Below are 112,398 nucleotides of genomic sequence, written 5' to 3' on the forward strand. Positions count from 1 at the left end.
CCGTCTACCAGGGGTTTCGCCATGTCAGCAGGCGAACGTGAACCTTGCGATCATGCTGTGATCAGCAGCCCGCCGCCGGGGATGAAAACGGCTCACTGAACGAGACAGGCCGCGTCTTCGGCCGCCCTGACGAGTCCATCGCGCTCGGGTTCGAGAAGGCCAAAAACTACTACAACAAAAATGGCTCATGAGGATGAAACCGTCGCTGATCCCGCTGCTTGTCGCCATCGGCCTCGCGGCGGGGTGCTCAACTCCTCCGCCTCCGCCACAGGACACCCGAACGCTGGGTAACGTGACCGCCGAACCGAGAGAATGCGACCTGATCTCGGCGAACGCCATCAAGCTCGCCACCGGCCTCAATGACTACACGGCACGCGGTACGAAGATGGACATGGGCCGGCGTTTCGAGTCGTGCACGGTGATGGAGGATCTAACCCCTGGAGGCGATCGAGGGCTCCTGATCGAACTTTTCGACCCGTCCACAGATGACGCAGCGGACCTGGAGAACACCAAGGCGACCAGCGGAGGAACTGACTTGCCTGCTGAATTGGGTCCGGGCTTCACCGCACGACGTAAGAATGCCAAGGATCAGACCATCGCCTCCGTCTACGGGTGGACACCGGACTACGCCCGCCTACTTGTCGTCAACATTATGGAAGGTGCGCCGGGCCGCGACTCCCTCGCGGATGCGACCGAATTCTTCCGCCAGCTCAAGCCAATTCTCCTGGACAAGCCCGCCTGATCGGCCACGGCCACGTGATTCGGCAACTGGGTGCCCTTCTATCGAGACGAATCGGCCTGGTACGGCGTCGGCTTCCGCCGTAGCGTGAGGCGTGGCGAGGGATCCAGGGAGGCACCCATGACCGTACGAGTGGAGCGCGACGGCCCCGTCACCACCGTCGTGCTCAGCAGGCCCGGCGTACGCAACGCCGTCGACGGCAAGACCGCCGCCGCGCTGGCCGACGCGTTCCGGGAGTTCGACGCGTCCGACGCCGCCGTGGCCGTGCTGTGGGGGGAGGGCGGCACGTTCTGCTCGGGCGCCGATCTCAAGGCGCTGGACAACCACGTCGGGGAGGACGGCGACGGGCCGATGGGGCCGACGCGGCTGCGGCTGACGAAGCCGGTGATCGCCGCCGTCGCCGGGCACGCCGTCGCCGGCGGGCTGGAACTGGCCCTCTGGTGCGACCTGCGGGTGGCGGAGGAGGACGCGGTGTTCGGCGTGTTCTGCCGCCGCTGGGGCGTGCCGCTCATCGACGGCGGCACTGTACGGCTGCCGCGTCTCATCGGGCAGAGCCGGGCGATGGACCTGATCCTTACCGGCCGCCCCGTCCCGGCGCGGGAGGCGTACGAGATGGGGCTGGTCAACCGGTTGGTGCCGGGCGGGACGGCACGGCGGCACGCCGAGGAACTGGCGGGAGAGATCGCCCGGTTCCCGCAGGAATGCCTGCGGGGGGACCGGATGTCAGTGCTGGAGCAGCACGGGCTGCCCCCGGCGGAGGCGATGCGCAACGAGGTACGCCGCGGGCTCGTCTCGCTGCCGGGTGCGGCCGGAGGCGCGGCCCGGTTCCGGGCCGGGGCCGGGCGGCACGGGGACTTCGGCCACTTCTGACCTCAGGCGAACAGTTCGTCGAGGGTTTGGATGGTGGCTGCTTTGGTGGCCCAGGTTTCCAGCTGGTTGAGGTCTTTGCAGGTGGTGATCTGGGTGTGCGTTTGGTCGGGGAGGGTGAAGCCGCGGGCGGTGAGTACGAGGATGACCAGCTTGGCGGCTTCTTCGGCTTTGCCCTCTTCTCGGCCTTCCTCCCGTCCCTCGTCCTTGCCGCGGCCGAAGTGTTCGCGGGCGAAGGGGCTGTAGACGGGCCAGGTGGTGGACGTCATGATCTCCTCCAGGAGCTGGCGAATCTCCGGCGCGGACATGCTGTAGGCGTATTCATAGTACTGCGGAGCGTGATCGTCGGCGGTGTCGGCCAAGGCCGTGGCGAAGGCTTCGATGACCTTGCGGTTGCGGCCGTGGACCATGACGGACATCGTGGCGAGGTCGAGGTGGGCGGTGGCTTCCTTGGCGTCGGTGATGGCGGGGATGGAGTCGGGGCCGAGGACGCAGGGGTGCAGGCGGTAGCCGGTCAGCCCGGAGTCGACGGGACGCATGTAATGGACGGCGGTGGCCCGGTTGGGGCAGACGACCAGGACGGTGGCGTCGCAGTGCATCATCAGCCACAGCGAGGCGGCGTAGCGGGCCAGCTTCCTGGGGTCCTTGGAGGTGTCCTGCTGGATCTCGACGACGATGGCGTGGGCCGGGGACTGCGGCGGGCCCATGGAGAGGACGAGGTCGGCGTCGAAGTCGTCGGAGGGCCGCGTGTTGAACGTGTTGGGCTCCACCCGCACGAGAGGAGTCTCGGGGAGCTGTTTCCCGATGAGGTCGCGCAGGATCTCCACCGCCAGTTGCGGCCGGTCGCGGAACATGGAGACGAGCGCGTCATGTGGAGGGGACGGCATGAAGCTCATTGTTACATGATGAACACGTAACGTGACGGCAATTCATGGGGTCCAAGGCGTGGCGGAAGGAATGCGCCGGAAGGCGGCGGCGTTCAGCGGCACGTGATGATCATCGCAGCGTCTCCGGCGCTCCCGCGCCGGGTGCGGGTCACACGGTAGGCAGGGGGTACGTCGTGACCGTCAAGCCCAGAACGTTCCGTTTCGGTGTGCCGTGGGAGGACGCGTACGGCTACAGCCAGGCGCTGCAGGCCCGCGACACGCTGTACGTCTCGGGGCAGCTCTCGCACGACGCCGCCGGCGAGTTCGTCGGCGCCGGTGACTTCGAGCTGCAGATGAAGACCACGCTGGCCAACCTCGACCTGGTCCTGGCGCATTTCGGCGCCACCCGCGGCCAGATCGTGGAGACGACCGTGCTGGTCAGGAACCTGCGGGAGAACTTCGACACGACCGCGCGGCTGCACGCCGAGTACGTCGGGGAGCACCGTCCGACGAGCACGGTCCTGGGAGTGGCCGACCTCGCCCTGCCGGACCAGCTCGTCGAGATCGGCGCGCTGGTCCGGCTGGACGTGCGGGCGTAGCGCGGCTGAAGGCGGGGGAGCGGGCGAGGCGGCCGGCCGCCCGCGCCTCACCCGGCTGCCCGCTCCTCACCCGGACCACGCGCCGCTCACCCGGACGGCGCTCGTCACCGCCCGCACGGCTCCCCGCCGGCCGAAGGAAGCTCAGGCCGGCTCCGCGATCCCGAAGCGGGGGATGGGCAGGTCCTCGGTGGCCAGGTGCACGATGTGCGACTCGGTGTAGACGTCGATGCTGTGCCGCCCGCCCTCCCGGCCCAGCCCGCTGGCCTTCACCCCGCCGAACGGGGTACGCAGGTCGCGCACGTTCTGCGAGTTGACCCAGAGCATCCCCGCCTCGATGCCCTGCGCGAGCCGGTGCGTGCGCCGCAGGTCGTTGGTCCACAGGTACGCGGCCAGCCCGTAGCGGGTGGCGTTGGCCAGCTCCAGCGCCTCGGTCTCGGTGGCGAACGGGGTGACGCACACCACCGGCCCGAAGATCTCCTCCTGGAAGATCCGCATGCCGGGGGTCACGTCGGCGAACACCGTGGCGGCCAGGAAGTTGCCGTCGGGCAGCGCCTCGGGCCGCGAGCCGCCCGCCACGAGCCGGGCGCCCTCCTCCACGCCGGTCCGCACGTACTCCATCACCCGGGCGTGATGCTCGGGGTGGATGAGCGCGCCCAGCTCCGTGGCGGGGTCGTCCGGCGATCCGACCCGGACGCGCGAGGCCCGCGCCGCCAGCCGCGTCACGAACTCCTCGTACACCGTGTCCTGCACCAGGACGCGCGAGCTGGCCGTACAGCGCTCGCCGTTGAGCGAGAACACGCCGAAGACCGCGGCGTCGAGCGCCCGCTCCAGGTCGGCGTCGTCGAACACCACCAGCGGGGACTTGCCGCCGAGCTCCATCGACAGCGTCTTCAGCCCGTCGGCGGCCGCGCGCATGATGGTGCGGCCGGTCCCGGTCTCGCCGGTGAAGGAGATCACCGGCACGTCGGGGTGCGCGACCAGCGCCGCGCCGGCCTCCTCGCCGATGCCGTGCACCAGGTTGAACACCCCGGTGGGCAGCCCGGCCTCCTCCATGATCTCCGGCAGCAGGCCGGCCGACAGCGGGGACCACTCGGCGGGCTTGAGCACGACCGGGCAGCCCGCCGCGAGCGCGGGCGCGAGCTTCCAGGTCTCCAGCATGAACGGGGTGTTCCACGGCGTGATCAGCCCGGCCACCCCGACGGGCTTGCGCACCACGTAGTTGAGCTGGGCCGAGCCGACCCGGTAGACGTCCTCGCCGAGCGTGGTGATCACGTCGGCGAAGAAGCGGAAGTTCTGTGCGGCCCGGCGGGCCTGGCCGCGTGCCTGCGCGATCGGCAGGCCGGTGTCGCGGCACTCCAGCGCGGCGATGCTCTCGTCGCGGGTCTCGATCGCGGCGGCGATCGCGCGCAGCACGGCGGCCCGCTCCTCGCCCGTCATCCGGGGCCACGGCCCGTCGGTGAACGCCTTGCGCGCGGCCGACACGGCGGCGCTCACGTCCTCGGGACCGCCGGCGGCGACCGTCAGGTAGGGCCGGTTCGTGGCCGGCTCCAGCGCGGTGAACGTCGCGCCGGACACGCTCGGCACGTGCGCGCCGTCGATGTAGTGCTCAAGGTTCATCGGACGACTTCCTCGCTCTGTGCCAGCAGTTCCTCGATCCGGGCGGCGCCCGCCTCGGTCGGCGTGATCAGGGGCGGCCGGACGTGCCCGGAGGCGATCAGCCCGCGCCGCTCCAGCACCCACTTGGCCGGGGCCGGGTTCGTCTCCACGAACAGCAGCTCCACCAGGGGATGCAGGGCGTAGTGCAGGTCCAGGGCGGTGCGGTGGTCGCCCTCGGTGTAGGCGGTGTACATGCGGGCCACGGCCGCCGGGGCGAGGTTGGCCGCCGCGCTGACGAAGCCGGCGCCGCCGATCGCCAGCAGCGGCAGGCACAGCAGCTCGATGCCCGACCACATCAGGAAGTCGCGCCCGCACCGGTGCAGCACCTGGGAGAAGTGCTCGAAGTCCTTGGTGGTCTCCTTGATGCCCACGATGTTGTCGTGGGCGCGCCGCAGCCGGGCGACGGTATCGGGCGCGATGTCCACCGCCGTGCGCGAGGGCACGTTGTAGATGACGATCGGCAGCCCGGGGAACTCCGCCGCCACCGTCGCGTACCAGCGGAACAGCGCCTCCTGCGTCGGGCGCGCGTAGTAGGGGGTGATGACGAGCGCCGCGTCGGCGCCCAGCCGCTCGGCCTCGGCGGTGAGGCGCAGCGTCTCGTCCAGCTTGGCCGAGCCGGTGCCCGGCAGGAACGGCACCCGGTCGGCGGTCTCCTCGGCCACCGCCGTCATCGCGGCGATCCGCTCCTTGACGCTCTGCGCCCCGGGCTCTCCGGTGGAGCCGCCGGTGGAGATGCCGTGCGAGCCCCGGTCGAGCTGCCAGCGCACCAGCGCCTGCAGCGAGTCGACGTCGAGCTCGCCGTCCTCGGTGAACGGGGTCACCACCGGGGCGATGGACCCGCGGATGGCCGCCGGATCCGAACGGAACTTCATGTGATCACTCCTTGCTGCACGATCAGACCTGCGCGCGGTCGTCACCGGGCGTCACGCCACGCCTGGTACGCCTCCCGCGAGGCTTGGTTCATCGGGTAGAGCCCGTCGACGGACGCGCCCGCGGCCACCCGTTCGTAAATGAAGCGCTCCTCGTCCTCCTGCCGGGCGGCGTCGCGCGCCACCTCGGCCGCCAGGCCGGGCGGGATGACGACCACGCCCTCGGCGTCGCCCACGAGCACGTCGCCGGGCATCACCAGCACGCCGCCGCAGGCCACCGGAACCTGCGAGTCCATCGGCACGTGCCGGCGGCCCAGCACCGCGGCGTGCGGCACGGCGTAGTAGGCGGGCAGGTCCAGCGCCCCGAACGACGGGCTGTCGCGCAGCCCGCCGTCGGTCACCACCCCGGCCGCCCCCCGGCGCAGCGCCCGCAGGGCGAGGATGTCGCCCAGCGTGCCCGCGCCGTGGTCGCCGCGCGCCTCGATCACCAGGACCTCGCCGGGGCGGATCTGCTCCACGGTGCGCTTCTGGGCGTTCATGCCGCCGCCGATCTCGCCGAACACGTCCTCGCGCAGCGGCACGTACCGCAGCGTCCGCGCCACGCCGACCATGCGCAGGTCGGGCCGGGTGGGGCGGACGCCCTCGACGAAGTGGTGGTCGATGCCGCGCCTGCGCAGCTGCGACGACAGCGTGGCGGTCGACACCGACCGCAGCGCCGCCGCGGTCTCCTCGTCGAGGGCTCCCGTACGGGGAGCCGCGGCGGATCCGAAGGCGGCGGCGCGGGTCTCGCCGGTGGCGCGGGGCTGCGCGCCCCAGGCGGGCAGCGGCTCCGGGTCGGCGACGATCTCGTTGCGCAGCCGGCCCGCGCCCTCCAGCTCCACCTCCACCACGTCGCCGGGCCGCACGACCGTGGAGCCGGCCGGGGTGCCGGTCAGGACGAGGTCGCCGGGCTCCAGCGTCATGAGCCGCGACAGGTCCGCGATCAGCAGGTCGAAGCCGAACAGCAGCTCGTCCGTGCCGGCGTCCTGGACGAGCTCGCCGTTCACGTACGTGCGCAGCCGCAGCGCGGCGGGGTCGGCGCCGGTGAGGATCGCGGGGCCGACCGGCGTGTAGCCGTCCTGTCCCTTCGCCCGCAGGTTGGAGCCCTGGTCGGCGTGCTTGAAGTCGTAGACGCCGAAGTCGTTGGCCGCGGTGTAGCCCGCCACGCAGCCGAGCGCCCGCTCGCGGGGGACCCGGTGGGCGCGCTCGCCGATGACGAGCGCGATCTCGCCCTCGAAGGCGAGCAGGTCGCACCCGGCGGGACGGACGACGGGCCGGCCGGACCAGGACAACGAGGACGGCGGCTTGAGAAAGTAGGAGGGGACGGCCGGGGTGCGCCCACGTTCGGCCGCGCGGCTGCGGTAGTTGAGGTGGACCGCGATGATCTTGGATGGCGTCAGGCCGAGCGGGTGTGCCACATCAGCTCCCAAATCATATAGGACATCGTGAATGATATCCGAGGGATCAAGGGAGAGCTATAGACAAAGATATTTGAATTCGTACATGATTGGCCATGCCCGGCAGGGCCCCGGAGCGGCCACGAGGCCGCCACCTGGGCCGGGAGACGGGACCCGTACCACCTGGAGGGGCGTCATGGGAGAGATCGTCCTGGCGGCGAAGATCACACATGTGCCGTCGATCTGGCTGTCCATCCAGCCGGGTGAGCACTTCGGCATCCGCAGGCCCGCCGAGCTGGCGCTGACCGAGGTCGGCGAGCGGGCCCGCGAGCGCGGCGCCGACACCTTCCTCGTCGCCGACACCCACTGGATGAACAGCATCGGCTTCCACCTCAACGGCAAGGAGCGCCACCGCGCCTCCTACGTCAGCCACGAGCTGCCGCACTTCATCCACGACCTGGAGTACGACTATCCCGGCGACCCCGAGCTGGCCGAGCTGATCCGCGAGGAGATCGTCGCCGGCGGCCAGAAGGCCCGCGTCCACACCTACAAGGACCTCGGTCTGGAGTACGCGACGCTGGTGCCGATGTACTTCATGAACGGCGACCCGGCCGTCCGCGTGCTGCCGATCGGCTGCAACATCTACTCCTCGATCGAGGAGAACCGCCGCATCGGCGAGGCCCTGGCCCGTGCCGTGCGGCGCAGCGACCGCAAGGTGGCCTTCCTGGCCAGCGGCTCGCTGTCGCACGCCTTCCCGCCCAACGAGATCGCCGAGTCGCTGCTCAACGACGTGAGCAGCGAGATCAACCGGAAGGTCGACCTGTCGGTGCTCGACATGTGGACCGAGGGCAGGATCGCCGAGTTCCTCAAGATGCTGCCCGACTACAACGAGCGCTGCACGGGGGAGGGAGCGATGGCCGACACCGCGATGCTCTTCGGCCTGCTCGGCTGGGACCGCTACACGGGCAAGGGCGAGCAGCTGTGCCCGTACTTCGGCAGCAGCGGCACCGGTCAGGTCGTGGTCGACTTCCCGGTGCCCGAAATCGTGAACTGAGACCGTTAAGCTACGATCCGATATCGTATGCGAAAGTTGGCGGGGAAAGGTGTGAAGCGATGGGGGACCGTGCCGGCCTGGCCGTGCGGGTGTTCACTCCCGACCGGGCCGCGGACGCGCCGCCCGTGCTGCTCGTGCACGGCTTCGGCTCCGACGGCGGGCGCGACTGGGCCGAGACGGGCATCGCCGGCGCGCTGACCGCCGCCGGGCGCGTCGTGGTGGCGCCCGACCTGCCCGGCCACGGTGACAGTCCCGCCCCCGCCTCGCCCGCCGACGCCGGCGCCAAGGCCGTCGCCGCGGCCCTGGTGACCGCCCTCGACCAGGCCCTGGCGGGGGTTCCAGCTCCGGCCGGGGGCGCGTTCGACGTGGTCGGCTACTCGCTGGGGGCACGGCTCGCCTGGGAGCTGCCCGAAGCGGCCCCGGGCCGCGTGCGCCGCGCCGTGCTCGGCGGGCTCAGCCCCGTGGAGCCGTTCGCGGCCGTCGACGTGGCCGCCCTGCGCCGGGCCGTCGCCGGTGAGGGCGAGCCCGCCGACCCGCTCACCTCGGCGATCGCCGGCCTGGCGCGGGCCGCCGGCGAACGCGCCGCCGGGCTGGCGCTCTGCGTCGAAGGGCTGCGCGACACCCCGTTCGAGCCGCGCGCGTGGGGCGGCGAGCGCCCGCCGGTGTTCGTGGTGGGAAAAGACGACGTGATGAGCGACGGGATCGGGCGTATCGTCGAGTTGGCCGGCGCCACGGAGCCGGTCACGGTTCCCGGCGACCACTTCCAGGCCCTCGCCGGCGCCGGGTTCCGCGACGCCGTCCTGAGGGTGCTCCTACAGTGATCAAGCAGAGAACGACCGGCGGAGCGGGCGCCGGCGTCCGGCCGCCTGCCGCCGGTCGTCCGTGGTGGCCCGGCGTCCGGCCGAGAGTGAGGGGACATCGGTGAGTTCCGCGAAGGGGTCCGCGCGGGCCAGGGCCTCCAAGGCCGAGCTGAGCTATGAGCTGCTCCGCTCGCGCATCATCGACGGCACGTACGGGCCGGGCTACCGGCTCGTCATGGACCAGCTCGCCCGCGAGACCGGGGTCAGCACCATCCCGCTGCGCGAGGCCGTGCGGCGGCTGCAGTCCGACGGGCTGGTCGAGATCGTGCGCAACATCGGCGCGCGGGTCGCCATGTTCGACTCCGCCCAGGTGGAGCACTCGCTGCAGGTCCTGGCGCGGCTGGAGGGCTACGCCACCGCGATCTCCGCGCCGCGCATGAAGGCGTCCCACCTCAAGCAGTCACGCGAAATCAACGCGCGGATGGTGGCGGCGCTGGAGGAGTTCGACCCGCCGTCGTTCACCGCGCTCAACCGCGAGTTCCACTTCTCGATCTACCAGCACTGCCCCGACGAGCACCTGCGGGCGCTGCTGGAGGCGGAGTGGGCGCGGCTCGACCACATGCGTCGCTCGTCCTTCGGCCACGTGCCGGGGCGGGCCCGCCGCTCGGTCGAGGAGCACGAGCACCTGCTCGACCTGATCGCCGCGGGCGCCCCCGGGGCCGAGATCGAACGGGTGGCGTGCGCGCACAAGATCGCGACCGCCGACGCGCTGCACAACGCGCACCTGTCGCCGCAGTCCCTCTGACCCACCCGTGCGGCCCTGACCACTCGTGCGGCCCTGACCCACCCGTGCGGCCCTGACCCGCCGTGCGGCGCACCGGCCCGCGTGGCCCGGTGCGCCGCAGGCGCGTTCTCAGACCAGGAGCTGCCCGCCGTCGACCTGCACCACCACGCCCGTGATGTGCCGGGCGGCGGGCGAGGCGAGGAACACCACGAGCGGCGTCACGTCGCCCGTCTCGGCGATGCGGCCCAGCGGGATGCGCGCCTCCCAGGCCGCGCGGGCCTGCGGGTCGGCCATCAGCCCGGCCGTCATCGGCGTGTGCACCGGGCCGGGGGCCACGCCGTTGACCCGGATGCCGTGCCCGGCCAGCTCCAGCGCGCCGGTCCTGGTCAGCGCGTCGACACCGGCCTTGGTGGCCTCGTAGTGGCCCAGGCCCGCCGTGGGCTGGCGGGCGCCGATCGAGCTGATGTTGACGACGCAGCCGCCCCGGCCGGCCGCGATCATCTGGCGGGCGGCGGCCTGCGTGACGGTGAACGTGCCGCGCAGGTTGACGGCCACGACCCGGTCGAACACCTCCAGCGGCAGGTCCGTGAGCGGGCCGCCGCCTGCGACCACGCCCGCGTTGTTGACCAGCACCTCGACCGGGCCGAGCCGCCCGGCCACCACGGCCAGGCCGTCGGCGACCGACGCGGCGTCGGTGACGTCCATCGTCACGGCGAGCGCGCCGAGCTCGCCGGCCGCCGCCTTGGCGGCCACCCCGTCGGCGTCGGCGATCACGACCCGCTCCCCGGCCTCGGCGAACGCCCCGGCGACGGCCCGGCCGATGCCGCTGGCCGCCCCGGTGACGACGACCACCCGGCCCCCACCGCTCACGGGGCCCTCGCCGCCCACCGGGCCTGCGCCGATCGCCGGGCCCTCGCCGTTCATCGGGCCTCCGCCACGATGACGCGCGGGCTGCCCGGCAGGGTCCGCGTCTCGACCGGCTCCCAGCCGGCCGCCCGCAGCCAGCCCCGCACCTCGTCGTCCGGGTAGACGACGGTGCCGTCGATGACCAGGTATTCGGCGGCGTGCAGCGCGTCGAGCGGCCGCTGCCGGTCGTCGGAGTCGAGGAAGAAGTCGAGCAGCAGGAGCGTCGCCCCCGGCGTGGCGGCCCGGCGGGCCCGCTCGGCGATGCGCAGGTTTTGGGCGGCGTCGTAGCGGTGCGCCACGTGCTCCAGCAGCACCAGGTCGAAGCCCTCGGGCACGTCGCCGTCGAGCAGGTCGCCGTCGACGACCTCGGCCCGGTCGCCCACCCCGGCGGCGACCAGCGTGTTGCCGGCGTGCACGGCCAGGTCGCCGCCGGAGAAGAACACGCCGCGCAGCCCCGGGGCCGCGCGCAGCGCCTCGGCCAGGAACGACCCGGACAGCCCGCCGAAGTCGATCACGCGCTCGTGCCGGGAGAAGTCGTAGTGCCCGGCGAGCATCCTGGCGTGCAGCGCGTTGTAGGTCATCACGCCCGACAGGAACACGCGCATCCGGTCGCCGCCCAGGTCGAGCTGGGCGGGCTTGGCGGTGCGGGCGCTCTCGCCGAAGCCGAGCCAGTGCCCGTAGCTGATCGTGTCGAGGAACGTCAGCCACGGGCCCAGGTCGACGTCGTCGCCCGACCCGGCGAGGTAGCGGGCGGCGGCGGGACCGTTGGAGTAGCGGCCGTGGTCGCGCTCCAGCAGGCCGAGGCCGGCCATCGCGTCGGCCAGGACGCGGGCGGTGCGCTCGGGCAGGCCGGTCGCGGCCGAGAGCTCGGCGACGGACGCGGGCCCTGCGGCCAGGGCGCGGAACAGGCCCGCCTCGCTCGCCGCGAAGAGCTGCTTGGCGGCCATGTAGCCGGTGGCCACCTGCACGATCCGCTCGGGGCCGTTGAGAGATGACATGGGGGGTGCACTCCTTGTACGGCAGAAGGATATGGGGAATGCTATACGATTCAGCGGACGGCGGCCAGGGGCCGCACCCACCCCCAAGGGAGGCAGGCGTGGAATTCTCAGGTCAGGTGCCCCGGCGCAGGCTCGGCGACGGCGGCCCGGAGGTCCCGGTCCTCGGCCTCGGCTCGTGGAACACCTGGGACCGCATGCCGCGCGAGCAGGTGGCCGAGCTGATCGGCACGGCCGTCGCGCGCGGCGTCAACCTGTTCGACGTGGCCCATTACGACTTCGGCCCGCACGCCGAGAACGCCGTCACCGACGTGATCTTCGGCCAGGCCGTCAGGGAGGCGGGCGTCGCCCGGGAGGACTACCTGCTGTGCGGCAAGCTCTGGCTGTGGGACTACCCGGCGCTCTCCTTCGCCGGGCAGGCGGAGGTCGCGCTCGACCGCATCGGCACCGACCACGCCGACCTCGTCGTCCTCGGTGACTTCGCCGGCGAGCTCGATCTGCGCGCCGTGGTGACCGACGTGTCCGAGCTGGTGCGGGCCGGGCGGTTCGGCTGCTGGGGGGTCAACAACTGGTCGGCCCGCGACCTGCGCCTCGCCCGCGACTTCGCGCTGGCCGAAGGGCTGACGCCGCCCGCGTTCGCGCAGCTCAAGTACAGCGTGGCCCGGCGCTCGGTGCCCGACGGCGAGCCCTACGGCCGGCTGTTCGCCGACGGGCTCGGGCTGCAGGCCTCCGACGTCTTCGAGGGCGGCATCCTGGCCGGCAAGCTCCATCCCGAACGCAAGATCGGCGCCGACCCGGGCGGCATCCGCGACCGGATCCGCGCCGCCTACCCCGAGCTGCGCCGGATCGCCGAGTCCTTCGGGGCCACGCCCGCGCAGCTCGCCATCGCGTTCTGCCTGGCCCACCCGGCGGCGGCCAGCGTGCTGGTCGGGGTCAGCGGGCGGGCCCAGCTCGACGACAACCTCGGCGCGCTCGCCCTGCTGGAGCGGCACGGCGACGAGCTGCGCGCCGCCGTGGCCGGGCTCTGGGTCGACCGCGACGTCGTGCACCCGGAGGCCGCCTGGGGCGCCGACGCCCGCTGAGCGGGCGCCGGCCGGGCGCGAGGGCGTGGCAGGCGGCGTCGCGGCGGCGCTCCTACGCCTCGTGGACGACGCGGCCGTCCACCACCGTCATGCGGACCGGGACCTGCGGTAACGCCCCCGGCTCGGTCCGCAGCAGGTCGCCGTCCAGCACGCACAGGTCGGCGACCTTGCCGGGCTCCAGCGACCCCTTCCACGCCTCCGCGCCGTCCTGCCACGCCGGCGTGATCGTGTACGCGCGCAGCGCCCGGGCGAGCGCCACCCGCTGCGCCGCCCCGCGCACCCGCCCGTCGGGCCCCTGCCGGGTGACCGCCGCCGCGATGCCCGCCCGCCAGTCCGGCGTCAGCACGGGCGCGTCGGAGCTGAGGCAGAGCGGCACCCCGGTGGCCAGCGCGTCACCCACCGGCCAGGCGTACGCCGTCGCCTCGCGGCCCAGCGCGGCCACCAGCAGGTCCTCGGTGGCGACCGGGATGCCGGCCTGGGTGTTGAGCCCGATCCCGGCGGCCGCCATCGCCTTCAGCGTCGCCGGGTGCAGCAGGTCGCCGTGGATCAGATAGTGGCGGGCGTCCCGGCCGTCGCGGGCGAGGGCGGCGGCCAGGGCGCGCGTGACGACCCGCGTCGCCCGGCTGCCTGTCGCGTGCACGCCGATCTGGTGCCCGGCCGCGTGCGCCGCGTCGATCATCGCGACCAGCCCGGCCTCGCGTTCGTCGTCGGTGCCGCCCTCGACCAGCAGACTCCCGTACGTGCCGTCCTCGTACGGCTCGTCCGTCCAGGCGGTGCGCATCGGCGGGATGCCGTCGGCGAAGACCTTCACCCCCGAGACCCGGAACCAGCCGGGCACGGCGGCGGGCGGCGCGAAGCCGCGCAGGCCCTCCAGCAGGGCGGCGGGCGAGCTCGCGCCGTCGAGCTCGCCGAACAGCGTCAACGCGGTGACGCGCGCCGTCAGCAGGCCCTCGGCGGCCAGGTCTGCGTAGTCGCGCAGGGCCGCCGAGCCGAAGCAGCCGCTCGGTCCGTCGTCCTCGCCGGGGCCCAGGCCGGGCTCGGTGTAGCTGGTGATCCCGAGCGTCGCGAGCAGGGCGCCGGTGCGCAGGATCGCGGCCCGCCGGTCGGCGCTCGTCTCCAGGCGCGCGGGCGCGGCCGGAGGGTCGCCGTGACCGCCTCCGGTGAGCTGGTCCATGAGCAGGGACGGCCACATCGTGCCGAGCCAGACGCCGTGCAGATGGGAGTCGTTGATGCCGGGCAGCACCGACGCGCCGCGCAGCGGGACGACGCGGGTGCGGCGGCCGATCAGCGGGGCCACCTCCCCGGCCGTGCCGACACGGGCGATCGCGCCGCCCCGGACCGCGATCGCCTCGGCGACCCGGTCGGCGGCGTCGACGGTGTGGACCTGACCCCCGGTCAGCACCAGGTCGGCCTCGTCCTGGGATTCGTTGCGCAACATCTTCCTCTTCGCTCTAGACATCGCCGATCGGCTCCGAATAACGTACACGGAATCGGATACGATTTTCGAGTGCCTGAGCGAGGCACCCGGGCGATCGGAGGTAACGATGCCGCTGCATCCCGAGGCGCAGTCCATCATCGACCGCATGAGCGTCGCTGACCAGGGCCCGGTCGTCGCGTTCGACGCTCAGGCCATGCGCGAGGGGTTCCGGAGCGCCTGGCGGATGCCCGAGCGGCTGCAGCCCGTGGGCGCCGTCGCCGACACCGTGATCCCGGGCCCGGCCGGCGACCTCCCCGTCCGCGTCTACAGCCCCGAGGGCGACGGGCCCTTCCCCGCGCTCGTCTGGTTCCACGGCGGCGGCTGGACCATCGGCAGCCTCGACGAGAACGAGGTCGCCTGCCGGGCCGTCTGCGCCGGAGCGGAGGCCGTCGTCGTCTCCGTCGACTACCGCCTCGCCCCCGAAAACCCCTACCCGGCCGCCGCCGACGACTGCTACGCCGCCGTGCGCTGGGTCCACGAGCACGGCGAACGCCTCGCCGCCGACCCGGCGCGCCTGGCCGTCGGCGGGGAGAGCGCCGGCGGCAACCTGGCCGCCGTCGTCGCCCTCAAGGCCCGCGACCTCGGCGGCCCCCCGATCCGCCTGCAGGTCCTCGTCTCGCCCGTGGTCGGCCACCCCGGCGACGGCTACGCCTCCTACGACGCCTACGCCGACGGCTATTTCCTGTCCAAAGCCAGCATGGAGTGGTTCTTCACCACCTACCCGCGCGACGTCAAGGACCTCGACGACCCCTACCTGCTGCCGCTGCGCGCCGCCGACCTGTCCCGGCTGCCCCGCGCCCTCGTCCTGGGCGCCGAGTGCGACGTGCTGCGCGACGAGGGCGAGGAGTACGCCCGCCGCCTCGCCGACGCCGGCGTCGACGTCGAGCTCGTCCGCTACGACGGGCTGATCCACGGCTTCTTCGGCCTGCTCGCCACCGAGCTGACCGACTCGCGCGACGCGCACGCCCGGGTGATCGCCGCCCTGCGGGCGCTCTGATGACCGCCCCCGTCCTCAGCCTCCGCGGCGTCGGCGTCAACCGCCGCGAGGTCCCCGTCGTCCACGACGTCTCGCTCGACGTCGCCCCCGGCGCCGTCACGGTCGTCCTCGGCGCCAACGGCGCCGGCAAGACGACGCTCATGGACGGCATCGCCGGGCTGGCCCCGGTGACCTCCGGAACGGTCCAACTCGACGGCCGGCCCATCGGCAAGCTGCCCACCTACCGGCGCGCCCAGGCCGGCCTCGGCTACGTCGAGCAGGCCCGCACCGTCTTCCGCACCCTCACCGTCGAGCAGAACCTGCTCGTCGCCGGGGGCGACCTCGGCAAGGTGTACGACCTCTTCCCCGAGCTGGGCAACCGCCGCGCCCTGCAGGCCGGGCACCTGTCCGGCGGCGAGCAGCAGATGCTGGCGCTCGGCCGCACCCTCGTCTCCGGCCCGAAGGTCGTCCTCATCGACGAGATGTCCCTCGGCCTCGCCCCCGTCGTCGTGCGCCGCCTCATGGACGCCGTCGGCGACCTGGTCGGCCTCGGCATCGCCGTCCTCCTCATCGAGCAGTTCGCCAACCTCGCCCTGGACATCGGCACCCACGCCTACGTGCTGCGCAAGGGCCGCGTGGTGCACGACGGGCCCTGCGCCGAGCTGCGCGGCCGGAGCGAACGGCTGCACGAGTTCTACTTCGGCCTGCCGCCGGCGCCGGTCGCCGCCGCGGCGGAGAGCGAGACGCGATGACCCTCGTCGACAGGCGCGCACTCGGCCTCGGCCTCGGCGCCGCCCTGGTGGCCTGCCTCGCCGTGCCCGCGCTGCTGCCGCCCTACTGGATCTACCTCGCGATCACCGCCGTGGTCAGCGCCGTGATCATGCAGAGCTACGGCGTGATCGTCGGACGGGCCGGCGTCATGTCCCTGTGCCAGATGTCGTTCGCCGCCATCGGCGCGTGGGTCGTGCTCCGGCTCAACCTCGCCGACGCGCCCGGCGGCTTCCTGCTCTGGCTGCTGCTCGGCGGACTCGCCGCCGTCCCCGTCGGCGTCGCCATCGGGCTGCCCGCCCTCCGCATCCGCGGCGTCAACCTGGCCATCGTCACCTTCGGCTTCGCCGTCTCGGCCGACATCGTGCTCAACGCCAACCAGTTCCCCGGCACCACCGAGCTGAAGACGCTCACCAGGCCCTCCCTGTTCGCCACCAACGGCGCCTACTTCGTCCTCGCCGTCCTCGTCTTCACCCTGCTGGCCGTCGGGCTGGCCCTGTTCAACCGGACCCGGCTCGGCATGTCGCTGCTCGAACTGCGCCACTCCGAACGCGCCGCCGCCTCCCACGGCATCTCGGTCGCCCGCAGCAAGCTCACCGCGTTCGCGATCAGCTCCTTCATCGCCGGCATCGGGGGCGGGCTGATGGCCGGACAGCTCGGGCTCGTCGTCTCCAGCAACTTCGCCATGGGGCAGTCGCTGGCGCTGTTCGCCGTGGCGATCCTCATCGGGCCGCACCACCCCGAAGGGGCCGTCATGGGCGGCGTCTTCGGCGCGGCCATGGCGACCGTCATGGAGAAGCTCAAACTGCCCCAGGACCTCGGCGGGATGCTCTTCGGCCTCTTCGCCATCCTGGCGTTACGCGGCGGCGTCAGCCAGACCGACCTGACCCGCGGCCGCAGACGCGAAGCCGCCGCCCGCAAACTCCTCACCTCCGGGCAACCCCCGACCCCGGACACCGGCCCCATCACCGCGAGCGCCCCTTCCGGCGACCTCAAGGACACCCCCCGTACGGAACCCGTACAGGCGCCCGCGCCGCCGCCCCGCCCGGACGCCGCACCGGGCGGGGCGGAGGCGACCCCTCGCGCCGGGGATGCCGCCTCCGGCGCTGCGGGTGCCGGCGGGGCGGGGGATGTCGCCTCCCGTGCTGCGGGTGCCGGCGGCGGATCCGGCCCGGCCGGCGCAGGCTCCCCGACCGGCGACGGCCTTCCGGAGGGCGGCTCCCGTACGGAGCACGTACGGGAGCCCGTGCCGGAGGCTCGTGTGATCGCCGCAGGCGGGGGCGAGGCCGTCCCCACGGCGCATGGGGGCGCCGCAGCGGGGGACGCCGCGCAGGCCGGGAGTTCCCCTGGTGGCCGCCAAGCGAGGGCGGGGTTGGCGGTGCGGGGGTTGCGGGTGCGGTTCGGGGAGGTGGTGGCGCTCGACGGGGTCGACCTGACGGTGCCCGACGGCGCCGTGGTGGGGCTGATCGGGCCGAACGGGGCGGGCAAGTCGACGTTCATCGCCGCCGTGACCGGCTTCGTCGCCGGTTACGAGGGCACGGTGACGCTGGCCGGGCAGCCGATCGACCGGCTGGCCCCGGCGGCGCGGGCCCGCCGGGGGCTGCGCCGCACGTTCCAGACGACGGTGATCGCCCCCGAGCTCACCCAGTACGAGTATCTGACGATCGGCGCCGGCCGGCGGCTGCCCAGGCGGGAGGCGGACGAGCTGCTGGAGTTCTTCGGCTGCCCACCGGGCGAGGTGCCGGTGTCGATCGTGGACGTCGGGACCCGGCGCCTGCTGGACGTGGCCGCGGCGGTCGCGGCGCGGCCGAGGGTGGCGCTGCTCGACGAGCCCGCCGCCGGGCAGTCGGCGGCGGAGTCCCTGAAGCTCGGCGCGTGCCTGGTGGAGGCGCCGAGACGCTTCGGGGTGTCGATCCTCCTGGTCGAGCACGACATGGAGCTCGTCCGGGCCGCTTGTCAGGAGGTGACGGTGCTCGACTTCGGGCACGTCATCGCCTCAGGGCCCACCGGTGACGTCCTCGAGGATCCGGCCGTGATGGCCGCCTACCTCGGCGCCGCGGACGTGCCGGTGCCCTGAACCCCCCACCCCTCCAGACGAAGGATGTGCCTCACATGAAGCGTTCGCATCTGGCCGCGGCGGCCGCCGCCGTCCTGGTTCTCGCCTCCGCCGCCTGCTCGGGGGAGGGCGGCGGGGCCGACGGCCCGATCAAGGTGGGTTCGATCAACGGCATCACCGGCCTGTTCCAGACGCCGGAGGTCCCGCAGGCGGTCAAGGCGGTCTTCGACGAGGTCAACGCCGCGGGCGGCATCGGGGGCCGCAAGCTGGAGCTCATCAGCAAGGACGACGCGATGAACCCGCAGCGTTCGACGGAGGCGGCGATCGAGCTCATCGAGTCGGAGGAGGTGGTGGCGCTCGTCGGCTCGTCGAGCGCGGTCGACTGCGGTCTCAACCGGGCGACCTACAGCAACGCCGGCATCGTCTCCGTCCCGGCGATCGGCGTCGACCCGGCCTGCTTCACCAGCCCGAACATCGCCCCGGTGAACCCGGGCCCGTTCAAGCTGCTGACGGCGATGCTCTACTACGCCTCCGAGACGCTCAAGCACGACAAGGTCTGCATGTTCTACACGACGCTGCCCGGCAGCGGCGGCGGCATCGACGCCGCGATCAAGGAGTGGAGCGACCTCACCGGCAAGACGCTCACGGTCAAGGACACCTCGGTGGGCCAGGGCGACCCGACGCCCTACCTGGTCAAGGCCAAGGGCGCGGGCTGCCAGGCGGTGCTCTACAACGCGCAGGTGGGCCCGTGGTTCGCGCAGGCGAAGACGCAGGGCATGCAGGACGTGGACTTCATCATGGGCGCCAACAGCTACACCGACGCCAACGCGGAGGTCATCCCGGAGGGCATGAACGCCTACGCCGGGACGGAGTGGCAGCCGTACACGGACGAGACGCTGCCGGGCAACGACCGCTGGGCCAGGATCGTCGACGGGAGCAAGATCCAGAAGACGGCGTTCAGCCAGGGCGCGGTGATGGCGGCGGACGTGTTCGTCCAGGTGCTCAAGACGGTCAAGGGCCCGATCACCCGGGAGTCGGTGACGGAGGCGTTCAAGACCATGCGGCCGATCGACTACCCGATGGTCGGCACCCCGTACGTCTTCGGCCCCGGCGACGCGCACAACCCGATCGAGGGCAGCCGGTTCGTCAAGGTCCAGGACCGCAAGTGGCAGGTGCTGCCGGAGGACTTCATCGTCCCTGGCCGGAAGTGACCGGCCAGGCCCGCCTAGGAGGTGCTCGATGCTGAATTCCGTGGTCGCCGGGCTGACCAGCGGCGGCGTGTACGCGCTGCTGGGGCTGTGCGTCGTGCTGACCTACCGGCTGGTCGCCGTGGTCAACTTCACGATGGCGGCCGTCGGCGCGATGGGCGCCTTCGTCATGGTGTCGCTCATGGACGCCGGGCTGGGCGTGTGGCTGGCGCTGCCGCTCGGCGTCGCGGCGGGGGCGGCGCTGTCGGCGCTGCTGGGCGCCGTGCTCGTCCGCTGGTTCGGCGACCACGACGAGCGAACCAAGGCCGCCGTCACCGTCGCCGTGTACGTGGCCGTCATGGCGATCGGCCTGCGGCTGTTCGGCGGCACGACGACGGGGGCGCGCCGGTTCCCCGCGCCGTTCGACACGCCCGCGTTCACCGTCGGCGGCGTCGTGGTGCCCCAGTCGGTGCTGGTGTCGCTGGCGTTCGCGGTGCTCATCACGGTGGGCGTCGGGCTGCTGCTCAACCGCACGCTCGTCGGCCTGCGGCTGCAGGCGCTGTCCGAGCGGCCCGCCACGGCCGAGGTCGTCGGCATCCCGGCGCCCAGGCTCGCCGTCGGCGTGTGGGCGGCGATCGGCGCCGTCACCACACTGGTGATCCTCCTGGTGGCGCCGAGGCTCGGCGGCGACTTCTCCACGCTGGGCAACCTCATCGCCACCGCCTTTGCCGTCGCCATGGTCGGCGCCTTCCGCAGCCTGCCGCTCACGCTCGCCGGCGGCCTCGTCCTCGGCTGCCTGGAGGGCCTGTCGGCGTCGCTGAGCGCGATCCAGCAGTACCGGGGCGTCGTCCCGTTCCTCGTGATCGTGGTGCTGCTGTGGTGGCGCAGCCGGCACGAGGTCTGGGACACCGCCCACAGCAGATGACCCAAGAGGAGAGCAGAGCATGACCGTTCCCGCCTCCACCCGTGCCGCCGTGCTGCGCGCGCACGGCGAGCCGCTGGTGATCGAGGAGCTGCCGCTGCCGGGCGAGGTCGAGCCGGGCGCCGCGATCGTCCGGATCACCTGCGCGACCCTGTGCGCCACCGACGTGCACCTGTGGAGCGGCGCCATGTCCTGGCCCGGCATGCTGCCGATGGTGCTGGGCCACGAGATGACCGGCACCGTCGAGGCCGCCGGTCCCGGCACCGTCGACGCCCTCGGCCGCCCCGTCAAGGCGGGCGACCGGATCGGCTGGTCGGAGTCCGTCTGCGGCCGCTGCTACGGCTGCACCGTGCTGCGCGCCCCAGTCGCCTGCGCGGACCGCGGCTACGGGTTCCGCCAGCGGGCCGACCGCTGGCCGTACGCCACGGCGGGGCTGGCCGGGCACGCCTACGTCACTCCCGGCGCGCTCAAGGTCGTGCTGCCCGACGACGTCGCCGACACCTGGGCCGCCGCGGCCGGCTGCGCCGTCAAGACCGTCCTGCACGCCTTCGAGCGGGCCGGGAGCGTACGGCCCGGATCGAGCGTGGTGGTGCAAGGCGCCGGCGCGCTCGGGATCATCGCCACCGCCGTCGCCCGCACCGCCGGGGCGGGCACCGTCATCACCGTCGGCGCGCCCGGCAGCCGGCTGGAGCTGGCCCGCCGGTTTGGCGCCGACGTGGTCGTCGGGCTCGACGGCGACGCGGCGAGCCGGGTCGCCGCCGTCCTGGACGCCACCGGCGGCCGGGGCGCCGACCTCGTCCTCGACCTGGCCGGCGCGCCCGGCGTCGGGGCCGAGGCCGTCGACATGGCGGCCTGGGGCGGCCGGTTCGTCGTCGTCGGCAGCACCGGCCCGCGCCCCGACCCGATCCCGCTCGGCACGATCATGGGTAAGGAGCTGACCGTGCTCGGCTCGCTCAACGGCGACGTCGGCGACTACTACCGGGCCGTCGAGTTCCTGCGCGCCTTCCGTACGCGCTTCGCCTGGGACGAGCTGTTCAGCGAGCCGGTCGGGCTCGCCGGGGCGAGCGCCGCCCTGGCGTCGATGGCGCGGCTCGACCAGGTCAAGGCCGTCATCCACCCGTGGCTGCCCTGACGAACCCCCCATACCTACGAGGAGACAGATGTCCACCGTGCCGCGCCGCAGGATCGGAACCTGCGGCCCCGAAGCCTCCGTCCTGTCCCTGGGATCGTGGCACACCTACGACCGGATGGATTTCGCCGACGCGGTCGCCCTCGTGCGCCGCGCCGTCGACCTGGGGATCAACCTGTTCGACGTCGGCGTCTACGGCTTCCCCGGGCACCCGCCGGTCTTCACCGACGTGCTGTTCTCGGCGATCGTGCGCGCCGCCGGGATCGCCCGCGACGACTACCTGCTGTCGGAGAAGCTCTGGCTGGAGGGCTACCCCGAGCAGCCGCTGCGCGACCAGCTCGAACGCGCCCTGTTCCGCGTCGGCGCCGACCGGGCCGACCTCGTCGTCCTGGGCGACATCCGGCGCGCCGACCTCGACCTGCGGCGGCTCGCCGCCGACCTGGCCGACCTGGAGGCCGCCGGGCTCGTCGGCTGCTGGGGCGTCAACAACTGGTCGGCCACCTCGGTCCGCACGCTGCGCGACCACGCCCTGGAGGCGGGCTCGCCGGGACCGCAGCTCGCCCAGCTCAAGTACAGCCCGTGCCGCCGCTCCATCCCCGACGGCGAGCCGTTCGCCGCGCTGTTCGCCGAGGGCATCTCGCTGCAGGCGTCCGACGTCATGGAGGGCGGCATCCTGGCGGGCCGGGCGACGCCGACCCGCGAGATCGGCCGCGACCCCGGCGGGATCCGCGACCAGATCATGGCCGCCGCCAAGGGGCTCGCCGAGGTCGCCGCCGACCTGGACGCCACCCCGGCGCAGCTCTGCGTCGCGTTCACGCTCACCCACCCGGCCACCTGCACCGTGCTGTTCGGCGTCACCCGCATGCGGCAGCTCACCGACAACGTCGGCGCGCTGGCGCTGCTCGAACGGGTCGGCGCCGAGCGGCTGCGCGAACTGGTCGAACCGTTCTGGGCCGACCGCGACGCCGTCGACCCCGAAGGGCCCTGATCCCGCGCACGCCGCCCCGGGAATGTCGGGCGGCGCGCGTATCGTGATCTCATGCCCGACATCGAGGTCGCCGGCCGCGAGGTACGCGTGACGAGCCCCGACAAGGTGGTGTTCCCGCAGGCCGGGATCACCAAGCTCGACCTGGTCCGCTATTACGAGCGGGTCGGCGAGGCGGCACTGCGCGGCGTCCACGGCCGGCCGATGGTGCTCAAGCGGTTCGTCAAAGGCATCGAGGAGGAGCCGTTCTTCCAGAAGCGGGCCCCGGCCAAGCGGCCCGCCTGGATCGAGGTGGCCGAGCTGCGCTACCGCTCGGGGCTCAGCGCCGAGGAGGTCGTCTGCACCGACCTGGCGCAGCTCCTGTGGGTGGTCAACCTGGGCTGCGTCGACCTCAACCCGCACCCGGTCCGCGCCGACGACCTGGCCAGCCCGGACGAGCTGCGCATCGACCTCGACCCGGTGCCGGGCGTCGGCTGGGCCGACGTGCTGGCCACCGCCCAGGTCGCCCGCGAGGTGCTGGCCGACCACGGGCTGACCGCCTGGCCCAAGACGTCCGGCTCGCGCGGCTTCCACGTCTACGCCCGCATCGAGCGGCGCTGGCCGTTCGCCCAGGTGCGCAAGGCGGCCGAGACCGTCGCCCGCGAGGTCGAGCGGCGCGCCCCCGGGCTGGCCACCAGCCGGTGGTGGAAGGAGGAGCGCCACGGCGTGTTCGTCGACTTCAACCAGAACGCCTACGACCGCACCGTCGCCTCCGCCTACTCCGTGCGCGCCGTGCCCGACGCCCGCGTCTCCACCCCGCTCACCTGGGACGAGGTGCCCGGCTGCGACCCGGCCGCCTACACGGTCGCCACCGTGCCCGCGCGGCTGGCCGAGCTCGGCGACCCGTGGGCCGACATGGACGCCCACCCCGGCTCCCTCGACGGCCTGCTGGCGCTGGCCGAGGAGCTGGGCCCGCCGCCCAAGCCGCCCAAGGGCAGCGGGCGCCGCGTGCAGACCCGGCCCGTCATCGAGATCGCCAAGGCCCAGCACAAGGACGAGGCGCTGGCCGGGCTGGAGCGCTGGAAGGCCCGCCACCCCGACGTGGCCGCCCTCCTGGAGCCCGCCGACGTGCTCGTCGACGGCATGCGCGGGCGCAGCAGCGTGTGGTACCGGATCCGCGTCAACCTGCAGAACGTGCCGGAGGACCGGCGGCCCCCGCAGGAGCCCCTGGAGTCTGACTACGACCCCTGGACCTGACGCCGCCGCCCTCACACGCCCGCCGCCGTCACGCGACCTGTCGTCACTCGTCCGCGGTGATGACCTGGGACGCCTGGTAGGCGGCCTCGCGGGGGCCGTCGGCGCGCACCTGGCGCAGCAGCGCCCGCCACGGCTCCGGCCAGCCCGCCCGCGGCCCGCACTCGGCCGCCAGCCCCACCGCCAGCAACGCCGCCACCTCGGCCGTCACCCCATCCGTCCCCGGGGGCTGAAGGGCGGCGAGGCGCTGGGCGTGGGGGAGGACCCGGTCGGCGGGGACGTCCTCCGCCGACCGGGCGAGGGCGTGGGCCGTCGTGACGGCGGCCAGGACGCCCGGGACCGTCAGGGTCAGCCGGTCGAGCACGGCGTGCGGGTCGTCCCAGTCGACGGTGGCGGCCAGGATCTCGGCGGCGAGGTGGGCGGGCAGCTCGGCGGCCACCTCAGCGACCACCGCCGCCGCCGGCTCGCGGTCGGCGCGGTGCGCCTCGCACAGGTCCGACACGACGGCGGCCAGCCGCTGGGCGGCCGGACGGTCGCGGTCGGCGCCCGCGTCGGGCTCGGCCGGCGCGGCGGCCAGCGTCCGTACGGCCCCGCGCAGCTCCGCCGTCCCGTGCCCGGAGCACGCCGCGCTGACCAGCCCCCGCGCGGCGGCCCTCCAGTCGGCGGTCTCGTCCAGCCCGGAGAGAAGCCCGGCCAGCCGCTCCACGGCCTCCGGCGCGTAGGCGGCCCAGCGGGGCAGCGTCTCGACGGCGATCAGCCGCGTCCGCCGGTCCCGCGCCCGCGTCGCGGTGACCACCAGCCCCCCGTACGCGACCCGCCACCGCTCAGGCACCGCCAGCGGATGCACCCCGAGCACCGGTGCCGCCACATCCCCCGCCGCACCGTCACCCACGGCGCCCTCCGGGAAGGCCGAGGTGGCGCCGGCCGTACGGTCCTTGGGGGAGACCGGGGTGCCGTCTGTTGCGCCCGCCCCCAGGGAGGCCGAGGGGTCGCCCGCTGTGCCGTCTCCCAGTGTGGCCGGGCCGCCGCCCGTCGCACGGTTCTTGGGGGAGACCGGGGTGTCGCCCTCCGAGGAGGCCGGGGCGTCGCCGGTCGTACGGTCCTCGGGGGAGACCGAGGCGTCGCCCGCCGCCCCGCCCCTCGGGGAGGCTGGGCCGCCGTTCGTCGCGCGGTCCTCGGGGGAGGGCGGGGGGTCGCTCGCCGGGGCGCCTACGGCTTCGTGCAGGAGGGGCCAGGCTTCCGGGTGGGGGAGGAGTCCGAGGGTGGCCGAGACGATGACCACGCGGACGTCCTTGTGCTGCCCCTCGGCGTGCCAGAGGTCCCGCAGCACCCCGATGGCGCCGGGGGCGCGGTGGCGGGCGAGGAGCCGGACGGCTTCCTTGCGCGCGGTGACCTTGCCCCCGGCGAGCACCGGCTCCAGGGCCGCCGCCAGCTCGGCGGGAGGGGTGAACCGGGCCGCCCGCGCCGCCGCGTACACCGCCACGTGCGCGTCGTCGCCGCTCGCGCGGGCGAGCAGGGCGGCGAGCACGTCCTGCGGCCGGGCCGTCCACGGGAGCGCGGTGAGCGCGGCCCGCCGCAGCAGCGCCTCGTCCGAGTCCAGGTGGCGGCGGAGGCGCCCGGCCTCGACGCCGGGGATCTCGCCCAGTGACCGCACGGCGTGCGCCCGCTCGCCGGTGGGCAGGCCGCCGTGGTCCGCGACCTGTTCGAGCAGCTTCACGTACGCGTCGCGCTGCCGGGCGGTCCACCGCAGGACGGCCCGGCGGGGAACGTGACGCACCTGCCGCACGTCGCTCCTGGCGAAGCGGCCGGAGGGGGCGCGCCGGCCGAGGACGGCGTCCAGCAGGTCGGTGCGCTGCCACACCAGCGCGGCGAACACGCTGCCCACGGCCACCGTCGACGGGTCGGCGGCCAGCAGCCCGGCCACGCGCTCGCCGCGGGTGCGGGGCGGCTCCAGCCAGAGGTCGATCGCCTCGATGGCGGTGAGCTCGCTGACGGCGGTCAGGGCACGTCGCAGCGCCTGCTGCAGCTCGGGCAGGTCGTGGCCGCGCCGCCCGAGCGCGTTGGCGAGCAGGAAGGCCAGCTCGTGCCGGTCGCGGCGGCCGCCCGCCTCCAGGTGGGGCGCGAGCCGCCGCACCAGCGTGACCTCCTGGCCGCGCCGCAGCACGCGCGACAGGTGGCTGAGCGAGGCGGTGCCCACGTAGCCGGTCAGCCGATCGAAGGCGCGCAGCCCGTACTCCAGCAGGGCGGGGTCGTCGCGCGCGGCCCCCTGCTCGAAGACGCGGGTCGCCAGGCGGGCCAGGGCGAGCCGGGTGTGGTAGGAGCAGTCGCGGGCGGCCAGCGCGTCCTCGACGAGCCGGTCGAGGCCGGGCACGTGCTCGGCCGCGAACAGCCGGGGCGGGACGGCGGCCAGCGCGGCGAGGGCGGCCTGGCGTACCGGGTCCTGCTCGTTGCGCAGCCGGCCGAGCGCGCCGAGCAGGCGGGTGAACACGGCGGGGTCGCGGTCGCGCCCGGCGCAGGCGATCAGGTGGCCGTATCCGATGGCCCGGTCGGCGCCCTCGGACCGGCGGGTCGCGGCCAGCAGGGCGGGCTCGGCGTCGGCGTACGGCAGGAAGGCGGTGGTCTCCAGGGTGCGTGCCGGGTCGTCGGCGACGGCGCGCAGCCCGAGCATGCGCCGGGCCTCGGCGACGCGCGGGCGCAGCGGCAGCACGTTCAGCAGGAACGGCGACGGCAGCGCCCGCGACCGGTCCACGCCGGTGGTCGCCGCCTCGAACACGGCCTCCCTGCGGCCCGGCGCCACCGCCCGCAGCAGGTTGATCAGCGAGGGCTCGTGGTCGCGCACCGCCCGCCCGGCCTCGCCGAGCCGGTCGTCGGGCAGCGCGGCCAGCCGCCGCCGGATCGCGGCGCGCCGCAGCAGCCCGGCGAGCTGCGCCTGCCGCCCGGGGACCAGGTAGAGGGCGAGCGTGCGGTCGGGGTCGGCCTTCAGCAGCAGGCTCACGCACCGGGCGCCGCGCGGGCTCCAGTGCCGTTCCAGCAGGGTGATCACCCGTCCGGGAGCGTGCGCGGCGGCGGCCTCGACGCCGGGGCCGCGCGTGTGCCACCACGCCGGGCGGAGCGGGAGCGGCAGCCCGGCCAGCGCTGTTTCGGCGTGCCCGAGCACGAGCAGCGGGTGCCGCCTGGCCAGCGTGCGCCAGTTGGGCACGGCGTGCTCCAGGCCGGGCAGCAGGTGGGCGGCCAGGTCGGCGGGGCAGGCCGGGAGCAGGCTCGCCGCCTCGCGGTCGCCCCACCGCTGCCGCACCTCGTCGATGAGCAGCGCGGCCAGGTCGCCGCGGCCGTGACGCCGGATCGCCCGGTAGACCTCGGCCCGCCGGGCGGCCGGGCCGGTGCGGACGATCCGCGCGACAACCTCGTCCGGGGCGCCGAGCTTGACCGCCGAGACGATCGCGTAGCGGCCGACGTCCGGGTCGGGGTCGCCGGTGGCCCGGGCGATGTGGGGGAGGTCGCGGGCCGCCGCCGCCAGCCGCACGGCGAGGAAGCGCTCGTACGGGCCGAGCCGGGCCAGGCCGTCGAGCAGGGCGCGCAGCTCGGGCCGGCCGGCCAGGCGCCGCCCGTGCTCGGCCAGGCGGCGGCACCGCTGCCCGTGCGCGAGCTGTTCCACGTCCTTGATCAGAGCATGAGGCCGCATAACTGCCCCATTATGGGGGCTTGCGGCGTCAGCCGCGGGTCGGCCGCTGGTAGCCCTCGTCGCCGCCGTAGACGTGCCGGTCGGGGTCGCGTTCGGGCTGGTTCGCCGGGCTGGTCGGCGACGCGGTGTGCTCCTCGGCGAAGTCCTCCGACGGCATCGGCGGCGGGTTCAGGTAGTCGTGCCAGGTGATCCGGCCCCTCGGCACGGCGTCGGTGGTCAGCGCGCCCTTGCGCTGGGCGGCGGCGACCTTGCCCGGGTAGCGCAGGGGCGGGCAGAGCCGCCGCAGCCCTCGGGCGGCCAGCCAGGTCCTGACCAGCTCGGGTGTGGCCAGCACGTGCGGCCCGCCGTACTCGGTCACGGCGCGGCCCGGTCCGTCGGCGAGCAGGCCGGTCACCCGGGCGGCGGCCTCGCCCGCGTCGAGCGGCTGCCACGGCAGCGACCGGTCGACCGGCAGCACCGGGGAGCCGGCCAGCCCGCGCAGCACCTGGTCGAGCCGCTGGTGCAGGTGGGTGACGCGGAGGATGGTGAAGGGCAGGCCGCTCTCCCTGACGAACCGTTCGGCCTCGGCCCGGCGGCGCATCGGCCCGCCCCGCCCGGCCCCGACGGCGGAGACGTGCAGCAGGTGCGCCACGCCCGCCTCCCGGGCGGCGGTGACGAGCGCGCGGGTGCCGGTGGCGTCGACGGTCAGCGCGCCGGGCGCGGTGCCGGGCCGCGACAGCAGGTCGCCCGCCGTCGCGCGGTCCAGCGCGGCCAGGTGGACGACGGCGTCGCAGCCGGCCACGGCCTCGCGCACGCCGTAGCCCGTGGCCAGGTCGCCGCGCACCCAGGTGACGTCACGCCGGGGCTGCTCCTCCCGGCTCAGCGCCCGGATCTCGTGGCCGGTCCTGAGGAGGGCGGGCACCGCGGCCCGGCCGAGCGTGCCGGTCGCGCCCGTCAGCATGATGAGCATGACCAGCACCTACCCACCAGGCCCCGGACATGCCCGTCAGCCCCCGGCCGGCGGGGCGGCGGCGCGGGCGATGCCCGCCGCGGCCGCGCGCAGCGGCTCCACCAGCCGGGGCAGCTCGCGGGCCCGCCGGGCGGCCAGCACGATCCCGACCGCCGCGATGGCGCGGCCCTCCACGAGCACCGGCGCCGCCGCCGAGCACGACCCGACCGTCATCTCCTCGTACGTGAGCGCGTGGCCCTGCGCCCGCACGGCGGCCAGCTCGCGCGCCAGCCGCCCCGGCTCGGTGATGGTGTGCGCGGTGGGGCGTTCGAGGGTGCGCGCCAGGTAGGACTGCACGAACCAGTCGGGCTCGTGCGCCAGCAGCGCCTTGCCCACGCCCGTCGGGTGCATCGGCAGCCGCCCGCCGGTCCGCGACACGATGGGTACGGCGCGCCTGCCGTACACCTTGTCCACGTACAGGACCTCCATGCCGTCGCGGACGGCCAGGTGCACGTTCTCGCCGGTGCTCGCGAACAGCTCCTGCAGCCACGGCTGCGCGACCTCGCGCAGCCGTCCGGGCGCGAGCTGGCCGAGCTCCCACAGCCGCAGCCCGACGCGCAGCCGCCCGCCGGGGTCGCGGCTGAGCGCCTGCCACCGCTCCAGCTCGCCGACCAGCCGGTGCGCCGTCGCCAGGGCGACGCCGCTGCGCTCGCTGATCTGCGTGAGCGTGAGCTCGCGGTGGGTGGCGTCGAACGCGCCCAGGATGGCCAGCACCTTGGAGGTGACCGTACGGCCCGGCTCGCGGGCGCCGCCTGACATGTCGCCATTCTTCCACTGAGCGGAAGCCGGTTCTCGATCCGGGGCCCGGCGGGCAGCATGCTGTGCTCATGCGAACTCAGGTAGGGATCATCGGCGCCGGACCGGCTGGCCTGCTCCTTTCTCACCTGCTCCACCTGCGCGGCATCTCCTCGGTGGTGCTGGAGAAGCGCAGCCGCGACTACGTCGAGCGCCGGGTGCGCGCCGGCGTGCTGGAGCAGGGCACGGTCGACACGCTCGTGGAGGCGGGCGTCGGCGGGCGGCTGCTCCGCGAGGGACTGCCCCACCACGGCATCGAGCTCCGCTACGGCGGCGCGGGACACCGCATCCCGTTCGAGAAGCTGGTGCCCGGCCGGGCCATCACCGTGTACGGCCAGCAGGAGGTGGTCAAGGACCTCATCGCCGCCAGGCTGGAGGCGGGCGGCGACGTGCGGTTCGAGGTCGAGGACGTGGCGATCCACTCGCCGGAGGACCGGCCGTACCTGACGTTCGGCGGCGAGCGGCTGGACTGCGACGTGATCGCCGGGTGCGACGGGTTCCACGGCGTGTCGAGGCCGTCGGTGCCGCCGGGCGTGCTGCGGAGCTACGAGCGCGACTACCCGTTCGCCTGGCTCGGCATCCTGGCCCGGGTGGCGCCGTCGTCGGAGGAGCTGATCTACGCCAGGAACGAGCGCGGCTTCGCCCTGCACAGCATGCGCACGCCCGAGATCAGCCGCTTCTACCTCCAGGTGCCGCCCGACGCCGACGCGGCCGAGTGGCCCGACGAGCGGATCTGGGCCGAGCTGAAGGCCCGGCTGGAGACGGTGCCCGGGTTCGCGCTGACGACCGGCGAGATCATCGAGAAGGGCGTCACGCCGATGCGCGGCTTCGTCACCGAGCCGATGCAGTACGGCCGCCTCTACCTGGCCGGGGACGCCGCCCACATCGTGCCGCCGACCGGCGCCAAGGGGCTGAACCTGGCCGTGGCCGACGTGCGGGTGCTCACCGAGGCGCTGGCCGCGTTCTTCCACGACGGCTCCACCGGCCTGCTCGACGGCTACTCCGAGGCGTGCCTGAAGCGGGTGTGGCGGGCCCAGCACTTCTCGTGGTGGATGACGACGCTGCTGCACACGTTCGACTCCGACGACGACTACGGGCGCCGGCTGCAGCTGTCCCACCTGGACTACGTGACGTCCTCGGAGGCTGCGGCCACGACGCTGGCGGAGAACTACGTCGGACTGCCCTTCACCTGAGCCGGCCGCCCGGACGTGGGCGGGACGGGTAAAGGGGTTTTGACATGGTTTAGGGTTTAATGGTGCTTTTTGCGGATGGATGGGCGGCTGCGCCGCTGCGCTCGGTCATGCAGACCCTCGGGCAGGACCAGCTCGCCAGGATGGCCACGGACCCCGGTCTCGTCGCCGCGGTGGACCAGCACGCCGCGGTGCTGCGGGACGCGATCCCGCTGGACCGCGAGACGCTGGGCGACTACCTGCTCGGCTTCCTCGACGAGCTGCGGCACCGGGGCTGGGCGTTCAGCGGCGAGCCGGACGCCGCCGCGCTCCGTCTGACGGCGGTGTGCTGGCTCGCCCGCGAACGGGGCTTCCTCGAAGGGGAGCTCCCCGCCTGACGCGCCGGGACCGGCCGGGCGGCCGGTCCCGTGAGGCACGTCAGGGTTCCCGGTAGTCGGACCGGGTGGCGCCGCCCGACTGGACGTGCGGAGCCTCCTCGGTCATCTGCTGGGCGTCCCCGCGACCCCGCTGGTACGCCTCCGCGTGCGCCCTGGCCTGCGGCGCCTCCTGCTCGATCCGGCCCAGCCAGCGTTCCCACCGCTGCTGCATCGGCCGGACGAGACCGCCGCCCACGCCGATGGCCGCGATGGCGCCGAGCGTCGCCAGCACCGTGATCAGCACCGGGATCGTGACCGCGGTGGCCACCCCGATCTGGTTGAGCGCGGCGATGATGCCCAGGGCCCAGATGAACACGGCGGCGGCCGTCGCCAGCCAGCGGCCGTACGAGAGCTCGCCGAGCGCACTGGAGATGATGTCCCGGACCGCCTTGGCGATGGCCCCGGTCACCACGATGATCACGATCGCGACCACGGCCAGCGGCAGCCAGGCCACCACGCCGGTGAGCAGCGTCGAGATCGGGTTCGGCCCGAACACGCTGAAGGCGATCTGCAGCGTGATCAGCAGCAGCGCGTAGTACAGGAGCTTCGACAGCAGCCCGCTGGCGCCGTAGCGGCTGCGTTCCTGCCACCGCCCGGCGGCGCCGCTGCGTGCCACCGCGCGGTCGAAGCCGACCCGGTTCAGCAGCTTGCCCAGGACCTTCGCCAGCACCTTGGCCACGATCCAGCCGATAATGAGAATGACGACGAACGCGACAAGCTTCGGAACGAATGTCGCGATCATCCGCCAGGCATCGGATATGCCTTGGCCTATGTTGATGTCCACGGTTTCCTCCTCCGAGGAGCCAATGCCTGCGCGCTACCCGCTCAGCGTGCCGATATACACGGAGAGCGACGATAAATGCCGGTTTTTGGCATATTTGGTCAACGGAGAGTAATGACATGGCCTGGCGGAGGCCGGGAATTCGGATGACAAGCCTGCCGCCGTGCGCCTAGGGTGCCGCGCATGGATCAGTGCGACTGCGGCGCCGACGCCGGCCCCCTCGGCCTGTGCGAGGACTATTACTACGCGATCCTGGGCGAGGAGCAGGGCGATCCGGAGATGTACCGCTGGCACGCCCCCGTCGTCTGCGCCTACCTGCTGCAGCACCCCTCCCGGGGGCACGCCAAGTACCTCGACACCCAGTTCCGCCTGTTGCAGCTCTGCCTGGACCAGGGGATCGAAGCGCTGCTGCGGGTGGCGTCCCACCAGGTGGCGCGCAACCGGCACGGGGTCCGGTCGGGATACGACATGGCGCCGCTGGAGCCCTACGCGCCGCTCCCGGAGGGGCCGCCGGAGCGGTTCCGCACCGGGTTCGCCGCCCTGCCGTGCGACGACGGCAGCTTCGTCGCCCGGGGCCACGAGGACTACGGCCGCCGCATGACGGCCATCGCCCAGGCCACCGTGGACGCCTGGTTCGGCCGCCCCGCCGGATGACGAAAGAGCCCCGGTCCTCCATCGGAGGCCGGGGCGTCTTCGCGGTCGGTGGTGGACGATACTGGGATTGAACCAGTGACCTCTTCCGTGTCAGGGAAGCGCTCTCCCGCTGAGCTAATCGTCCGGGATTGAGTTGTCTCAGAGCGGAAGACGGGATTCGAACCCGCGACCCTCACCTTGGCAAGGTGATGCTCTACCACTGAGCCACTTCCGCATGGCGTTGCACTTACTTTAGCCGATCCTGACGAGTCCGCCGAACCGCACCGAGGTGGAGACGGGATTTGAACCCGTGTAGACGGCTTTGCAGGCCGCTGCCTCGCCTCTCGGCCACTCCACCAGGAGTTGAACTCCGAGCGGAAGACGGGATTCGAACCCGCGACCCTCACCTTGGCAAGGTGATGCTCTACCACTGAGCCACTTCCGCGTGTTTCCGGCACTGAACCGGCCACGGGAAAACCATATCGCCTCCTGAGAGTGCCCGTGCGCACTGTGAGGCCCCTGTGGCGAAATTCAGCGGATGACACGGACGTCGTCCGCCCGGACGAACGCCACCCGGTGGCCGAGCTGGATCTGGTGGTAGCGCAGCCGCCCCTTGACCGTGACGTGCCGGGCCGGGTCGAACGAGCGGGCCGAGTGGTAGCTGCCCGTCAGGGACTGGCCGAGCGCGTACGTCTGGCCGGGGGCGAGCGTGTAGGGCAGGGGGGCGTGCTGCTGGACCGGGGCGCGGGTGCCCGCGAAGGCTGACTTCTCAGGGAAGGCGCGGCCGTACACCTTGACGCCCGGGCGGACCGGCGTGACCAGCGGCCCCCGCGCCGCCACGGACGTCGGGCGCGCGGACGGGTCGTGGAACCAGGCCTTCTGCCCCAGATACCAGATGGCCGTCCAGTCGCCCCGCCGCTCCGCGAGCCCGAACCGCTGCCCCGCCGACGCGCGGGCGCTGTGGTCGTAGACGCTGTACGTGCTCGGCGCGCCGGGCCGCTTGCCCGCGTCGTCCACCAGCGGGGCGTCCTCGCGCGGCTCGGTGCGCAGCCACACCGCCGACGCGCCGTGCCGCGGGCACCGCCCGGCCGGCCTGGCCTTCACACAGCCGGTGAACCTGGGCCGGTGCTCGTCGTACGACGGCAGCACCAGCACCGACCCGGGGCCGCTCCCGTCGCCCGCGAACCCGCCCGTCAGCTCGTACGCCGGCCCGTCGTGCCCCGGCCGCTCGAACGGCTTGCCGAGCAGGTCGAAGTAGTGCGCCCAGTCCCAGTACGGGCCCGGGTCGTCGTGCATCTGCGGCAGCGTCTTCGCCGACGTGCCGGGGACGTTGTCGTGGCCCAGGACGTGCTGGCGGTCCAGCGGGATGCCGTGCCGGTCCGCCAGGTAGCGCACCAGCCTGGCCGACGCCCGGTACATCGCCTCGGTGTACCAGGTGCCGCCCTGCGCCAGGTAGCCCTCGTGCTCGATGCCGATCGAACGGGTGTTGACGTCCCAGTTGCCGGCATGCCAGGCGATGTCCTTGTTCCGCACGTGCTGGGCGATGTGCCCGTCGCGGGAGCGGATCGTGTAGTGCCAGCTCACGTACTTCGGGTTGCGCACCAGCGAGGGGATCCCGGCGTAGGTGCCCTCTGTGTCGTGGATGACCACGTAGTCGATGCGGCGGGCGCGGTCCAGGCGGTCGTGGTTGCCGTGGTCGCCCTTGCCGGTGCGCGCGTACGCGGCGGGCATCCACTCGCAGGCCAGCGTGTGCGGGCACTCGGCGTGACCCTTCGCCCGGCGCAGCGGCGCGGGGCCGGGCAGGCGCGGGTTCGCGGGCAGCCGCACCACCGACCCGTCGTCGGTCCTGCGCTCCACCCCCGAGCGCATCACCGACACCACCTCGTCGGCGAAGGCCCGCGACCCGGCGTACCGGGCGATGGCCTCGTACCAGGCGGCCGGATCGGCGCCGGGCCGCCGCTGGTAGGAGGCCAGCAGCGCGGCGCCGCCCCGGATGTTCGCCGCCGGATCGCTGCGCAGTTGCTCCGTGCTCGCGCCGGTCAGCCGTCCCGCCTCGGCCAGCGTCGCCCCCGCTGCCGAGGCGCCTGCTTCTCCGGCGTCCTCGTGGGGAACAGGCGCCTGCGACAGCGGGCGGGCCGGGTCGCCGCGGCGGTCGGCGTGGGTGTGGCCGGGGCCGGGCCGGGCGGCGGCGGGGTCGAGGAGGTGCATGGGGCCGTAGCCGCCGGCGGTGCTGGGCGCGCCGCCGTGGGCGTCCCAGCGCGACTGCAGGTACGACACGCCGAGCAGGACGCTCTCCGGCACCCCGTACGCGCGGGCGGCGGCGGCGAAGTCCGCCTGGCGGCCGTCCGGGTGGCCGGGCGCGACCAGGACGGTGGCGGCGGCGACGACGGCGGCCCACAACAGCATGACAACCCCCACGGAATGGCACACAATGAATACTCAACGTAACCATTCCCAGATGGGGATGTGTCAGACGGGACAGTTGAGGCAGATGTGACTCATGGTGATCTCCCCCCTCATGACAGAAGATGGAGGTAAATCCTGCCCGATATCGGGCAGGAAGTTGAAGTGTCTCGTTCCAGCTGCGTAATGTCCTCGACTGTGTCCACGGCACGGCATCCCTACGAGGACCTCATCGCCCACCTCACCAGGAGCACCCCGCTGGGGCCCGGTGAGGCGGCGCGCGTGGTGGCCGACGTCCTGGCGTACTTCTCCGAGCCGGTCGAGGAGTTCGTGCGGCGGCGTCACGGCGAGCTCAAGGCTCGCGGCCTGACCAATGACGAGATCTTTCCCAGGATCGCCGCGGAGCTGCGCGGCCGCCGGGTGGCGGCCCCCGAGCTGTCGCTGCGTCAGCTGCGCCGGATCGTTTACGGATAGGAGACCTCGCATGTGCGGAATCGTCGCGTACGTGGGGCCGCAGGACGCGGCGCCCATCCTGCTCGAAGGGCTGCAGCGGCTGGAGTACCGCGGCTACGACTCGGCCGGGGTCGTGGTCTCCAACAAGGGCCTCAAGCTGCGCAAGGTCAAGGGCCGGGTGGCCGATCTGGCCAAGGTGGTGCCCGCGCGCTTCAAGGGCACGCTGGGCATCGGCCACACCCGGTGGGCCACGCACGGCGTGCCGAGCGACGTGAACGCGCATCCGCACCTGTCGTCCGACGAGCGCGTCGCGGTCGTGCACAACGGCATCATCGAGAACGCCGACGAGCTGCGCGCCAAGCTGATCGCCGACGGCGTGGGCTTCCGGTCGGAGACCGACACCGAGGTGCTGGCCCACCTGATCGCCCGCGCGGTGGACGAGAACGACACGCTGGAGGAGGCCGTGCGCAAGTCGCTCAAGAGCGTCGTGGGCACGTACGGCATCGCGGTGATCGACGCCGAGCGGCCGGGCGAGGTGGTCGTGGCCCGCAACGGCAGCCCGATCGTGCTCGGCATCGGCGAGAAGGAGATGTTCGCCGCCTCCGACGTGGCCGCCCTGGTCCGCTACACCCGGCAGGTCGTCCACCTGGAGGACGGCGAGCTGGCGGTGCTGCGCGCCGACGGCTTCCACACCTTCGCCAGCGACGCCCGCGAGACGGCCAAGGAGCCGCTGACCGTCGACTGGGACGCCGGACACTACGACACCGGCGGCTACGAGCACTACCTGCTCAAGGAGATCTCCGAGCAGCCGGAGACCGCGGCCCGCACGATGAGCGGCAGGCTCGACGAGCGCTTCCACGTCGCGCACCTGGGCGGGCTGAACATGGACGCCCGCGAGACCCGCTCGTTCCGCCGGGTGAAGATCATCGGCTGCGGGTCGGCCTACTACTCGGGCCAGATCGGCGCCCAGCTCATCGAGGAGCTGGCGCGCATCCCGGCCGACGCCGAGCCGGCCAGCGAGTTCCGCTACCGCAATCCGGTCGTCGACCAGGACACCCTCTACGTGGCGATCAGCCAGTCCGGCGAGACGTACGACACGCTGGCCGCCGTGCAGGAGCTCAAGCGCAAGGGCGGGCGGGTGATCGGCATCGTCAACGCGGTCGGCAGCGCCATCGCCCGCGAGGTCGACGGCGGCGTCTACCTGCACGCGGGGCCGGAGGTGTCGGTCGCCTCGACCAAGGCGTTCACCTCGACGGCGGTGGCCTTCGCGCTGCTCGCGCTGCATCTGGGCCGGGTGCGCGACCTGTCGCCCGCCGACGGCAGGCGCATCTGCGAGGGCCTGCGCCGCCTGCCCGACCAGATCGAGGAGATCGTCGCGCAGAGCGACAAGATCGCCGAGCTGGCCGGCAAGTACGCCAAGCACGCGAGCATGATGTTCGTCGGCCGGGTGCGCGGCTACCCGGTGGCCCGCGAGGGCGCGCAGAAGCTCAAGGAGATCTCGTACGTGCACGCCGAGGCCTATCCGGCGAGCGAGCTCAAGCACGGCCCGCTCGCGCTGATCGGCCCGGAGATGCCGACGGTGGCGATCGTGCCCGACGACGAGCTGCTGGACAAGAACCTCACCACGCTCGGCGAGATCCGCGCCCGCGGCGGCCAGGTGCTCATGGTCGGCCACCGCGAGCCCGACGCCAAGCTGGCCGACGACGCGATCGTGGTGCCGAAGAACGAGATCGAGCTCGACCCGATCCTGCTGACGATCCCGCTGCAGCTCCTGGCCTATCACGCCGCGGTCGCGCTGGGCCGTGACGTGGACAAGCCGCGCAACCTCGCCAAGAGTGTCACAGTGGAGTGACCCGAGGGCAGGAAATGCTTACCGTCGGAGGGGTCACAGTGGGAATCGGCCCCCTGTGGCCCTTGACAGTGAGCGCCTAGGGTCGAATTGTGTCCCAGTTCGACCCACGCACTCCCAATCTTGCCCGGATGTACGACTACCTGCTCGGCGGCACGGACAACTACGCGGTCGACCGCGAGGCCATCGACAGGCTGTCGGACCTGATCCCGGAGGCCGTGCCGCTGGCCAGGGCCAACCGCGGCTTCCTCCAGCGCGCCGCCCGCTACGTCGCCGCCGAGGGCGTCGGCCAGTTCGTCGGCCTGGGCAGCGGCCTGCCGACCCGGGGCAACGTGCACGAGGTCGTGCCCGGCGCGAAGGTGGTCTACGTCGACCACGACCCGGTCGTCGCCGAGCACGCCCGCGAGCTGCTGGCCGACGAGCCCCGCGCGGTGTTCGCCGAGGCCGATCCGCTCGACGCCGGCGAGGTGCTGGCCCGGGCGGAGGGCTTCCTGGACCTGTCGCGGCCGGTCGCCGTGTTCCTGGTGTCGATGCCGCACGGCGGCCGCGACCCGGGGCCGGCGCTGTCCCGGCTGCGGGAGGCGGTGGCGCCCGGCAGCTATCTGGCGCTCACCCACGCCGCCTCCGGCGACCGCCGGGACGGCACCCGCAGCCCGGCGGAGATCCGCGCGTTCTTCGGCGACTTCGCGCTGGTCCCGCCGGGTCTGGTGCAGGCGGCCGAGTGGCGCCCGGACCGGCCGAGGCTGGTCGGCGGCACGCCGCTGCCGTCGTACCTGCTGGCGGGGCTCGCGGCGAAGAAGTAGCAGCAAATCGGATTAACTATGCGTGATGCGTCAATAACCTGAGGTAACTGCGCTCGGGGGAGGCGGGTCATGCGGCGGAGACGCTTTCTCGCGGCGGGCCTCGGAATGGCCGCCGCCGTGGCCGGCTGCGGCACCGAGCGCTTCCCGGCGGGCGCCGGGGACGCACGCGGCGCGTACGAGATCGTCGCGGGCGGCGAGCGGTGGGAACGCGTGACCCGCGCGTTCGCCGGCGCGGCGGGCGAGGCCGGGTTCGCCGGGCGGGGGCCCGTGCGGATCACCGTCACCGGGCTGCCCGCGCTCGCCGCCGCCGAGCTGAACCACGGCGAGTCGCTGATGGACACCGCGACGCCGCTGGCCAGGCTGGCCGGCGAGGTCGTGGTCGTGGTGGTGCCCGCCACGTCCCGCTTCCGCAGCTTCGACGAGTTCGGCGCCCACCTGCTGGCCAGGCCGGGGGAGACGCCGCTGGCCGGCGGCCCCCAGGGCGAGCCCGACCACCTGCTGTTCGGGCTGATCGCCAAGGGGCTGGGCGCCGACACCCGCCAGGTCGACTACACCGGCTACCGGAGCAGCGCAGAGGCGGCCACCGCGCTGCGGGCCGGCCGGGCCGCAGCCGCCGCGGGCGCGCTCGCCGACTGGCGCGGCCCCATCCGGCGCGGCGCCGTACGGGTGCTGGCCGTCTCGTGCGCCAGGCGCTTCCCCGGCGTGGACGCGCCCAGCCTGCTGGAGAGCGGCATCCGCGTCGACTTCGCCAACTGGTGCGCCGCCGTCGGCCCCGGCGCCATGCCGGAGGACAGGCGCGCCTCGGCGGTGCGGATGTGCGAGGAGGTGACCGGATCGCCGTTCTGGCAGCGCGCCTGCGAGGCGGGCGGCTGGGTGCGCATCCCGCTGGCTGGCGACGACTTCCGCGCCTGGCTCGCCTCCGAGGTGCGCAGGACCAAGGCCGTGCTCCGCGATCTCGGCCTCGTCGAGACCAGCGGTGGCACAACATGCTGGGGTAGTTGCGGAAACGGCCACTAGATGTAGGATCCTGGTCGTCGCTGGTTCGCCCCTCGGGGCGGAGTGAAAGGGAACCCGGTGCGAATCCGGGGCTGCCCCGCAGCGGTGAGCGGGAACGACCGCCGTCACACGCACTGGAGAGATCCGGGAAGCGACGGCCAGTAGGAGTGCGCGTTGCGCCCGCGAGCCCGAAGACCTGCCAGCGGTTGTCTTGTCCAGGGCCTCGAGGGAGGGCCCGGGGGCGTCGCGCGGCCGGGGATCGAGGCGAGCCGCCGTGCTCTCGCGTGCCCTCACGGGGGAAGCTCGCGAGGAGAGAGCACGTGACACAGATCGTTGAGGGTGACCGCCGCCTGGCCATCGAGGAGGCCGCCGCGCGGGTGATCACCGACCCGGCCAACTCGCGGGTCGCCGCCCGGCTGCTGGCCGAGGAGATCGCCGAGGAGGCCGCCGGGCACGGCGTGCGGTCGTTCGCCGAGTCGGTCGCCGCCACCCACGCCGCCGGGCTGCTTCAGGACTCGCTCGCCGCCTTCGTCGCCGCGCACGCCGCCGAGCTGGACGCGCTGATCGACGACGGCGCCGACGAGCGCTTCGAGTACTTTGGGCTGCGCACCGTCTACGACCGCTACCTGCTGCGCCACCCCGTCACGCGGGCCGTGCTGGAGCGGCCCCAGCACTTCTTCCTGCGGGTGGCGTGCGGGCTGTCGCAGACCGTGGCCGAGGCCGCCGAGCTGTACACGCTGATGTCGGCGCTGGCCTACCTGCCCAGCTCGCCGACGCTGTTCAACGCGGGCGCGCGCCGGCCGCAGCTCTCGTCCTGCTTCCTGCTCGACTCGCCGCGCGACGAGCTGGAGTCGATCTACGACCGGTACGGCCAGGTGGCCCGGCTGTCGAAGTACGCGGGCGGCATCGGCATCTCGTGGACCCGGGTGCGCTCGCGCGGGTCGCTGATCCGGGGCACCAACGGGCACTCCAACGGCATCGTGCCGTGGCTGCGCACGCTCGACGCCTCCGTGGCCGCGGTCAACCAGGGCGGCAGGCGCAAGGGCGCGGCCTGCGTCTACCTGGAGACCTGGCACGCCGACGTCGAGGAGTTCCTGGAGCTGCGCGACAACACCGGCGAGGACGCCCGCCGCACCCACAACCTCAACCTGGCCAACTGGGTGCCGGACGAGTTCATGCGCCGGGTGGAGGCCGACGAGGTCTGGTCGCTGTTCGACCCCAAGGAGGTTCCCGACCTGACCGACCTGTACGGGGAGGAGTTCGACCGCGCCTACCGCGCCTACGAGGCCGCCGGGCGGTTCGTCCGCCAGATCCCGGCCCGCACCCTCTACGGGCGGATGATGCGCACGCTCGCGCAGACCGGCAACGGCTGGATGACGTTCAAGGACGCCGCCAACCGCACCTCCAACCAGACCGGCCGCCCCGGCAACGTCATCCACCTGTCGAACCTGTGCACCGAGATCCTGGAGGTCACCGGCGACGCCGAGACCGCGGTGTGCAACCTGGGCTCGATCAACCTCGCCGCCCACGTACGGGACGGCGACCTCGACTGGGAGCGGCTGCGCGGCACCGTCCGCACCGCCGTGCGCTTCCTGGACCGCACGATCGACCTCGGCTTCTACCCGACGCCCGAGGCCGAGACGGCCAACAAGAAATGGCGGCCGATCGGGCTCGGCGTGATGGGGCTGGCCGACGTGTTCTTCGCGCTGCGGCTGCCGTTCGACTCCGGCCCGGCGCTGGCGCTGTCGACCCGGATCGCCGAGGAGATCGCGCTGGCCGCCTACGACACCTCCGCCGACCTGGCCGCCGAGCGCGGCAGGCACCCCTCCTACGACGACACCCGCGCCGCCGCCGGGGTGCTGCACCCCGACCACTACGGCGCCGCCGCCACGCCGCGCTGGGACGCGCTGCGCGCCAAGATCGCCGTCACCGGGCTGCGCAACTCCCTGATGGTCGCGATCGCGCCGACGGCCACGATCGCCTCCATCGCCGGCTGCTACGAGTGCATCGAGCCGCAGGTGTCCAACGTGTTCAAGCGCGAGACGCTGTCGGGCGAGTTCCTCCAGGTCAACCGCTACCTCGTGGCCGACCTCCAGGCGCGCGGGCTGTGGACGCAGCCGGTGCGCGACGCGATCAAGCGCGCCGACGGGTCCGTGCAGGACGTGCCCGGCGTCCCGGACGACCTCAAGACCCTCTACCGCACCGCGTGGGAGCTGCCGCAGAAGGCGCTCATCGACCTCGCGGCGGCGCGGCAGCCGTACATCGACCAGTCGCAGTCGCTCAACCTGTTCATGGCCAGCCCCACCATCGGCAAGCTGTCGTCGATGTACGCCTACGCGTGGAAGAGCGGCCTCAAGACCACCTACTACCTGCGCTCGCGCCCGGCCACCCGGATCGCGCAGACGACCGTCCCGGTCGCCGAGGCCGTCGCCTGCTCGCTGGAGAACCCGGAAGTCTGCGAAGCCTGCCAGTAAAGGACGGATCCCATCATGCTGCTCGACCCCGGAATGGACCTCACGCTCCGCCCGATGCGCTACCCGGACTTCTACGAACGCTACCGGGCCGCCATCCGCAACACCTGGACGGTGGAGGAGGTCGACCTGCACAACGACCTCGCCGACCTGACCAGGATGACGCCGCAGGAACGCCACCTGATCAACCGCCTGGTCGCCTTCTTCGCCACCGGCGACTCCATCGTGGCCAACAACCTCGTGCTCAACCTCTACCAGCACGTCAACGCCCCCGAAGCGCGCCTGTACCTGAGCAGGCAGCTGTACGAGGAGGCCGTGCACGTGCAGTTCTACCTGACGCTGCTCGACACCTACCTGCCCGACCCGGACGAGCGGGTCAAGGCGTTCGCCGCGATCGAGCACATCCCGTCCATCCGGGACAAGGCCGAGTTCTGCTTCCGGTGGATCGACTCGATCAACGGCATCCAGCGGCTGGAGAGCGCCGCCCAGCGGCGGCAGTTCCTGCTCAACCTCATCTGCTTCGCCGCCTGCATCGAGGGCCTGTTCTTCTACGGCGCCTTCGCCTACGTCTACTGGTTCCGCTCCCGAGGGCTGCTCGACGGGCTGGCCGCCGGGACGAACTGGGTGTTCCGCGACGAGTCCATGCACATGGAGTTCGCCTTCAGCGTCGTCGACACCGTACGCTCCGAGGAGCCCGAGCTGTTCGACGACGACCTGCGCGACCAGGTCACCCGCATGCTGGAGGAGGCGGTCGAGGCGGAGCTGGCCTTCGCCCGCGACCTGTGCGGCGACGGCATGCCGGGGATGAGCGTCGAGCAGATGCGCGCCTACCTGGAGTACGTCGCCGACCAGCGGCTGGCCAGGCTCGGCATGCCCGGCCGCTACGGCAGCGCGAACCCGTTCGCGTTCATGGAACTGCAGGACGTGCAGGAGCTGGCAAACTTCTTCGAGCGGCGCGTCTCCGCGTATCAAGTTGCGGTTGAGGGCAATGTGACCTTTGACGAGACGTTCTAGAACATTTGGGGGAGTAGAGCGTGCAGCCGACGTCCAACTGGCTGATCATGGCCGTCTCCGTCGCCGGGGCGATCCTCGGCGTGGAGCTGGCCAGGCGGGTGCTGTCACGGGTGGGCCGCAAGTACGCGCTCGCCCGGCACCTGGTGGAGCACTGCACGTGGGCCACCTTCGCCATGGCGGCCGTCCTGGCCTGCAACATCGTGTTCGGGCCGTGGATGATGGGCGACACGCGGCAGGAGCGCCAGCTCGGCGAGTCGATCGACCGCGTCATCGGCCTGCTCACCATCGCCACCGTCACCTGGCTGATCATCGGCGTCACGTACGCGCTCACCGACGTCATCCTCGACCGGCTCGTGCTGGTCGAGGGCGAGCGCAACCGGCGGGCCCGGCGCATCATGACGCAGATCGCGCTGGTCCGCCGGATCGCCGCCGCCACCGTGATCGTCGTCGCGGTCGGCGCCATGCTCTTCTCCTTCCCGCAGGTGCGGGCCCTCGGCGCCGGACTGCTCGCCTCCGCGGGCATCGCCGGCGCCGTCGTCGGCATCGCCGCCCAGCCCACGATCGGCAACATGCTCGCCGGGCTCCAGCTCGCCTTCAGCGACGCGCTGCGCCTCGACGACGTGGTGGTGGTCGAGGAGGAGTGGGGTCGCATCGAGGAGCTCACGCTCACCTACGTGGTGCTGCGGCTGTGGGACGAGCGGCGGCTGGTGCTGCCCGTCTCCTACTTCACGCAGAACCCGTTCGAGAACTGGACCCGGCACGGCTCTCGCGTCCTGGCCGTCGTCTATTTGCGGGTCGACTGGTCGGTGCCGGTCGACAAACTGCGCGAGGAACTGTACGCGTTCATCCAGGAAAGCCCGCTGTGGGATCAGAAGGACTGGACGCTCCAGGTCACCGACGTGCTCCCCAACGGGCTGGTGGAGCTGCGCGGCCTGATGAGCGCCGCCGACTCGGCCTCCGCCTGGGACCTCAAGTGCGACGTACGCGAGCACCTGGTGAAGTTCGTCCGCGAGAACTACCCCGACGCGCTGCCCCGCTTCCGCGTCGAGACCCCCGAGACCCGGGCCGGGGTCCCCTGGTCGGCGGGCCGCGACACCGCCGCCAAGGGCACGCAGGGCGCGTCGGGCCGCGACGACCCCGGCGACGCCTGAGCCCTCAGCGGCGCCTCAGCCGCCAGTGCGCTCAGCGGCGCCTCAGCCGCCAGAGCGTGACCCCGGCCAGCACCACGGCCGCCACCCCCACCAGCGCCAGGTCGGGCACCCGCACCGACGCCGCCGCCTCCTGCAGCCACGCCTCCCACTCCTCCGGGAACGGCGCCGTCAGCCCGCGCGTGCCGTCGGAGACCAGGAACAGCACGCCCAGCCCGGCGAACACCAGCCCCGACAGCAGCGACGTGGTGTGCACCCGCAGCCTGCCCACCCGCAGCCCGCGACCCCGCAGCCACCGCCGCCGGCCCAGGTCGAAGCGCTCCCACAGGGCCGCGAGCAGCAGCAGCGGCGCCGCCATCCCGGCCGCGTAGACCGCCAGCAGCACGCCGCCGCGCAGCGCGTCGCCGGAGGCCGCCGCCACCGTGAGCACCGCGCCCAGCACCGGCCCGGCGCAGAACCCGGCCAGCCCCGACACCAGCCCCAGCGCCAGCACGGCTCCCGCCGAATCGCCGCGCACGTGCGCCCGCAGCCGCTCCAGCGGCCCGATCGTCCAGCCCTGCCCGGCGACCTGCGCCACGCCCAGCGCGATCAGCAGCCACCCGGCGACCGTCACCAGCAGGTCCTGGTGGCCGTAGAACAGCCGGCTCGCCTGCGCCGACCCCATCCCGAGCGGCACCAGCACCAGGCACAGCCCCAGGTAGAACAGCAGCGTCCGCCCGGCCAGCCGGCGCCCGCCCGGGAACGCGTAGCCGAAGAACGCCGGCAGCAGCAGCGCCCCGCACGGGCTCAGCAGCGAGAACAGCCCGCCCAGGAACGCGGCGGCGTAACCGACGCCGCTCATCCGCCCCGGCGCGCCTTCTCGATCGCCTCCCGGAACGCCGCCACCGGCTGCGCCCCGAACAGCAGCTCCCCGTTGACCAGGAACGCGGGCGTGCCCGGCAGGCCGAGCTGGTAGGCGAACGCGGTGTCGTGGTCGACGGCCTCCCGCGCGGCTTTGCCCCGGCGGTCGCGGTCGAACCTGGCCATGTCCAGCCCGGCCGTTACGGCGGCGGCGCGCAGCCGCGCGGGCGTCACCCGCGTCCCGCCCGCGAACAGCGCGTCGTGGAACTGCCAGAAGCGGCCCTGCAGCGACGCCGCCCGCGCCGCGTAGGCCGCGTCGACGCTGGCCTGGCCCCTGATCGGGTAGTCGCGCCAGAAGACGCGGACGACGCCGGTGCCGATGTAGTCGCGCTGGAGCACGGGCTCGATCTCGCGGGCGTAGCGGCGGCAGTTGGGGCACTGGAAGTCGCCGAACTCGACGATCGTGACGGGCGCGTCCTGCGATCCCTTGGCCAGCTTCAGGTCCACGGGCGGCGGCGTGGGCCCCTCCCACACGGCCACGCTCGGGCTCTCGGCCGGAGTGGCCTCCGGAGCAGCCGTGGGGGCCGTGGAGGCCGGGGGCGCGGTGGCCGGGGGCGCGGTGGCCGGGGGCGCGGTGGCCGTCACGGCGGCTTCGTCGTCGCGGTCGAGGGCGGCGACGCCGAGGACCGCCAGCACCGCCGTCCCGGCCACGGCGCCGAGCACCGCCCTGCGTCTCGATCCTGCGTCCATCTGCCCCATCATCCCAGCCCCGGGGCCCGGTGCGGCCTCCCGGGAGGCCGCACCGGCCCGGTCACCGGGTGCCGACGGGGCTCTCCGCCGGCGCCGGGCTCCCGGACGCGGGGACGGGCAGCCTCGGCCACCAGACCCGCCAGTCCAGCAGCAGCGCCACCCCCGGCACCAGCACCGAGCGCACCAGCAGCGTGTCGAGCAGCACGCCGAACGCCACCAGCAGGCCGAGCTCGATCATGAACACGAGCGGCAGCGTCGCCATCGCGCCGAACGTCGCGGCCAGCACCACGCCCGCCGACGTGATCACGCCGCCGGTCGTCACCAAAGCCCGGACCACCCCGCGCGGCGTGCCGATCCGCGCGCTCTCCTCCCGCGCCCTGGTCATCAGGAAGATGTTGTAGTCCACGCCCAGCGCCACCAGGAACAGGAACCCGAGCACGACCAGCGTGGGATCCAGCCCCGGCAGGCCGAGCACCTGGACGAACACGAACGTCATCACGCCCAGCGCCGCCGCGAACGAGACCACCACCGTGGCGATCAGCACCAGCGGCGCCACCACCGAGCGCAGCAGCAGGCCCAGCACCAGCGACACCACGAGGAGGATGAGCGGGATCAGCCTGCGCTCGTCGGCGGCGGCGGCCTTGATCGTGTCGAGGTTCTGCGCGCTCGGCCCGCCTACCCGGGCGCTCGGGTCGACGGCCGCGATCCGGGCGCGGAGCGTCTCGATGGCGGCGTACTCCGGCGGGGTGTCCGGCTTGTGCCGCAGGAGCACCGCGAACTCGGTCAGCCCGTTGCCGAGCTGGCCCTTGGTGATCTGCGAGACGCCCGGCGTGGACTGCGCGGCGGCCCGCAGCCGGTCGCCCGTCTCCGCCTTGCCGATCACGATGAGCGGCTGCCCGCCGAGGTCGGGGAAGTGCGCGGGGATCTGCTGCAGCCCGCTGATCGACTCCGGCTTGTTGACGAACTGGTCCATCTGGCGCAGCGGGCTCGCCGGGGTCAGCAGGCCCAGCGCCATGACGCCGAGCAGCAGCAGCGACCCGGCCACGGCGGGCACCCGGCGGCGCGCCACCGCCTCGCCCAGCCGCGACCACAGGCTGGACGCGCTCGGCCCCGGATCGCCCAGGCGCGGGATCCTCGGCCAGAACGCGGGCCGCCGCAGCAGCACCAGCACCGCGGGGAACAGCGTCAGCATCGCGGCGAGCGCGCTCAGGATCGCCACCGTGGCGACCGGGCCGAGCCCCTTGAGGCTGTTCATGTCGGCCGCGAGCAGGCACAGCAGCCCGGCGATCACCGTGGCGGCGGAGGCGACGACGGCCGGGGCGCTGCGCCGCAGCGCGGTGCCCATGGCCGACAACGGCTCGTCCTGGAGGCGCAGCTCCTCCCGGTAGCGGGCGACGATCAGCAGCGCGTAGTCGGTCGCCACCCCGAACACCAGGATGATGAGGATCGCCGAGTTCTGGTCGCTGACCGTCAGCCCGAACGCCTCCACCAGCAGATACGCGCCCGCCTGGGAGAGCACCACGGCCGCGCCCGCGCACAGCAGCGGGATGAGCCACAGCAGCGGGCTGCGGTAGGTCAGCACCAGGATCAGGGCCACCACCACCGTGGCCGCGATCAGCAGGCTCTCGTCGATGCCGTCGAAGACCGTGTCGATGTCGGCCTCGATCCCGCCGGGGCCCGACACCTTCACGTCCAGGCCGGCGGGCCGCTCGGCCACGACGGCGCGCATGCCGTCGATGTAGGTCGCGGGCGCGCCCCGCTCGGACGGGACGGACGCGATGGTGAACGCCGCCTTCCCGTCGGGCGACAGGTCCACCTTGCCCTCGTTCGGCGGGGGCACGCCCGGCTTGCCGAACCGCGCGATCAGCGTGTCGAGATGCCGCTTGACCGTGTCCTTGTCCTCCTGGGTGAGCCCGCTGTCGCGTACGTACACGATCAGGAACTCGTAGTCCTGGCCGCGCGGGAGCCGCGTCTCCAGCGCGGTCACCTGCGTCGACTGGGCGCTGGACGGCAGATAGTCCACGACGCTGTCGCTCTTGACGCCGTCGAGCCTGGCCGCCAGCGGCAGGGCCCCCGCGACCAGGGCCGCCCAGATAATGATCATCACCCAGGGCAGTGCCTTGCGGGTGCGGTTCATCGGTGGAACTCCTTCGTCGGTGACGCCGGTCATCCGGACCTGCGCCGGAACCGGTGGATGGCGAGCGGCGCGAAGAGCGCGGTCAGGGCGGCGATCCACACGGCCGACCACATCAGCGGCCGGGCCACCTCCCCGCCGAGCAGCAGCCCGCGCATGGTGTCGGCGACCGACGTGACCGGGTTGAGGTTCACCCAGACCTGCAGCCAGCCGGGCATGGTCTCCGTCGGCACGAACAGGTTGCCGGTGAATGCCAGCGGAAGAATGATCAGGAACGCGAACTCCGACGCGCTCTCCGCCGCGCGCACGGTCAGCCCCAGCAGCGCCGACCCCCACGACATGGCGAAGCCGAAGCACAGCAGCACCACGACCGCCGCGAGCGTCTCCAGGACGCCGGTCTGGATGCGGAAGCCCAGCAGCATGCCGACGACCATCAGGACGACGATGGACAGCAGGTAGCGGACCATCTCGCCGAGGATCGCCCCGGTCAGCGGGGAGAAGCGGGCGATCGGCAGGCTGCGGAACCGGTCGTAGACGCCCTTCTTGAAGTCGGTGCCGAGCGCGGTGCCCAGCCGCATCGTGGCGAACAGCGTGGCCTGCACGAGCATGCCCGGCAGCGCGAACTGCAGGTAGTCGCGCCAGTCGCCCTTGATCGCGCCGCCGAACACGAACGTGAACAGCAGCACGATCACGATGGGCTGGACGACCAGCTCGATGATCTCCTCGGGGTTGGTCTTCAGGTGCAGCAGGCTGCGCCGGGTCAGCGTCAGCGTCTCGCGCGCGCCGGCGACGGGAACGGTGGTCATCGGGACTCCTCGGTGGATGCGGGCCGGCTCACGGCTCGGCGCGACCGGCGGCGGCCTCGCGCGCGGCGGCGGCCGTGCCCGCCGTGCCCGCCGGGCTCGTCGTGGCCGCGCGGTGCCCGGTCAGGGTCAGGAACACCTCGTCCAGGCTCGGCCGCCGCAACGCCAGCTCGGCCACCTGGACGTCGGCCAGGTCGAGCCGGAGGACCACGGCCCGCAGCACGTCCGGGTCGGCGACGGGCACGCTCACCCGCCGGTCCTCGACCGTGGCCGGGCCGCGCGCGATCTCGCCGAGGATCGTGGCGACCTCCCCGAGGTCCCGCTCGTTCACCGGCCACACCTCCAGCACCTGGCCGCCGATCTTGCTCTTCAGCTCGAACGGGGTGCCGTCGGCGATGACGCGGCCGTGGTCGAACACCACGATCCGGTCGGCGAGCTGGTCGGCCTCCTCCAGATACTGGGTGGTCAGCAGCACCGTCGTGCCGTCGGCCACCAGGGCGCGGATCACGTCCCAGAGACCGTCGCGCGCCGCCGGGTCCAGGCCCGTCGTCGGCTCGTCCAGAAACAGCACCTGCGGCCGGCCGATGAGGCTCGCGGCCAGGTCGAGCTTGCGCCGCATGCCGCCCGAGTACGTCCCCGCCGCCCGCCTGGCCGCCTCCGTCAGCCCGAACTGCTCCAGCAGCTCGAAGCTGCGCAGCCGCGCGGTCTCCCTCGGCAGGCCGAGCAGCCGGCCGATGACCAGCAGGTTGTCCAGGCCGCTGATGATCTCGTCCACGGCCGCGTACTGGCCCGTCAGGCCGATGACCTTCCGCACCTTCGCGGCCTGCCTGACCACGTCGAACCCGCCGACCTCGGCGACGCCGCCGTCCGGGCGGGTCAGCGTGGCCAGGATGCGGACGGCCGTGGTCTTGCCGGCGCCGTTCGGGCCGAGCACGCCCAGCACCTCACCCGCTCGCGCGGCGAAGCTCACGCCGTCGAGCGCGCGCGTGGAACCGTACCGTTTGCCGAGGTCGTCGGCCCGGATGGCGTAGGTCATGGCCACCTCCTTGCGTGTGTGGGTGTGATCTGAGACGAGGATCGTCGGCGGCCCTGTCCCCGCCCGCACCCCGTGCTGTCCCGGTGCTGTCCCCGTGCTGTCCCGGTCCTGTTACGGCGAGCCGAGCCGGTGGAAGGCGCGGTTGAAGTAGATGAGCGGGTCGCCGTGGCGGAAGCGCACCCAGGTGACCCGGCCCAGCAGGAGCATGTGGTCACCGGCGTCGTAGCGGTCCTCGATCGCGCACTCGACCACGCACATCGCCGCCTCGACCGCCGGCAGCCCGGCCGGGGTCTCGCGGGCGACGCCGGAGCCGAACTTGTCCGCGGCCGTGTTGGCGAAGCGCAGCGCCACCTCGTCCTGGCCGTCGCGCAGCATGCTGACGGCGAAGCTCTCGCACGCGGCGAAGACGGGGTAGCAGTTGGCCGACTGGGCCAGGCACACCAGCAGCAGCGGCGGGCTGAGCGAGACCGAGCAGAAGGACGTGGCGGTGAACCCGTACGGCTCGCCGTCCCCGCCGACGGTGGTGACCACGGTCACGCCGCTGGCGTAGGCGGCCATGGCCGAGCGGAAGGCGTCTGACGAGGTCATGGAAGGTGCACGACCTGTCCGGCGTAGTTGAGCCCGGCGCCGAACCCCATGAGCAGCGCCGCGTCACCGGACGCCGCCCGCCCCGAGCGCAGCAGCGCCTCCATGGCCAGCGGGATGGACGCCGCCGAGGTGTTGCCGCTCATGATCACGTCGTCGGCGACCGCGACGTGGTCCGGCAGGCCGATCCTGGCCGCCAGGATCTCGATCATGCGCAGGTTCGCCTGGTGCGGGACGAACGCGGCCAGGTCACCCGGGGCCAGCCCGGCCAGCTCCAGCGCCCGCCGCCCGGCGGGCACCGCGTGCTCCACCGCCCACCGGAAGACGCGCCGGCCGTCCATCTTCATCCTCGGCGGCGGCAGCGTCGGGTCGGCGCGGAAGGCGCCCCACCCGGTGTTCATGCGCAGCGCGTCCCGCGACGACCCGTCCGCGCCGCGCACCACCGGGCCGATCCCCGGCGCCGCCGACGGCCCCACCACGACCGCGCCCGCGCCGTCGGCGAACAGGAACGCGATGCCCCGGTCGGCCGGGTCGACGATGTCGGTCATCCGCTCCACCCCGGCGACCAGCACGTACCTGGCCTGCCGGGTCGAGACCATGTCACCCGCGATCGCCAGCGCGTGACAGAACCCCGCGCACGCCGCCGACACGTCGAACCCCGCCGAGCCCGTCGCCCCCAGGTCGGCCGCCACCGTGACGGCCAGGGGCGGCGTCTGCACCAGGTTCGACATGCTGGCCACGATCACGCAGTCGACCTCGCCCGCCCCGACGCCCGCGTGCCGCAGCGCCGACCGGGCCGCCGACACCGCCATCACCGCGAGCGTCTCGTCCTTCTCGGCGAAGCGGCGGCTGCGGATGCCGGAGCGGGTCTCGATCCACTCCTCCGTCGAGTCGATCCACTCGCAGATCTCCTTGTTGCTGACCACGCGTCGCGGCCGGTGGACGCCCACCCCGAGAATCCGGCTGTGCGTCCGCGGTGCCGCCAGAAGCTGGCTGGTCATGGCAGTCTCGGACCTCCTTGCGTCGGTGTCGGGCGCATGCTCGCGAGCTCCGGTGGAGGGCAGATCGAGGACCGCTGGAGGAAGCCCCCCTCCAGCCCGTCTCCAGCCCGTCTCCAGAGGTTCTCCAGCGCCGCCGGTCAGCCTGGCCGGCATGACGGAGTTCACCTTCGACGACCTGAAGCGCGTCGTCAGCACCTGTCTCGGCACCACGGAGGCGGCCGACCTCACCCCCGAGTCCGCCGACACCCCCTTCGAGGAGCTCGGCCTGGACTCGCTGGCCCGGTACGAGGTGGCCACGGTGCTCCAGGAGCAGCTCGGCCTGCCCATCCCCGACGAGGACATCGACCGCATGCTCTCCCCCCGGCAGACGCTGACGTACGTGAACGAAAGGCTGGCCGCCGCCGCGTCCTGACCGATCGGCGGTGTCCTAGAGTCGCCCTGTGGAGTTTCGGATCCTGGGTCCGCTCGAAGTGCGGCGCGACGGCCAGCTGATCGAGGTCAGAGGCGCCCGGCTCCGGGCGCTGCTCGTCGTCCTCGGCCTCAACGTCGGCCAGGTGGTCCCGGCCGACCGGCTGATCGCCGAGCTGTGGGCCGACGGGGCGCCGGTCGACGCCGTCAACGCGCTGCACTCCCTGGTGTCGCGGCTGCGCTCGGCCGTCGGCCGCGACACGATCGACTCCCGGCTCGGCGGCTACGTGCTGGCGGCCGACCCCGACGACGTCGACGTGCGCCGCTTCGAGCGGCTGGCCGCCGCCGGGCAGGCCGCGCTCGCCGCGCAGGACCACTCCGCCGCCGCAGACCTGCTCGGCCGGGCCCTGGAGCTGTGGCGCGGCCCCGCGCTCCTCGACGTCGCCGACGCCATGTTCGCCCAGGGCACGATCGCCCGGCTGGAGGAGCTGCGGCTGTCGGCCACCAAGGACCGGATCGAGGCCGACCTCGCGCTCGGCCGGCACGCGACGCTGCTGCCCGAGATGGAGGCGCTCGTCGCCGCCCATCCGCTGGACGAGCGGCTGCGCGCCCTCCAGATGCGCGCCCTGTACGCCGCCGACCGCCAGGTCACCGCGCTGGAGGTCTACGAGCAGACCAAGCAGGCGCTGGCCGACGAGCTCGGCATCGACCCGTCGCCCGAGCTGGAGACCACCTACCTGGCCGTGCTCCGGCGCGACCCCCTCGTCCGCGGCCGCCGCCAGGAGCGGCGCACCAACCTGCGGGCGGCGCTCACCTCGTTCGTCGGCCGCGACGCCGAGGTCGAGCTCGTCGAACGCTGCCTGGCCGAGCACCGGCTGACCACGCTCGTCGGGCCGGGCGGCGCCGGCAAGACCCGGCTGGCCCAGGAGGTCGGCGCGCGGGCCGTCCCCCGCATGCGCGACGGCGTCTGGCTGGTGGAGCTGGCCGCGCTCACCGACCCGGCCGACCTCCCGCAGGCCGTCGCCTCCGTCCTGCACCCGACCGAGGGCATCCTGCTGACCGGCGCGCGCGACGGCGAGCCGCCCGCCGTCGGCATCGGCCACCTCGTCTCCATGCTGGCCTCCCGCCAGCTCCTGATCGTGCTCGACAACTGCGAGCACCTGATCGACGACGTGGCCCGGCTCGCCGAGACGCTGCTCGGCTCCTGCCCCGGCCTGAGGCTGCTGGCCACCAGCCGCGAGTCGCTGAACATCGCGGGCGAGCGGCTCGCCCCGGTGCCGCCGCTCACCGTCCCGCCCGAGGTCACCGGCCCGCCGGGCGCGCTCGCCGCCCCCGCCGTGCGGCTGTTCGCCGACCGCGCCCTGGCCGTCCTGCCCGGCTTCGCCGTCACCGAGGACAACGTCGACGACGTCGTACGGGTGTGCCGCAGGCTCGACGGGATGCCGCTGGCCATCGAGCTGGCGGCGGCCCAGATGCGCGTCCTGTCGGTCGACCAGCTCGCCGAACGCCTCGACGACCGCTTCCGGCTCCTCATCGGCGGCAGCCGCACCGCTTTCCCCCGCCACCAGACGCTGCGCGCCGTCGTCGACTGGAGCTGGGAACGGCTGGAGCCCGCCGAACGGGCGCTGCTGCGCAGGCTGGCGGTGTTCGCGGGCGGCGCCACCCTCGAATCCGCCGAGCAGGTCGCGGGCGCCGACGTGTTACCGCTGCTCGGCGCCCTGGTCGACAAGTCGCTGCTGCACGTGTCCCGCGAGCCCGCCGGCGTCCGCTATCGCATGCTGGAGACCGTACGCCTCTACGCCCTCGAACGCCTGGAGGAGTCCGGCGAACGCGAACGGCTGCGGCGGGCGCACGCCACCCACTTCACCGAGGTCGCCGAACGCGCCGAGCCCGGCCTGCGCGGCCCCCGCCAGCTCACCCTGCTGGCCCGCCTGACCGCCGAGCACGACAACCTGCGGGCCGCGCTGCGCCAGGCCATCGAGACCGGCGACGCCGCCACCGCCATGCGGCTGGTGGCCGCGCTCGGCTGGTACTGGCGGCTGACCGGCTCACGCGGCGAGGGCGCCGAATGGACCAGGCAGGCCCTGGCCGCCGGGAAGGACGCGCCGCCCCGCGCCACCGTGCTCGCCCTCCTGCTCGGCGGCCTCGACGCCGGCCGCGAGCTGGCCGGCCGGGCCCGCGCCGCCGTCGCCGCCTGGCGCAACGAGGGCGAGCCCGGCGGCCACCCGTACCTCACGCTCGTGGAGCCCGCCCTGGCCATCGCCATGAAGGAGCCGCCGGGCCGCATCGTGGCGCTCGCCTCCCGCCACACCGGCGACCCCGACCCGTGGACCAGGGCCACCGCGCTGCTGTGGCGTGGGCTGCGCCGCCTGGACGACGCCGACGATCAGGCCGACGCCGACCTCGCGGCGGCGCTGGAGGCGTTCCGGGCCGCGGGCGACCGGTGGGGCATGGCCTCCGCGCTGCGCGCGACCGCCGAGATCGCCTCCGTACGCGGCGAGTACGCCCGCGCGCGGGCCGCCTACGCCGACGCGCTGCGGCTGTCCGACGAGCTCGGCGCCCGCCACGAGCGCCCCGCGCTGCTCTACCACCTGGCCGCGATCCAGCTGGAGAGCGGCGACCCCGACGCCGGGCTGGCCGGCCTGAGCGAGGCCCGGGAGATCGCCGAGGAGCTGGGGCAGCCCGCCACCGTCGCCGGGGTGCACCTGCTGCTGGGCAACCTGGCCCGCCGCGAGGGCGACCTCGCCCGGGCGCGCGACGAGCTGGCCGCCGCGCTCGCCATCGTCGACGGCAGCGGACTCGACCTCATGGAGCTGCGCTCGCTCGTGATGACCTCCCTCGGCCTGCTGCACGCCCGCGAAGGGCTGCTGGAGCAGGCCGAGGAGTCGCACGGCCGGGCCCTGAGCGCCGCCGTGGGCAGCGCCGACGTGCCGATGATCGGCGCCGTGCTGGTCGGGTGCGCCGACCTGGCCGCCCGGCGCGGCGCCCCCGAGCGGGCGGCCGTGCTGCTCGGCGGGGCCGCCGCGATGGCGCCCGGCCCCGGGCTGTCGCGCCACGACCTGTCCGCCGTCACGCGCGTCGCCGCCGACCGGCTCGGCCGCCCGGCCTTCGACCGCCTCTACTCCCAGGGCCGCACCATGGACCGCGAGGAACTCATCGCCTACGGCCGCGCCACCCTCTGACCGCCCGGCCCATTCCGGAAACGCGCGTCCCTGTCCTCCCCGGGGGGCTCGCGCGTACCCGCCCTCCGGTTGCCCCCACAGAGGGCGCGTGTCCCGTACAGGACGGAAGGGGCGTACGCGGAGAAAAGGTCAGGGGACGATCTCGCAGAGGACCGCGCCACCCGCGACGGTCTGGCCCACCTCGGCGGCCAGCCCGCGGACCACGCCCGCCTGGTGCGCGGTGAGCGCCTGCTCCATCTTCATGGCCTCCAGGATGACCACCCCGTCGCCCTCCCGCACCGAGGCGCCGTCGGCGACGAGCACCCGGACGACCGTCCCCTGCATGGGGCTGACCAGCGCGTCCCCGCCCGCGACCGGCTTGCGCGCGGGCCTGCGGCGCTTCGGCTCGCCCGTCCGCGCGTGGACGGCGGGCGCGGCGGCGGGGGCGGAGGGCGGGACGGTCAGCCCGGCGGGCAGCGACACCGCCACGCGCCGCCCGGCCACCTCGACCGTGAGCCGGTCACGCGGCGCGGGCGCCGCCTGCTCGGGGGCGGCCTCGTACGGCGGGATCAGGTTGACGAACTCCGTCTCGATCCACCGCGTGTGCACCTCGAACGGCGCCGCCGGATCGGCCGGGGCGAACGCCTCGTCGTCGAGCACCGCCCGGTGGAACGGCAGCACGGTCGGCATGCCCTCGATCTCGCACTGCGCCAGCGCCCGCCGCGCCCGCGCCAGCGCCTCCGCCCGGTCGCGGCCGGTGACCACCACCTTGGCCACGAGCGAGTCGAACGCGCCGGGCACGGTCATCCCCTCGTCGTAGCCGGGATCGACGCGCACCCCCGGGCCGGTGGGCAGCCGCAGCCGGGTCAGGGTGCCCGGCGCGGGCAGGAAGCCGCGGCCCGGGTCCTCGGCGTTGATCCGGAACTCGATCGAGTGCCCGTGCGGCACCGGGTCGCCGTGCTCCAGCCGCCCGCCGGCCGCGATGCGGAACTGCTCGCGGACCAGGTCGACGCCGGAGACCTCCTCGGTCACCGGATGCTCCACCTGAAGGCGCGTGTTGACCTCCAGGAACGTGACCGTCCCGTCCGCGCCGAGCAGGAACTCGCAGGTGCCGGCGCCGACGTACCCGGCCGCGCGCAGGATCGCCCGCGACGCGGCGGTGACCGACCCGGCCTGGGCGGGGGTCAGGAACGGCGCGGGCGCCTCCTCCACCAGCTTCTGGTGACGCCGCTGGAGCGTGCAGTCGCGGGTGGAGACCACCACGACCGTGCCGTCGGCGTCGGCCAGGCACTGGGTCTCCACGTGCCGGGGCCGGTCCAGGTAGCGCTCGGCGAAGCACTCGCCGCGCCCGAACGCCGCAGCCGCCTCCCGCACCGCGGACTCGTACAGCTCCGGGATCTCCTCCAGCGTCCTGGCCACCTTCATGCCGCGCCCGCCGCCCCCGTGCGCCGCCTTGATCGCGACCGGCAGCCCGTGCTCGCGGGCGAACGCGACCACCTCGGCGGCGCCGGACACCGGGCCCGGCGTGCCGGGCACGAGCGGCGCGCCCACCTCGCGGGCGATGCGGCGGGCGCTCACCTTGTCGCCCAGCAGCGTGATCGCCGACGGCGGCGGGCCGATCCACGTCAGGCCCGCGTCGAGGACGGCCTGCGCGAAGCCGGCGTTCTCGGCGAGGAAGCCGTAGCCGGGGTGGACCGCGTCCGCGCCGGCCCGCAGCGCCACGCCGATGAGGCGGCCGGCGTCCAGGTACGTCTCGGCGGGCGTCCGGCCGCCCAGGGCGTAGGCCTCGTCGGCCACCCGGACGTGCAGCGCGTCGAGGTCCTGCTCGGCGTAGACCGCGACGCTGGCGAGCCGGGCGTCGCGGCAGGCGTGGGCCACCCGCACAGCGATCTCGCCCCGGTTGGCGATGAGCACCTTACGCACGTGTTCTCCATGATCGTGGTGATCGGTAGCCGGTCTCCCAGGCGCGCGGGACGGGCCGCCGGGCGGCGGCGGGTCCGGCGGGCGGGGCCGGGCTGCGGGCGACGAGCGCGACGATCAGGGCGGCGAGCTCCTCGTCGGTGAGCTCGGCGCCCTCCACCTGGATCGCGCCCGCCATCAGAACGGCGGGTTCCCGTGCTTGCGCGACGGCAGCGGCTGATGCTTGGCCGCCAGCATCTCCAGCGAGCGGATGAGCGTGCGCCGCGTGTCGGCCGGGCTCACCACGTCGTCCACCAGGCCGCGCTCGGCCGCGTAGTAGGGGTGCATCAGCTCGCGCCTGTACTCGGCGATCCGCTCGGCGCGCACCGCCTGCGGGTCGGCGGCGGCGGCGATCTCCCTGCGGAAGATCACGTTCGCCGCGCCCTCCGCGCCCATGACCGCGATCTCGTTGGTCGGCCAGGCGTACGACAGGTCCGCGCCGATCGAGCGGGAGTCCATGACGATGTACGCGCCGCCGTACGCCTTGCGCAGGATGAGCTGGACGCGCGGCACGGTGGCGTTGCAGTAGGCGTACAGCAGCTTGGCGCCGTGGCGGATGATGCCGCCGTGCTCCTGTTCGACGCCGGGCAGGAAGCCGGGCACGTCCACGAGCGTGACGAGCGGGATGTTGAAGGCGTCGCAGGTCTGGACGAAGCGGGCGGCCTTCGCCGAGGCGTCGATGTCCAGCGCGCCCGCGAAGGAGGCGGGCTGGCTGGCCACCACGCCCGCGACCCGGCCGCCCAGGCGGGCGAAGGCGCAGATGACGTTGGTGGCCCAGCCGGCGTGCACCTCCAGGAAGTCGCCGTGGTCGACGATCTCCTCGATGACGTCGCGCATGTCGTACGCCCGGCCGGGGTCGGCGGGCACCAGGTCGAGCAGCCGGTCGTTGCGCCGGTCGGCCGGGTCCTCCGGAAGCTGCTCGGGCGGCAGCTCGCGGTTGTTGGACGGCAGGAACGCGAGCAGGTCGCGCACCGTGGCCAGGCACTCCTCCTCGTCGTCGCAGGCGAAGGCCGCCACGCCGGAGACGCCCGCATGCACGTCGGCGCCGCCGAGCTCGGCGTGGGTCACGCTGGCCCCGGTCACGGCCTCCACCACGTCGGGGCCGGTGATGAACATCTGGGCGATGTCGCGGACCATGAACGTGAAGTCGGTCAGCGCGGGGGAGTAGGCGGCCCCGCCCGCGCACGGCCCCATGATCACGCTGATCTGCGGCACCACCCCGGACATTCGGGCGTTGCGCTGAAATATCCCGCCATATCCGGCGAGGGCGGTGACGCCCTCCTGAATCCGCGCCCCGGCCCCGTCACAGAGCCCGACCAGCGGCGCGCCCGCCGCCTCGGCCAGGTCCATCAGCTTGTGGATCTTCTGCGCGTGCGCCTCGCCGAGCGCGCCCCCGAACATGCGGAAGTCGTGCGCGTAGGCGAAGACCGTGCGCCCGTGCACCTGACCCCAGCCCGTCACCACGCCGTCGGAGTACGGGCGCTTGCCCTCCATGCCGAACCCGCGCGCCCGGTGCCGCCGCAGCGGCTCCACCTCGGTGAAGGAGTCCTTGTCGAAGAGCAGGTCGATGCGCTCGCGCACGGTCAGCTTGCCCTTGCGGCGCTGCAGGCCGGTCTCCCGGTCGCCGGGCCCCTCGAGCACCCGCGCCTTCAGCCGGGCCAGCTCGGCGTCCCGCTCCCGCATGCTCCCGTCCGCGCGCCCGGCCGATCCGCCGGCCGGTCCGCTGGGCCGTTCGTCGAGTGCCGTCATCCCGTCTCCCCCTCCCCGAACCAGGTGCGCAGCGCCCCGGTGAGCGTCTCCGCGCGGTACGCCGCCCCCTGCGGCAGCACCCAGGCCACGCAGCCGTCGGGCCTGAGCAGCATCGCGTCCACCCCGTCCACCTTGGCCCGCGCGGTGACGGTCCCGACGCGGGCCGACCAGGGCGCGGCCCCGGCGCGCACCTCGGCCCGCCCGGCCAGGTCCAGCAGCAGCCCCCGCCCCCGGCCCAGCCGGTCGCGCAGCGTGGTGGCCGCTCCAGCAGCCGAGCCGTCCAGCGGCAGGTCCGGGCAGAGGGTGCCGGCCAGCGGATGGTCGTCGCCCACGGCGTAGCGGACCGACTGGCCGGTCTTCATGTCGACGATGCGCCGGGTGACCGGCTCCAGGCCGGTGAACTCGGCGAACAGCTCGCGCAGCGCCCGGCTCTGCGGGTCGGGCCGCATGAGCGCGGCCTGGGCGCGGGTGTTGTCCAGCAGCCCGGCGGCCACCGGGTGCCGCTCGGCCGTGTAGGTGTCCAGCAGCCCCGCGGGAGCCCAGCCGTGGACCTGGGCGGCCAGCTTCCAGCCCAGGTTCGCGGCGTCGGCCAGGCCGACGTTGAGCCCCTGGCCGCCGAACGGCGCGTACACGTGCGCGGCGTCGCCCGCCAGCAGCACCCGGCCCCGGCGGTAGGTGGTGGCCTGCCGCGCCTCGTCGGTGTAGACGAACCCGGACAGCAGCTCGTCGATGACCACCTCGACCCCGCTCACCCGGCGCACGCTGGCCTCCAGGTCCGCGAGCGTGAGCGGCGCCGCCGGATCGGCGGGCGGGCCGTCGAACTCGACCGACGCCACCCGGTCGGCGCCGAACCCGGCGAAGACGAACACGCCGCGCTCGGTGTGGTGGAAGCCGCGCGGCAGCGCCCGCCGGGCCTCCTCCGACAGCCGTACGACGCCGTCGCGGCCGGTCAGGCTGCCGGGCGTGCCCGCGAAGCCGAAGCCCGCCAGCTCGCGCACGGTGCTGCGCCCGCCGTCGCAGCCGGCCAGGTAGGCGCAGCGCAGCCGCAGCGCCCCGGCCGGGGTGGCCACGTCCACGCTCACGCCGTCGCCGTCCTGCGACAGGCCGGTGACCTCGTGCTCGCGGCGCACGTCCACGCCCAGGCTCCTGGCGTGCCGGGCGAGGATGTCCTCCAGCGCCGGCTGGTCGACGCGGACCCGGCGGCGGTCGGGGTCGGAGGCGAGCGACGGGTCGAGGAAGATCCCGCCGAAGTGCTCGCGCGGGCCGCCCGGCTTGCCGGTGAGCCGCAGGTCGCGCTCGTTCGCGGCCTCCTCGGCGGCGCGCAGCTCCGCGCCCAGGCCCAGCCCGCGCAGCGCCTCGGCCGCCAGCGGGCCCATCGAGCCGGCCTTGACCGCCCGCTCGGGCCGGGCCCGCCGCTCCAGCACGAGCACCGCCACCCCGGCGGCGCGCAGCTCGCAGGCGAGCATGAGCCCGACCGGGCCGCCGCCCGCCACGACCACGTCGAAGTCGTTGGTCATCTCAGCTCCTCAATCGTCTAGATCACGGTCACGGCGTCGTCGAACTCCAGCCTCGGCAGCCGGGGCGGCGGCGCGCCCGGCGCGGGCCTGCCCAGGTTCAGCACGGCCAGCGTGGTGTGCCTGCCGTCGCCGAAGAACTCCTTGTCGAGCCCGCCGGGGTCGAAGCCCATCGTGGGCGCCGCCGCCAGCCCGGCGGCGCGCACGCCGAGGATCAGGTACGCGATCTGCAGGGCCGCGTTGAAGCGGGCCGACTCCTCGCGCACGCGCGGGTCCTCGAACAGGCGCGCCGCGTCCGGCCGGCCGGGGAACAGCTCCGGCAGCCGCTCGTGGAAGCGCAGGTCGGCGGCCAGCAGCGCGGTCAGCGGGGCCGCCGCCGTCCTGGCCCTGGCGGGCCCGGACATCCACCGGACCGCGTTCGCCCTGGCCTCGGCCGAGCGCAGGAGCACGATCCGCAGCGGCTGCTGGTTCATCGAGGTGGGCCCGTACCGGACCAGGTCGTAGACGGCCCGGACCAGGTCGTCGCCGACGGGCTCGCCGGTGAACACGTCGACCGTGCGGGCCTCGCGGAACAGCAGGTCCTGCGCGGCCCGGTCGAGCAGCAGCCCGAAGGCGTCCTCACCCATCGCCGAACCACCTGGCCAGGACCGGGGGCAGCCCCTCGTACGGGCGCCCGTCCCCGGCAGGCAGCACCCAGGCCACGCAGCCGTCGGGCCTGACCAGCGCCGCGTCGATCCCGTCGAGCCCGGCCCCGGCGGTGACGACCGCGACCCGGTCGGCCCACGGCGCCGCCGCGGCGCGCACCTCGGCGCGGTCCGCCTGGTCGAGCAGGACGCCCCGGCCCCGGCCCAGGTGGTCGAAGAGCCGCTTGCCCGTCGACAGCTCCAGGTCCGGTAGCAGCGTCCCGGCCAGCGGATGCTCCTCGCCCAGGTCGTAGCGGACGGACAGGCCGGTCACCATGTCGTAGACGCGCCGGTTGACCACGTCGAGGCCGAGCAGGCCCGCGAACAGCTCGCGCAGCGCCCGGCTCTGCGGGTCCGGCCGCATGAGCGCCGTCTGGGCGCGGGTGTTGTCCAGGAGCCGCGCCGCCACCGGGTGCCGCTCGGCCGTGTAGGAGTCCAGCAGCCCCTCCGGGGCCCGCCCCTGGACCTGCGCGGCCAGCTTCCAGCCCAGGTTGGCGGCGTCGACCAGGCCGACGTTGAGCCCCTGGCCGCCGAACGGCGGGTGCACGTGCGCGGAGTCGCCCGCCAGCAGCACCCGGCCCAGCCGGTACGTGGCCGCCTGCCGGGTGTGGTCGGTGAAGCGGACCCCGGACAGCAGCCGGTCGACGGCCGCCTCGGTCCCGCTCACCCGGCGCACGCTCTCCTGGAGCTCCTCGGCGGTCAGCGGCGCGTCGCGGTCCTGCGGCGGGCCGTCGAACTCCACGGTCGCCACCCGGTTGGCGCCGAAGGCGGCGAACAGGTAGCCGCCCCGATCGGTCAGGTTGAAGCCCGGCCGCAGCCCGCCCGCGCCGGCCATGCGGACCAGGCCCTGCCTGCCGGTGAGGGTCGGATCGGTGCCGTCGAAGGCGAAGCCGGCCAGCTTGCGCACGGTGCTGCGGCCGCCGTCGCAGCCGGCCAGGTAGGCGCAGCGCAGCCGCAGCGCGCCGCCCGGGGTGGCGACCTCGACGCTCACGCCGTCGCCGTCCTGGGACAGGCCGGTGACCGTGTGCTCGTGCCGCACGTCCACGCCGAGCCGGCCGGCGTGCTCGGCGAGGATGCGGTGCAGGGTGAGCTGGTCCACCCGGACCCGGCGGCGGCCGGGGTCGGACGACAGCGCCGCGTCGAGGGGCAGCCCGGCGAAGTGCTCCGGCGGCCCCGCGTGCCCTGGCGCCCGCCCCCCGGGAGCTCCCGGTGGCCCGCCCCCCGGCGGGCCACCGCCCGGCCGTCCGGCCGCGGGGGCGGCGGACAGGAGCTTGGCCAGCATCTCCTCGTCGCGCCGGATCGCCTCGGCCTCGGCCTCCATCAGCGCCTCGCCCAGCCCGAGCCGGGCGACGGCCTCGGCCGCCAGCGGCCCGATGATGCCCGCCTTCGGCATCGGGTCCGGCTCGGGGTCGCGTTCGAGCACGAGCACCGGCACGCCCGCCGAGCGCAGCTCGCAGGCCAGCATCATCCCCACGGGCCCCGCGCCCGCGATCACCACCTCGTGGAAGCCCCCGGTCATGACCGCCCCTCGCCGTCCGTGCGGGTCAGCGACACGACGAGCACGTCCCGCTGCGCCCGGCCGCCCGCCTTGGGGGTGAACGGCGTGCAGTGGTGGGTCAGCGCCCGGTCGTCGAGCAGCAGCGTCTCGCCCGGGTTCAGGCGTCGCTCGAAGACCAGCGAGGTCTCGTCCCCGGCGGTGGCCAGCATGTGCACGGCCCCGTTCACGTTCTCCTCGGCGACGACGGTGACGAGCACGTGGTCGCCGCCGCCCTGGTGGAAGCCCTGGGACGGGTGCGCGTTCTGCCGGTCGTCGGCGTAGTTGCGGACCTGGAAGACGGTCAGCGCGAACTCCTCGCCCGGCAGCCACGCGCGCACGCGCGGGTCGCCGACCTGGGCGGCGACGAAGCCGCGCACCGCGGCCCCCAGCGGGTCGTACGGCGAGCCGCCGTCGCCCTCGTGCCAGGTGACGGCGGTGCCCTTGACCTGGCCGGTGCCGGTCGCGACGTGGCGGACCACCTCGTCGTCCTTGAAGCCGACGTTGGCCGACAGGCCGGAGAAGCTCGCCACGAGCCCTTCGGTGATCTTGTCGATGCTGCTGAACGTGCGATAGAACATCAGCTTTCCTCCATGATGGCGACCACCCGGGTCCAGCCGGCTCCCGCGCCCGCGATCGACACCGGGAAGCACGAGACGTCGAACCCGGTGGCGGCGGGCAGCGTCCCGAGCCCGGCCAGCTTCTCCAGCTGCAGATACTCCTTGCGCCGCCCGTAGACGTGGGCGGGCCACAGGCACGCCTTGTCCCCGGTGCGCTTGTAGTCCTCGACCATCGCGCGCATCGGCCGGTCCAGGCCCCACGCGTCGATGCCGATGACCCGCACGCCGCTCTCGACCAGGAACTCGGTGCCCTCGCCGGACAGCCCGGCGTAGTCGGTCAGGTAGCGGGCGCTGCCCCACAGCGCGTCGGCGCCGGTCCACAGCAGCACGATGTCGCCGGGGGCGAGCCGGTGCCCGGCCGCGTCGAGCGCCGCCGTGAGCCGTTCGACGGTGACGGCCTCGCCCGCGGGGACGTCGCGCACGTCCAGGCGGACGCCGGGCCCGTGACACCACTCCAGCGGCACCTGGTCGATGCTCCTGGCGGGCCGGCCCGCCGTCAGCGGGCCGTAGTGCAGCGGCGCGTCCATGTGCGTGCCGGTGTGGGTGGTCAGCGTGACGGTCTCGTTGGAGATGGCCATCCCGTCGGGGAAGTCCTCGGGGCTGAGCCCGAGGACGATCGCGCCCGTACGGTGGTCGAGCAGGTCCACCGTCACCGGCGTGGCCTCGCTCGGCGTGTCGCGGGTGGCGACGCTCAGGTCGTAGAACCGCTTCATGCGACCGCGCCGGCGGCGAGCCGCTCGGCCTCCGACTTGACCGCGCCGAGGTCGGCCACGCTGTTGCGCTCGACGGCCGCGCGCAGCATCGTGTCGGCCTCCTCGGGCGTGAACCGGCCCGCGACCTTGCCGCCGACCGGCTCGCGTGCCTCGAAGTCGTGCGTCAGCACGAGCTGCGTGCGGTCCTCCCCGAACGGGAAGGCCCGCCACTCGCCGCCCATCCGCCCGACGATCGGCGCGGTCTCCAGCTGCCGGTAGGCGATGACGCGCCGCCCGGCGTCGATGTCCCTGCGCGACACCCAGGTCGCAAGCTCCCCGCCGACGTCCACCAGGAACCGGGCGATCTGGTACGTGTCGTCGCCCTCCAGGATCGTGACCTCCTGGGTGGGCGGGAAGATCCTGGCGTACCCCTCCACGTCGACCAGCAGGTCCCAGACGACGCTGACGGGGGCGTCCACGGTCACGGTGTGCTCGGCGTACGGCATGGCGCTTCCTCCTTCGCTGGGTCAGACCGACAGGGGCTCGTGGTTGGCGTAGGCCGCCTCGAACCGGAGCTTCTGCTTCCACTGCGTGGTGAAGTCGTAGACCTCGGGGATCTCGGAGAACGTCTTGAGGTCCTCCAGCGTCTCGGTGGTGAACTGGGCGATCTTCGAGGCGGTGATGCCCCGGGAGCGCTCGTCGGCCGGCAGCCACAGGTGCGGCCGGTAGTCGAAGCCCTTGACCAGCGGGTTGCGGTCGAGCAGCTCCTTCATCGCGGTGAAGAACTCCTCCTGGTCGCCCTCGGTCGCGGAGGCGGGGAAGCGGTAGATCAGGGTGTGCACGATCATGACGTGGTCCTTCCGGAGGTCAGCGGAACAGGGACGGAACGGGCGGCGCGCGGTCAGGGGACGGTCACGCCGGAGACGAAGTCGAGCAGGGCGCGGGGCGTGGTCAGCTCGGCCACCTGCTCGTCGGGGATCCGCACGCCGAACTCGGTCTCGATCCGGGCGGCGGTCTCCATCAGGGCCAGCGAGTCGTAGCCCAGGTCGGTGAAGAGCTCGTCCAGGATGTCGCCGCCGAGGTCGACGTGCTCGTCCTCGCCGGCGCAGGCCACCATGATTCTGCGAAGGTCGTCGAGAGTCATTTCTCCTCTTTCCGAGGTACGGCTTCCGGATGTTCGGGCTTGCGAAGGACGACGGCGGCGTTGAAGCCGCCCTTTCCGCGTGCCAGGACCAGCGCGTGGGTGAGCGCCGCGCTCCTCGGCTCGGCGCCGCGCACCAGGTCGATCCGGTACGCGGCGGGCACCTCCCCGGCGTGGGGCACGGGCGGGATGACCCCGTCGCGCAGCGCCAGCAGCGCGCACACCACGTCGAGCGGCCCGCTCCCGGCGTACAGGCGGCCGGTCAGGGCCTTGGGCGCGGTCACCGGGACGCCCCCGGGGCCGAAGACGGCGGAGATCGCCGCGGCCTCCTCCCGGTCCAGGAACGGCACCCCGGCGGCGTCGGCGAAGACGACGCCGATCTCCCCGGGCTCGGTGCCCGCGTCGGCGAGCGCCTTGCGGATGGCCTGCTCCAGGCCGGGCGGCCGGCCCGAGCCCGGCCGCGGGTCGAAGGTGGCGGCGTACCCGGCGACCTCGCCGTAGACCTTGGCCGCGCCGCGCCGCAGCGCCGCCTCCCGGTCCTCCAGGACGAGGATGGCCCCGCCCTCGCCGGGCACGTAGCCGTCCGCCTCCCGGGTGAAGGGCCGGTAGGCCAGCTCGGGGACGCGCTCGCGGCTGAGCCTGCCGCTGGCGATGTGGCTCACCCAGCCCCACGGGTCGAGCGAGGACTCCACGCCGCCTGTCACGATGTGCGGGGTGCCGCGGCGCACCGCCCGCCGGGCGTGGCCGAGCGCGTCCAGTCCGCCCGCCTGCTCGGCCACCAGCACCCCGCCGGGGCCGCGCATGCCGTGCCGGATGGAGATCTGGCCGGTGTTGACCGCGTAGAACCAGGCGAAGGACTCGTACACGCTGACCGTCTGCGGGCCCTGCGTCCAGAGCTTCTGGATCTCCCGATGGGTGAACTCGAAGCCGCCGGAGGCGTTGGAGGTGACCACGCCCATGCTGTACTCGGGCAGCTCGGCCGGGCGCAGCGCGGCGTCCTCCAGCGCCCACTCGGCCGCCGCCAGCGCGAGCCGGGTCACCCGGTCGGTCTGCGGCATCAGCCTGGAGGGGATGTGCTCCTCGGCGACGAACCCGCTCACCTGCCCGGCCAGCGTCACCGGGTAGCGGGGGCCGCCGCCCCGGGGGTGCCCGCCGGCGTGCCCCTCGGCGTGCAGCGGCCGGATGCCGCTCTCCCCGCGCAGGGTCGCCGCCCAGAACTTCTCGGCGCCCAGCCCGTTGGGGGCGATGACGCCCAGGCCGGTGATGACGGCCGTGGCCGGCCCGCCGGTCCGCTCGCCGGGCGCGGCGATCGTGGTCTGCGTCATGGCGTCAGCTCCCGTTCCCGGCGCGGCTGAGCAGCATGGCGCTCTGGAAGCCGCCGAAGCCGCTGCCCACCGACAGCACCGTGTCCACCCGCTGGTCGCGCGCCTCGATCGGCACGTAGTCGAGATCGCATTCGGGGTCGGCCTCCGTCAGGTTGGCGGTGGGCGGCACCATGTCGTTCTCGATGGCCAGGGCGCAGGCGACGAGCTCGATCGAGCCGATCGCGCCCAGCGAGTGGCCGATCATCGACTTGATCGAGCTGACCGGCGTGCGGTAGGCGTGCTCGCCGAGCGCCCGCTTGAACGCGGCGGTCTCGTGCCGGTCGTTCTGCTTGGTGCCGGAGCCGTGCGCGTTGACGTAGTCGACGGCGTCGCCGTCCATGCGCGCCTCGGCCAGCGCCGCGTTGATCGCCTCGGCCATCTCGCGGCCGTCGGGCTTGAGCCCGGTCATGTGGTAGGCGTTGCAGCGGGTGGCGTACCCGTTGATCTCGGCGATGATCCGCGCGCCGCGCCGCCGCGCGTGCTCGTACTCCTCCAGCACCAGCATGGCCGCGCCCTCGGCGAGCACGAAGCCGTTCCTGGTCCGGTCGAACGGGCGCGAGGCGTGCTCGGCGTCGTCGTTGCGCGGCGTGGTCGCCTTGATCGCGTCGAAGCACGCCACGGCGATGGGGGAGATGGGGGCGTCGGTCGCGCCGGCGAGCACGACGTCGGCGCTGCCCTCCTTGATCAGCTGGTGGCCGTACCCGACGGAGTCGAGGCCCGAGGTGCAGCCGGAGGAGACGATGGCCGCCGGGCCCTCCGCGCCGGCGATCCAGGCGACCTCGGCCGCGATGGCGCTCGGCACGAAGTAGTCGAACAGGTGCGGCGAGGCGTACCCGGGGTCGACGAACCAGTCGTGGCCCGTGTCCGACAGCACCAGGTACTCGCGTTCGAGGCTGGTGGTGGCGCCGACGGCGGTGCCGACGCTGACCGCCACCCGGCCCGGGTCGAGGCCGGCCGCCTCCAGCCCGCTGTCGGCGACGGCCTCACGTCCGGCCACCACCGCGAGCTGGGTGGCGCGGTCCATCCGGCGGATCTCCCGGCGCGTCAGCCCGGACGCCTCGGGATCGAAGTCGCACTCGGCCGCCACCTGGGACCGGAAGGGCGAGGGGTCGAAGAAGGAGATCCTGCGGGTGGACGTCCGCCCGGAGGACAAGAGCTCGAAGAAAGACTTCGTCCCCGCACCACCGGGCGCGCGCACGCCCATTCCGGTGATCACGGTTCGTCGGTCCATGAGACGCACACGCTCCTTTTGCGACATCGGCTGTCGCAGGTGAACATGTGCGACGGTCCTCGAGCGCCGCTCGAGGACCGTTGGGGTCCCAGCCTGGCGTTCCGCCGGTCAGGCGTCGCGCCGGCGCAGCGTCCAGGCGGCGAGCCCGAGCAGCGCCACGAGGTACGCGCAGAAGACGAGGAAGCCCGGCAGCGGCGCCAGCACCCCGTCGGCCTGCGTCTCGGCCATGAACGCCTTGCCCGCGGTGGCCGGCAGGTAGGGCGTGACCGCGTCGGCGACGCCCTCCGGCAGCAGCATCCCGGCCAGCGAGTCGAGCAGGAAGACGGCGAACGACACGACGGAGACCGCCATCGCCGTGCTGCGCATCAGCGTGGCCAGCGCGATCGCCATCACCCCGACCCCGGTCAGGTACACCGGCGCGGCCAGCACCGCCCGCAGCACGCCCGGGTCGCCCAGCGACGGCGCGACGCCGTGCGCGCCGAGGAGCGCCGACCCGGCCAGGAACGACACCAGCGAGGAGAGGAGCATCAGGGCGAGCACGACCCCGGCGAAGACCACGCACTTGGCCCACAGCACCGGCAGCCGCCTCGGCACCGCCGAGAACGTGGCGCGGATCAGCCCCGTCGAGTACTCCGACGACACGTACAGCACGCCGAGCGCGCCGATGAGCAGCTGGGCGAAGGCGACGCCGCCGAGGGTGGCGCCGGTCGGGGTGCTCGGCTGGAACGGCGGCCCGTCCGGCTCCAGCGTGCCCGCCGCCAGCGGCTCGGCCATGGCGCCGGCGGTGATCAGCCCCACGCCGACGAACACGACGACCGACAGCAGCAGGGCGACGGTGGTCGAGCGCACCGACCTCAGCTTGATCCACTCGCCGTTGACCGCGCGGGCCAGGCTCACGCCGGGCACCGCCGCCGCGGCGCTCGCGGGATGACTCACGGGCCGGCTCATGACGCGATCCCCACGCCGGTGGGCGCGCGGAACTCCACCGACAGGCCCGTCAGCTCCATGAACGCCTCCTCCAGCGAGGCCCGCGCGGTCGTCAGCTCGTGCAGCGGCAGGCCGCACGCCGCCGCCTCGTCGCCGATCCGCTCCGCCGGGACGCCCTCGATCTCCAGCAGGTCGTCGTGCCGCCGGGTGATGGTCACGCCCGCCCGCTGGATCAGGTTGCACAGCCGCACCGGGTCCGGAGTGCGCACCAGCACCCGCATCCGGCGCTCCGACACCGACCGGATCAGCTCGCCGACCGGCTCGTCCGCGATCAGCCTGCCCTGCCCGATGACCACGACCTGCTCGGCCGTCTCGGCCAGCTCGCCCACCAGGTGCGACGACAGGAACACCGTCCGGCCTTCGGCCGCCAGCCCCTTGAGCAGCCTGCGGATCCACACGATGCCCTCGGGGTCCAGGCCGTTGACGGGCTCGTCCAGCACGACCGTCGCGGGGTCGCCGAGCAGCGCCGCGGCGATGCCCAGCCGCTGCGCCATGCCGAGGGAGAAGCCGCCCGCCCGCCGGTGCGCCACCTCGCTCAGCCCGACCAGCTCCAGCACCTCACGGACGCGCCGCCGGGGGATGCCGTTGGTCGCCGCCAGCGCCGCCAGATGGTTGAACGCCGACCTGCCCGGATGGGCCGCCTTGGCCTCCAGCAGCGCGCCGATCTCGCGCAGCGGCGCCGCGTGCTCGCGGACGGGCCGCCCGTTGACCAGCGCCACGCCTTCCGTGGGCGCGTCCAGGCCGAGGATGAGCCGCATCGTGGTGGACTTGCCCGACCCGTTGGGCCCCAGGAACCCGGTGACGACGCCGGGCCTGACAGTGAAAGTCAGGTCGTCGACCGCCGGCGTGTCCCCGTAGCGCTTCTTCAGGTTGGTGACCTCAATCATGGTCTCACGATGCAGCAGCCGCGACCTCGTCCGCGTCGTCCGATCGCAGTATCCGCGAGATCATGCGTCCGTACGAGACGGCCTTGACAGCGGTGTCAGGCGCTCGCCACCGTGACCAGGCCGGCCTGGTACGCGGTCACCACGAGCTGCGCCCTGTCCCGCGCGCCCAGCTTCGCCATCGCCCGGTTGACGTGCGTCTTCACCGTGTACGGGGACAGGCACAGCTCCTCGGCGATCTCCTCGTTGGAGGCCCCGGTGGCCACGTGCACGACGATCTCCAGCTCGCGGGCCGTCAGCGCCTCCAGCACCCCGCCCGCCTCGGTGTCGGCCTTCACCGGCTGGTTGAGGAAGCGGGTGATCAGCCCCTTGGTGGCCTTCGGCGACAGCAGCGCCTCCCCGGCCGCCACGACGCGGATCGCGGCCAGCAGCTCGCCCGGCTCCACGTCCTTGCCGAGGAAGCCGCTGGCGCCCGCCCTCAGCGCCTGGAACACGTACTCGTCGATCTCGAACGTCGTCAGCACCAGGATGCGCACCCCCGACAGGCTCTCGTCGGCGGTGATCTCCCGGGTGGCCGCCAGCCCGTCCATCTCCGGCATCCGGATGTCCATGAGGATCACGTCGGCGCGGGTCTCGCGGGCCAGCCGCACCGTCTCCAGCCCGGTCTGCGCCTCCCCGACCACGCACAGGTCGGCGGCCGTCTCGATGAGGGAGCGGAATCCCTTGCGGATCAGGGTCTGGTCGTCAGCGAGCAACACGCGGATCATCCTGGTTCCTCTCGGTGAGTTGGCTTCCCGTCAGCGGCAGCCGGGCCACCACCGCGAACTCCCCGCCCCGGGCGGGCCCGGCGCTGAGCACGCCGCCGACGGACGCGACGCGCTCGCGCATGCCGATCAGGCCGTGCCCGGTGCCAGGATCGGCCCCGGCCGTCCCGGCCCGCTGGTTGCGCACGTCGATGGCCAGCTCGCCGGCGGTGTAGGCCATCGTCATCCGGACGTGGCCGCGCCCGTACTTGCGGGCGTTGGTGAGCGACTCCTGGATCGTCCGGTACGCGCACAGGTCGACCGCCGGCGGGAGCGGCACGGCCAGGCCGGAGACGGTCCGGTCCACCTTGAGCCCGGTGCGGGCGAACGACTCCAGCAGCGGGTCCAGGTCGGCGAGCCCCGGCAGCGGCTCCAGCGGCGCCCGGGCGTCGCCCGACCCGCGCAGCACGTCGAGCACCGCGCCGAGCTCGTTGAGCACGGTGCGGCCGGCCGCCCGGACGTGCGCCAGCGCCTCCTCGGCCGCGTCGGGCCGGTGCCGCAGCAGGTGGGCGGCCACCCCGGCCTGCACGTTGACGACCGAGATGTGGTGGGCGACCAGGTCGTGGACCTCGCGCGCGATGTGCATGCGCTCCTCGACGACCCGCCGCCTGGCCTCCTCCTCCAGCGCCAGCTCCGCCCGCCGGGCCCGTTCCTCCAGCGCGGCGACGAGCTGGCGCCGCGTCACGGCGGCCTGCCCCACCGCGCCGCCCGCCAGCGTCGCGGCGATGAACGGCGGCGGCCCGCTCTGCGCGTCCGGCCAGGTGGTCCCCTGGACGAGGAAGTGCACCGCGACCAGCAGCGCCGACCCGCCGGCCGCCACCGCCACGGCGGTCCCGCGCTCGCTCACCGCCCCCACCGTGTACGCGGTCAGCAGGATCGCGGCCATGGCCGGCTCCACCACGTCGAGCGGGTCGGCCAGCGCCGAGGCCAGCAGGGTGAGGAACAGCGCGGGCAGCGGCACGACCCGCCGGACGGCGACGGCGGCGCCCATGAGCACGGTCAGCACCGGTAAATGCCGGGCCGCTGGTTCGGGCGTGTCCAAATACGGTGCGAGAAGCGCCGAAATACTCACCGCGGCGCCGGCGATCGCGTCGACAACGAGAGCGGGGAGTCGGGGAATATGGCGCCTTATACCTCGTTGTCTCACGTCGCCACAATAACGGGTGCGCCGCCAATCGGCCTACTGCAATTGCAGTAGGCGGCGGTTACCGCGGATGCGGTAGCGTGCGATTACCACATGTAGTGATAAGACATTAAACGGTTGCGAAGTGAACCATTTACCTGCCGGTCCATCAATGTCCGCCTCGTCGCAGCGGCGAATTACATGCGGGCGGCTCACCTTCGATGGAGCATACCTCTTTAGAGGCACGACATTCGAGACATGTTCCATCTTGCTATATTCTCGCCGGGTATTAGGGGTCGCCGCATGTCGTGTTCCATCAACTGACGGGGAGACATGATGCCCAAAACCAATTTCTCGGTGCTTGGACCGATGGAGGTGGTGCATGCCGGCCGGGCCTGCACGCCAAGTGCGCCCAAGGTTCGCCAGGTGCTCGCGCTGCTGCTCGTTTCCGCCAATCGCCTGGTGCTGGTCGATTCCATCATCCGCGAACTGTGGGACGACAACCCGCCCAAGAGCGCCCTCACCACCACCCAGACCTACATCTACCAAATACGCAACCTGATCCAGCGCGAGCGCCTCAGCGGCTCCGGGCGCGAACTGCTGCTGACCAAGCCGTTCGGCTACACGCTCCTGGTCGACCAGGACCAGCTCGACCAGGACCGCTTCGACCACCTGGTCACCCGGGCCGAGGGCTTCGCCCGCGCCGGGCAGCACGAGGCCGCCGCCGCCGACCTGCGCCAGGCGCTGGGGCTGTGGCAGGGGCCGCCCCTGGCCAACGTGACCCAGGGCCCCCTGCTCCGCTCCCACGTCGTCCACCTGGCCGAACGCCGCACCCACGCGCTGGAGCTGCGTATCGAGGCCGACATGCACCTCGGGCGGCACCGGGAGCTGATCGGCGAGCTGCGCAGCCTGATCGCCGAGAACCCGCTGCACGAGTGGCTGCACGCCCAGCTCATCACCGTCCTCAGCCAGGCGGGCCGGCGCGGCGAGGCGCTGGCCGCCTTCCAGGGCCTGCGCGAGGTCCTCGACCGCGAGCTGGGCCTGGACCCGTCGCCGGCGGTCCAGCGCCTGCACCGCGAGGTCCTGCGGGGCGGCCGCGTCCTGGCCATCCCCGCCTGACCCGTCCACTTCAAGGCCCGTGCACTGCAAGGCCCCGCCTCCCTCAAGGCCCGTCCACCCCGGCCCGCCCAGCGGCTGCGGCGGACCGACGGGCCCCGGCGCGGCCGGCCGGGCGGTTCAGCGGGCGCCGAGGCAGTGGGCCTGCCCGGGGGACGCCGCCCGCGCGGTGGGGAGGCCGGCCGCCTTGTTGACCGCGTCGATGCGCGACACCGCCCCGAGCTTGCCGTAGATGTTGCGCAGATGCCGCTTCACCGTCCCCTCGGTGATCGACAGCCGGGCGCCGATCTGCGCGTTGCTCAGCGCCTGGGAGACCAGGTCGAGCACCTGCCGCTCGCGGACGGACAGGCGGGCCGTCCAGCGCGGCCCCGCCTCGGCGTCGGCCTCGCGCCGCCGCTCGCACCCGGGCCGGCGCGGCGACGGGCCGGGCTCCAGCCGGGTGAGGTTGCGCAGCACCAGCACGAGGTCCGCCCGCGTGCTGGTCGCCGGCAGGCACCAGTGCGCGCCGTGCCCGGCCAGCTCGCCCAGGTCGACGGTGTGGCTCAGCGCCACCACCACGATCTTGACGTCCGCCAGGTGCCGCCGGACCTGCCGCAGCGCCCGCCACTCGGCCTCCTGCGGGCCGCCGCCCGCCCCGGCCAGCACCACGTCCGGCCGCACCCGCGCGGCCACCTGCGGGACCTCGGCCGGCGAGCGCGCCTCCCCGACGACGCTGATGCCGTGCAGCCTGCCGATCCAGTCCCTCAGGCACTCCCTGAAGATCACATGATCCGTACCGAGAACGACGCCGATCCCCCCGGCCGCGTCCGTACCTTCCACGCAATCCACCCCCTTCTTGCCGACGTGCGGTTCCGACCCTGCTGGACGGACCTGTCATGGCCCGCACACGGCTCTGTCATCGACTACGTATCGAGGCAGCCTCGAGCCCGGCTCAAGATCAGTCACGCACGCTGGCGGCATGCGACAGACCGAGAGGCGCACGGTGCTGCTCCTGCCGGGGCAGGGCGCCCAGTACCCGCGCATGGCCGCCGAGCTCTACCGCGAGCAGGCGGCCTTCACGGCGGCCATGGACGAGTTCTTCGACGCCTGCGGCCGCCGGGGCGGCGAGCTGCGCGACGACTGGCTGTCGGCCGCGCCCCGGGTGCCGATCGACGACGTCACCCGGGCCCAGCCCCTGCTGTTCGCGGTGAACCTGGCGATCGGCCGGGCCCTCGCCGACGCGGGCAGGCCGGTTGACGCGCTGCTCGGGCACAGCGTGGGCGAACTGGCCGCCGCCGCGCTCGCCGGCGTGTTCAGCCCGGCCGACGGCGCGGAGCTGATGTGCCGCCGCGCCGACGCGGCCCGCCTGATGCCCCCGGGCGGCATGCTCGCCGTGGCCGCCACCCCGGACGACCTCGCCCCCCACCTGTCCGGCGGCCCCGGCGGGCAGCTCGGCGGGGTCGTGGTGGGGGCCTGGAACGCGCCCCGGCAGTGCATCGTGTCCGGGCCCGATCCGGCGCTGGAGGCCGCCGAGGAGACGTTGCGCGGCAAGGGCTTCATGTGCCGCAGGGTGCGGGCGCTCCAGCCGTTCCACAGCCCGGTGCTGCGGCCGGCCGCCGAGGAGCTGGTCCGCTGCCTGGAGGGGATGCGCCTGAGCCCGCCCCGCGTCCCGGTGCGCTCGTGCCGGACCGGGCGGTGGGTCACCGACGAGGAGGCTGTCACGCCCGAGTTCTGGGCGCTGCAACTGGCCGAGCCGGTGCTGTTCTGGCCCGCGCTCGACGGCCTGCTCACCGACCGGCCCGAGGGCGGCTGGACGCTCGTCGAGGCCTGCCTCTCCCAGCTCGCGCCCCTGGCCAGGCGGCACCGCGCCGTGGCCCGGGGCGACGCCGAAGTGATCACGATCGGCCCCGGCGAGTTCCCCATGACGGCATCCGTACGAAGGAGTGGATCATGACCGACCACGAGGCCACGGGCCTGCTCGAAGCGGCGGACGCCGTCGCCAAGCTCGCGGGCGAGCGGGCCGCCGAGTCGGAGGCCGCGCGGCGGCTGCCGGAGGACGTCGTCGCGGCGATCCTCGACGCCGGGTTCGCCCGCCACTTCGTCCCGCGCGGGCACGGCGGGCACGAGGCGGCGTTCACCGAGCTGCGGCGGGCCCTCGTGACGGTGGGGGAGTCGTGCGCGTCCGCGTCGTGGTGCGCGCTGATCGTGGCCACCTCGGGCCGCATGGCCGCCTACCTCCCGGCCGAGGGGCAGGCGGAGGTATGGAGTGAGGGGCCGGACGCGGCGATCTCGGCGGCGCTCGTCCCGTCGGGCACGGCCGAGGAGACGCCCGGCGGGTGGCGGCTCTCGGGGGAGTGGCACTTCCTCAGCGGCGTCGACTTCTCCGACTGGGCGCTGCTGTGCGCGCCCGCGCCGGACGGGCCGAGGTTCTTCGCCGTGCCGCGCGGCGACTACCGGATCAGGAACACCTGGTTCACGCTCGGCATGCGCGGCACCGGCAGCAACACCGTGGTCGCCGACGGCGTCCTGGTGCCCCGCCACCGCGCGGTGGCGCAGGGCGCGGTGTTCCGGGGGCACAGCGAGCACTCGGCCGCGCCGTGTCACCAGACGCCGCTGGCGGCCGTGGCGGGCGCGCTGTTCGCCGCGCCCGCGCTCGGCTCCGCCACCGCGATGCTGCGCGCGTGGACCGCGCAGCAGACGGCCAAGGGGCCCGGCCTGCCGCCGCCCGCCCAGCTGGAGCTGGCCCGCTCCAGCGCCGAGCTGGACGCGGCCCTGCTGCTCACCGAGCGGGCCACGGCGATCGCCGACCTGGGCCGCGTCGCGCCCGCGACGGCCGCGCGCAACGCCCGGGACGCCTCCCTCGCGGCCCAGCTCGTCCGCGCCGCCGCCGCCCGGCTCTTCGAGTCGGGCGGCAGCCAGGCCCAGCGGGACGACAGCGACCTGCAGCGCCACTGGCGGGACGTGCAGAGCGCCACCTCCCACGCGGCGCTGCGCTTCGAGCGCACCAGCGGCCCGTACGCGCAGTCGCTCGGCGCGGGCTGACCGGATATTCGGTGGCGTCCCGCACGATCTCCGGGCTACCTTGAAGCTGTCCGGAACGACGTACGAGAAGGAGGCGAGCGGTGACATCCCTGGCACTGGCGCCTCCGGCCTCCGGGTGACCTGACGAGGACACCAGGACGGCCGCCCGGGCTCGACCCCGAGGCGGCTTTTTCATGCGCGTCACCAGGATCCAGCGGCCCTGAAGGGAAAGGCGCCGCGAGCAAGGCCTGCGCGGCGGGGCTGGCGGCCCCCGGGCGGACCGAGCTCATGCCCCGGGCCGGGCCTCCCGCCGGCCCGTCCGGGGCCCACGCCGCTCTGGCCCAACTGGCAGAGGCGCCGCCCTCAGGAGGCGGAGGTTCGGGGTTCGAATCCCTGGAGCGGCACCGCGTTCAACAGCACCGCGTTCACTGCACTCCTGGGTAGAGGACGGCGGGGTCGGCCGACAGGGCGGCCTTGATCCGGGCGGTGCCGTCGTCGGTGACGAAGGAGCAGAGCCTGCTCGCCGCCGAGCGCGACCGCATCGACCGGCAGATCCGCGACCTGACCGGCACCCGCGACCGGCTCGACGCCGCCATCGCCACCGCCTCGCTCGCCCGGGAGGCAGGCCGCCCCTGCCCGCGCTGAACGCGGCCCGCGTGGCGTTCCCCCGCCTGGCGGCTGGCTCCGTATAGTGATGCAGCGATGACACTTCGTGATCACGGGGGGAATATCATGAAAGCCATCCTTGCCGCCGCCGGCGGCGCCGTCCTCGCCGCGGCCGCCCTGACCGCGACCCTCGCGAGCCCGGCCGCCGCCGACAAATGGCCGGGCTGCGACGGGAAGAGCGCCACCTGGCAGAAGATCCACGACGACAACACCGTCTCGTCCGGCACGTACGACGAGACCGACTGCGACGACCACCACGGCTGGTGGGGCAGCGACTACCACCGCAGCGGCTGGCTCTACACGCTGGCCGACTGACCGGCGTCACCACGGTCCCGGAGCTCGCCCGCCGAGCCCGGGGCCTCGCCATGTCCGCCCCCGTCCAGCACCGATCAGCCGCCCGCCTCCCACACGGCCTCGAACGCCGGCGCGCTGATCTCGGTCAGCTCCCAGATCTCCAGCGCCTGATCGGTCAGGAAGCCGTGCTCGTCCTGCAGGTGCCGCCACCAGTAGCGGTGCACCTGACGCCCGGCGCGGATCTCGATCTGCCGGATCGCCCACTGCTCGCCGTCGCCCTCGACGCTCTCGAACAGCCACACGCCGCCGTCCTCGTCGTCGCCCCGCCAGTGCCGGCGGGGCAGGTCGGACTCGCTCAGGTCGCGGATCAGCGGTTGGCGGAGATCAGGCTGCACCCCCACACTCTACGGCTCACCGGTCGACGATCTCGTTCTTGCCGATGACCACGACGCCGCCGCGGGTCAGCGCGAACCGGGTGCGGTCGTAGTCCAGGTCGAAGCCGATGCGGGCGCCGTCGGGGATGACGACGTTCTTGTCGATGATGGCCTTGCGCACGATCGCGCCGCGCCCCACCTTGACGTTCTCCATCAGCACCGAGTCCTCTACCAGCGAGTGGGAGTGCAGCACGACCTTGGGCGACAGGATCGAGCGGTAGGCGGTGCCGCCGGAGACGATGACGCCGGGCGAGACCAGCGAGTCGATGGCCCGGCCCACGCGGTCGCCGTCGTTGTGCACGAACTTGGCGGGCGGCAGCGGGTCGTGCCCGGTGTGGATGGGCCACTTGTCGTTGTAGAGGTTGAAGACCGGATGCGCGGCGATCAGGTCCATGTGCGCCTCGTAGTAGGCGTCGAGCGTGCCCACGTCGCGCCAGTAACCCCGGTCGCGCTCGCTCGAACCGGGCACCACGTTGTTGGCGAAGTCGTACACGTCGGCCCCGCCGGACTTGACCATCATCGGGATGATGTTGCCGCCCAGGTCGTGCTTGCTCGTGGGGTCGAGGGCGTCCTCGCGCAGCGCGTCGATCATCGCCTGCGTCTTGAACACGTAGTTGCCCATCGAGGCGTAGACCTCGTCGGGCGAGTCGGCCAGCCCGACGGCGTCCTTGGGCTTCTCCCGGAACGCCACGATGCGCCGGCCCTCCGGGTCGGTCTCGATCACGCCGAACTGGTCGGCCAGCGACAGCGGCTGCCGGATCGCGGCCACGGTCACGTCGGCGCCGGAGTCCTCGTGCTGGTCGACCATCTGCCGCGGATCCATGCGGTAGATGTGGTCGGCGCCGAACACGATCACGTGCTCGGGCATCTCGTCGTAGATCAGGTTCAGGTTCTGGAAGAGCGCGTCGGCCGAGCCGGAGAACCAGCGCGGGCCCAGCCGCTGCTGCGCGGGCACCGGCGTCACGTAGTTTCCGAGCATGGCCGACAGCCGCCAGGTGCGCGAGACGTGGCGGTCGAGGCTGTGGTTCTTGTACTGGGTCAGTACGACGATCTTCAGATAGCCGCCGTTGGCGAGGTTGGACAGCACGAAGTCGATGAGCCGGTACATCCCGCCGAACGGCACCGCCGGTTTCGCCCGATCCGCCGTGAGAGGCATGAGCCTCTTTCCCTCTCCACCTGCCAGCACGACCGCAAGCACCCTCCGGGACCTCATGTCCTGGACGCTACCCTCAATCCGCCGATCTATCGACGAATGCGCGTCCGGCTCCCTCCCGTCGTGTCCCGTTCTCTCGGGTTATGTACGCCACGCGACGGGCGGTCGTTCCGCATGTCGGGCTTGTCGCCGTGTCGCGGGGAGGCACTTCCTCGTATGGTCGTGTCATGCGTGTTGATCTGCTGAGCAGGGAGTACCCACCGGAGGTCTACGGCGGGGCCGGCGTGCACCTGGAGTATCTGGCCAGGGAGCTGCGCGAGCTGGCCGACGTGCGGGTCCGCTGCTTCGGCGCGGACCGGGACGAGCCGGGCGTGTCGGCATACCGTACGCCCGCCGGGCTGGGGGCGGCGAACGCGGCCCTCCAGGTGCTCGGGGTGGACCTGGAGATGGCCGCCGCCTGCGCGGGCGCGGACGTGGTCCATTCGCATACCTGGTACGCCAACTTTGCCGGGCATGTCGCGAAGCTGCTCCACGGCGTGCCGCACGTGGTCACCACGCACAGCCTCGAACCGCTGCGGCCGTGGAAGGCCGAGCAGCTCGGCGGCGGCTACGCGATCTCGTCGTGGGCCGAGCGCACCGCGCTGGCGGCGGCCGACGCGGTGATCGCGGTGTCGGAGGGCATGCGCCGCGACGTGCTGTCGGCGTATCCGGGGATCGACCCGGCCAAGGTCACGGTGATCCACAACGGCATCGACACCGCCGAGTACGCCCCGGACACCGACCAGGATGTCCTGAAAAAGTATGGGATAGACCCCGACCGGCCGTACGTGATTTTCGTGGGCCGGATCACCCGCCAGAAGGGCCTCGTCCACCTCCTGCACGCGGCGCGCGCCCTCGACCCCGGCGCGCAGCTCGTGCTGTGCGCGGGCGCGCCCGACACGCCCGAGATCGAGGCCGAGGTCACCGCGCTGGTGCGCGGGCTGGACCGCGAGGGCGTGTTCTGGATCTCCGAGATGCTGCCCAAGCCCGAGGTCATCCAGCTCCTCACCCACGCGGCCGTGTTCGTGTGCCCGTCGGTCTACGAGCCGATGGGCATCGTCAACCTGGAGGCGATGGCCTGCGAGACCGCCGTGGTCGCCACCGCCACCGGCGGCATCCCCGAGGTCGTCGCCGACGGCGAGACCGGCCTGCTCGTCCCGATCGACCAGGGCCCCGACGGCACCCCGCACGACCCGGAACGCTTCGCCGGCGACCTGGCCGCGCGCGTCAACGCCCTGCTCGCCGACCCCGCCCGCGCCGCCGCCCTCGGCCGGGCCGGCCGCGCCCGCGCCGTCGAGCACTTCTCCTGGGCCACCGTCGCCCGCCGCACCCTCGCCCTGTACGACTCGCTCACGCGCTGATTGGGCCTTGCCGACCCTCCTGCCCCGGCTCACGCTGGGGGCAGGAGGCGAGGACATGGCGCATCCACTCGGAGTCAGCCGCCCGGATCTCGGCGTCACCGACCTGCCCACGCCGGAGGAGGTCTTCCAGGTCTCCCGGATCGGCCCGGCGCAACTGTTCAAGTACGCGGTCGGGCCCAGCCTGATCGCCCTCGGCATCTCGATCGGCAGCGGCGAATGGCTGCTCGGCCCGCTCAGCGTCGGCCAGTACGGCTTCGTCGGCGTCGGCTGGGTGATCCTCGTCTCGGCGACCCGCTGGTGACCTTCTGACCCCCGATCAGCGGGTGCGCTCCAGCACCACGATCGGGATCTCCCGGTCGGTCTTCTTCGTGTACTCGTCGTAGTCGGGCCACGCGGCGGCCATCAGCCGCCACAGCTCCGGCCGCTCCTCCGGGGTGGCGGTGCGGGCCCGGGCCTTGAACCGGTCACCCTTGACCTGCGCCTCCACCTCAGGGTCGGCCAGCAGGTTCTTGTACCAGTCGGGATGGTCCGGGTCGCCGCCCTTCGAGGCGACGAGCACGAGGTCGTCGCCGTGCCGCTGATAGATCAGCGGCGTCGTGTACGGGTCGCCCGACGTGCGGCCCTTGGTGGTCAGCAGCAGCACCGTCGTGCCGTTCCAGTCGTGTCCCTCGGCGCCGTCGGTCTCACGGTAGCGCCGGACGTGTTCCTTGCCGTAGAGCATGCCTGCATGCCTACCCCCCGGACAGGCTTCTCACCTGGGCCTGTACGACAGTGGAAGTCCCGTGGCACACACCAGAACTGTAAGCGCTTACCTACCGGCGCTCCCCGGCAGGGGCGGTCCTGTACGCGGGCGCGCACCAGTGAGAGTGTTGCCTTCATGAACGATCCGGCCTGGGCTCTCGCCTCCCGCATCGCGGCGTTCGACCGGGACGCCGACCCCGGGCCGGTGCGGGACGAGACGGCGCTCGCCGAAGCCGAACAGGCCATGCTCGCCTGCGACGGCGGCCCCGCCGACGCCGTCACCTGGCGGCTCATCGGCATGCTCCACCTGGCCCGCTACCGCCTCGACCCCGGAGAGGGCGCCGAAGCCGCCGTGGCCGGCGTGTTCTTCGCCGCCGTGGCCGTCGTCGACCCGCGCGGGCTGCCCGAACGGCTGCGCGGCCCCGGCGCCGCCGACACCCCCGAGACCTGGGCCCGGCTCGTCGAAGAGCTCTTCCGCCACGTCGACCCCGGCGCCCACCCCCACGTCGCCCTCCTCCTGCACACCCTCGTCCGCCGCGCCCTCGCCGAACCGACCCCCGAGGTGTGCGACCGGCTCGCCCAGGTCCTCCTCCAGGAGGCCGACGGCGCCTGGGCGCCCCACGCCCTCGCCCTCCTCGGCGACGGCCTCACCCGCCTGCACCGCGCGACCGGCCGGCCCGAAGCGCTCGACGACGCCGTCCACGTCCTCTTCCGCGCCGCCCTCGGCGACCCCCGCCACCTCGGCGCCCTCGCCGCCGCCCTCGGCCGCGCCATGCCCGGCGACGACGAGCTCACCCGCGCCCACCTCACCGCCGCCTGGCGGCCCGACGGCCCGGAACGCTCCCAGGCGCTCCTCGCCCTCCTGGAGCTCGCCGGACGGCGCGCCGCCCAGTCCGCGCACGACGCCGACCTGCTCGCGTTCATCCGCACCGGGCAGGCGGCCCTCGACTTCTGGCACGAGCCCCGCGCCGCCCACCCCCGCGTCCTCGCCGCGTACGCCTCCGGGCTCGTCGAGTGGTACGCCGTCACCGGCGACGAACGCTCCCTGGAGGCCGCCCGCGAAATGCTCGCCGCCCTCGGCGAACCGCCCGGCGACATCCCCGCCGAACTCGGCCGCGACCCCATCGCCCGGCTCGACCTCCTCGCCGGCCGGCGCTGGCGCCGCTACCGCGCCACCGGCCACCCCGCCGACCTGGACACCGCCCTGCACGCCTTGCGCCACGCGGCCACCGGCGCCTACCCCGGCCACCCCGACCGCCCCCGCCTCCTCGCCAACCTCGCCAACGCCCTCACCCACCACGCCACCCCTGAACCCGCCCTCAGAGGACCGAGCGGCCCTCACAGCGAGGACGCCAGTACGGCGACGGGCCCCGGGGGTGCACCCGCTTCTGGGCGGCAGACCGGCACCCCGGGTGGTGCGCTCGCCGCTGGAGGGCGGGGCGACGTGGGTTCTCGTGGGACGGCCCCTGAACGGGCGGCACGTCCGTACGGTGGGGGCGGCGGTGCGGAGGGGCGGCCTCACGGTCAGGACGCCATCGGGGTCGTGGGAGGGGAGCGGGACGCCCGGGCGGACGAGGCGATCACGGCGGCGCGGGAAGCCGTGGCGGCGTGTTCCGGCGCCGACCCGATGCGGCCCCGGGCGCTCCTGCTGCTCGCCCGGGCGCTCCGGCTCGACCCCGGCCTGCCCGCCGCCGACGAGGCGGTGACCGCCTTACGGCAGGTGATCGACGCCGGTGAGGAACCGGCGGAGGCGTACGCGCTGCTGTCCCTCATGCTGCGCCGCCGCGCCCTGGCCGGCCAGGGACGCCAGGACCTCGACGACGCCGTGCAGGCCGCCCGCCAGGCCGCCGAGACGGCCGCCAAGACGCTGCCCGACCAGCCCGCCGTCCCGGCTCCGCTGGCCGAGGCGCTGCTGCTGCGGTTCGACGTGCTCGGCGACCCCGCCGACCTGGCCGAGGCCCTGACGGTGCCCGCCACCGCCCTCGACCCCGCCCTGCACGCCCACCTGGCCCGCACCCTCGCCCGCCTGCATCCGTCGCCCCTGGTTGCCACGGGGCCGGAGCTGGCGGAGGCCGCCGCGCGGCTCGCGCTGGACGTCGACGACGACCTGACCCGCGCCCTCCTGCCCCTCGCCGAACGACCCGGCCCGGCCCCCGCCGAAGAACCGGACGCCCTGGCGACCCGGCTGCTCGGCATCGCCGGACTGTTCGCGGACCGGGGCAGGCATCGCATCGCCGCCGAACTGCTCGTACGTGCCGAACGGGCATTCACCGACGCGGGCGCCCCGGCCGGCGCCGCGCGGGCGCGTTCCCTGATCGGCCGCTGCCACGAGGAACTCGGCGAGTGGGAGGCGGCGCTGCGCTCGTACGAACAGGCCGCGATCACGTACCGCGACCTGGGCGACGCGCACGCGGAGGCGGCGGAGACCGGCCGGATGGGCGCGGCGGCGAGCGGCGGGAACGATCTCGCCCGCGCCGCCGCCCTGCACCTGCGTGCCGCCGACCTCTGCCGCCAGGCGGGCCTGGCCGAGGCGGAGGCGTCCCAGCAGGAACAGGCCGCCGCCGCGCACCTGGCCGCGGGCGACCCGGAGGCCGCGCTGGAGCGTTCGGGCCGCGCCCGCGAGCTGTACCTGGCGCTCGGCGAGAGCGTACGCGCCGCCCGCGTCCTCGTCGCCAGCGCCCGGTGCGGCGCCGAGCTCGGCCACCTGCCCGCCGCCGCCGAGGTGATCACCACCTGCGCCGCCGAGCTGGAGGCGCACGGCTCCTGGGACGACGCCTGCCAGGCGCTCGACACCCACGCGCGGCTCCTCTGCGCCCTTGGCCACGCCGACCACGCCGCCGCGTGCGAGACGGCCATCGTCGAGATCGTCCGCCGCCGAGGGAACCGGCGCGACCCCGCCGACGAGTGGTACCGGATCGCCCGCCGCCGCCGCGCCCGCGGCGACCTGCCCGCCGCCCGGCAGGCCTTCGAACGGGCCGAACGCGCGTACAACGCGATCGGCCACCAGGACGGCCTCGCCGCCGTCCGCCACCAGCTCGGCACCCTCGCCTACGCCGAGGGCGACCCGGACCAGGCCGCCCAGGACCTCGCCACGGCCGCCGACGCCTACGCCCGCCTCGGCGCCCCGTCCCGCGAGGCCGCCGCCCGCACCCTGCGCGGCGCCTGCCTCGGCGACCTGAACCGGCCCGACGACGCCCGTACGGAACTCGCCCGCGCCTTCGAGCTGGCCGCCTCCGAGGGGGACCTGGAGGCGCTGTTCTCCGCCACGCTGGCGCGGGCGGACCTGGCGCTCCACCCGGCCTTGGCATCGCCCGGCACGCCTTCCCGCCCCGAGGCGGAGGGAGGCCGGCCGTCGCGAGCAGCGGCGGAACTGGCAGCCGGGTTCGGGAACGAGCCGGGCGCCGCCTTCGAGGATCGCGGGGGAGCCGGTGACGGGTGGCTCGCCGAGGTGCGGCGGGGGCTGGCGGCCAAGGCTACGGACAGTGCCGGGGCCCGGGGCGCGTGGGCGGTCGCGGCGGGGGAGCTGCTGGAATCGGCCCTGGGGATGGCAGCGGGTGACCCGGTGCGCGAGGCGATCGTCCAGGACCGCCTGGCGGTGCTGGCCGCGCGTACCGGTGACGCGGACGGGGAGCTCGAAGCGCTCGAACGGGCGGCGGCGGGGCTGCGTCACACGGGCCGTCCCGGCGCCTTCGCGGCGGTACGGCTCGGGTTCGCGCTGGAGGCGCGCGGGGCGCTGGTGCGTGCCCGTTCCGCCCTGGAGGAAGGGCTGGCGGCCCTGGCCGACGACCCGGCCCCCCAGCCAGCCGAGCCGTCGTACGGCCATCGCGCCCCGACGGAGGGCACGGCGTATCCGGGCGATGGGCCGGCAGGGGCAGAGGCGCCGTACTGGCTGATGGCGGGGCAGGTCGAGGCGGCGGTGCTGGTCCGGGTGGCGGAACTGCAGCTGGCGCTCGGGGAGCGGGCGCGCGGGCGGGCGGCGCTGGCACGGGCGCTCGCGGGGCTGCGGCGGGAAGGGGACCCGGCGGACGCGCCGGCCGAGTGGCTGCGCATCGAGGAGGCCGAAGCGGCGGCCGACCTGGCCGGGGCGCTCGCGCAGGCCCGGCAGGCGCTCCAGGCGAACGACGACCCGGGACGCCGCTCGCGGCTGCTGGCGAAGCTGGCCGAGCTGGCATTGGAGGCGGAGGAGCCCGCGGTGGCGCACGACTACGCCGCCCAGGGGTGCGAGCTGGGTGACGCCCGTCTGGTGGAGCATCTGCGCAACCTCGGCGCGGCGGCGCTGGCGCAGAGGCGGGCCGCCAAGGCGGTCGACCACCTGACCCGGGCCTCCCAGCTCGCCCGCGAGCCCGTCCGGGCCACCCCGGCGGCAGGCACGGCAAGCACAGCCGGCTCCGCGGGAGCGGCGTTGCCGGTGCGGCTGGTGCCGGTGCTGGCCGTGCTGGGGGCGGCGCTGGTCGAGGCACGGCGGCTCGCGGAGGCCGGGGCGGTGCTGGCCGAAGGGCTGGCGCTGACGGGCGGGCCGGCGTGGCGGGTGCCCAGGGCCGAGCTGCTGGTGGCGCGGTCCCGGCTGCGGCTGGTGCAGGGCGAGCCGGGAGAGGCGGTCACGGGCTGCCTGGAGGCCCTGGTGCTGGGCGAGGCGGCAGGCGACGACAGGCTCGTCGGGGCGGCCTGCGACGGTCTCGCGGAGGCGTACCGGGAGCTGGGGGAGACGGCGCGGGCGCGGTCGTTCGGGGCGCGGGCGGTGGAGATCGACCGGGCCCGGGGGCGGCGGCGGGCCGTGGTGCTGGGGCTGATCCGGCAGGCGACCCTCCAGGCCCAGATGCGGGACCAGACCTCAGGGCAGGCCCCGGGGCCACGGCGCGGGCCGGGGGATGGGCTTGAGCAGGGGCGCGGGCAGGGGTTCGGGCTCGGGGCCGGTGGGTCGGAGGCCATGGCGGGGCTGGAGGAGGCGCTGGGGCTGGCGCGGCGGATCGGGTTCGCGGCCGGGGAGGGGCTGGCGCTGGGCGGGCTGGCCGCGCTGGACGTGCGGGCCGGGGAGCACGCGCGGGCGCGGCAGCGCGCCTCGGAGGCCATCGCGCTGCTGCGCGGCGCCGGGCAGGAGGAGGCGCTGGGCCGCGCGTACCAGGACAGGGCGGTCGCCGCGGAACGGCTCGGTGACCTGGCGGCGGCGCTGGCGGACGCCGAGGCGGCCGGCGAGCTGTCCGAACGCACCGGCGACGGCGCCGCCGGGGCGCTGCGTGACAGGGCCGTCGAGCTGGCCGTGCGGCTGGGGCGGGGCCGGACCGCGTGGGCGCACGCCGAGCGGGCGAAGGCCAGGCTCCTGGCCGTCCAGCTCGGTTCCGTGGGCCGGGCCGGCGGGCCAGGCGCGGGGTGGCGCGACGAGAGCGCCGTGGCCGAGGCCGTGGAGGCGATGGCCGGGGTGCTCGGGACAGCCGAAGCAACCGGGGCAGCCGGGGCAGCCGAAGCAGCCGGGGCGCGCAGGGGCGCGGGGGTGACCGGGGTGCTGGGGTTCTACCTGAGCGGCGGCCGGGTGCTGGTGCTCGCGCACCGGACCGGGTGGGCGCAGCCGAGGGCGTTCGGCACCCGGGTGGGAACGGAACTGCTCGCGGCGGCGGGCGGCGAGGGCCGGTGGGGCGACGACTGGGCGCTGCTCGGCGACCTGCTCCTGGGCGACGCCCTCGACGCGCTCGGCGACGACCTGGACGTGCTCTACCTCGTCCCTTACGGGGAGCTTGACCGGCTGCCGCTGCACGCGCTGGCCCCCGGCGGCCGGCTGCTGCTCGAACGCTGCCCGGTGGCCTACGCGCCGTCGCTGGCCATGCTGGGCGGCCTCGCCCGGCGGCAGGCGGCGCGGGGGCGGGGTTCGCTGGTGGTCGGCTACGCGCAGGACGCGGTGGCGCGCGTCGCGTACGAGAACGAGGCCGCGGAGATCGCGCGCGACGGCGGCCAGGGCGCGCACACCGGGCCGGACGCCACGGCCGCGCTGCTGGAAGGCGACTGGGACCGGATCCACCTGGCCTGCCACGGCTCCTACGACGGGGAGGACCCGTTCGGGTCGGGCGTCAGGCTGGGCGACGGGCTGCTGACCGCGCGGCGGATCGCCGGGATGCGGATCGGGGCCGGGCTGGTCGTGCTCGGCTCGTGCGAGAGCGGCGGCGCGGCGGTGCTGGGGCAGGCGCTGCTGCGCGCGGGGGCCGGGGCCGCGGTGGCGCCGATGTGGCCGGTCGGCGGGGAGGTCAGGCGGGCGGTGACGCGGCGGCTGCACGCGAGGATCCGCGACGGCGCCGGGCGGGCGCAGGCGCTGCGCGAGGTGACCCTGGAGGCACGCGACAGGCACGGCGCCACCAGACCGGACCTGTGGGCCGCGTACGTGCTGATGGGCCTGGCCGCCTGAGCCGCGACGCGCCAGGGCGGGAAACGGGGACGCGGGCCGGTCAGAGGTGCGCGGTGAGCACCGCGTCGATAGGGACGGGGTCGACGGGGACGGGGTCGACGGGGAGGGCGTCGTCGGGGGTGCGCTCGCGCACGTCGCTGTCGCGGATGGCGAAGACCGCCGGCAGGACGCCCACGTCACCGTAGTGGCCGGTCACGGCCGCACCGACGGCGCGGCGGACGTCGGCGACCACCTGGCGCGAGGTGTGGCCCGCGCCGGGCACCGTCACGTGGCCGAGCAGGCCGGCGAAGCGCGACTCCGACACCGCCGGGGGATGCTGGCCGGGCGCCACGGGCCGGTCGAGCCAGAACACCTTGCCCGACAGGACGGCGTCATAGCCCGCGCCCTCGCCGCCCAGCGTGCGCGCGGACTCGGCGAGCAGCCGGCCGAACCCGGCCAGGTCGGCGTCCGGCGGCAGGTCGGTGGTGACGAACAGCGGCACGATCAGCGTGTCGAGCATGGGCCATCCCTCCTGTGAGGAGCCTCATCGTAGGGGCCGCCACCGACAATTTCCGGCCGGCTCACTGGCCGCCCGCCGCGTCGGCCAGCCGCACCGCCGGCACGCGCAGGTGATCGGCCGGCTCCGCGGTGAGCCCGCTCAGCGGTCGGTCCACTCGTCCTCCAGGGCGGCGTGGATGACCGAGTCGCGCCAGCCCCACGGCGTGGACACGTGGTGGCGCAGGACGCCCTCCTCGACCATCCCGGCCGTGAGCATCGCGAGCTGCGCGGGCAGGTTGGCGGGGGAGCGGGCGCCCCAGATGCGGTGCAGGCCGAGCTGCTTGAAGCCGAACTTCAGCAGCAGCCGCACCAGGTCGGTGCCCATGCCGCGGCCCCAGTGGTCGGGGCGCAGCCCCAGGCCGATCTCGGCGCTGTGCGGATGCTCGGCGTCGACGCGCAGCCGCGCCACGCCGATGGCCTCCGGCTCGCCGGGTTCGAGCACCGCCAGCACGTAGAGCCTGCGCGGCTCGGCCGCCGCCGCCCGCACCGCCTCGTCGACGAGGCCGGCCACCTGCGGCAGCGACAGCGGCGCGAACGGCATGTGCTGGGTCGCGCCCGGGTCGCCGTAGACGGCGTGCAGCGCGGCGACGTCGGCTTCGGTGACCTCACCGAGCCACAGCCGCCCGCCCTTGCACACCACCCGGCGCATGCGGAGAAGGTAACGCGGGCGGGCCGATCTTCACAAGGACGCCGGGTCCGACAAGTACGTCAGGTGGCGAGCTGACTGCCGTAGGCGCGCGCGACCAGCTCGGCGATGGCGCCGTGCGAGCCGAGCGGCTCGGCGTGACCGGCGTCGACCGACGCGGCGGCCCGCTCGACGAGGCCGGCGGGCGCCTCGTGGCCGATCAGGCAGGGCGCGATGGCCAGCCGCTCGGCGCCCGCGGCGCGCAGCCGCTCGGCGGCCACGGGCACGCCGGGGTCGCTGTCGAGGGAGGCGGCGACGACCGGCAGCGTGAGCCGGGAGGCCAGCAGCACCGCCGTGGCCTGCACGGCGTGCACGGCCCGCTCGCCGCCCACGGTGCCGAGGATGACGCCGTCGACCGGGCTGAAGACGTTGAGCAGGCGGACGCGGTCGGCCCTGGCCAGGCCGCGCTCGGCCAGCCGGATGTGCAGCGCCTCGGCCAGCAGCGGGTGGGGGCCGAGCGCCTCGGTCATCACGGCGGGGGCGCCGCTCTTGGCCACGGCCTCGGAGATCTCGGTGAGCACGACCGGGTCGTCCCACGTCAGCAGGGGGACGACGACGGAGTCGCGGTCGGCCGGCAGCGAGGCGGCCAGCTCGTCCACGGCGGTGAGCCGTACCTCGATCTGGGGGTTGTCGACCCGCACGACGGCGGCGATCTCGGCCGGCACGCCCGAGGTGCCGCCCGGCGCCGCGAGCACGAGGACGGGCGCGTCCGGGGGCAGGGACGTGGGGACGGGACGGCGGTGGCGGCCGCCGCCCGGCCTGGGGGACCGTGCACGTACAGGGAGGCTCACAGGCGCGCAGTTTATGCGTAAACCGTGTCCGGCGTTCCGGGAATCGGCGGCGATTCCGTTACAACGCCCGCCCTGTGATAGAGATCACATCGGCGGACCGGCCCGGCCCCCGTGGCCTGGCGGGCCGGCCCGACGGCGAGCCCGGGTCCGCCGGCGCGGGCGGCGGTGGCAGCCGCCGCCCGCGGCTTTCCGCGGCGGACCGGGGGAGCGGGGGTCAGGCGCGCTGCGGCTGCGTGCCGGGGTCGGCGGTCAGGTCGAGGTCGCGGGTCTCCGGCGCGATGGCCAGGCCCACGGCGGTGACGGCGAGCGCGGCCACCACGTACAGCGATACCGCCAGCGTGGTGCCGAACGCGTCGAACAGCTTGATCGCGATGATCGGGGCGAGCGCGCCGCCGACGATCCCGGCCACCTGGTAGCCCATCGAGGCGCCGCTGTAGCGCAGCCGGGTGCTGAACAGCTCGGCGATGAAGGCGGCCTGCGGGCCGTACATGGCCGCGTGCGTGATCAGCGCCACGACCGCCGCCAGCGCGATCAGCGGGAACGAGCGCGTCTCCAGCAGCGGGAAGAACGCGAACACCCACACCGCGGCGCCGATCACGCCCGCCAGGTAGACCGGGCGCCTGCCGTAGCGGTCGGACAGGGCGCCGAACAGCGGGATCAGCGCGAGCTGCAGCGCCGAGCCGATGAGGACCGCGTTGAGCCCCACCGACCGGTCCAGCCCGAGCGGGCCGGTCAGGTGGACGAGGATGTAGGCGGTGAAGGTGTAGAAGGCGACGTCCACGCCGATGCGCGCGGTGAAGGCCGACAGCAGCGCGCGCGGGTGCGTGCGCAGCACCTCGACCAGCGGCATCCGCGCCTTGGCGCCCTGCTGCTCCACCCGCTCGAACAGCGGCGACTCGGTCACCCTCAGCCGCACCCACAGGCCGACGAGGACGAGCACCCCCGACAGCAGGAACGGCACCCGCCAGCCCCACGACAGGAACGCGGCGTCCGGCAGGGCGAACGACAGCACGGCCAGCGTGCCGGTGGCCAGCACGTAGCCGGCGGGCACGCCCACCTGCGGCCAGCTCGCGTTGAAGCCGCGGCGGCGGGGGTCGCCGTGCTCCAGCGACATGAGCACCGCGCCGCCCCACTCGCCGCCCAGCCCGAGGCCCTGGACGAAGCGGAGCAGGGCCAGCATGACGGGCGCGAGCACGCCGACGCTGTCGTAGCCGGGCAGCACGCCGATGAGGAACGTGGCGGCCCCCATCAGCAGCAGCGTGACGACCAGCACGGTCTTGCGGCCGACCCGGTCGCCGAAGTGGCCGAACACGATGCCGCCCAGCGGCCTGGCCACGAACGCGACCGCGTTGGTGGTGAGCGCCAGCAGGGTCGCGCTGAGCGGGTCGAACGTCGGGAAGAACAGCTTGCCGAAGACCAGCGTCGCGGCCGTGGTGTAGAGGAAGAAGTCGTACCACTCCAGCGACGTGCCGATCAGGCTGGCGAGGATCACCCGCCGGGTCTGTTGCGTGGAGCTTGACATCAGCATCGCTCCTTCGTCAGGGGGTTGGTATCAACATAAGAATCGTTGAACGATTCGACAAGAGGTTTGTTTGATGATTTCCTGTTGCCTGTGGACGAAGCTCTCGTGGATCTCGTACGGGACCGGTCCCGCCTCGGGCGCAGCAGCACCGCCGAGCGCGTCGCCGACATCCTGCGCGACCGCATCATCGAGGGCATGTTCAAGCCCGGCGACCGGCTGTCGGAGGAGACGATCTGCGAGCGGCTGGAGGTGTCGCGCAACACGCTGCGCGAGGCGTTCCGGCTGCTCGGCCACGAGCGGCTGCTGGAGCACCGGCTCAACCGCGGGGTGTTCGTGCGGGTCCTGTCGGCCGACGACGTGGCCGACCTCTACCGGGTGCGCCGGGTGCTCGAAGGCGCCGCCGTGCGGCGCGAGCCGACCGCCCGGGCGCTCGCCGTCATCCGCGAGGCGGTCGCCGACGCCGAACGGGCCGCCGCCGCCGGTGACTGGCACGCGGTCGGCACCGCCAACATCCGCTTCCACCAGGCCCTGGTGACGCTCAACGACAGCCCCAGGCTGGACGAGGCCATGCGGCAACTGCTGGCCGAGCTGCGCCTCGTCTTCCACGTCATGGAGAACCCCCGCGCCTTCCACGAGCCGTTCGTGGCGCGCAACCGTGAGCTGCTCGGCCTCATCGAGGCCGGTGAGCCCGACCGCGCCGCCGCCTGCCTCGACGCCTACCTCGACGACGCCGAGCAGCTCCTCGTCCACGCCTACGAGCCCAGCCGATAGCGTTCCGGCATGGAACACGGCAGCGAGTACGGCGGCGCGTACGGCGGGGGGTCCGGCAGCGGACCCGGCAGGGCGCACGGCGGCGAACGGACCTTCACCCCCGGCGAGGCGCGGGCCCTGATGCCGGCCATCCTGCGCGAGACCGCCACCCTGGTCGCCGCCCGCGCCGACCTGGCCGAGATCGCCTACGACCGCCGGACGACCGGCTCCTCACCCCTCGGCGGCGTGCCCGAGCTCAAGGCCGTCGAGGCCCGCATCGAAGAGATCGTCAGCACCTGGACCGGGCGCGGGCTGGAGGTCAAGGGCATCGCGCCCGTCCTGCTCGACTTCCCCGCCGAGCTCGACGGCGTCTCGGTACGGCTGTGCTGGATCGAGGGCGAGCCGGAACTGCGCTGGTATCACCGCACCGACCTGGGCTTCGCCGGGCGGCGCCCGCTGCCGTAGAGGCTGGGCACAGGAACTGTGCAGCCGTGGCCAACGACGTGCCGGGGGGCCGTCCGGCAACCTGATCTCCGTCTGACCCCCGTCTTTCAGGAGAGCAGAACATGTCCTCGATCAGCAGGATCGCCACGATCGCGATGGCCGCCGTGGCGCTGGCCGGCGGCACCGCCCTCACGGCGCCCCCGGCCCAGGCCGCGAGCTGGAACTGCCATGCCTCGTGGAACGAGAAGAGCTTCAACCTCCCCGGCAAGCCGGACATGACCGTGTGGGCGCGCTCGTGCGTCTACAAGGACGGCATCACCCGGCGGGCCCGCATCGAGCTCAGGTGGGACCAGGCCGAACCGGTCGCCGGGGAGAGCTTCGACAAGTTCGCCGTCCAGGTGCGCCTCGAACGCGACGACGCGGTCATCACCTCGGGGTGGTGCGAGTTCAAGCAGATCCTCAACGACAACCCCGACGGCTCCGGCTCGTGCACCTCCCGGTACGTGACCAGCAGCGCCCAGTACGGCTGGACCGGCGACGGCAAGGTCGTCTACAACATCAACAACGACGGCAACGGCGACTACACCTGGAACCTGCACGGCTCCGGCGAGGTCAAGATCGCCCCCAACGGCCTCGAGCCCGGTGACGAGCCGGAGCCGGAGCCGCTGCCCGACCCCGCCGACACGCCTGACCCCGCCGACACGTCCGAGCCCGCTGACACGCCCGTCCCCGCCGACACGCCCGTCCCCGCTGACACGTCCGAGCCCGTGCTGTGACGAACCCGCCCGCCCCGGGCCGGGGCGGGACCGCTGCAACGGGCGCGGGGGACTCCATCGCCCTCGCCGGCTGCGGCGGCTGACCCCGGTCAGGCCGCCGCGCTGGTGATGACCGCGAACCGGGCGCCGTGCGGATCGGTCAGGAAGGCCATCCGGCCCACGCCCTCGATGTCCGTCGCCGCCTCCGCCACGGTGCCGCCCAGCTCCTGGCACCGGGCGACGGTCGCGTCGCAGTCGGGCACCTCGAAGTAGAGCAGCCAGTGCGGCCGGCCGCCGTCACGCAGCTCGACCAGGCCGGCCATCGCGGTGTCGGCCTGGTCGCCCTCGGCCGGCGAGGCCACCGGGTAGGTGTAGTCGCCCATCGGCATGTCCTCGAACCGCCAGCCGAACACCGTCCGGTAGAAGCCGCGCATGCCCTCGACGTCGGGCGTGTAGAGCTCCACCCAGCCGAGCGAGCCGGGGTCGGTGACCAGGTCGAGTCCGCGCAGGCCGCCCGGCTCCCACAGCGCGAACTCCGCCCCGGACGGGTCGGTGAGCTGGGCGAAGCGGCCCTGCCCGCCGATGTCTCCGGGCCCGGACCGGACCGTGCCGCCCGCCTGCTCGACGGCCTTGACGGCGGCGTCGCAGTCGGTGGTGGCGAAGTAGAGCATCCAGGCGGGCGAGTCGCCCTCGTCGGTCAGCGTGCCGATCGCGGCGACGGTCTTGCCGTCGGCCCGGCACACGCCGTACTCCATGTCGGGGCCGAACGACTCGAACCGCCAGCCGAACAGGCCGGTGTAGAAGGCGGCCGTGGCCTCGATGGCGGGGCTGCCGTAGTCGATCCAGCACGGGGTGCCCGGCAGGAACTGGGTGGTGAGCATGACGTGCTCCTTCACACGGTGTGCATGGGTGGCCCCGTCTCCACGGCGACGCCGAATCCGAGCCTCGCACGCCCCGGCCCGCGATGCCGGGCACGACACGCAGTCGAATCTTTGTTTGAACAATAACGTACACTCGACGCCATGAGCGCGGTATTCCAGGCATCTCTGCTCGGCATGGACGAGGAGCTCGGGCTCGGCCCGCTCGGCTCGACGGTCCGCCGCACCGATCTCGGCCGCGGCGCGTGGCTCGACGTGCGTCCCGGCTGGCTGTCGGGGGCCGACCTGCTGTTCGAGCGGCTGGCCGAGCGGGTGCCGTGGCGGGCCGAGCGGCGCCGGATGTACGACCGGGTGGTCGACGTGCCCCGGCTGCTGAAGTTCTACGAGGAGGGCGAGACGCTGCCCGACCCGGTGCTCGCCGACGCCATGCGGGCGCTCGACGAGCACTACGCGGCCGACCCGTTCCGCACCGCCGGCCTGTGCTTCTACCGCGACGGGCGCGACAGCGTGGCCTGGCACGGCGACACGATCGGCCGGGGCGCGACCGAGGACACGATGGTGGCGATCCTCTCGGTCGGCAGCCCGCGTCCGCTGATGCTGCGCCCGCGCGGCGGCGGCCCCTCCCTGCGTTACGACCTCGGCCACGGCGACCTCGTCGTCATGGGCGGCAGCTGCCAGCGCACCTGGGAGCACGCCGTGCCCAAGACCGCCCGCGCGACCGGGCCGCGGATCAGCGTCCAGTTCCGCCCGCGCGGCGTCCGCTGATCGACTGTCCCACCGGCCGACCCACGGGCCGACCCGCCGACTGACCCACGGGCCGACCCACGGGCTGACCCACCGGCCGGCCTGTGGTGGCCCGGCCTGCGCCGGGCGTCTGCTGGCCGACCTGCTAGCGGTGGCCGAGCCTGAGCCGGGCGACCCGGCCCTGCTCACCGGCGGCCCAGCACGCCAGGTCGCGGGTGCACGACACCGTGTCGTACGAGCCGGTGTCGAACGTCCGCCACGTCCGCCCGCCGGTGTAGGTGATGTCGCTGCCGGTCGGCCCGACCGCGACGGCCGCGAACGGCAGGTGGGGCAGCCACGTCACCCCCGACCTGTAGGCGGGCGGCGGCGTCGAGGCGGTCCGCCAGGTGCGCCCGCCGTCCCGCGTCACCGCGCCCGCGCTGGGCGAGGGCTCGCCCGGACGGTAGTCGCCGCCCACCGCGAGCCCGTGACGGGGGTCGCGGAAGGCCAGCGCGAACACGCCGCGCGCCGGGTCGCCCGCCGGGATCGGCGTGTCCGCCACGGTCCAGGTGCGGCCCCGGTCGCGCGAGTGGAAGACGCGCGCCCGCTCGGCCCCGCCCGCGGCCAGCCACACGTCCCGGCCACCGACCGTCACCAGGCACTGCCCGCTCGCCGCGAACCCCGCCTCGCCCGGCAGCGCCGGCGGCATCCCGTCGGCGGGCAGCACCTGCCAGCTCCGCCCGCCGTCCTCGGTCGCCAGGATGCGGAACCGGCCGTCGACCGGGTCGCTCATCGCCAGCCCGCGCCGCCGGTCGAAGAACGCCACGCAGTCGTAGAACGCCTGCGGCTCGTCGTTCCTGAACGTCTCGGTCCAGGTACGCCCGCCGTCCTCGGTCCGATAGATCCGCGAGTCGGCGCCCGCGCCGATCGACAGCACCACGGCCCGGTGCGCGTCGAACGCCTCCACGTCCCGGAACTGCAGCGCGCCGGTGCCGGGCGGTGACACGTTCTCCCAGCTCCGGCCGCCGTCGACGGTGCGCAGCACGGTGCCTTCCGACCCGGAGGCCCACACCACGTCCCGGCTCACCGGCGCGAGGCCGCGCAGCCGCGCGGTCACGCCGGTCTCCTTCAGCTCCCAGCCCGGCAGCTCCCAGCCCGGCACTTTCTCACCCGGCGTTTCCCCACCTGCGGATGGGACCACGGCGTGGACGGGCGCGGGCGCGGCGGCGAGCACGCAGGCGGCGGCCGACAGGGCGCTGATCGCGAAACGAAGCCTCATGCCGCGCAAACTAACCCAAAGGATCACAGCCGTCCATGCCCCGAGTCAGGAAAGAACGCGCGCCCCGCCCGCCTCGGCGGTGACGCCACCGCCATCATCGGACCCGCCCACCGACGGCGGCCAGGTGCGGCCAGGTGCGGCCGGGTGTGGCCGGGTACGGCCCGGTGTGGCCCGATGCGGCCTAGTGCGGCCTGGTGTGGCCTAGTGCAGCCTGGGGGCCCGGTGTGGTCCGGTGTGGCCGGTCAGGCGACGGCCGCCACCAGGTGGCGCAGGACGCGGCGGGTCTTCGACTCCTCACCCGAGCTGATCTCGACGCCGTGGCCCCGGACCAGTTCCTCCAGCGACGCCTGCGCGGCGACGGCGCTCTCCGGGGAGACGCGCAGCGACAGCTCCAGGAAGTCGAGCTCGTCGCCGACCACCCACCGCTCGGCCAGCGCGGTGAGCTTGCGGCCGGACGCGTCGAGCTCCAGCGGCCCCCAGCGGGTCGCCTCGACCGGTGGCAGCAGCCGCAGGGTGCGCAGGTTGACGTGCAGGCCCGCGCACGTCCTGAGGAAGCGTTCCTGCTTGTCGGTGAACAGCCCCTTGATCGACCGGTTGCCCGTGTAGACGGCCTCGATCCGTTCCGGCGACCGGCGCGCGGTGCACGAGGCGGTGAGCACCTTGCGCGGCCCGGACCAGTCGGCCTCCAGCTTGAACTCCCATCCGTCGCCGTCGGTCGCGCCGAGCCAGTAGTCGTTGAGCTGCGAGCGCCGGCAGGGGCGCAGCTTGATGGTGGAGTCGCTCTTGCGGTTGCCGGTGTCGCGTACCCGCAGCACCACGCCGGCGTCGAGCAGCGGGGTGCCGGGGGCGAGCCCGTCGGCGGTGTCCTCGCAGAAGTAGATCTTCAGATCCTGCCCGTCGTCCGGCTCCAGCCCGAACGCGCGCATGGCCGCCCGGACCCGGGGGCCGTCAACCGTTAACTTGATCTCCACTGTGTTGGGTCGCATGCATGCAACAATCCCCCTCCACCGCGCGCTGACACCGCCGCGCGCCTCACTGAGAGGTCCGAAACATCGGAGGTCTGGTCGCTCTCGGCGACGATCCCGCTCCCGGGAGCCCGCATGAGCGGGCATGAACATGGTGGTGGACGATACTGGGATTGAACCAGTGACCTCTTCCGTGTCAGGGAAGCGCTCTCCCGCTGAGCTAATCGTCCTTGGAGGTGGAGACGGGATTTGAACCCGTGTGGACGGCTTTGCAGGCCGCTGCCTCGCCTCTCGGCCACTCCACCAGGAGAGTAGAACTCCGAGCGGAAGACGGGATTCGAACCCGCGACCCTCACCTTGGCAAGGTGATGCTCTACCACTGAGCCACTTCCGCGTTGCCCGCCCAACTCTAGCGGGTTTTCCGACCGGATGCTCACCCGTCAGCTCTTGCGGAGCTGACGGGCGACGCTGCGCTCGGTCGCCGGGAGGCTGAGGAAGATCTCCAGGATGCGCGTGAGGCGGTGGACCTCGGTGCGGTGGAACGCCGGGCCCTCGGAGCGGGCCAGCAGCAGCGTCAGGGCCAGCGGCGGCAGCGGCGCGTGGATGAGGTGCGGGCCGCCGTCGAGCGTGACCGCCGTGGGACGGGCCGGGATGAGCTCCGGGAGCGTGATCTCCTGCGGGGCGCGCCAGCTCGCGTAGACGACGCCGCGCTCGGTGGCCGTCGCCGCCCAGTCGGCGCTGAACAGCACCGGCAGCGAGTCGACGAGCGTGGTCAGTGCCCGGTCGCCCGCCGTGGTGATGTACTTCAGGATCTCCAGCTCGGGATAGGTGCCCGGGGCCTCGCGGGTGGTCCACACGCCCTCGACCGTCACGTCCGCGACCGACTCCAGGCTCTCGCGGAGCTCCGGCTTGGAGATGTCCTCGGGACAGAAGAGCGTCAGATCGTCGACGGCCATGCCCGCGCCCCTGTCGAGAACCGTCACCTGGGTGATGTCCGCCCCCGCGGAGCCCAGGACCGTGGTGATCTGCGCGAGCGAACCCGGCTTGTCGGGCAGCGCCAGGCGGACTCGAAGAAGCATCCATCACTCCCCACGCGAGATGCCGTGTCACAGACTATCCGCGAATACCGCTCCCGGCCCGACCTGCGCTACAACTGACGGGATGAAGATTGGGCCCATCGGGGTGTGGCCGCCCGTCGTGCTGGCGCCGATGGCGGGCATCACCAACGCGCCGTTCCGGGTGCTCTGCCGCGAGCAGGGCGCCGGGCTGTTCGTGTGCGAGATGATCACGACGCGGGCGCTGGTCGAGCGCAACCCCAAGACGCTGCGGATGATCAGGTTCGCGGAGTCGGAGAAGCCCAGGAGCATCCAGCTGTACGGGGTCGACCCGGCGATCGTCGGCCGGGCGGTCCGGATGATCGCCGAAGAGGACCTGGCCGACCACGTCGACCTCAACTTCGGCTGCCCGGTGCCCAAGGTGACCAGGCGCGGCGGCGGCTCCGCCCTGCCGTACAAGCGCAACCTGCTGCGGCGCATCCTGCGCGAGGCCGTCGCCGGGGCGGGCGCGCTGCCCGTCACGATGAAGATGCGCAAGGGCATCGACGACGACCACCTCACCTACCTCGACGCCGGCCGCATCGCCGCCGAGGAGGGCGTCGCCGCCATCGCCCTGCACGCCCGCACCGCCCGCCAGCACTACGGCGGCGTCGCCGACTGGGACGCCATCGCCCGCCTCAAGGAGGCCGTGCCCGAGATCCCCGTGCTCGGCAACGGCGACATCTGGTGCGCAGACGACGCCCTGCGCATGGTCGCCCGTACCGGCTGCGACGGCGTCGTCGTCGGCCGCGGCTGCCTGGGACGGCCGTGGCTGTTCAAGGACCTGGAGAACGCCTTCCGCGGCAGCGCCGAACGCGCCCGGCCCACCCTCGGCGAGGTGGCCGCCGTGATGGCCCGCCACGCCGAAGGGCTCACCACCTGCTTCGACATCGAGCGCTACGCGATCGCTGACTTCCGCAAGCACGTCGGCTGGTATCTCAAGGGCTTCACCGTCGGCGCCGAGCTGCGCCGCGAGCTCGCCACCGCCGAGTCGCTCGACGGGCTGCGCGCGAGCCTCGCCAAGCTCGACCACGACCAGCCGTGGCCGCCCAACACCGACACCCCGCGCGGCAAGTCCGGCGAACGCACCAAGGTCCAGCTGCCCGACGGCTGGCTCGACGACCCCTGGGACACCGTCGTCCCCGAGGACGCCGAGTCCGATCACTCCGGCGGCTGACCCCGGCTCCCGAATGGCCCGGCTCCGAGCAGCCCGGTTCCGACCGGGCCAACTCCGACCGGTCCCGGCTCCGACTGGACCGGCTCTGACTGGCCCCCGCTAGTGCGGGCCGGCGGGCGCGACCGCCTCGGTGCCGCACGGGCCGCCGCCCGTGGCCGCCTCCAGCGTGACCGGCTCGCCCGACATGGTGAGCGTCGGGTAGTAGGCGGCGATCCGCTCCGCCGAACGGCCGACGTAATGGCAGATGAAGCTGCGGCGGAAGCGGTCGGCCGTGCTGTTCGGCTCCGAGCCGTGCACCAGGCTGCCGTTGAAGAACAGCACGTCACCCGGCTCCATGTCGACCGGCACGCGCTCCAGGCCGGGCGGCGGCGGCACGTACTCCCTGGTGAAGGAGACGTCGTGGTCCGCCTCCTCCGGGCAGAACAGGTCCATCAGGTGCGTGCCCGGCACCACCTCCAGGCCGCCGTTCGCGCGGTCCACCCGGTCCAGCGCCACCCACGCCGCCACGCACGTGCCCGGCTCGACCCGCAGATAGAAGTTGTCCTGGTGCAGCGCCTGGCCGCGGGCGCCCGGCGGCTTGAAGTAGAACATGCTCTGGGCTGCTATCGGCTCCTCGCCCAGCAGGTCCGCCAGGATGGCGCCGATGCGCGCGTCGAGCAGGTAGCGCAGCGCCACGTCGTTCACCTGGTGCGGGTGCATCACGCGGGGATAGTCGCGCAGGATGTCGTACGGGCCGCCGGGTTCCTGCGGCGTCGGCGTGAAATGCCCGGGAATGGGGCCTGCGGCGTGCAGCGCCATGAACTCGTCACGCAGCTCCGCCACCTCCTCCGGAGCCAGCAGCGCGGGGACGATGACGAAGCCCCGGTCGTGGAAGTCGTTGAGGTTCATGCCGTTCACGCTAGGCGGCGGGGGCGTGCGAGGGTATGACGGTGACCGCTGACGACATGACTGTTCCTGCTGCCGAGCTGATCGTCCTGGGGCACTACGATCAGCCGCCCGGCTACGCCACCCGCCGGGCCGCCGGGGCGCCCAGCTGGCTGCTCATGTGGACCCAGGCGGGGGAGGGGCTCGTCGAGCAGGGCGGGGCGGCGCTGCGTGCCGGGCCCGGGTCGCTGGTGGTGCTCGCGTCGGGGGAGCCGCACCACTACCGGGTGGCGCCCGGGGCCCGGCGGTGGCGCTTCTGGTGGGTGCACTTCCAGCCGCGCCCGTCGTGGACCGGCTGGCTGGCGCCCCACGCCCTCGCGCCGGGCTGCCACCTGGTCGCCGACGTCCCTGAAGCGGTACGCGACCGCATCGACGCCGCCTTCCGCCGCGCCCTGCACGACGCCCGCTGGCTCCCCCCGGCCTCCTACGCGCCGGCCCCTGCTGCGCCCCAGGAAGGGCCCCGGAGCCCGTACGACCCCAAGGACCCCGCCCCGACGCTGACGGACGCACCAACGGCGACCGGCGAGACGGCGGTGTGTGAGGCGATGGGCGGCGGGACGCCGACGGCCGAAGTGCGGGGGGCGGTGGAGTGGGCGGGCGCCGCCCCTGCCCCGGAGGACGCATCCGAGGGAAACGGTGGGACGGCGGTGGGCGGCGGGACGCGCCCGGCCGCAGTGCAGGAGCCGGTGGAGTGGGTGAGCGCCGCCCCCGCTCCGGAGGACGCACCCGAGGAGAGCGGTGGGACGGCGGCGGGCGCACCCGGGAGGAGCGGCGGGGTGACGGCGGCCGGGGAGGTGGCGGTGGTGGCGGGGGTGGGGGCGGCGCGGGAGCTGGTGATGGGGGCGGTGGAGGAGGTGCTGGTCGTGGCGACCGCGTCGGTGCGGGCGGGGGAGGAGGGCGGCGACGGGCGGGTGCGGCGGGCGCTGGCGTTGATCGCGGCCGAGCCGGGGGCGCCGCACACCGTGGGGTCGCTGGCGCGGGCCGTCGCGCTGTCGCCGTCGCGGTTCGCGCACCTGTTCGCTGAGGAGACGGGGCGGACGCCGATGCGGGCGGTGCGGGAGGCTCGGCTGCGGCATGCGGCGATGCTGCTGGAGGCGACGGACCTGGACGTGGGCCGGGTGGCGGCGGCGTCGGGGTTCGTCAGCCCGTTCCACTTCAGCCGCGCCTTCCGCAGGGAGCACGGGGTGCCGCCGCGCGCCTACCGGGCCCGCGTGCGAGGGTGAGCGGCGCCCCGCCACGCCGACCGGACGGCGTGCGGCCGTGGACGTGCGGTGCCCCGCCGCGGCGACCGGACGGCGTGCGGCCGTGAGCGTGCGGCGGCCGACGCCGCGCGGGTGGGTCAGCGGGAGAGGGGGAGGGGGCCGGCCTCGGGGGTGAAGAAGCGGCGTTCGACGTGCTCGACGGCGTAGTCGATGGCGCCGACCACCACGCATTCGTCGCCCAGCGTGGAGGCGCGGATCTCGGGGGTGCGGATGCAGCGGCGTTCGAGGCGGTCGCGGAGGGGGCCGAGGAGGACGTCGGCGGAGCGGGAGAAGCCGCCGCCGAGGACGACGAGCTGGGGGTCGAGGAGGAGGACCATGGCGGCGGTGCCGACGGCGAGGTCGTCGAGGTAGCGGCCGACGGCTTCGAGGGCGACGGGGTCGCCGTCGCGGGCGGCGGCGAGGGTGTGCCCGGCGGCGTCCTCGGGCGGGGTGCCGGGCGGGACGGTGGCGCTGGTGTTGAGGTGGTCGGGGGCGTCGAACCAGCGGGCCTCGGGCAGCATGGCGATCTCGCCGGCGGCGGCGCCGAAGCCGCGGTGGACCTTGCCGTCGATGATGAGCCCGGTGCCCATGCGCCTGCCGACGTGCAGGAAGACGACGTCGCGGGCGTCGCGGGCGACGCCGCGGCGGGCTTCGGCCAGGGCGGCGAGGCGGCTGTCGTTCTCGACGAGGATCTCGCACGGGAACATCTCCCGCAGGCGGCCGGCCAGGTCGAGGCCGGTCCAGGCGGGGACGGCGGCCGAGAAGGAGATGCGGCCGTCGGGGCTGATCGCGCCGGTGGTGCCGGCGGCGAGGACCCACAGGTCGTCGGGGGTGCGGCGGCTGAGGGTCAGGCAGCCGGAGACGGCTCGTTCGATGGCGGCGAGGCGTTCGTCGAGGGGGGCGTCGGGCTCGACCGGCTGCCGGGTCTCGGCGAGCACGCGGCCGTCGAGGTCGGACAGGGCGGCGCGGACGTTGTGGCCGCCTATGTCGACGCCGACGAGGTGGCCGTTCTCGGCGCGGAAGCGGTAGCGGCGCGCGGGGCGGCCCATGGTGCCGGGGCTGGGCGGCACCTCCTCCACCCAGCCGAGGGAGCTGAGCTCGTCGACGACCTCCTTGGTGGAGGGGCGGGAGATCCCGGTCCGTTCGGCGAGGGCGGAGAGGGTGAGCGGGCCGGTCTCGCGCAGCGCCCGGATCGCGGTCAGCGAGTTGAGCTGCCTGAGCCGGGACAGGTCGCCGCCGCGTAGGTCTGCCAACGCCCCGTCCTTATGTAGGTCTCCTTTGTATGCGCCGATTATGCCAGCCGCCGGGCAACAGCAAGACCATCAAGAACCCCCACATGACCCGCTAATCCACCATTGACCCACAGAACTCAACACTGCTACTAATGAAGCGCTCCTTCGTAAGTGAGATGAGGTTCGAGTGTCTTTCGCAGACATCGGCGAGGTCGCGTGCGCGCCGGAGAAGGCTCGGGTGTTCGAGCACGGCTGGCAGTCGTGGAGCCCCACCGGCGCATACCGGCTGGACGACACCCCTCCCCGCCCGGCCGACGGCAACATCCAGACCCTCTGCTACCGCCCCGGGACGCCGGTCCCCGCCGGCTCGTTCCAGGGCGAGGGCCTGCTCGCCGTCGACCCGGGCGACGGCGGCCCGGTCGAGCTGTGGTCGGCGCCCGGCCCGCTCGCCGTGCCCTCCATCCGGGCGCGGCCGGTGGACGGCCGGCTGGTGATCTCCGCCGACGGACCCGTACGGCACGAACGCGTCGAGGGCGGCCTGGACCGCGCGCTGCGCCACTGGGCCGACAGCCTGGCCCCGGGCCGCGCCTTCCCGGCGGTGCCGCCGATGTGGTGCACCTGGTACGGCTACTTCGACAAGGTCACCGAGGCCGACGTGCTGGAGAACCTGGCGCTGGCCGCCGAGCACGAGCTCGGCGCGGACATGTTCCTCATCGACGACGGCTACGAGGCGGGCATCGGCGACTGGCTCGACCCCAGGCCGGGCTTCGGCTCGCTGGAGCGGGCCGTCGGCGAGATCACCGCGACCGGCGCCCGCGCCGGGATCTGGACCGCGCCGTTCCTCGCCGGGCACGACAGCCGCCTGTTCCGCGAGCATCCCGACTGGCTCGTCGGCGGAGCGCACGCCGGGCACATGTGGGACCAGGACCTGGCCGTGCTCGACGTCACCCACCCCGACGCGGCCGCGTACCTGGTGGGGGTCTTCGCGCGGTTCGCGGAGATCGGCATCAGCCACTTCAAGCTCGACTACCTCTACGCCGGCGCGCTCGCCGGCCGCAGACACGACGCCGGCCTCGACCCGATCGCCGCCTACCGGCGCGGCCTGGAGCTCGTCCGCGAGGGCGCCGGCCCGAACGCCACCCTGCACGGGTGCGGCGCGCCGATGCTGCCGAGCATCGGCCTGGTCGACATCATGCGCGTCAGCCCCGACATCGCGCCCACGCTGCACCCGAGGAAGGGCGACATCAGCCAGCCGTCGCAGCTCGGCGCCCGGCTGACCGGCGCGGCCCGCGAGTTCCTGCACGCCCGCTGGTGGGTCAACGACCCCGACTGCCTCATCGTCCGCCCCGAGGTGGAGGCGCGCGAGGAGTGGGCCGCGCACGTCGGCGCGACCGGCGGGCTGCGCGGCTCCAGCGACCCGATCGCCGCCCTGGACGCGTGGGGCCTGGAGACCACCCGGCGGATCATGAGGCCCACCAGCACGGAGCCGTCGTGAGGCGCCGCGGCTCCTGGTACGCCTACCTGTTCGTCGGGCCGAGCCTGCTGGGCGTGGTGGCGTTCCTGCTGCTGCCCGTGGTCATCGTCCTGGTCCTCAGCTTCTTCGACTGGGAGCTGCTGTCGGACCCGTCGTTCGCGGGCCTGGACAACTACGCCCGGCTGCTCGGCGACGGCGAGGCGTGGCACTCGCTCTGGGTGACGGTGCTGTACGTGGCGCTGTGCGTGCCGTTGCAGACGGTGATCGCGCTGGGCGCCGCCATGCTGCTCAACCAGCGGGTCAAGGGCGTGCGGTTCTACCGGTCGCTGTTCGTGGTGCCGTGGATGGCCACCCCGATCGTGCTCGGCCTGGTCTGGAACTGGATCTTCGACCCGCGTGACGGCGCCATCAACCGGGCGCTGTCGATGGTGGGGATCACCGGGCCCGACTGGCTGTCGGACTCGGCGTGGGCGCTGCCGGCCGTCGCCCTGGTCACCGTGTGGCAGTACAGCGGCTACAACATGCTGTTCTTCCTGGCCGGGCTGCAGGGCATCCCGCAGGAGCTGTACGACGCGGCGGCCACCGACGGCGCCACCCCGCGCCAGCGGTTCTGGCGGCTGACGCTGCCGCTGCTCAACCCCACGATGTTCTTCGTCATGGTGACGAACATGATCGGCGCCTTCCAGGTGTTCGACACCGTCTACGTGATGACGAACGGCGGCCCCTCGGGCAGCACCGCCGTCCTCAACTTCACGATCTTCGAGACCGCCTTCCGGCAGTTCGACTTCGGCTACGCCTCCACGCTGTCGATGCTGCTCTTCGTGATCATCCTGGTGGTCACGCTGGTGCAGGTCAGGTTCTTCGGCAAGCGCACCACCTACGACCTGAGCTGAGAGACAGATGACGAAGCGGATCCTGCTCTACGCCGCGCTCGTGGCGGGCGCGTTCATCTCGGTCTTCCCCTACCTGCTGGTGGTGCTGACCGCGTTCAAGACCAAGGCGCAGCTCAACTCCACCGAGCCGTGGCTGCCCGGACTGCCGCCGACGCTGGACAACCTGGGCCAGATCCTCGGCGGCGACTTCCCCCGCTACATCCTCAACACGCTCGTCATGACCGTGCTGCTGACGCTGGGCCAGCTCGTGTTCACCACGTTCGCCGCCTACGCCTTCGCCCGGCTGAACTTCCGCGGCAGGGACGTGCTCTTCTGGCTGTACGTGGCCACGATGATGGTGCCGAGCGCGGTGACGATGATCCCGCTGTTCCTCATCATGCGCGAGCTCGACCTGGTCAACACCTGGTACGGGCTGCTGGCCCCGTACATCCTGGGCACCCCGTACGGCATCTTCCTGATGCGGCAGTTCTTCAAGGGACTGCCCGCCGGGCTGGAGGAGGCCGCGCGGATCGACGGCGCGGGGCCGCTGACGGTGCTGGTGCGCATCCTGCTGCCGCTGTGCAAGCCCGCGATCGGCACGCTGACGATCATCACGGTGATCTCGTCGTGGAACAGCTTCCTGTGGCCCCTGATCATCACCAGCGGCGACGGCACCAAGGTCATCACGGTGGCCATCGCCGCGCTCAAGGTCGGCATCGGCGTCGACCACAACCTCATGATGGCCGGCGGCCTGATCGCCCTCGTCCCCATGGTGGCGATCTTCATTTTCTTCCAGAAGTACATCGTCCGGTCGGTCGTCCTCACCGGCCTCAAGTAGGAGAGCCCCATCATGCGAACCCCCCGAACCCGCCAGGCCGCCCTGCTGGCCGCCGCCGCCCTGCTCACCCTGACCGCCTGCGGCTCCGGCGACGCCGGTGGCGGCGACGGTGGCGGCGGCGAGAAGGTCACGCTCACCTACCGGCTCTGGGACGAGCAGCAGAAGGCCGGCTACGAGAAGGTCATGGCCGCCTTCGAGAAGGCCAACCCGACCATCGACGTGCAGATCGAGCTGCTGCCCTACGACCAGTACTGGACCAAGCTGACCGCCGACGCCGTGGCGGGCAGCGCGCCCGACGTGTTCTGGATGACCCCCACCCAGTTCCCCGAGTACGTCACCAAGGGCGTGCTCGCCGAGGTCAAGGTCGACGCCTCCAAGTACCACCCGACCGTCGTCGGCTCCTTCACCTACGAGGGCAAGCTGTACGGCGTCCCGAAGGACTGGGGCACCGTCGGCCTGCTCTACAACAAGGGCCTGTTCAAGAAGGCCGGCGTCGAGATGCCGGACAAGCTCACCTGGACCCCCGACGGCGGCGGCACCCTCCTGGAGGTCGCCCGCAAGCTGACCGTCGACGAGGCCGGCAAGCACCCCGGCGAGGACGGCTTCGACCCGGGCAAGGTCAAGACGTACGGGTTCGGCTCCTGGAACCACTACCAGACCCAGTGGATGAACTGGGTGAACTCCAACGGCGGCAAGCTCCTGGACAAGCCGTTCGGCAAGTACACCTTCAACGACGAGGCGTCGGTCCAGGCCCTGCAGTGGGGCGTCGACCTGGTCAACAAGCACCACGTGTCGCCGCCCGCCAGCCAGACGAACCCGCCCACCGGCAAGATCACCGACATGTTCACCGCCGGTGAGGTGGCGATGTTCCCGGCCAACAACGCGCTGCTGCCGTTCGTCGCGCCGGGCGCCGGGTTCGAGATGGGCGTCGCGCTCATGCCGGAGGGCCCGCAGGGCCGCTCGGTCAACCTCAACGGCCTGTCGGAGGCCGTCTACGCCAAGAGCGAGCACCCCGAGGAGGCCATGAAGCTGGCCGCCTACCTCGGCACCGAGGAGCCGCAGAAGCTCATGGCCGACGGCGGCTACGTCTTCCCCGCGATCAACGGCCTCGCCCAGGGCTACGTCGACTACTGGAAGGCCAAGGGCCTGGACGTCTCCCCGTTCCTGGAGGAGGCCGAGGGCACGACCTTCCCGCTGCCGGTCACGACCGGCTTCACCGGGTTCGAGACCAAGCTGAACCAGATCTTCAACGAGATGTACCTCGGCAAGCTCACCCCCAAGCAGGCCGCGGACCAGGCGGTCGCCGAGGGCAACGCCACCATCGAGTAGGGAGCCCCCCACCCCATGATCACCCGGCGTGCGTTGTTCGCCGGGGGCGCGAGCGTGGGCCTCGCCGCCGCACTGGGCCCCGGCCCGGTGCGCGCGGCGGCCGCTCGCACCCCCCTGTCCGACCCCTTCCAGCTCGGCGTCGCCTCCGGCGAGCCCGCCTCCGACGGCGTGGTGCTCTGGACGCGGCTCGCCCCCGACCCCCTCGCCCTCGACGGCTTCGGCGGCATGCCGTCCCGTCCCGTCCCCGTCCAGTGGCAGGTCGCCAAGGACGAGAACTTCAAGCACGTGGTGCGGCACGGCGTCGAGATCGCCCGCCGCGAGGAGGCGCACAGCGTCCACGTGGAGCTCGACGGCCTCGACTCCGGCGCCGAGTACTTCTACCGCTTCCGCACCGGCGGCGAGATCTCCGAGACCGGCCGCACCGTCACCGCCCCGGCCCCCGGCGGGCGCAGCCGCGACCTGAACCTGTCGTTCACCTCCTGCGCCGACTACCAGAGCGGCTGGTTCACCCCGTACCGCAGGATGGCCGAGGACCAGCCCGACCTGATCGCCTTCCTCGGCGACTACATCTACGAGTACGGCGACTACAAGTACCCCGTCCGCGACCAGGCCGGCGGCGAATGCCTGGACCTGGCCGGCTACCGGCTGCGCCACGCCCAGCACAAGGCCGACCCGGAGCTGCGCATGGCCCACGCGATCGCCCCCTGGGTGGTGGTGTGGGACGACCACGACATCGAGAACGGCTGGGCCGGCGACGTCCCCGAGCAGCCCGACCCGCCCTTCCTCAAGCGCCGCGCCGAGGCCTTCCAGGCGTACTACGAGAACATGCCGCTGCGCCGCGCCCAGCGGCCGGACGGGTCGTCGCTGCGCCTGCACCGCTCGATCCGCTGGGGCGCCGTGGCCAACCTGCACCTGCTCGACACCCGCCAGTACCGCGACCTGTACGCGTGCACCGGCCGCAGCGGCACCGTCGGCCCCGACTGCGCGGAACGCTTCGCGCCCAACCGCACCATCCTCGGCCAGGAGCAGGAGGCCTGGCTCGACGGCGAGCTGAAGGGCTCGCGGGCCACCTGGGACCTGCTCGGCCAGCAGGTCTTCATGATGGAGATGGACTGGACGAACGGCGAGGGCAAGGGCTACTCCAACGAGGGCTGGGACGGCTACGTCGCCTCCCGCGACCGCCTGGCCGCGGCCGTCGACACCTACGGGCGCAACGCCGTCGTGCTCACCGGAGACGTGCACTCCCACTGGGCGGGCGAGATCAAGCGCGACTACCGCGACCCGGAGTCGAAGTCCGTCGCCGTCGAGCTCGTCACCACGTCGGTCACCAGCGCCGGCAACGGCATGGACGAGTACCCCGACACGCGGAACCTGCTGGCCGAGAACCCGCACGTCAAGTTCTTCAACGGCCGCCGCGGCTACGTCCGCACCCGCATCAGCGAGCGCGAGATGAAGGTCGACTTCCGCTCGCTGTCGCGCGTGACCGAGCCGTACGCCCCGGCCTACACCTCCGGCTCCTTCGTCATCGAGCCGGGCACCCCCGCACTCAACCCGACCTGACGGGACCCCCATGCGCACCGCACCGGCCGCCCTCGCGGCGGTCCTCCTCACCATGCTCTCCGTCCCCTTACCCGCCGCCGCCCAGGCCCCCGCGGCGGGCCCGCCGATGGGCTGGAGCAGCCGCTCGCTCGGCTGCTCGGTCTCCGAGACGTCCGTCAGGGCCGCCGCCGACGCGCTCGCCCCGCTCGCGCCGCTCGGCTACCGGTACGTCATCCTCGACGGCTGCTGGCTGGCCTCGCAGCGTTCCGGCGGCGCGCTGGCCGCCGACCCGGCCCGCTTCCCCTCCGGCATCGAGGCCCTGGCCGCGTACGTGCGCGGCAAGGGCCTCGACCTGGGCGTGAGCCTGTCGGCGGGCACGAAGGCGTGCGCCGGCGGCGGCCCGGGCTCCTACGGCTCCGAGGCCGCCGACGCAGCCCAGGTCAAGGCGTGGGGCGTCGGCTACGTCAAGTACGACTGGTGCGACATCCCCAAGGCCGACTTCCCCGGCCAGAACGTCCAGCAGATCGCCCGGACGCTCTACCCGCGCATGCGCCAGGCGCTCGGCGACGGCGTCGTGTTCGCGATGAACAACGAGGACGGCAACACCGTCCCGTGGCTGTGGGGCAAGGAGGCCGGGGCCACCACCTGGCGGACCAACGTCTTCAACCGGCCCATCGCCGACAGCTACGCGACCATGGTCGACATCTGGGAGTTCAACCAGCTGCGCGCCGAGTACGCGGGCGCGGGAAGCTGGGCCGACCCCGACCTCATCCAGGCCGGGCTCGGCGGCATGACCGCAACCGAGTACCGCGCCCAGTTCTCCCTGTGGGCGATCGGCGCGGCGCCGCTGATCCTCCAGGCCGACCCGGCCAGGGCGCCGCGCGAGATCGTCGCCGACCCCGAGGTGATCGCCGTCGCCCGGGACCCGCTCGGCGCGCACGGCGCCCTGGCCCGCTCCGACGGCTGGTACCACGTGCTGGTCAAGCCGCTGGCGAGCGGCGACCGGGCGATCGTGCTGTTCAACGAGAGCGACCGGGCCGCGACGATCTCCACGGACCTCGGCCCCGGCCACCACCGGATCGAGGACCTGTGGACCGGCACGGTGACCGGCAGCACCGGCGAGCTGGCCGCCCAGGTCCCCGCGCACGGCGCCGCCATGTACCGGGTGTCGGACGGCCGTGTCGGTACGCCGCTGGTCACGTTCGAGGTCGACCCGGCCGCGCTCGGCGACGACCGGCCCTCCGTGCTGGAGCCCGGCGTGACCGGCGAGATCGTCACCCGGGTGGTCAACACCGGCGCCACCGGCGCGCTGCGCGACCTGACCGTGACGCTGGCCGTACCCGAAGGATGGCGGGCCGAGGCGCGCACGCCCGCCGCCACCGGCAGGCTGCGCGGCGGCGAGACGTTCGCCGTCACCTGGGCCGTCACCCCGCCCGGCGGCGCGGCGCTCACCGAGCACCGGCTCACCGCCGTCGCCGCCTTCGCCGGCGGCCGGGTGCCGGGCGAGGCGGTCGTCAGGGTCGCGCGCGCTCCCGGCCCCGGCGCCACCCAGCTCAGCGACCTGACCTGGACGGCGGTCAAGAACCACTTCGGCCCCGTCGAGAAGGACGCCAGCAACGGCGAGCGCGCCGCCGGCGACGGCCGCCCGCTCACCATCGAGGGCGTCCGGTACGCCAAGGGGCTCGGCGCGCACGCGCCCGCCGAGATCGAGTACTACACCGCGGGCCGCTGCGCCACGATCCGGTTCCTGGGCGGCATCGACGACGAGGTCGGCCAGGCCGGCTCGGCCCGCTTCGAGGTGTGGGCCGACGGCGGGCGCGTCGCCGCCTCCGAGCTCGTCACCGGCGCCGACCCGGCCGTCGAGGTCACCGCCTCCGTCGAGGGCGCCCGCCACGTGCGGCTGGTCGCCACCAACGGCGGCGACAACGCCTACTCCGACCACGTCGACTTCGCCGACGCCACCGTCACCTGTCACTAGGGGGAAACCGTTCATGATCGTGCCCAAGCCCGTCCACAGCCAGGTCCTGCCGGGACGCTTCGTCCTGGGCCCGGACACCGCGCTCGCCGCCGACCCGGCGCTGCGCGCGGCGGCCGCCTGGCTGCGGAGCGAGATCGGCCCCGTGACCGGCGGCGACCTGCCGCCCGCCGCTCCGGGGCCGGGCACGATCACGCTCGCCCTGGCCGATCTGCCGCCCGAGGCGTACCGGCTGACCGTCGGCGAGGACGGCGTCCGGATCGCCGCGGGCGGCCCCGCCGGGGCGTTCTACGCGGCGCAGACGCTCAGGCAGCTCATGCCCCCGGCCGCCTTCCGGAAGGCCGGGCCCGGCGGCGAGCTGGAGATCAGGGCCGCCCACGTCGAGGACGAGCCGCGCTTCGGCTGGCGCGGCTGCCTCCTCGACGTGGCCCGGCATTTCATGACCAAGCAGGACCTGCTGAGGTTCGTCGACCTGATGGCCCTGCACAAGCTCAACGTGCTGCACCTGCACCTGACCGACGACCAGGGCTGGCGGGTGGAGATCCGCCGCCACCCCCGGCTCACCGAGGTCGGCGCCTGGCGCACGCAGAGCCAGACCGGCTGGAACGGGCCGTTCGACGGCCGCCCGCACGGCGGCTACTACACCCAGGACGACATCAGGGAGATCGTCGCCTACGCCGGGCAGCGCAACATCACCGTCGTCCCCGAGATCGACCTGCCCGGCCACACCCAGGCCGCCATCGCGGCCTACCCCGAGCTCGGCAACCTGGACACGCCGCTGGAGGTGCGCACCGGCTGGGGCATCGGCACGAACGTGCTCAACGCCGAGGAGAGCACGATCCGGTTCTTCGAGGACGTCTTCGAGGAGGTCCTGGAGCTGTTCCCGAGCCCGTACGTGTGCGTCGGCGGCGACGAGTGCCCCAAGCAGCAGTGGCGCGACAGCCCCGCCGCCCAGGCCCGCATCCGCGAGCTCGGCCTGGCCGGGGAGGAGGAGCTGCAGAGCTGGTACATCCACCGCTTCGACGCCTACCTGAGCGCCCGCGGGCGGCGGCTCGTCGGCTGGGACGAGATCCTCGAAGGCGGCCTCGCGCCCGGCGCGGTCGTCGCCTCCTGGCGCGGCGACCTCGGCGCGGTCACCGCCGCCAGGAACGGCCACGACGTGATCAGCACCCCCAACACGTCGGTCTACTTCGACTACCGGCAGGGGCCGGGCGAGGACGAGCCGGTCCCGTTCGGCACCGTGCTCACCCTGGAGGACGTCTACGCCTTCGAGCCGATCCCCGCCGAACTGCGCGGCGAGCCCGCCGCCGAGCGGGTGCTGGGCTCGCAGTGCGCCGTGTGGACCGAGCTCATCGACTCGCCGCGGCAGGTCGACTACATGGCCTTCCCGAGGCTGGCGGCCTTCGCCGAGACCGTGTGGAGCCCCGCCGACCGGGACCTGCCGGACTTCCGCCGGAGGCTGGCCGCCCACCTGGAACGGCTGGACGCGATCGGCGTGGAGTACAGGCGCGAGAGCGGGCCGCTGCCCTGGCAGACCCGCCCCGGCGTGCCGGGCAGGCCGGAGACCGTCGACGGCTGGCAGTCGCAGCTCGACGCCTGGACGGCCAACCTGCGCCGCTAGAGCGTCAGGCGTTCGTACAATCTTGGCTCATGGTCTCCATTGTGGCGTTAACCGCCGCCCTCGCCCTGGGCATCCCCGGCGGCTTCATGCTGTACGAGAAGGACGCGGCCAAGCACGACCCGAACCCCGAGCACAGCTGGCAGGTCAGCGGCAGGACGAGCGCCCGGCTGGTCGTCAACCCGTGCCAGAAGGCCACGCTGGGCCGCGCCGGGCGCACCGCCGCCAAGACGCTCACCTACACGGCCGTGCCCGACTACTCCAAGTCCGAGCAGGTCATCCTCTACGGCTCGGCGGGGGCGGCGAAGAAGGCCGTGCGCGACCTGCGCGCGGCCGTGCGCGCCTGCGGCACCGCCGACTACCGCTACTCCTACCGTCCCGTACGGCTCGGCGACGAGGGCGTCTCGATCACCGGCCAGGCGTACCAGAGCAAGAAGCCGGCCATCGGCGGCGAGCGGGCCGTCGTGACGCGCCGCGCCAACGCGCTGATCGTCTACACGGTGTCGGGGGAGTGGGGCAAGCCCGCCGCCGCCGACTTCAAGCAGCAGACGAAGGACGCCAAGCGGATGCTCGGGAAGATTTGCCGCATCGCCGCCTGCTGACGGGAAATGTCCCGATCTTGAGACATTGTCATGACGCGTTGCCGAAGTACGCGACCGGAGAATAAGAGAACAGGCGTGTGCCGGAGCGCCCTTGCCAGTCCGTTCCGGCACACGGCTATCTCCCTAGAGCCGGTTGAGCCCCGTCACGTGGACGACCGCGCGCCCCTCCTCGTCGGAGGCGGCCAGGTCGATCTGCGCGTCGATGCCCCAGTCGCCGTCGCCCGCCGGGTCCTTGATCGTCTGGCGCACCTTCCACAGCCCGCTCTCCTCCTCGATGCGCAGCAGCGCGGGCCCGCGCGCGTCGGCGTCGGTGAGGATCTCCTCGTGGTCGGCGTAGTAGGCGTCGAGCGCGGCACCCCAGTCGACGTCGGGAGCCAGCTCCTCCAGCTCCTCCTCCTTCTCCAGCGCGCACAGCTCCACCAGCCGGAACATCGCATTGCGCACCAGCACCCGGAACGCCCGGGTGTTGCCCGTCACCGGCCGCACCTTCGTCTCCAGCGCCTCGCGCTCCTCCAGCGCCAGATCCGGGTTGGCCAGCTTCTCCCACTCGTCGATCAGGCTGGAGTCGACCTGGCGGACCAGCTCGCCCAGCCACTCGATGAGGTCGGTCAGGTCCTCGGTCTTCAGGTGCTCGGGCACCGTGCGCGACAGCGTCCGGTAGGCGTCGGCCAAGTAGCGCAGCACCGTGCCCTCCGACCGGGCCAGCTCGTAGAACTGGATGTACTCGCCGAACGTCATCGCCCGCTCGAACATGTCGCGCACCACGGCCTTCGGGCTGACCGTGTAGTCGCCCACCCACGGGTGGCCGCGCCGGTAGGTCTCGTACGCGCCGAGCAGCAGGTCGTCCAGCGGCATCGGGTACATGACCTCGGCCAGCGCCTCCATGCGCTCCTCGTACTCCATGCCGTCGGCCTTCATCTGCGCGACCGCCTCGCCCCTGGCCTTCTTCAGCTGGGCCGACAGGATCTGGCGCGGGTCGTCGAGGATCGACTCCACGATCGACACCATGTCGAGCGCGTAGCTCGGCGACTCGCGGTCGAGCAGGTCGAAGGCGGCCAGCGCGAACGTCGACAGCGCCTGGTTGAGCGCGAAGTCGTCCTGGAGCTGGATCGTCAGCCGGGCCCTGCGTCCCTGCTCGTCGGGCTCGGCGAGCTGCTCGACCACGCCGCCCGCCAGCAGCGACCGGTAGATGGCGATGGCCTGGCTGATGTGCCGCCGCTGCCACTTGCGGTCCTCGTGGTTGTCGGTCAGCAGGTGCTTCATCGCCTGGAAGCAGTCGCCCGGCCGGTTGATCACCGCCAGCAGCATCGCGTTGCTCACCTTGAAGCGCGAGTTGAGCGGCTCGGGCTCGGCCTGCTGGAGCTTCTCGAACGTCTCCTCGCTCCAGCCGACGAACCCCTCCGGCGGCTTCTTGCGGGCGTAGCCGCGCCGCCGCTTCGGGTCGTCGCCGATCTTGGCCAGGGCCTTGGCGTTCTCGATGTCGTGCTCGGGCGCCTGGCAGGCCACGTAGCCGATCGTGTCGAACCCGGCCCGGCCCGCCCGGCCGGCGATCTGGTGGAACTCGCGGGCGCGCAGCCGGCGCACCTTGTTGCCGTCGTACTTCGACAGCGCCGTGAACAGCACCGTGCGGATCGGCACGTTGACGCCGACGCCCAGCGTGTCGGTGCCGCAGATGACCTTGAGCAGCCCGGCCTGCGCCAGCCGCTCCACCAGCCGCCGGTACTTCGGCAGCATGCCGGCGTGGTGCACGCCGATGCCGTGGCGCACCAGCCGCGACAGCGCCCGGCCGAAGCGGGTGGTGAAGCGGAAGCCGCCGATCATCGCGGCGATGGCCTCCTTCTCCGCCTTGGAGGCCATGTTGATGCTCATCAGCGCCTGGGCCCGCTCCATCGCCGCCGCCTGCGTGAAGTGCACCACGTAGACGGGAGCCTGGCCGGTGGAGAGCATCT

At 73.6% G+C, this 112,398-nt stretch carries 100 protein-coding genes, 8 tRNA genes and 1 riboswitch (1 of these 109 only partly in view); of the genes, 50 read left to right on the top strand and 58 right to left on the bottom strand.

What is annotated here, in order from left to right:
* Positions 1-292: 292 nt before the first annotated feature.
* On the top strand, positions 293-742 hold the full coding sequence (locus ACWDXC_RS36500; protein ID WP_449989984.1) for a hypothetical protein: 450 nt from the start codon (positions 293-295) through the stop codon (positions 740-742).
* Positions 743-859: 117 nt separating this feature from the next.
* Positions 860-1,609, top strand: a complete 750-nt coding sequence (locus tag ACWDXC_RS36505) for a crotonase/enoyl-CoA hydratase family protein (protein ID WP_219511056.1) — start codon at positions 860-862, stop codon at positions 1,607-1,609.
* Positions 1,610-1,611: 2 nt separating this feature from the next.
* Here ACWDXC_RS36505 and ACWDXC_RS36510 read toward each other — a convergent pair whose 3' ends face one another.
* On the bottom strand, positions 1,612-2,502 hold the full coding sequence (locus tag ACWDXC_RS36510) for a hypothetical protein (protein WP_449989988.1): 891 nt from the start codon (positions 2,500-2,502) through the stop codon (positions 1,612-1,614).
* 164 nt (positions 2,503-2,666) lie between these two features.
* On the opposite strand from ACWDXC_RS36510, the gene ACWDXC_RS36515 reads away from it, so the two are divergent.
* Positions 2,667-3,071 (top strand): RidA family protein, encoded by a 405-nt coding sequence (locus ACWDXC_RS36515; RefSeq protein ID WP_449989991.1) that lies wholly within the window; start codon positions 2,667-2,669, stop codon positions 3,069-3,071.
* A 141-nt stretch (positions 3,072-3,212) separates the two neighbouring features.
* Here ACWDXC_RS36515 and hpaE read toward each other — a convergent pair whose 3' ends face one another.
* The 3 genes from hpaE to ACWDXC_RS36530 are packed head-to-tail and all read right to left on the bottom strand — an operon-like array spanning position 3,213 to position 7,053.
* Complete coding sequence (gene hpaE, locus ACWDXC_RS36520; protein WP_449989994.1) at positions 3,213-4,688, bottom strand: 5-carboxymethyl-2-hydroxymuconate semialdehyde dehydrogenase; 1,476 nt, start codon at positions 4,686-4,688, stop codon at positions 3,213-3,215.
* Entirely contained in the window at positions 4,685-5,599 is a 915-nt protein-coding gene (dapA, locus tag ACWDXC_RS36525) for a 4-hydroxy-tetrahydrodipicolinate synthase (protein WP_449989996.1), read from the bottom strand. The genes hpaE and dapA overlap by 4 nt, the downstream gene beginning before the upstream one ends.
* A gap of 41 nt (positions 5,600-5,640) precedes the next feature.
* The gene (locus ACWDXC_RS36530) at positions 5,641-7,053 is read right to left on the bottom strand and encodes a fumarylacetoacetate hydrolase family protein (RefSeq protein WP_449989999.1); all 1,413 of its coding nucleotides are present in this window, start codon (positions 7,051-7,053) and stop codon (positions 5,641-5,643) included.
* A 175-nt stretch (positions 7,054-7,228) separates the two neighbouring features.
* On the opposite strand from ACWDXC_RS36530, the gene hpaD reads away from it, so the two are divergent.
* The 3 genes from hpaD (at position 7,229) to ACWDXC_RS36545 (ending at position 9,691) form a co-directional block, all read left to right on the top strand.
* Positions 7,229-8,086, top strand: coding sequence for a 3,4-dihydroxyphenylacetate 2,3-dioxygenase (hpaD, locus tag ACWDXC_RS36535; RefSeq protein ID WP_449990002.1), 858 nt, complete (start codon positions 7,229-7,231; stop codon positions 8,084-8,086).
* A gap of 59 nt (positions 8,087-8,145) precedes the next feature.
* On the top strand, positions 8,146-8,907 hold the full coding sequence (locus tag ACWDXC_RS36540) for an alpha/beta fold hydrolase (RefSeq protein WP_449990005.1): 762 nt from the start codon (positions 8,146-8,148) through the stop codon (positions 8,905-8,907).
* 100 nt (positions 8,908-9,007) lie between these two features.
* Positions 9,008-9,691: a GntR family transcriptional regulator gene (locus ACWDXC_RS36545; RefSeq protein ID WP_219511072.1), complete on the top strand. Its 684-nt coding sequence runs from the start codon at positions 9,008-9,010 to the stop codon at positions 9,689-9,691.
* A gap of 108 nt (positions 9,692-9,799) precedes the next feature.
* Here ACWDXC_RS36545 and ACWDXC_RS36550 read toward each other — a convergent pair whose 3' ends face one another.
* Complete coding sequence (locus ACWDXC_RS36550) at positions 9,800-10,594, bottom strand: SDR family NAD(P)-dependent oxidoreductase (protein WP_449990008.1); 795 nt, start codon at positions 10,592-10,594, stop codon at positions 9,800-9,802.
* Entirely contained in the window at positions 10,591-11,574 is a 984-nt protein-coding gene (locus tag ACWDXC_RS36555) for a methyltransferase (RefSeq protein WP_449990011.1), read from the bottom strand. The genes ACWDXC_RS36550 and ACWDXC_RS36555 overlap by 4 nt, the downstream gene beginning before the upstream one ends.
* 98 nt (positions 11,575-11,672) lie before the next feature.
* On the opposite strand from ACWDXC_RS36555, the gene ACWDXC_RS36560 reads away from it, so the two are divergent.
* Positions 11,673-12,653, top strand: a complete 981-nt coding sequence (locus tag ACWDXC_RS36560) for an aldo/keto reductase (protein ID WP_449990014.1) — start codon at positions 11,673-11,675, stop codon at positions 12,651-12,653.
* Between the two features lie 52 nt (positions 12,654-12,705).
* Here ACWDXC_RS36560 and ACWDXC_RS36565 read toward each other — a convergent pair whose 3' ends face one another.
* A complete protein-coding gene (locus ACWDXC_RS36565; protein ID WP_449990018.1) occupies positions 12,706-14,091 on the bottom strand; it encodes an amidohydrolase in 1,386 nt (461 codons plus the stop codon).
* 145 nt (positions 14,092-14,236) lie between these two features.
* Between ACWDXC_RS36565 and ACWDXC_RS36570 the strand changes: the two genes are divergently transcribed.
* From ACWDXC_RS36570 to ligD, 8 genes are read left to right on the top strand one after another with little or no spacing between them, the layout of a single operon-like run.
* Positions 14,237-15,127 (top strand): alpha/beta hydrolase, encoded by an 891-nt coding sequence (locus tag ACWDXC_RS36570; RefSeq protein WP_449990020.1) that lies wholly within the window; start codon positions 14,237-14,239, stop codon positions 15,125-15,127.
* Positions 15,127-15,858, top strand: a complete 732-nt coding sequence (locus tag ACWDXC_RS36575; RefSeq protein ID WP_449990022.1) for an ABC transporter ATP-binding protein — start codon at positions 15,127-15,129, stop codon at positions 15,856-15,858. The genes ACWDXC_RS36570 and ACWDXC_RS36575 overlap by 1 nt, the downstream gene beginning before the upstream one ends.
* Positions 15,855-17,951 (top strand): ABC transporter permease subunit, encoded by a 2,097-nt coding sequence (locus tag ACWDXC_RS36580; protein ID WP_449990025.1) that lies wholly within the window; start codon positions 15,855-15,857, stop codon positions 17,949-17,951. Before ACWDXC_RS36575 ends, ACWDXC_RS36580 begins: the two co-directional genes overlap by 4 nt.
* 35 nt (positions 17,952-17,986) lie before the next feature.
* The gene (locus ACWDXC_RS36585) at positions 17,987-19,141 is read left to right on the top strand and encodes an ABC transporter substrate-binding protein (protein ID WP_449990028.1); all 1,155 of its coding nucleotides are present in this window, start codon (positions 17,987-17,989) and stop codon (positions 19,139-19,141) included.
* 28 nt (positions 19,142-19,169) lie between these two features.
* Positions 19,170-20,042 carry a branched-chain amino acid ABC transporter permease gene (locus tag ACWDXC_RS36590; protein ID WP_219511087.1) on the top strand — a complete coding sequence of 291 codons (873 nt, stop codon included), beginning with the start codon at positions 19,170-19,172 and terminating at the stop codon, positions 20,040-20,042.
* Between the two features lie 19 nt (positions 20,043-20,061).
* A complete protein-coding gene (locus tag ACWDXC_RS36595; RefSeq protein WP_449990031.1) occupies positions 20,062-21,171 on the top strand; it encodes a zinc-binding dehydrogenase in 1,110 nt (369 codons plus the stop codon).
* A 28-nt stretch (positions 21,172-21,199) separates the two neighbouring features.
* Positions 21,200-22,156: an aldo/keto reductase gene (locus tag ACWDXC_RS36600; RefSeq protein ID WP_449990034.1), complete on the top strand. Its 957-nt coding sequence runs from the start codon at positions 21,200-21,202 to the stop codon at positions 22,154-22,156.
* A gap of 51 nt (positions 22,157-22,207) precedes the next feature.
* The gene (ligD, locus tag ACWDXC_RS36605) at positions 22,208-23,389 is read left to right on the top strand and encodes a non-homologous end-joining DNA ligase (RefSeq protein ID WP_449990037.1); all 1,182 of its coding nucleotides are present in this window, start codon (positions 22,208-22,210) and stop codon (positions 23,387-23,389) included.
* A 43-nt stretch (positions 23,390-23,432) separates the two neighbouring features.
* Here ligD and ACWDXC_RS36610 read toward each other — a convergent pair whose 3' ends face one another.
* From ACWDXC_RS36610 to ACWDXC_RS36620, 3 genes are read right to left on the bottom strand one after another with little or no spacing between them, the layout of a single operon-like run.
* Positions 23,433-27,068 carry a hypothetical protein gene (locus tag ACWDXC_RS36610; RefSeq protein WP_449990039.1) on the bottom strand — a complete coding sequence of 1,212 codons (3,636 nt, stop codon included), beginning with the start codon at positions 27,066-27,068 and terminating at the stop codon, positions 23,433-23,435.
* Between the two features lie 28 nt (positions 27,069-27,096).
* On the bottom strand, positions 27,097-28,017 hold the full coding sequence (locus tag ACWDXC_RS36615; protein WP_449990042.1) for an SDR family oxidoreductase: 921 nt from the start codon (positions 28,015-28,017) through the stop codon (positions 27,097-27,099).
* A 36-nt stretch (positions 28,018-28,053) separates the two neighbouring features.
* Complete coding sequence (locus ACWDXC_RS36620) at positions 28,054-28,815, bottom strand: IclR family transcriptional regulator (protein ID WP_449990045.1); 762 nt, start codon at positions 28,813-28,815, stop codon at positions 28,054-28,056.
* Positions 28,816-28,883: 68 nt separating this feature from the next.
* Here ACWDXC_RS36620 and ACWDXC_RS36625 point away from each other — a divergent pair, with 68 nt between their 5' ends.
* Together ACWDXC_RS36625 and ACWDXC_RS36630 are read left to right on the top strand one after the other, a co-directional pair.
* Complete coding sequence (locus ACWDXC_RS36625; protein WP_449990048.1) at positions 28,884-30,044, top strand: 4-hydroxybenzoate 3-monooxygenase; 1,161 nt, start codon at positions 28,884-28,886, stop codon at positions 30,042-30,044.
* 62 nt (positions 30,045-30,106) lie between these two features.
* Entirely contained in the window at positions 30,107-30,418 is a 312-nt protein-coding gene (locus tag ACWDXC_RS36630) for a DUF6401 family natural product biosynthesis protein (RefSeq protein WP_364168668.1), read from the top strand.
* Positions 30,419-30,458: 40 nt separating this feature from the next.
* Here ACWDXC_RS36630 and ACWDXC_RS36635 read toward each other — a convergent pair whose 3' ends face one another.
* The gene (locus tag ACWDXC_RS36635) at positions 30,459-31,199 is read right to left on the bottom strand and encodes a mechanosensitive ion channel family protein (RefSeq protein ID WP_449990051.1); all 741 of its coding nucleotides are present in this window, start codon (positions 31,197-31,199) and stop codon (positions 30,459-30,461) included.
* A 222-nt stretch (positions 31,200-31,421) separates the two neighbouring features.
* Here ACWDXC_RS36635 and ACWDXC_RS36640 point away from each other — a divergent pair, with 222 nt between their 5' ends.
* A complete protein-coding gene (locus ACWDXC_RS36640; protein WP_364168664.1) occupies positions 31,422-31,892 on the top strand; it encodes a DUF5946 family protein in 471 nt (156 codons plus the stop codon).
* A 49-nt stretch (positions 31,893-31,941) separates the two neighbouring features.
* Here ACWDXC_RS36640 and ACWDXC_RS36645 read toward each other — a convergent pair.
* The 5 genes from ACWDXC_RS36645 to ACWDXC_RS36665 all read right to left on the bottom strand — a co-directional run bounded on the left by ACWDXC_RS36645 (position 31,942) and on the right by ACWDXC_RS36665 (position 34,277).
* Positions 31,942-32,016: transfer RNA gene (locus tag ACWDXC_RS36645), tRNA-Val, on the bottom strand.
* Positions 32,017-32,034: 18 nt separating this feature from the next.
* A tRNA-Gly gene (locus tag ACWDXC_RS36650) sits at positions 32,035-32,106 on the bottom strand.
* A 52-nt stretch (positions 32,107-32,158) separates the two neighbouring features.
* Positions 32,159-32,229, bottom strand: a tRNA-Cys gene (locus ACWDXC_RS36655).
* A gap of 15 nt (positions 32,230-32,244) precedes the next feature.
* Positions 32,245-32,316: transfer RNA gene (locus ACWDXC_RS36660), tRNA-Gly, on the bottom strand.
* Positions 32,317-32,402: 86 nt separating this feature from the next.
* Positions 32,403-34,277 carry an N-acetylmuramoyl-L-alanine amidase gene (locus ACWDXC_RS36665; protein ID WP_449990053.1) on the bottom strand — a complete coding sequence of 625 codons (1,875 nt, stop codon included), beginning with the start codon at positions 34,275-34,277 and terminating at the stop codon, positions 32,403-32,405.
* 195 nt (positions 34,278-34,472) lie between these two features.
* Between ACWDXC_RS36665 and ACWDXC_RS36670 the strand changes: the two genes are divergently transcribed.
* From ACWDXC_RS36670 to ACWDXC_RS36700, 7 genes are all read left to right on the top strand, one after another.
* On the top strand, positions 34,473-34,748 hold the full coding sequence (locus ACWDXC_RS36670) for a hypothetical protein (protein WP_443681637.1): 276 nt from the start codon (positions 34,473-34,475) through the stop codon (positions 34,746-34,748).
* Between the two features lie 10 nt (positions 34,749-34,758).
* Complete coding sequence (gene glmS, locus ACWDXC_RS36675) at positions 34,759-36,579, top strand: glutamine--fructose-6-phosphate transaminase (isomerizing) (protein ID WP_219511112.1); 1,821 nt, start codon at positions 34,759-34,761, stop codon at positions 36,577-36,579.
* Between the two features lie 89 nt (positions 36,580-36,668).
* Positions 36,669-37,379 (top strand): SAM-dependent methyltransferase, encoded by a 711-nt coding sequence (locus ACWDXC_RS36680; RefSeq protein ID WP_449990057.1) that lies wholly within the window; start codon positions 36,669-36,671, stop codon positions 37,377-37,379.
* A gap of 69 nt (positions 37,380-37,448) precedes the next feature.
* The gene (locus ACWDXC_RS36685; RefSeq protein ID WP_449990059.1) at positions 37,449-38,396 is read left to right on the top strand and encodes a tripartite tricarboxylate transporter substrate-binding protein; all 948 of its coding nucleotides are present in this window, start codon (positions 37,449-37,451) and stop codon (positions 38,394-38,396) included.
* 4 nt (positions 38,397-38,400) lie between these two features.
* A riboswitch (cobalamin riboswitch) is annotated at positions 38,401-38,593 on the top strand.
* A 102-nt stretch (positions 38,594-38,695) separates the two neighbouring features.
* Positions 38,696-40,849: a ribonucleoside-diphosphate reductase subunit alpha gene (locus tag ACWDXC_RS36690; protein WP_449990062.1), complete on the top strand. Its 2,154-nt coding sequence runs from the start codon at positions 38,696-38,698 to the stop codon at positions 40,847-40,849.
* A 15-nt stretch (positions 40,850-40,864) separates the two neighbouring features.
* Positions 40,865-41,860, top strand: a complete 996-nt coding sequence (locus ACWDXC_RS36695) for a ribonucleotide-diphosphate reductase subunit beta (RefSeq protein WP_219511119.1) — start codon at positions 40,865-40,867, stop codon at positions 41,858-41,860.
* Positions 41,861-41,880: 20 nt separating this feature from the next.
* A complete protein-coding gene (locus tag ACWDXC_RS36700; RefSeq protein WP_308126050.1) occupies positions 41,881-43,011 on the top strand; it encodes a mechanosensitive ion channel family protein in 1,131 nt (376 codons plus the stop codon).
* A gap of 31 nt (positions 43,012-43,042) precedes the next feature.
* Here ACWDXC_RS36700 and ACWDXC_RS36705 read toward each other — a convergent pair whose 3' ends face one another.
* The 7 genes from ACWDXC_RS36705 to ACWDXC_RS36735 all read right to left on the bottom strand — a co-directional run bounded on the left by ACWDXC_RS36705 (position 43,043) and on the right by ACWDXC_RS36735 (position 50,157).
* Complete coding sequence (locus ACWDXC_RS36705; protein ID WP_449990066.1) at positions 43,043-43,849, bottom strand: cytochrome c biogenesis CcdA family protein; 807 nt, start codon at positions 43,847-43,849, stop codon at positions 43,043-43,045.
* Positions 43,846-44,598, bottom strand: a complete 753-nt coding sequence (locus ACWDXC_RS36710; RefSeq protein ID WP_449990068.1) for a DsbA family protein — start codon at positions 44,596-44,598, stop codon at positions 43,846-43,848. The genes ACWDXC_RS36705 and ACWDXC_RS36710 overlap by 4 nt, the downstream gene beginning before the upstream one ends.
* A 61-nt stretch (positions 44,599-44,659) precedes the next feature.
* Positions 44,660-46,735 carry an MMPL family transporter gene (locus tag ACWDXC_RS36715; RefSeq protein WP_449990071.1) on the bottom strand — a complete coding sequence of 692 codons (2,076 nt, stop codon included), beginning with the start codon at positions 46,733-46,735 and terminating at the stop codon, positions 44,660-44,662.
* A gap of 29 nt (positions 46,736-46,764) precedes the next feature.
* The gene (locus tag ACWDXC_RS36720; RefSeq protein WP_364168643.1) at positions 46,765-47,538 is read right to left on the bottom strand and encodes an ABC transporter permease; all 774 of its coding nucleotides are present in this window, start codon (positions 47,536-47,538) and stop codon (positions 46,765-46,767) included.
* Between the two features lie 28 nt (positions 47,539-47,566).
* Complete coding sequence (locus ACWDXC_RS36725; RefSeq protein ID WP_449990075.1) at positions 47,567-48,571, bottom strand: ATP-binding cassette domain-containing protein; 1,005 nt, start codon at positions 48,569-48,571, stop codon at positions 47,567-47,569.
* A gap of 111 nt (positions 48,572-48,682) precedes the next feature.
* Positions 48,683-49,159, bottom strand: coding sequence for a flavin reductase family protein (locus ACWDXC_RS36730; RefSeq protein ID WP_219509724.1), 477 nt, complete (start codon positions 49,157-49,159; stop codon positions 48,683-48,685).
* Positions 49,156-50,157 (bottom strand): beta-ketoacyl-ACP synthase 3, encoded by a 1,002-nt coding sequence (locus ACWDXC_RS36735; RefSeq protein WP_449990079.1) that lies wholly within the window; start codon positions 50,155-50,157, stop codon positions 49,156-49,158. Before ACWDXC_RS36735 ends, ACWDXC_RS36730 begins: the two co-directional genes overlap by 4 nt.
* Positions 50,158-50,308: 151 nt before the next feature.
* On the opposite strand from ACWDXC_RS36735, the gene ACWDXC_RS36740 reads away from it, so the two are divergent.
* Both ACWDXC_RS36740 and ACWDXC_RS36745 read left to right on the top strand, forming a co-directional pair.
* On the top strand, positions 50,309-50,569 hold the full coding sequence (locus ACWDXC_RS36740) for an acyl carrier protein (RefSeq protein WP_219509727.1): 261 nt from the start codon (positions 50,309-50,311) through the stop codon (positions 50,567-50,569).
* A 28-nt stretch (positions 50,570-50,597) separates the two neighbouring features.
* A complete protein-coding gene (locus ACWDXC_RS36745) occupies positions 50,598-53,747 on the top strand; it encodes a BTAD domain-containing putative transcriptional regulator (protein WP_449990083.1) in 3,150 nt (1,049 codons plus the stop codon).
* A gap of 129 nt (positions 53,748-53,876) precedes the next feature.
* Here ACWDXC_RS36745 and ACWDXC_RS36750 read toward each other — a convergent pair whose 3' ends face one another.
* The 17 genes from ACWDXC_RS36750 to ACWDXC_RS36830 form a co-directional block, all read right to left on the bottom strand.
* Positions 53,877-55,649: an acetyl/propionyl/methylcrotonyl-CoA carboxylase subunit alpha gene (locus tag ACWDXC_RS36750; RefSeq protein WP_449990086.1), complete on the bottom strand. Its 1,773-nt coding sequence runs from the start codon at positions 55,647-55,649 to the stop codon at positions 53,877-53,879.
* Complete coding sequence (locus ACWDXC_RS36755; protein ID WP_219509730.1) at positions 55,642-55,824, bottom strand: acyl-CoA carboxylase epsilon subunit; 183 nt, start codon at positions 55,822-55,824, stop codon at positions 55,642-55,644. The genes ACWDXC_RS36750 and ACWDXC_RS36755 overlap by 8 nt, the downstream gene beginning before the upstream one ends.
* On the bottom strand, positions 55,824-57,434 hold the full coding sequence (locus tag ACWDXC_RS36760; protein WP_449990088.1) for an acyl-CoA carboxylase subunit beta: 1,611 nt from the start codon (positions 57,432-57,434) through the stop codon (positions 55,824-55,826). Before ACWDXC_RS36760 ends, ACWDXC_RS36755 begins: the two co-directional genes overlap by 1 nt.
* Positions 57,431-58,951 carry an FAD-dependent monooxygenase gene (locus tag ACWDXC_RS36765; protein ID WP_449990091.1) on the bottom strand — a complete coding sequence of 507 codons (1,521 nt, stop codon included), beginning with the start codon at positions 58,949-58,951 and terminating at the stop codon, positions 57,431-57,433. The genes ACWDXC_RS36760 and ACWDXC_RS36765 overlap by 4 nt, the downstream gene beginning before the upstream one ends.
* Positions 58,952-58,968: 17 nt before the next feature.
* On the bottom strand, positions 58,969-59,574 hold the full coding sequence (locus tag ACWDXC_RS36770) for a malonic semialdehyde reductase (protein WP_449990094.1): 606 nt from the start codon (positions 59,572-59,574) through the stop codon (positions 58,969-58,971).
* Positions 59,567-61,150: an FAD-dependent monooxygenase gene (locus ACWDXC_RS36775; RefSeq protein WP_449990097.1), complete on the bottom strand. Its 1,584-nt coding sequence runs from the start codon at positions 61,148-61,150 to the stop codon at positions 59,567-59,569. Before ACWDXC_RS36775 ends, ACWDXC_RS36770 begins: the two co-directional genes overlap by 8 nt.
* Positions 61,147-61,746, bottom strand: coding sequence for a 2OG-Fe dioxygenase family protein (locus ACWDXC_RS36780; RefSeq protein WP_449990100.1), 600 nt, complete (start codon positions 61,744-61,746; stop codon positions 61,147-61,149). Before ACWDXC_RS36780 ends, ACWDXC_RS36775 begins: the two co-directional genes overlap by 4 nt.
* Complete coding sequence (locus tag ACWDXC_RS36785; protein WP_364168627.1) at positions 61,746-62,498, bottom strand: cyclase family protein; 753 nt, start codon at positions 62,496-62,498, stop codon at positions 61,746-61,748. The genes ACWDXC_RS36780 and ACWDXC_RS36785 overlap by 1 nt, the downstream gene beginning before the upstream one ends.
* A complete protein-coding gene (locus ACWDXC_RS36790; protein ID WP_364168625.1) occupies positions 62,495-62,983 on the bottom strand; it encodes an aromatase/cyclase in 489 nt (162 codons plus the stop codon). Before ACWDXC_RS36790 ends, ACWDXC_RS36785 begins: the two co-directional genes overlap by 4 nt.
* A gap of 21 nt (positions 62,984-63,004) precedes the next feature.
* Positions 63,005-63,325 (bottom strand): hypothetical protein, encoded by a 321-nt coding sequence (locus tag ACWDXC_RS36795; RefSeq protein WP_219509739.1) that lies wholly within the window; start codon positions 63,323-63,325, stop codon positions 63,005-63,007.
* Positions 63,326-63,378: 53 nt separating this feature from the next.
* Entirely contained in the window at positions 63,379-63,621 is a 243-nt protein-coding gene (locus tag ACWDXC_RS36800; protein WP_219509741.1) for an acyl carrier protein, read from the bottom strand.
* The gene (locus tag ACWDXC_RS36805) at positions 63,618-64,943 is read right to left on the bottom strand and encodes a ketosynthase chain-length factor (RefSeq protein ID WP_449990104.1); all 1,326 of its coding nucleotides are present in this window, start codon (positions 64,941-64,943) and stop codon (positions 63,618-63,620) included. Before ACWDXC_RS36805 ends, ACWDXC_RS36800 begins: the two co-directional genes overlap by 4 nt.
* Positions 64,944-64,947: 4 nt before the next feature.
* Complete coding sequence (locus tag ACWDXC_RS36810; RefSeq protein WP_219509743.1) at positions 64,948-66,213, bottom strand: beta-ketoacyl-[acyl-carrier-protein] synthase family protein; 1,266 nt, start codon at positions 66,211-66,213, stop codon at positions 64,948-64,950.
* 108 nt (positions 66,214-66,321) lie between these two features.
* Positions 66,322-67,161 (bottom strand): hypothetical protein, encoded by an 840-nt coding sequence (locus ACWDXC_RS36815; protein ID WP_364168621.1) that lies wholly within the window; start codon positions 67,159-67,161, stop codon positions 66,322-66,324.
* Positions 67,158-68,087 (bottom strand): ABC transporter ATP-binding protein, encoded by a 930-nt coding sequence (locus ACWDXC_RS36820; RefSeq protein WP_449990108.1) that lies wholly within the window; start codon positions 68,085-68,087, stop codon positions 67,158-67,160. The genes ACWDXC_RS36815 and ACWDXC_RS36820 overlap by 4 nt, the downstream gene beginning before the upstream one ends.
* A 95-nt stretch (positions 68,088-68,182) precedes the next feature.
* Complete coding sequence (locus ACWDXC_RS36825) at positions 68,183-68,851, bottom strand: response regulator transcription factor (protein ID WP_364168617.1); 669 nt, start codon at positions 68,849-68,851, stop codon at positions 68,183-68,185.
* The gene (locus ACWDXC_RS36830; protein WP_449990111.1) at positions 68,829-69,893 is read right to left on the bottom strand and encodes a sensor histidine kinase; all 1,065 of its coding nucleotides are present in this window, start codon (positions 69,891-69,893) and stop codon (positions 68,829-68,831) included. The genes ACWDXC_RS36825 and ACWDXC_RS36830 overlap by 23 nt, the downstream gene beginning before the upstream one ends.
* A 543-nt stretch (positions 69,894-70,436) precedes the next feature.
* Here ACWDXC_RS36830 and ACWDXC_RS36835 point away from each other — a divergent pair.
* Entirely contained in the window at positions 70,437-71,129 is a 693-nt protein-coding gene (locus ACWDXC_RS36835; protein WP_375074088.1) for an AfsR/SARP family transcriptional regulator, read from the top strand.
* A 117-nt stretch (positions 71,130-71,246) separates the two neighbouring features.
* Here the strand turns inward: ACWDXC_RS36835 and ACWDXC_RS36840 are convergent, their stop codons facing one another.
* Positions 71,247-71,945 carry a response regulator transcription factor gene (locus ACWDXC_RS36840; protein WP_357587654.1) on the bottom strand — a complete coding sequence of 233 codons (699 nt, stop codon included), beginning with the start codon at positions 71,943-71,945 and terminating at the stop codon, positions 71,247-71,249.
* 139 nt (positions 71,946-72,084) lie between these two features.
* On the opposite strand from ACWDXC_RS36840, the gene ACWDXC_RS36845 reads away from it, so the two are divergent.
* The 5 genes from ACWDXC_RS36845 (at position 72,085) to ACWDXC_RS36865 (ending at position 75,107) form a co-directional block, all read left to right on the top strand.
* Positions 72,085-73,059, top strand: a complete 975-nt coding sequence (locus tag ACWDXC_RS36845; protein ID WP_449990114.1) for an acyltransferase domain-containing protein — start codon at positions 72,085-72,087, stop codon at positions 73,057-73,059.
* Positions 73,056-74,147 (top strand): hydrolase, encoded by a 1,092-nt coding sequence (locus ACWDXC_RS36850; RefSeq protein ID WP_449990117.1) that lies wholly within the window; start codon positions 73,056-73,058, stop codon positions 74,145-74,147. Before ACWDXC_RS36845 ends, ACWDXC_RS36850 begins: the two co-directional genes overlap by 4 nt.
* A gap of 309 nt (positions 74,148-74,456) precedes the next feature.
* A tRNA-Leu gene (locus ACWDXC_RS36855) sits at positions 74,457-74,530 on the top strand.
* A 94-nt stretch (positions 74,531-74,624) separates the two neighbouring features.
* The gene (locus ACWDXC_RS36860) at positions 74,625-74,771 is read left to right on the top strand and encodes a hypothetical protein (RefSeq protein ID WP_449990119.1); all 147 of its coding nucleotides are present in this window, start codon (positions 74,625-74,627) and stop codon (positions 74,769-74,771) included.
* 87 nt (positions 74,772-74,858) lie between these two features.
* Positions 74,859-75,107 carry a hypothetical protein gene (locus ACWDXC_RS36865; RefSeq protein ID WP_219509753.1) on the top strand — a complete coding sequence of 83 codons (249 nt, stop codon included), beginning with the start codon at positions 74,859-74,861 and terminating at the stop codon, positions 75,105-75,107.
* A 74-nt stretch (positions 75,108-75,181) separates the two neighbouring features.
* On the opposite strand, the gene ACWDXC_RS36870 is transcribed toward ACWDXC_RS36865, so the two are convergent.
* Positions 75,182-75,481 (bottom strand): hypothetical protein, encoded by a 300-nt coding sequence (locus ACWDXC_RS36870; RefSeq protein WP_357587644.1) that lies wholly within the window; start codon positions 75,479-75,481, stop codon positions 75,182-75,184.
* Between the two features lie 16 nt (positions 75,482-75,497).
* Positions 75,498-76,733: a glucose-1-phosphate adenylyltransferase gene (gene glgC / locus ACWDXC_RS36875; RefSeq protein WP_219509755.1), complete on the bottom strand. Its 1,236-nt coding sequence runs from the start codon at positions 76,731-76,733 to the stop codon at positions 75,498-75,500.
* A 167-nt stretch (positions 76,734-76,900) separates the two neighbouring features.
* Here glgC and glgA point away from each other — a divergent pair, with 167 nt between their 5' ends.
* Both glgA and ACWDXC_RS36885 read left to right on the top strand, forming a co-directional pair.
* Positions 76,901-78,073 (top strand): glycogen synthase, encoded by a 1,173-nt coding sequence (glgA, locus tag ACWDXC_RS36880; RefSeq protein WP_375074085.1) that lies wholly within the window; start codon positions 76,901-76,903, stop codon positions 78,071-78,073.
* 55 nt (positions 78,074-78,128) lie between these two features.
* Entirely contained in the window at positions 78,129-78,374 is a 246-nt protein-coding gene (locus tag ACWDXC_RS36885; protein ID WP_449990123.1) for a hypothetical protein, read from the top strand.
* 15 nt (positions 78,375-78,389) lie between these two features.
* On the opposite strand, the gene ACWDXC_RS36890 is transcribed toward ACWDXC_RS36885, so the two are convergent.
* Complete coding sequence (locus tag ACWDXC_RS36890; RefSeq protein WP_449990126.1) at positions 78,390-78,794, bottom strand: nitroreductase family deazaflavin-dependent oxidoreductase; 405 nt, start codon at positions 78,792-78,794, stop codon at positions 78,390-78,392.
* A 156-nt stretch (positions 78,795-78,950) separates the two neighbouring features.
* On the opposite strand from ACWDXC_RS36890, the gene ACWDXC_RS36895 reads away from it, so the two are divergent.
* Complete coding sequence (locus tag ACWDXC_RS36895; RefSeq protein ID WP_449990128.1) at positions 78,951-85,205, top strand: CHAT domain-containing protein; 6,255 nt, start codon at positions 78,951-78,953, stop codon at positions 85,203-85,205.
* A gap of 40 nt (positions 85,206-85,245) precedes the next feature.
* Here the strand turns inward: ACWDXC_RS36895 and ACWDXC_RS36900 are convergent, their stop codons facing one another.
* The 4 genes from ACWDXC_RS36900 to ACWDXC_RS36915 all read right to left on the bottom strand — a co-directional run bounded on the left by ACWDXC_RS36900 (position 85,246) and on the right by ACWDXC_RS36915 (position 88,740).
* Entirely contained in the window at positions 85,246-85,704 is a 459-nt protein-coding gene (locus ACWDXC_RS36900; RefSeq protein ID WP_449990130.1) for a hypothetical protein, read from the bottom strand.
* A gap of 138 nt (positions 85,705-85,842) precedes the next feature.
* Positions 85,843-86,391, bottom strand: coding sequence for a GNAT family N-acetyltransferase (locus ACWDXC_RS36905; protein WP_357587633.1), 549 nt, complete (start codon positions 86,389-86,391; stop codon positions 85,843-85,845).
* 59 nt (positions 86,392-86,450) lie between these two features.
* Complete coding sequence (locus ACWDXC_RS36910) at positions 86,451-87,218, bottom strand: sirohydrochlorin chelatase (protein ID WP_449990133.1); 768 nt, start codon at positions 87,216-87,218, stop codon at positions 86,451-86,453.
* A gap of 214 nt (positions 87,219-87,432) precedes the next feature.
* Positions 87,433-88,740 carry an MFS transporter gene (locus tag ACWDXC_RS36915; RefSeq protein ID WP_449990136.1) on the bottom strand — a complete coding sequence of 436 codons (1,308 nt, stop codon included), beginning with the start codon at positions 88,738-88,740 and terminating at the stop codon, positions 87,433-87,435.
* A gap of 90 nt (positions 88,741-88,830) precedes the next feature.
* Between ACWDXC_RS36915 and ACWDXC_RS36920 the strand changes: the two genes are divergently transcribed.
* From ACWDXC_RS36920 to ACWDXC_RS36930, 3 genes are all read left to right on the top strand, one after another.
* On the top strand, positions 88,831-89,511 hold the full coding sequence (locus ACWDXC_RS36920; protein WP_308125982.1) for a GntR family transcriptional regulator: 681 nt from the start codon (positions 88,831-88,833) through the stop codon (positions 89,509-89,511).
* A gap of 9 nt (positions 89,512-89,520) precedes the next feature.
* Positions 89,521-89,955 (top strand): DUF2203 family protein, encoded by a 435-nt coding sequence (locus tag ACWDXC_RS36925; protein ID WP_449990139.1) that lies wholly within the window; start codon positions 89,521-89,523, stop codon positions 89,953-89,955.
* Between the two features lie 101 nt (positions 89,956-90,056).
* On the top strand, positions 90,057-90,710 hold the full coding sequence (locus ACWDXC_RS36930; RefSeq protein WP_449990141.1) for a hypothetical protein: 654 nt from the start codon (positions 90,057-90,059) through the stop codon (positions 90,708-90,710).
* A gap of 89 nt (positions 90,711-90,799) precedes the next feature.
* On the opposite strand, the gene ACWDXC_RS36935 is transcribed toward ACWDXC_RS36930, so the two are convergent.
* Positions 90,800-91,570, bottom strand: a complete 771-nt coding sequence (locus tag ACWDXC_RS36935) for a VOC family protein (RefSeq protein ID WP_449990143.1) — start codon at positions 91,568-91,570, stop codon at positions 90,800-90,802.
* A gap of 141 nt (positions 91,571-91,711) precedes the next feature.
* On the opposite strand from ACWDXC_RS36935, the gene ACWDXC_RS36940 reads away from it, so the two are divergent.
* A complete protein-coding gene (locus ACWDXC_RS36940; protein WP_219509770.1) occupies positions 91,712-92,332 on the top strand; it encodes an alpha-ketoglutarate-dependent dioxygenase AlkB in 621 nt (206 codons plus the stop codon).
* Positions 92,333-92,456: 124 nt separating this feature from the next.
* Here ACWDXC_RS36940 and ACWDXC_RS36945 read toward each other — a convergent pair whose 3' ends face one another.
* The 6 genes from ACWDXC_RS36945 to ACWDXC_RS36970 all read right to left on the bottom strand — a co-directional run bounded on the left by ACWDXC_RS36945 (position 92,457) and on the right by ACWDXC_RS36970 (position 95,613).
* Positions 92,457-93,569 (bottom strand): WD40/YVTN/BNR-like repeat-containing protein, encoded by a 1,113-nt coding sequence (locus ACWDXC_RS36945; RefSeq protein ID WP_449990145.1) that lies wholly within the window; start codon positions 93,567-93,569, stop codon positions 92,457-92,459.
* Between the two features lie 242 nt (positions 93,570-93,811).
* A complete protein-coding gene (locus ACWDXC_RS36950) occupies positions 93,812-94,555 on the bottom strand; it encodes a hypothetical protein (RefSeq protein WP_357587623.1) in 744 nt (247 codons plus the stop codon).
* A 134-nt stretch (positions 94,556-94,689) separates the two neighbouring features.
* A tRNA-Val gene (locus ACWDXC_RS36955) sits at positions 94,690-94,764 on the bottom strand.
* 1 nt (position 94,765) lies between these two features.
* Positions 94,766-94,839: transfer RNA gene (locus tag ACWDXC_RS36960), tRNA-Cys, on the bottom strand.
* 17 nt (positions 94,840-94,856) lie between these two features.
* Positions 94,857-94,928 (bottom strand) — tRNA-Gly (locus ACWDXC_RS36965).
* Between the two features lie 46 nt (positions 94,929-94,974).
* The gene (locus ACWDXC_RS36970) at positions 94,975-95,613 is read right to left on the bottom strand and encodes an ACT domain-containing protein (protein ID WP_449990148.1); all 639 of its coding nucleotides are present in this window, start codon (positions 95,611-95,613) and stop codon (positions 94,975-94,977) included.
* An 82-nt stretch (positions 95,614-95,695) separates the two neighbouring features.
* On the opposite strand from ACWDXC_RS36970, the gene dusB reads away from it, so the two are divergent.
* Positions 95,696-96,805: a tRNA dihydrouridine synthase DusB gene (dusB, locus tag ACWDXC_RS36975; protein ID WP_449990151.1), complete on the top strand. Its 1,110-nt coding sequence runs from the start codon at positions 95,696-95,698 to the stop codon at positions 96,803-96,805.
* 99 nt (positions 96,806-96,904) lie between these two features.
* Here the strand turns inward: dusB and ACWDXC_RS36980 are convergent, their stop codons facing one another.
* The gene (locus ACWDXC_RS36980; protein WP_449990154.1) at positions 96,905-97,693 is read right to left on the bottom strand and encodes a phytanoyl-CoA dioxygenase family protein; all 789 of its coding nucleotides are present in this window, start codon (positions 97,691-97,693) and stop codon (positions 96,905-96,907) included.
* Positions 97,694-97,749: 56 nt separating this feature from the next.
* Between ACWDXC_RS36980 and ACWDXC_RS36985 the strand changes: the two genes are divergently transcribed.
* Positions 97,750-98,952: a helix-turn-helix domain-containing protein gene (locus ACWDXC_RS36985; protein ID WP_449990156.1), complete on the top strand. Its 1,203-nt coding sequence runs from the start codon at positions 97,750-97,752 to the stop codon at positions 98,950-98,952.
* Positions 98,953-99,068: 116 nt separating this feature from the next.
* On the opposite strand, the gene ACWDXC_RS36990 is transcribed toward ACWDXC_RS36985, so the two are convergent.
* A complete protein-coding gene (locus ACWDXC_RS36990) occupies positions 99,069-100,223 on the bottom strand; it encodes an ROK family protein (RefSeq protein ID WP_449990159.1) in 1,155 nt (384 codons plus the stop codon).
* A gap of 166 nt (positions 100,224-100,389) precedes the next feature.
* Between ACWDXC_RS36990 and ACWDXC_RS36995 the strand changes: the two genes are divergently transcribed.
* The 8 genes from ACWDXC_RS36995 to ACWDXC_RS37030 are packed head-to-tail and all read left to right on the top strand — an operon-like array spanning position 100,390 to position 110,449.
* Positions 100,390-101,697, top strand: a complete 1,308-nt coding sequence (locus ACWDXC_RS36995; protein ID WP_449990162.1) for a glycoside hydrolase family 36 protein — start codon at positions 100,390-100,392, stop codon at positions 101,695-101,697.
* A complete protein-coding gene (locus ACWDXC_RS37000) occupies positions 101,694-102,569 on the top strand; it encodes a carbohydrate ABC transporter permease (protein WP_375074072.1) in 876 nt (291 codons plus the stop codon). Before ACWDXC_RS36995 ends, ACWDXC_RS37000 begins: the two co-directional genes overlap by 4 nt.
* A 7-nt stretch (positions 102,570-102,576) precedes the next feature.
* A complete protein-coding gene (locus ACWDXC_RS37005; RefSeq protein WP_219519362.1) occupies positions 102,577-103,386 on the top strand; it encodes a carbohydrate ABC transporter permease in 810 nt (269 codons plus the stop codon).
* A 12-nt stretch (positions 103,387-103,398) separates the two neighbouring features.
* The gene (locus tag ACWDXC_RS37010; protein WP_449990165.1) at positions 103,399-104,715 is read left to right on the top strand and encodes an ABC transporter substrate-binding protein; all 1,317 of its coding nucleotides are present in this window, start codon (positions 103,399-103,401) and stop codon (positions 104,713-104,715) included.
* Positions 104,716-104,730: 15 nt separating this feature from the next.
* Complete coding sequence (locus ACWDXC_RS37015; RefSeq protein WP_219519367.1) at positions 104,731-106,275, top strand: alkaline phosphatase D family protein; 1,545 nt, start codon at positions 104,731-104,733, stop codon at positions 106,273-106,275.
* A 10-nt stretch (positions 106,276-106,285) separates the two neighbouring features.
* Entirely contained in the window at positions 106,286-108,232 is a 1,947-nt protein-coding gene (locus tag ACWDXC_RS37020) for an NPCBM/NEW2 domain-containing protein (protein WP_449990168.1), read from the top strand.
* Between the two features lie 13 nt (positions 108,233-108,245).
* Complete coding sequence (locus tag ACWDXC_RS37025; protein ID WP_449990171.1) at positions 108,246-109,850, top strand: beta-N-acetylhexosaminidase; 1,605 nt, start codon at positions 108,246-108,248, stop codon at positions 109,848-109,850.
* A gap of 29 nt (positions 109,851-109,879) precedes the next feature.
* Positions 109,880-110,449 carry a hypothetical protein gene (locus tag ACWDXC_RS37030; protein ID WP_219519214.1) on the top strand — a complete coding sequence of 190 codons (570 nt, stop codon included), beginning with the start codon at positions 109,880-109,882 and terminating at the stop codon, positions 110,447-110,449.
* A gap of 123 nt (positions 110,450-110,572) precedes the next feature.
* Here ACWDXC_RS37030 and ACWDXC_RS37035 read toward each other — a convergent pair whose 3' ends face one another.
* Positions 110,573-112,398 carry the 3' portion of a DEAD/DEAH box helicase gene (locus tag ACWDXC_RS37035; RefSeq protein WP_364181866.1) on the bottom strand. 673 nt of this gene lie beyond the right edge of the window, so only the last 1,826 of its 2,499 coding nucleotides appear in the window; its start codon lies beyond the right edge, outside the window; it ends in the stop codon at positions 110,573-110,575.

Source organism: Nonomuraea sp. NPDC003214 (assembly GCF_053590035.1).

Bases quoted from the DNA above. Each gene is read 5' to 3' on its own strand.
- ACWDXC_RS36505 (WP_219511056.1), top strand. From the start codon at position 860: ATGACCGTACGAGTGGAGCGCGACGGCCCCGTCACCACCGTCGTGCTC.
- ACWDXC_RS36510 (WP_449989988.1), bottom strand. From the start codon at position 2,502: ATGAGCTTCATGCCGTCCCCTCCACATGACGCGCTCGTCTCCATGTTC.
- hpaE (WP_449989994.1), bottom strand. From the start codon at position 4,688: ATGAACCTTGAGCACTACATCGACGGCGCGCACGTGCCGAGCGTGTCC.
- dapA (WP_449989996.1), bottom strand. From the start codon at position 5,599: ATGAAGTTCCGTTCGGATCCGGCGGCCATCCGCGGGTCCATCGCCCCG.
- hpaD (WP_449990002.1), top strand. From the start codon at position 7,229: ATGGGAGAGATCGTCCTGGCGGCGAAGATCACACATGTGCCGTCGATC.
- ACWDXC_RS36540 (WP_449990005.1), top strand. From the start codon at position 8,146: ATGGGGGACCGTGCCGGCCTGGCCGTGCGGGTGTTCACTCCCGACCGG.
- ACWDXC_RS36550 (WP_449990008.1), bottom strand. From the start codon at position 10,594: ATGAACGGCGAGGGCCCGGCGATCGGCGCAGGCCCGGTGGGCGGCGAG.
- ACWDXC_RS36555 (WP_449990011.1), bottom strand. From the start codon at position 11,574: ATGTCATCTCTCAACGGCCCCGAGCGGATCGTGCAGGTGGCCACCGGC.
- ACWDXC_RS36565 (WP_449990018.1), bottom strand. From the start codon at position 14,091: ATGTTGCGCAACGAATCCCAGGACGAGGCCGACCTGGTGCTGACCGGG.
- ACWDXC_RS36570 (WP_449990020.1), top strand. From the start codon at position 14,237: ATGAGCGTCGCTGACCAGGGCCCGGTCGTCGCGTTCGACGCTCAGGCC.
- ACWDXC_RS36575 (WP_449990022.1), top strand. From the start codon at position 15,127: ATGACCGCCCCCGTCCTCAGCCTCCGCGGCGTCGGCGTCAACCGCCGC.
- ACWDXC_RS36580 (WP_449990025.1), top strand. From the start codon at position 15,855: ATGACCCTCGTCGACAGGCGCGCACTCGGCCTCGGCCTCGGCGCCGCC.
- ACWDXC_RS36585 (WP_449990028.1), top strand. From the start codon at position 17,987: ATGAAGCGTTCGCATCTGGCCGCGGCGGCCGCCGCCGTCCTGGTTCTC.
- ACWDXC_RS36590 (WP_219511087.1), top strand. From the start codon at position 19,170: ATGCTGAATTCCGTGGTCGCCGGGCTGACCAGCGGCGGCGTGTACGCG.
- ACWDXC_RS36595 (WP_449990031.1), top strand. From the start codon at position 20,062: ATGACCGTTCCCGCCTCCACCCGTGCCGCCGTGCTGCGCGCGCACGGC.
- ACWDXC_RS36600 (WP_449990034.1), top strand. From the start codon at position 21,200: ATGTCCACCGTGCCGCGCCGCAGGATCGGAACCTGCGGCCCCGAAGCC.
- ligD (WP_449990037.1), top strand. From the start codon at position 22,208: ATGCCCGACATCGAGGTCGCCGGCCGCGAGGTACGCGTGACGAGCCCC.
- ACWDXC_RS36610 (WP_449990039.1), bottom strand. From the start codon at position 27,068: ATGCGGCCTCATGCTCTGATCAAGGACGTGGAACAGCTCGCGCACGGG.
- ACWDXC_RS36615 (WP_449990042.1), bottom strand. From the start codon at position 28,017: ATGCTCATCATGCTGACGGGCGCGACCGGCACGCTCGGCCGGGCCGCG.
- ACWDXC_RS36620 (WP_449990045.1), bottom strand. From the start codon at position 28,815: ATGTCAGGCGGCGCCCGCGAGCCGGGCCGTACGGTCACCTCCAAGGTG.
- ACWDXC_RS36625 (WP_449990048.1), top strand. From the start codon at position 28,884: ATGCGAACTCAGGTAGGGATCATCGGCGCCGGACCGGCTGGCCTGCTC.
- ACWDXC_RS36635 (WP_449990051.1), bottom strand. From the start codon at position 31,199: ATGATCGCGACATTCGTTCCGAAGCTTGTCGCGTTCGTCGTCATTCTC.
- ACWDXC_RS36640 (WP_364168664.1), top strand. From the start codon at position 31,422: ATGGATCAGTGCGACTGCGGCGCCGACGCCGGCCCCCTCGGCCTGTGC.
- ACWDXC_RS36665 (WP_449990053.1), bottom strand. From the start codon at position 34,277: ATGCTGTTGTGGGCCGCCGTCGTCGCCGCCGCCACCGTCCTGGTCGCG.
- glmS (WP_219511112.1), top strand. From the start codon at position 34,759: ATGTGCGGAATCGTCGCGTACGTGGGGCCGCAGGACGCGGCGCCCATC.
- ACWDXC_RS36685 (WP_449990059.1), top strand. From the start codon at position 37,449: ATGCGGCGGAGACGCTTTCTCGCGGCGGGCCTCGGAATGGCCGCCGCC.
- ACWDXC_RS36695 (WP_219511119.1), top strand. From the start codon at position 40,865: ATGCTGCTCGACCCCGGAATGGACCTCACGCTCCGCCCGATGCGCTAC.
- ACWDXC_RS36705 (WP_449990066.1), bottom strand. From the start codon at position 43,849: ATGAGCGGCGTCGGTTACGCCGCCGCGTTCCTGGGCGGGCTGTTCTCG.
- ACWDXC_RS36710 (WP_449990068.1), bottom strand. From the start codon at position 44,598: ATGGACGCAGGATCGAGACGCAGGGCGGTGCTCGGCGCCGTGGCCGGG.
- ACWDXC_RS36715 (WP_449990071.1), bottom strand. From the start codon at position 46,735: ATGAACCGCACCCGCAAGGCACTGCCCTGGGTGATGATCATTATCTGG.
- ACWDXC_RS36720 (WP_364168643.1), bottom strand. From the start codon at position 47,538: ATGACCACCGTTCCCGTCGCCGGCGCGCGCGAGACGCTGACGCTGACC.
- ACWDXC_RS36725 (WP_449990075.1), bottom strand. From the start codon at position 48,571: ATGACCTACGCCATCCGGGCCGACGACCTCGGCAAACGGTACGGTTCC.
- ACWDXC_RS36730 (WP_219509724.1), bottom strand. From the start codon at position 49,159: ATGACCTCGTCAGACGCCTTCCGCTCGGCCATGGCCGCCTACGCCAGC.
- ACWDXC_RS36735 (WP_449990079.1), bottom strand. From the start codon at position 50,157: ATGACCAGCCAGCTTCTGGCGGCACCGCGGACGCACAGCCGGATTCTC.
- ACWDXC_RS36740 (WP_219509727.1), top strand. From the start codon at position 50,309: ATGACGGAGTTCACCTTCGACGACCTGAAGCGCGTCGTCAGCACCTGT.
- ACWDXC_RS36755 (WP_219509730.1), bottom strand. From the start codon at position 55,824: ATGGCGGGCGCGATCCAGGTGGAGGGCGCCGAGCTCACCGACGAGGAG.
- ACWDXC_RS36760 (WP_449990088.1), bottom strand. From the start codon at position 57,434: ATGACGGCACTCGACGAACGGCCCAGCGGACCGGCCGGCGGATCGGCC.
- ACWDXC_RS36765 (WP_449990091.1), bottom strand. From the start codon at position 58,951: ATGACCAACGACTTCGACGTGGTCGTGGCGGGCGGCGGCCCGGTCGGG.
- ACWDXC_RS36770 (WP_449990094.1), bottom strand. From the start codon at position 59,574: ATGGGTGAGGACGCCTTCGGGCTGCTGCTCGACCGGGCCGCGCAGGAC.
- ACWDXC_RS36775 (WP_449990097.1), bottom strand. From the start codon at position 61,150: ATGACCGGGGGCTTCCACGAGGTGGTGATCGCGGGCGCGGGGCCCGTG.
- ACWDXC_RS36780 (WP_449990100.1), bottom strand. From the start codon at position 61,746: ATGTTCTATCGCACGTTCAGCAGCATCGACAAGATCACCGAAGGGCTC.
- ACWDXC_RS36785 (WP_364168627.1), bottom strand. From the start codon at position 62,498: ATGAAGCGGTTCTACGACCTGAGCGTCGCCACCCGCGACACGCCGAGC.
- ACWDXC_RS36790 (WP_364168625.1), bottom strand. From the start codon at position 62,983: ATGCCGTACGCCGAGCACACCGTGACCGTGGACGCCCCCGTCAGCGTC.
- ACWDXC_RS36795 (WP_219509739.1), bottom strand. From the start codon at position 63,325: ATGATCGTGCACACCCTGATCTACCGCTTCCCCGCCTCCGCGACCGAG.
- ACWDXC_RS36800 (WP_219509741.1), bottom strand. From the start codon at position 63,621: ATGACTCTCGACGACCTTCGCAGAATCATGGTGGCCTGCGCCGGCGAG.
- ACWDXC_RS36805 (WP_449990104.1), bottom strand. From the start codon at position 64,943: ATGACGCAGACCACGATCGCCGCGCCCGGCGAGCGGACCGGCGGGCCG.
- ACWDXC_RS36810 (WP_219509743.1), bottom strand. From the start codon at position 66,213: ATGGACCGACGAACCGTGATCACCGGAATGGGCGTGCGCGCGCCCGGT.
- ACWDXC_RS36815 (WP_364168621.1), bottom strand. From the start codon at position 67,161: ATGAGCCGGCCCGTGAGTCATCCCGCGAGCGCCGCGGCGGCGGTGCCC.
- ACWDXC_RS36820 (WP_449990108.1), bottom strand. From the start codon at position 68,087: ATGATTGAGGTCACCAACCTGAAGAAGCGCTACGGGGACACGCCGGCG.
- ACWDXC_RS36825 (WP_364168617.1), bottom strand. From the start codon at position 68,851: ATGATCCGCGTGTTGCTCGCTGACGACCAGACCCTGATCCGCAAGGGA.
- ACWDXC_RS36845 (WP_449990114.1), top strand. From the start codon at position 72,085: ATGCGACAGACCGAGAGGCGCACGGTGCTGCTCCTGCCGGGGCAGGGC.
- ACWDXC_RS36850 (WP_449990117.1), top strand. From the start codon at position 73,056: ATGACCGACCACGAGGCCACGGGCCTGCTCGAAGCGGCGGACGCCGTC.
- ACWDXC_RS36865 (WP_219509753.1), top strand. From the start codon at position 74,859: ATGAAAGCCATCCTTGCCGCCGCCGGCGGCGCCGTCCTCGCCGCGGCC.
- glgC (WP_219509755.1), bottom strand. From the start codon at position 76,733: ATGAGGTCCCGGAGGGTGCTTGCGGTCGTGCTGGCAGGTGGAGAGGGA.
- glgA (WP_375074085.1), top strand. From the start codon at position 76,901: ATGCGTGTTGATCTGCTGAGCAGGGAGTACCCACCGGAGGTCTACGGC.
- ACWDXC_RS36885 (WP_449990123.1), top strand. From the start codon at position 78,129: ATGGCGCATCCACTCGGAGTCAGCCGCCCGGATCTCGGCGTCACCGAC.
- ACWDXC_RS36890 (WP_449990126.1), bottom strand. From the start codon at position 78,794: ATGCTCTACGGCAAGGAACACGTCCGGCGCTACCGTGAGACCGACGGC.
- ACWDXC_RS36895 (WP_449990128.1), top strand. From the start codon at position 78,951: ATGAACGATCCGGCCTGGGCTCTCGCCTCCCGCATCGCGGCGTTCGAC.
- ACWDXC_RS36900 (WP_449990130.1), bottom strand. From the start codon at position 85,704: ATGCTCGACACGCTGATCGTGCCGCTGTTCGTCACCACCGACCTGCCG.
- ACWDXC_RS36905 (WP_357587633.1), bottom strand. From the start codon at position 86,391: ATGCGCCGGGTGGTGTGCAAGGGCGGGCGGCTGTGGCTCGGTGAGGTC.
- ACWDXC_RS36915 (WP_449990136.1), bottom strand. From the start codon at position 88,740: ATGTCAAGCTCCACGCAACAGACCCGGCGGGTGATCCTCGCCAGCCTG.
- ACWDXC_RS36925 (WP_449990139.1), top strand. From the start codon at position 89,521: ATGGAACACGGCAGCGAGTACGGCGGCGCGTACGGCGGGGGGTCCGGC.
- ACWDXC_RS36930 (WP_449990141.1), top strand. From the start codon at position 90,057: ATGTCCTCGATCAGCAGGATCGCCACGATCGCGATGGCCGCCGTGGCG.
- ACWDXC_RS36935 (WP_449990143.1), bottom strand. From the start codon at position 91,570: ATGCTCACCACCCAGTTCCTGCCGGGCACCCCGTGCTGGATCGACTAC.
- ACWDXC_RS36940 (WP_219509770.1), top strand. From the start codon at position 91,712: ATGAGCGCGGTATTCCAGGCATCTCTGCTCGGCATGGACGAGGAGCTC.
- ACWDXC_RS36945 (WP_449990145.1), bottom strand. From the start codon at position 93,569: ATGAGGCTTCGTTTCGCGATCAGCGCCCTGTCGGCCGCCGCCTGCGTG.
- ACWDXC_RS36950 (WP_357587623.1), bottom strand. From the start codon at position 94,555: ATGCGACCCAACACAGTGGAGATCAAGTTAACGGTTGACGGCCCCCGG.
- ACWDXC_RS36970 (WP_449990148.1), bottom strand. From the start codon at position 95,613: ATGCTTCTTCGAGTCCGCCTGGCGCTGCCCGACAAGCCGGGTTCGCTC.
- dusB (WP_449990151.1), top strand. From the start codon at position 95,696: ATGAAGATTGGGCCCATCGGGGTGTGGCCGCCCGTCGTGCTGGCGCCG.
- ACWDXC_RS36980 (WP_449990154.1), bottom strand. From the start codon at position 97,693: ATGAACCTCAACGACTTCCACGACCGGGGCTTCGTCATCGTCCCCGCG.
- ACWDXC_RS36985 (WP_449990156.1), top strand. From the start codon at position 97,750: ATGACTGTTCCTGCTGCCGAGCTGATCGTCCTGGGGCACTACGATCAG.
- ACWDXC_RS37005 (WP_219519362.1), top strand. From the start codon at position 102,577: ATGACGAAGCGGATCCTGCTCTACGCCGCGCTCGTGGCGGGCGCGTTC.
- ACWDXC_RS37010 (WP_449990165.1), top strand. From the start codon at position 103,399: ATGCGAACCCCCCGAACCCGCCAGGCCGCCCTGCTGGCCGCCGCCGCC.
- ACWDXC_RS37015 (WP_219519367.1), top strand. From the start codon at position 104,731: ATGATCACCCGGCGTGCGTTGTTCGCCGGGGGCGCGAGCGTGGGCCTC.
- ACWDXC_RS37020 (WP_449990168.1), top strand. From the start codon at position 106,286: ATGCGCACCGCACCGGCCGCCCTCGCGGCGGTCCTCCTCACCATGCTC.
- ACWDXC_RS37025 (WP_449990171.1), top strand. From the start codon at position 108,246: ATGATCGTGCCCAAGCCCGTCCACAGCCAGGTCCTGCCGGGACGCTTC.
- ACWDXC_RS37030 (WP_219519214.1), top strand. From the start codon at position 109,880: ATGGTCTCCATTGTGGCGTTAACCGCCGCCCTCGCCCTGGGCATCCCC.